Annotated in this window: 106 protein-coding genes (1 of these 106 running past the window's edge); 30 read left to right on the top strand and 76 right to left on the bottom strand. The window is 49.4% G+C overall.

From position 1 onward, the window contains the following. Both ACAN54_RS25015 and ACAN54_RS25010 read left to right on the top strand, forming a co-directional pair. Positions 1-166, top strand: the final stretch of a protein-coding gene (locus ACAN54_RS25015; RefSeq protein ID WP_379162528.1) for a DUF1385 domain-containing protein. It extends 782 nt beyond the left edge of the window; 166 of the gene's 948 nt are visible here — the last part of the coding sequence; its start codon lies beyond the left edge, outside the window; the stop codon is at positions 164-166. Positions 167-173: 7 nt separating this feature from the next. Then, a complete protein-coding gene (locus ACAN54_RS25010; protein ID WP_379161898.1) occupies positions 174-515 on the top strand; it encodes a hypothetical protein in 342 nt (113 codons plus the stop codon). 84 nt (positions 516-599) lie between these two features. On the opposite strand, the gene ACAN54_RS25005 is transcribed toward ACAN54_RS25010, so the two are convergent. The 3 genes from ACAN54_RS25005 to mntR all read right to left on the bottom strand — a co-directional run bounded on the left by ACAN54_RS25005 (position 600) and on the right by mntR (position 3,917). Beyond that, positions 600-1,547 (bottom strand): patatin-like phospholipase family protein, encoded by a 948-nt coding sequence (locus ACAN54_RS25005; RefSeq protein WP_379161895.1) that lies wholly within the window; start codon positions 1,545-1,547, stop codon positions 600-602. 59 nt (positions 1,548-1,606) lie between these two features. Further along, positions 1,607-3,256, bottom strand: coding sequence for a family 10 glycosylhydrolase (locus ACAN54_RS25000; RefSeq protein ID WP_379161892.1), 1,650 nt, complete (start codon positions 3,254-3,256; stop codon positions 1,607-1,609). A gap of 235 nt (positions 3,257-3,491) precedes the next feature. Continuing rightward, positions 3,492-3,917, bottom strand: coding sequence for a transcriptional regulator MntR (mntR, locus tag ACAN54_RS24995; RefSeq protein ID WP_019909637.1), 426 nt, complete (start codon positions 3,915-3,917; stop codon positions 3,492-3,494). 193 nt (positions 3,918-4,110) lie between these two features. Between mntR and splB the strand changes: the two genes are divergently transcribed. Next, a complete protein-coding gene (splB, locus tag ACAN54_RS24990) occupies positions 4,111-5,187 on the top strand; it encodes a spore photoproduct lyase (RefSeq protein ID WP_379161887.1) in 1,077 nt (358 codons plus the stop codon). 13 nt (positions 5,188-5,200) lie between these two features. On the opposite strand, the gene ACAN54_RS24985 is transcribed toward splB, so the two are convergent. From ACAN54_RS24985 to ACAN54_RS24885, 21 genes are all read right to left on the bottom strand, one after another. Further along, entirely contained in the window at positions 5,201-5,914 is a 714-nt protein-coding gene (locus ACAN54_RS24985; RefSeq protein WP_379161884.1) for a cytochrome c biogenesis CcdA family protein, read from the bottom strand. 63 nt (positions 5,915-5,977) lie between these two features. Further along, positions 5,978-6,781, bottom strand: coding sequence for a metal ABC transporter permease (locus ACAN54_RS24980; RefSeq protein ID WP_379161881.1), 804 nt, complete (start codon positions 6,779-6,781; stop codon positions 5,978-5,980). Between the two features lie 346 nt (positions 6,782-7,127). Continuing rightward, positions 7,128-7,877: a metal ABC transporter ATP-binding protein gene (locus tag ACAN54_RS24975; protein WP_379161878.1), complete on the bottom strand. Its 750-nt coding sequence runs from the start codon at positions 7,875-7,877 to the stop codon at positions 7,128-7,130. A 32-nt stretch (positions 7,878-7,909) separates the two neighbouring features. Then, positions 7,910-8,884, bottom strand: a complete 975-nt coding sequence (locus ACAN54_RS24970; protein WP_379161875.1) for a metal ABC transporter solute-binding protein, Zn/Mn family — start codon at positions 8,882-8,884, stop codon at positions 7,910-7,912. 175 nt (positions 8,885-9,059) lie between these two features. Further along, positions 9,060-11,084: a methionine--tRNA ligase gene (metG, locus tag ACAN54_RS24965; protein ID WP_379161872.1), complete on the bottom strand. Its 2,025-nt coding sequence runs from the start codon at positions 11,082-11,084 to the stop codon at positions 9,060-9,062. A gap of 374 nt (positions 11,085-11,458) precedes the next feature. Further along, positions 11,459-11,722, bottom strand: a complete 264-nt coding sequence (gene yidD / locus ACAN54_RS24960) for a membrane protein insertion efficiency factor YidD (RefSeq protein WP_379161869.1) — start codon at positions 11,720-11,722, stop codon at positions 11,459-11,461. A 2-nt stretch (positions 11,723-11,724) separates the two neighbouring features. Then, positions 11,725-12,186, bottom strand: a complete 462-nt coding sequence (locus ACAN54_RS24955) for a Fur family transcriptional regulator (RefSeq protein WP_379162525.1) — start codon at positions 12,184-12,186, stop codon at positions 11,725-11,727. A gap of 159 nt (positions 12,187-12,345) precedes the next feature. After that, on the bottom strand, positions 12,346-14,613 hold the full coding sequence (locus tag ACAN54_RS24950; RefSeq protein WP_379161866.1) for a stalk domain-containing protein: 2,268 nt from the start codon (positions 14,611-14,613) through the stop codon (positions 12,346-12,348). 299 nt (positions 14,614-14,912) lie between these two features. Then, positions 14,913-15,704: a response regulator transcription factor gene (locus ACAN54_RS24945; RefSeq protein WP_379161863.1), complete on the bottom strand. Its 792-nt coding sequence runs from the start codon at positions 15,702-15,704 to the stop codon at positions 14,913-14,915. Then, positions 15,682-17,544 (bottom strand): cache domain-containing sensor histidine kinase, encoded by a 1,863-nt coding sequence (locus ACAN54_RS24940; protein ID WP_379161860.1) that lies wholly within the window; start codon positions 17,542-17,544, stop codon positions 15,682-15,684. The genes ACAN54_RS24945 and ACAN54_RS24940 overlap by 23 nt, the downstream gene beginning before the upstream one ends. A gap of 28 nt (positions 17,545-17,572) precedes the next feature. After that, the gene (locus ACAN54_RS24935; protein ID WP_379161857.1) at positions 17,573-18,403 is read right to left on the bottom strand and encodes a carbohydrate ABC transporter permease; all 831 of its coding nucleotides are present in this window, start codon (positions 18,401-18,403) and stop codon (positions 17,573-17,575) included. Then, positions 18,403-19,287: a carbohydrate ABC transporter permease gene (locus ACAN54_RS24930; RefSeq protein ID WP_379161854.1), complete on the bottom strand. Its 885-nt coding sequence runs from the start codon at positions 19,285-19,287 to the stop codon at positions 18,403-18,405. Before ACAN54_RS24930 ends, ACAN54_RS24935 begins: the two co-directional genes overlap by 1 nt. 97 nt (positions 19,288-19,384) lie before the next feature. Next, the gene (locus ACAN54_RS24925; protein ID WP_379161852.1) at positions 19,385-20,788 is read right to left on the bottom strand and encodes an extracellular solute-binding protein; all 1,404 of its coding nucleotides are present in this window, start codon (positions 20,786-20,788) and stop codon (positions 19,385-19,387) included. 251 nt (positions 20,789-21,039) lie between these two features. Then, complete coding sequence (gene pflA, locus ACAN54_RS24920) at positions 21,040-21,777, bottom strand: pyruvate formate-lyase-activating protein (RefSeq protein WP_379161849.1); 738 nt, start codon at positions 21,775-21,777, stop codon at positions 21,040-21,042. A gap of 131 nt (positions 21,778-21,908) precedes the next feature. Beyond that, positions 21,909-24,170 (bottom strand): formate C-acetyltransferase, encoded by a 2,262-nt coding sequence (gene pflB / locus ACAN54_RS24915; RefSeq protein ID WP_379161846.1) that lies wholly within the window; start codon positions 24,168-24,170, stop codon positions 21,909-21,911. A 262-nt stretch (positions 24,171-24,432) separates the two neighbouring features. Continuing rightward, the gene (adhE, locus tag ACAN54_RS24910; RefSeq protein ID WP_379161843.1) at positions 24,433-27,054 is read right to left on the bottom strand and encodes a bifunctional acetaldehyde-CoA/alcohol dehydrogenase; all 2,622 of its coding nucleotides are present in this window, start codon (positions 27,052-27,054) and stop codon (positions 24,433-24,435) included. A 417-nt stretch (positions 27,055-27,471) separates the two neighbouring features. Beyond that, positions 27,472-27,864: a hypothetical protein gene (locus tag ACAN54_RS24905; RefSeq protein ID WP_379161839.1), complete on the bottom strand. Its 393-nt coding sequence runs from the start codon at positions 27,862-27,864 to the stop codon at positions 27,472-27,474. Between the two features lie 13 nt (positions 27,865-27,877). Then, positions 27,878-27,988 (bottom strand): AgrD family cyclic lactone autoinducer peptide, encoded by a 111-nt coding sequence (locus ACAN54_RS24900; protein ID WP_379161836.1) that lies wholly within the window; start codon positions 27,986-27,988, stop codon positions 27,878-27,880. Beyond that, on the bottom strand, positions 27,985-28,509 hold the full coding sequence (locus ACAN54_RS24895) for an accessory gene regulator ArgB-like protein (protein WP_379161833.1): 525 nt from the start codon (positions 28,507-28,509) through the stop codon (positions 27,985-27,987). The genes ACAN54_RS24900 and ACAN54_RS24895 overlap by 4 nt, the downstream gene beginning before the upstream one ends. Continuing rightward, positions 28,502-29,128, bottom strand: coding sequence for a hypothetical protein (locus ACAN54_RS24890; RefSeq protein WP_379161830.1), 627 nt, complete (start codon positions 29,126-29,128; stop codon positions 28,502-28,504). The genes ACAN54_RS24895 and ACAN54_RS24890 overlap by 8 nt, the downstream gene beginning before the upstream one ends. Positions 29,129-29,288: 160 nt before the next feature. Next, positions 29,289-30,086, bottom strand: a complete 798-nt coding sequence (locus ACAN54_RS24885; RefSeq protein WP_379161827.1) for an alpha/beta hydrolase — start codon at positions 30,084-30,086, stop codon at positions 29,289-29,291. A 384-nt stretch (positions 30,087-30,470) separates the two neighbouring features. Here ACAN54_RS24885 and ACAN54_RS24880 point away from each other — a divergent pair, with 384 nt between their 5' ends. Beyond that, complete coding sequence (locus tag ACAN54_RS24880; RefSeq protein ID WP_379161824.1) at positions 30,471-31,190, top strand: Crp/Fnr family transcriptional regulator; 720 nt, start codon at positions 30,471-30,473, stop codon at positions 31,188-31,190. A gap of 215 nt (positions 31,191-31,405) precedes the next feature. Here ACAN54_RS24880 and ACAN54_RS24875 read toward each other — a convergent pair whose 3' ends face one another. From ACAN54_RS24875 to ACAN54_RS24835, 9 genes are all read right to left on the bottom strand, one after another. Then, the gene (locus ACAN54_RS24875) at positions 31,406-32,224 is read right to left on the bottom strand and encodes a formate/nitrite transporter family protein (RefSeq protein ID WP_379161820.1); all 819 of its coding nucleotides are present in this window, start codon (positions 32,222-32,224) and stop codon (positions 31,406-31,408) included. 48 nt (positions 32,225-32,272) lie between these two features. Next, positions 32,273-32,593 carry a nitrite reductase small subunit NirD gene (nirD, locus tag ACAN54_RS24870; RefSeq protein ID WP_379161817.1) on the bottom strand — a complete coding sequence of 107 codons (321 nt, stop codon included), beginning with the start codon at positions 32,591-32,593 and terminating at the stop codon, positions 32,273-32,275. 30 nt (positions 32,594-32,623) lie between these two features. Further along, the gene (gene nirB, locus ACAN54_RS24865; protein ID WP_379161814.1) at positions 32,624-35,050 is read right to left on the bottom strand and encodes a nitrite reductase large subunit NirB; all 2,427 of its coding nucleotides are present in this window, start codon (positions 35,048-35,050) and stop codon (positions 32,624-32,626) included. A 214-nt stretch (positions 35,051-35,264) separates the two neighbouring features. Next, positions 35,265-35,966: a hypothetical protein gene (locus tag ACAN54_RS24860; protein WP_379161811.1), complete on the bottom strand. Its 702-nt coding sequence runs from the start codon at positions 35,964-35,966 to the stop codon at positions 35,265-35,267. A gap of 171 nt (positions 35,967-36,137) precedes the next feature. Then, the gene (ric, locus tag ACAN54_RS24855; RefSeq protein ID WP_379161808.1) at positions 36,138-36,869 is read right to left on the bottom strand and encodes an iron-sulfur cluster repair di-iron protein; all 732 of its coding nucleotides are present in this window, start codon (positions 36,867-36,869) and stop codon (positions 36,138-36,140) included. Between the two features lie 177 nt (positions 36,870-37,046). After that, a complete protein-coding gene (locus ACAN54_RS24850; RefSeq protein ID WP_379161805.1) occupies positions 37,047-37,769 on the bottom strand; it encodes a hypothetical protein in 723 nt (240 codons plus the stop codon). Positions 37,770-38,040: 271 nt separating this feature from the next. Continuing rightward, positions 38,041-38,358: a winged helix-turn-helix transcriptional regulator gene (locus tag ACAN54_RS24845; RefSeq protein WP_025702950.1), complete on the bottom strand. Its 318-nt coding sequence runs from the start codon at positions 38,356-38,358 to the stop codon at positions 38,041-38,043. Between the two features lie 95 nt (positions 38,359-38,453). After that, entirely contained in the window at positions 38,454-38,777 is a 324-nt protein-coding gene (locus ACAN54_RS24840; protein WP_379161801.1) for a hypothetical protein, read from the bottom strand. 25 nt (positions 38,778-38,802) lie between these two features. Beyond that, positions 38,803-39,738, bottom strand: coding sequence for a Gfo/Idh/MocA family protein (locus ACAN54_RS24835; RefSeq protein WP_379161799.1), 936 nt, complete (start codon positions 39,736-39,738; stop codon positions 38,803-38,805). A 148-nt stretch (positions 39,739-39,886) separates the two neighbouring features. On the opposite strand from ACAN54_RS24835, the gene ACAN54_RS24830 reads away from it, so the two are divergent. Together ACAN54_RS24830 and msrA are read left to right on the top strand one after the other, a co-directional pair. Next, entirely contained in the window at positions 39,887-40,504 is a 618-nt protein-coding gene (locus tag ACAN54_RS24830) for a TVP38/TMEM64 family protein (RefSeq protein WP_379161795.1), read from the top strand. Positions 40,505-40,588: 84 nt separating this feature from the next. Beyond that, complete coding sequence (msrA, locus tag ACAN54_RS24825; protein WP_379161791.1) at positions 40,589-41,575, top strand: peptide-methionine (S)-S-oxide reductase MsrA; 987 nt, start codon at positions 40,589-40,591, stop codon at positions 41,573-41,575. 99 nt (positions 41,576-41,674) lie between these two features. Here msrA and ACAN54_RS24820 read toward each other — a convergent pair whose 3' ends face one another. From ACAN54_RS24820 to ACAN54_RS24755, 14 genes are all read right to left on the bottom strand, one after another. After that, a complete protein-coding gene (locus ACAN54_RS24820) occupies positions 41,675-42,823 on the bottom strand; it encodes a DUF4349 domain-containing protein (RefSeq protein ID WP_379161788.1) in 1,149 nt (382 codons plus the stop codon). Between the two features lie 282 nt (positions 42,824-43,105). After that, positions 43,106-45,397 (bottom strand): 5-methyltetrahydropteroyltriglutamate--homocysteine S-methyltransferase, encoded by a 2,292-nt coding sequence (metE, locus tag ACAN54_RS24815; RefSeq protein WP_379161785.1) that lies wholly within the window; start codon positions 45,395-45,397, stop codon positions 43,106-43,108. 249 nt (positions 45,398-45,646) lie between these two features. Then, complete coding sequence (locus ACAN54_RS24810) at positions 45,647-46,507, bottom strand: undecaprenyl-diphosphate phosphatase (RefSeq protein ID WP_379161782.1); 861 nt, start codon at positions 46,505-46,507, stop codon at positions 45,647-45,649. Positions 46,508-46,549: 42 nt separating this feature from the next. Then, positions 46,550-47,173, bottom strand: coding sequence for a DedA family protein (locus ACAN54_RS24805; RefSeq protein WP_379161780.1), 624 nt, complete (start codon positions 47,171-47,173; stop codon positions 46,550-46,552). A gap of 14 nt (positions 47,174-47,187) precedes the next feature. Continuing rightward, positions 47,188-49,137 carry an ABC transporter permease gene (locus ACAN54_RS24800; RefSeq protein ID WP_379161777.1) on the bottom strand — a complete coding sequence of 650 codons (1,950 nt, stop codon included), beginning with the start codon at positions 49,135-49,137 and terminating at the stop codon, positions 47,188-47,190. Next, a complete protein-coding gene (locus ACAN54_RS24795; RefSeq protein ID WP_379161774.1) occupies positions 49,112-49,882 on the bottom strand; it encodes an ABC transporter ATP-binding protein in 771 nt (256 codons plus the stop codon). Before ACAN54_RS24795 ends, ACAN54_RS24800 begins: the two co-directional genes overlap by 26 nt. A 189-nt stretch (positions 49,883-50,071) precedes the next feature. Continuing rightward, the gene (locus ACAN54_RS24790; protein WP_379161771.1) at positions 50,072-51,046 is read right to left on the bottom strand and encodes a sensor histidine kinase; all 975 of its coding nucleotides are present in this window, start codon (positions 51,044-51,046) and stop codon (positions 50,072-50,074) included. A 1-nt stretch (position 51,047) separates the two neighbouring features. After that, complete coding sequence (locus tag ACAN54_RS24785) at positions 51,048-51,746, bottom strand: response regulator transcription factor (RefSeq protein ID WP_379161768.1); 699 nt, start codon at positions 51,744-51,746, stop codon at positions 51,048-51,050. Between the two features lie 235 nt (positions 51,747-51,981). After that, a complete protein-coding gene (locus ACAN54_RS24780; RefSeq protein ID WP_379161765.1) occupies positions 51,982-52,773 on the bottom strand; it encodes a TIGR00266 family protein in 792 nt (263 codons plus the stop codon). Positions 52,774-53,006: 233 nt separating this feature from the next. After that, a complete protein-coding gene (locus ACAN54_RS24775) occupies positions 53,007-53,678 on the bottom strand; it encodes a YitT family protein (RefSeq protein WP_379161762.1) in 672 nt (223 codons plus the stop codon). A 338-nt stretch (positions 53,679-54,016) separates the two neighbouring features. Next, a complete protein-coding gene (locus ACAN54_RS24770) occupies positions 54,017-54,517 on the bottom strand; it encodes a Crp/Fnr family transcriptional regulator (protein ID WP_379161759.1) in 501 nt (166 codons plus the stop codon). A gap of 272 nt (positions 54,518-54,789) precedes the next feature. Beyond that, entirely contained in the window at positions 54,790-56,721 is a 1,932-nt protein-coding gene (locus ACAN54_RS24765) for a PTS fructose transporter subunit IIABC (protein ID WP_379161756.1), read from the bottom strand. A gap of 38 nt (positions 56,722-56,759) precedes the next feature. Then, positions 56,760-57,671, bottom strand: a complete 912-nt coding sequence (gene pfkB, locus ACAN54_RS24760; protein WP_379161753.1) for a 1-phosphofructokinase — start codon at positions 57,669-57,671, stop codon at positions 56,760-56,762. A 32-nt stretch (positions 57,672-57,703) separates the two neighbouring features. Beyond that, on the bottom strand, positions 57,704-58,465 hold the full coding sequence (locus tag ACAN54_RS24755; RefSeq protein WP_379161749.1) for a DeoR/GlpR family DNA-binding transcription regulator: 762 nt from the start codon (positions 58,463-58,465) through the stop codon (positions 57,704-57,706). A 389-nt stretch (positions 58,466-58,854) separates the two neighbouring features. Here ACAN54_RS24755 and ACAN54_RS24750 point away from each other — a divergent pair, with 389 nt between their 5' ends. Then, positions 58,855-59,148, top strand: coding sequence for a hypothetical protein (locus ACAN54_RS24750; protein ID WP_379161745.1), 294 nt, complete (start codon positions 58,855-58,857; stop codon positions 59,146-59,148). Positions 59,149-59,174: 26 nt separating this feature from the next. On the opposite strand, the gene ACAN54_RS24745 is transcribed toward ACAN54_RS24750, so the two are convergent. Beyond that, on the bottom strand, positions 59,175-59,648 hold the full coding sequence (locus ACAN54_RS24745; RefSeq protein ID WP_379161742.1) for a general stress protein: 474 nt from the start codon (positions 59,646-59,648) through the stop codon (positions 59,175-59,177). A 162-nt stretch (positions 59,649-59,810) separates the two neighbouring features. Here ACAN54_RS24745 and ACAN54_RS24740 point away from each other — a divergent pair, with 162 nt between their 5' ends. Next, complete coding sequence (locus tag ACAN54_RS24740; RefSeq protein WP_379161738.1) at positions 59,811-60,911, top strand: AI-2E family transporter; 1,101 nt, start codon at positions 59,811-59,813, stop codon at positions 60,909-60,911. Positions 60,912-61,304: 393 nt separating this feature from the next. Here ACAN54_RS24740 and ACAN54_RS24735 read toward each other — a convergent pair whose 3' ends face one another. From ACAN54_RS24735 to ACAN54_RS24720, 4 genes are all read right to left on the bottom strand, one after another. After that, positions 61,305-61,709, bottom strand: coding sequence for a hypothetical protein (locus ACAN54_RS24735; RefSeq protein ID WP_379161735.1), 405 nt, complete (start codon positions 61,707-61,709; stop codon positions 61,305-61,307). Positions 61,710-61,740: 31 nt separating this feature from the next. After that, complete coding sequence (gene ung / locus ACAN54_RS24730) at positions 61,741-62,409, bottom strand: uracil-DNA glycosylase (protein WP_379161732.1); 669 nt, start codon at positions 62,407-62,409, stop codon at positions 61,741-61,743. Positions 62,410-62,485: 76 nt separating this feature from the next. Next, positions 62,486-63,151 carry a ribonuclease H gene (rnhA, locus tag ACAN54_RS24725; RefSeq protein ID WP_379161729.1) on the bottom strand — a complete coding sequence of 222 codons (666 nt, stop codon included), beginning with the start codon at positions 63,149-63,151 and terminating at the stop codon, positions 62,486-62,488. 148 nt (positions 63,152-63,299) lie between these two features. Beyond that, on the bottom strand, positions 63,300-63,875 hold the full coding sequence (locus ACAN54_RS24720) for a TetR/AcrR family transcriptional regulator (protein WP_379161726.1): 576 nt from the start codon (positions 63,873-63,875) through the stop codon (positions 63,300-63,302). Positions 63,876-63,964: 89 nt separating this feature from the next. Between ACAN54_RS24720 and ACAN54_RS24715 the strand changes: the two genes are divergently transcribed. The 3 genes from ACAN54_RS24715 (at position 63,965) to ACAN54_RS24705 (ending at position 66,964) form a co-directional block, all read left to right on the top strand. Then, positions 63,965-64,528 carry a hypothetical protein gene (locus ACAN54_RS24715; RefSeq protein ID WP_379161723.1) on the top strand — a complete coding sequence of 188 codons (564 nt, stop codon included), beginning with the start codon at positions 63,965-63,967 and terminating at the stop codon, positions 64,526-64,528. Positions 64,529-64,614: 86 nt separating this feature from the next. Then, complete coding sequence (locus ACAN54_RS24710) at positions 64,615-65,994, top strand: metallophosphoesterase (RefSeq protein WP_379161720.1); 1,380 nt, start codon at positions 64,615-64,617, stop codon at positions 65,992-65,994. Between the two features lie 67 nt (positions 65,995-66,061). After that, positions 66,062-66,964, top strand: a complete 903-nt coding sequence (locus ACAN54_RS24705) for a manganese catalase family protein (protein ID WP_379161717.1) — start codon at positions 66,062-66,064, stop codon at positions 66,962-66,964. Between the two features lie 91 nt (positions 66,965-67,055). Here the strand turns inward: ACAN54_RS24705 and ACAN54_RS24700 are convergent, their stop codons facing one another. The 5 genes from ACAN54_RS24700 to ACAN54_RS24680 all read right to left on the bottom strand — a co-directional run bounded on the left by ACAN54_RS24700 (position 67,056) and on the right by ACAN54_RS24680 (position 70,732). Further along, on the bottom strand, positions 67,056-68,183 hold the full coding sequence (locus ACAN54_RS24700; protein ID WP_379161715.1) for a DNA alkylation repair protein: 1,128 nt from the start codon (positions 68,181-68,183) through the stop codon (positions 67,056-67,058). Between the two features lie 189 nt (positions 68,184-68,372). Continuing rightward, positions 68,373-69,098, bottom strand: coding sequence for a hypothetical protein (locus tag ACAN54_RS24695; protein WP_379161712.1), 726 nt, complete (start codon positions 69,096-69,098; stop codon positions 68,373-68,375). An 8-nt stretch (positions 69,099-69,106) separates the two neighbouring features. Then, positions 69,107-69,781 carry a hypothetical protein gene (locus tag ACAN54_RS24690; protein WP_379161709.1) on the bottom strand — a complete coding sequence of 225 codons (675 nt, stop codon included), beginning with the start codon at positions 69,779-69,781 and terminating at the stop codon, positions 69,107-69,109. A gap of 43 nt (positions 69,782-69,824) precedes the next feature. After that, positions 69,825-70,355 carry a hypothetical protein gene (locus tag ACAN54_RS24685; RefSeq protein WP_379161706.1) on the bottom strand — a complete coding sequence of 177 codons (531 nt, stop codon included), beginning with the start codon at positions 70,353-70,355 and terminating at the stop codon, positions 69,825-69,827. A 20-nt stretch (positions 70,356-70,375) separates the two neighbouring features. Continuing rightward, positions 70,376-70,732: a DUF3139 domain-containing protein gene (locus ACAN54_RS24680; RefSeq protein ID WP_379161703.1), complete on the bottom strand. Its 357-nt coding sequence runs from the start codon at positions 70,730-70,732 to the stop codon at positions 70,376-70,378. A gap of 152 nt (positions 70,733-70,884) precedes the next feature. On the opposite strand from ACAN54_RS24680, the gene ACAN54_RS24675 reads away from it, so the two are divergent. Together ACAN54_RS24675 and ACAN54_RS24670 are read left to right on the top strand one after the other, a co-directional pair. Continuing rightward, positions 70,885-71,103, top strand: coding sequence for a hypothetical protein (locus tag ACAN54_RS24675; RefSeq protein WP_020428986.1), 219 nt, complete (start codon positions 70,885-70,887; stop codon positions 71,101-71,103). Between the two features lie 167 nt (positions 71,104-71,270). After that, on the top strand, positions 71,271-71,468 hold the full coding sequence (locus ACAN54_RS24670; RefSeq protein ID WP_379161700.1) for a hypothetical protein: 198 nt from the start codon (positions 71,271-71,273) through the stop codon (positions 71,466-71,468). Between the two features lie 80 nt (positions 71,469-71,548). Here the strand turns inward: ACAN54_RS24670 and ACAN54_RS24665 are convergent, their stop codons facing one another. Together ACAN54_RS24665 and ACAN54_RS24660 are read right to left on the bottom strand one after the other, a co-directional pair. Beyond that, positions 71,549-73,336 (bottom strand): ABC transporter ATP-binding protein, encoded by a 1,788-nt coding sequence (locus ACAN54_RS24665; protein WP_379161698.1) that lies wholly within the window; start codon positions 73,334-73,336, stop codon positions 71,549-71,551. After that, on the bottom strand, positions 73,329-74,300 hold the full coding sequence (locus ACAN54_RS24660; protein ID WP_379161696.1) for a pectinesterase family protein: 972 nt from the start codon (positions 74,298-74,300) through the stop codon (positions 73,329-73,331). Before ACAN54_RS24660 ends, ACAN54_RS24665 begins: the two co-directional genes overlap by 8 nt. A gap of 279 nt (positions 74,301-74,579) precedes the next feature. Here ACAN54_RS24660 and ACAN54_RS24655 point away from each other — a divergent pair, with 279 nt between their 5' ends. The 5 genes from ACAN54_RS24655 to ACAN54_RS24635 all read left to right on the top strand — a co-directional run bounded on the left by ACAN54_RS24655 (position 74,580) and on the right by ACAN54_RS24635 (position 80,986). Beyond that, entirely contained in the window at positions 74,580-75,578 is a 999-nt protein-coding gene (locus tag ACAN54_RS24655) for a LacI family DNA-binding transcriptional regulator (RefSeq protein ID WP_379161695.1), read from the top strand. 273 nt (positions 75,579-75,851) lie between these two features. Then, positions 75,852-77,273 (top strand): tagaturonate reductase, encoded by a 1,422-nt coding sequence (locus ACAN54_RS24650; protein WP_379161693.1) that lies wholly within the window; start codon positions 75,852-75,854, stop codon positions 77,271-77,273. A 27-nt stretch (positions 77,274-77,300) separates the two neighbouring features. Next, on the top strand, positions 77,301-78,788 hold the full coding sequence (locus tag ACAN54_RS24645; RefSeq protein ID WP_379161691.1) for a UxaA family hydrolase: 1,488 nt from the start codon (positions 77,301-77,303) through the stop codon (positions 78,786-78,788). 39 nt (positions 78,789-78,827) lie between these two features. After that, complete coding sequence (gene uxaC / locus ACAN54_RS24640; protein WP_379161689.1) at positions 78,828-80,243, top strand: glucuronate isomerase; 1,416 nt, start codon at positions 78,828-78,830, stop codon at positions 80,241-80,243. 17 nt (positions 80,244-80,260) lie between these two features. Further along, complete coding sequence (locus ACAN54_RS24635; RefSeq protein ID WP_379161687.1) at positions 80,261-80,986, top strand: rhamnogalacturonan acetylesterase; 726 nt, start codon at positions 80,261-80,263, stop codon at positions 80,984-80,986. A gap of 274 nt (positions 80,987-81,260) precedes the next feature. Here ACAN54_RS24635 and ACAN54_RS24630 read toward each other — a convergent pair whose 3' ends face one another. Then, on the bottom strand, positions 81,261-82,100 hold the full coding sequence (locus tag ACAN54_RS24630; RefSeq protein WP_379161685.1) for an SDR family NAD(P)-dependent oxidoreductase: 840 nt from the start codon (positions 82,098-82,100) through the stop codon (positions 81,261-81,263). A gap of 161 nt (positions 82,101-82,261) precedes the next feature. On the opposite strand from ACAN54_RS24630, the gene ACAN54_RS24625 reads away from it, so the two are divergent. Both ACAN54_RS24625 and ACAN54_RS24620 read left to right on the top strand, forming a co-directional pair. Continuing rightward, entirely contained in the window at positions 82,262-83,140 is an 879-nt protein-coding gene (locus tag ACAN54_RS24625; protein ID WP_379161683.1) for a LysR family transcriptional regulator, read from the top strand. A 92-nt stretch (positions 83,141-83,232) separates the two neighbouring features. Further along, positions 83,233-84,075, top strand: coding sequence for a sugar phosphate isomerase/epimerase family protein (locus ACAN54_RS24620; protein WP_379161681.1), 843 nt, complete (start codon positions 83,233-83,235; stop codon positions 84,073-84,075). A 153-nt stretch (positions 84,076-84,228) separates the two neighbouring features. Here the strand turns inward: ACAN54_RS24620 and ACAN54_RS24615 are convergent, their stop codons facing one another. Together ACAN54_RS24615 and ACAN54_RS24610 are read right to left on the bottom strand one after the other, a co-directional pair. After that, positions 84,229-87,429 carry an alpha-mannosidase gene (locus ACAN54_RS24615; RefSeq protein WP_379161679.1) on the bottom strand — a complete coding sequence of 1,067 codons (3,201 nt, stop codon included), beginning with the start codon at positions 87,427-87,429 and terminating at the stop codon, positions 84,229-84,231. An 80-nt stretch (positions 87,430-87,509) separates the two neighbouring features. Beyond that, on the bottom strand, positions 87,510-88,550 hold the full coding sequence (locus ACAN54_RS24610; RefSeq protein ID WP_379161677.1) for a LacI family DNA-binding transcriptional regulator: 1,041 nt from the start codon (positions 88,548-88,550) through the stop codon (positions 87,510-87,512). A 175-nt stretch (positions 88,551-88,725) separates the two neighbouring features. On the opposite strand from ACAN54_RS24610, the gene ACAN54_RS24605 reads away from it, so the two are divergent. Next, on the top strand, positions 88,726-90,663 hold the full coding sequence (locus ACAN54_RS24605; protein WP_379161675.1) for an NAD(+) synthase: 1,938 nt from the start codon (positions 88,726-88,728) through the stop codon (positions 90,661-90,663). A gap of 141 nt (positions 90,664-90,804) precedes the next feature. On the opposite strand, the gene ACAN54_RS24600 is transcribed toward ACAN54_RS24605, so the two are convergent. The 4 genes from ACAN54_RS24600 to ACAN54_RS24585 all read right to left on the bottom strand — a co-directional run bounded on the left by ACAN54_RS24600 (position 90,805) and on the right by ACAN54_RS24585 (position 95,610). Further along, positions 90,805-91,260 carry a GreA/GreB family elongation factor gene (locus ACAN54_RS24600; protein WP_379161673.1) on the bottom strand — a complete coding sequence of 152 codons (456 nt, stop codon included), beginning with the start codon at positions 91,258-91,260 and terminating at the stop codon, positions 90,805-90,807. A 154-nt stretch (positions 91,261-91,414) separates the two neighbouring features. Beyond that, positions 91,415-92,320, bottom strand: a complete 906-nt coding sequence (locus ACAN54_RS24595) for a class I SAM-dependent methyltransferase (RefSeq protein ID WP_379161670.1) — start codon at positions 92,318-92,320, stop codon at positions 91,415-91,417. A gap of 93 nt (positions 92,321-92,413) precedes the next feature. After that, positions 92,414-92,812, bottom strand: a complete 399-nt coding sequence (locus ACAN54_RS24590) for an RrF2 family transcriptional regulator (protein ID WP_379161668.1) — start codon at positions 92,810-92,812, stop codon at positions 92,414-92,416. 128 nt (positions 92,813-92,940) lie between these two features. Continuing rightward, complete coding sequence (locus tag ACAN54_RS24585; RefSeq protein ID WP_379161665.1) at positions 92,941-95,610, bottom strand: family 78 glycoside hydrolase catalytic domain; 2,670 nt, start codon at positions 95,608-95,610, stop codon at positions 92,941-92,943. A gap of 152 nt (positions 95,611-95,762) precedes the next feature. Here ACAN54_RS24585 and ACAN54_RS24580 point away from each other — a divergent pair, with 152 nt between their 5' ends. Next, a complete protein-coding gene (locus ACAN54_RS24580) occupies positions 95,763-96,674 on the top strand; it encodes an AraC family transcriptional regulator (RefSeq protein ID WP_379161663.1) in 912 nt (303 codons plus the stop codon). A 159-nt stretch (positions 96,675-96,833) separates the two neighbouring features. Here the strand turns inward: ACAN54_RS24580 and ACAN54_RS24575 are convergent, their stop codons facing one another. From ACAN54_RS24575 to ACAN54_RS24550, 6 genes are all read right to left on the bottom strand, one after another. Further along, positions 96,834-97,358, bottom strand: coding sequence for a stalk domain-containing protein (locus ACAN54_RS24575; protein WP_379161661.1), 525 nt, complete (start codon positions 97,356-97,358; stop codon positions 96,834-96,836). Between the two features lie 236 nt (positions 97,359-97,594). Then, entirely contained in the window at positions 97,595-100,012 is a 2,418-nt protein-coding gene (locus ACAN54_RS24570) for a glycoside hydrolase family 31 protein (protein ID WP_379161659.1), read from the bottom strand. A 36-nt stretch (positions 100,013-100,048) separates the two neighbouring features. Next, positions 100,049-100,975 carry a carbohydrate ABC transporter permease gene (locus ACAN54_RS24565; protein ID WP_379161657.1) on the bottom strand — a complete coding sequence of 309 codons (927 nt, stop codon included), beginning with the start codon at positions 100,973-100,975 and terminating at the stop codon, positions 100,049-100,051. 16 nt (positions 100,976-100,991) lie between these two features. Further along, positions 100,992-101,915, bottom strand: a complete 924-nt coding sequence (locus ACAN54_RS24560; RefSeq protein WP_379161655.1) for an ABC transporter permease — start codon at positions 101,913-101,915, stop codon at positions 100,992-100,994. 451 nt (positions 101,916-102,366) lie between these two features. Next, positions 102,367-103,395: a LacI family DNA-binding transcriptional regulator gene (locus ACAN54_RS24555; RefSeq protein ID WP_379161653.1), complete on the bottom strand. Its 1,029-nt coding sequence runs from the start codon at positions 103,393-103,395 to the stop codon at positions 102,367-102,369. Positions 103,396-103,441: 46 nt separating this feature from the next. Continuing rightward, entirely contained in the window at positions 103,442-105,046 is a 1,605-nt protein-coding gene (locus ACAN54_RS24550) for an extracellular solute-binding protein (protein WP_379161651.1), read from the bottom strand. Between the two features lie 316 nt (positions 105,047-105,362). Here ACAN54_RS24550 and ACAN54_RS24545 point away from each other — a divergent pair, with 316 nt between their 5' ends. The 8 genes from ACAN54_RS24545 to ACAN54_RS24510 all read left to right on the top strand — a co-directional run bounded on the left by ACAN54_RS24545 (position 105,363) and on the right by ACAN54_RS24510 (position 112,099). Continuing rightward, entirely contained in the window at positions 105,363-107,084 is a 1,722-nt protein-coding gene (locus ACAN54_RS24545) for a sensor histidine kinase (RefSeq protein ID WP_379161649.1), read from the top strand. Between the two features lie 14 nt (positions 107,085-107,098). Beyond that, positions 107,099-108,709, top strand: coding sequence for a response regulator transcription factor (locus ACAN54_RS24540; RefSeq protein WP_379161647.1), 1,611 nt, complete (start codon positions 107,099-107,101; stop codon positions 108,707-108,709). Positions 108,710-108,878: 169 nt separating this feature from the next. Further along, positions 108,879-109,322 (top strand): hypothetical protein, encoded by a 444-nt coding sequence (locus ACAN54_RS24535; protein ID WP_379161645.1) that lies wholly within the window; start codon positions 108,879-108,881, stop codon positions 109,320-109,322. A gap of 1 nt (position 109,323) precedes the next feature. Continuing rightward, positions 109,324-109,548, top strand: coding sequence for a helix-turn-helix transcriptional regulator (locus tag ACAN54_RS24530; protein WP_379161643.1), 225 nt, complete (start codon positions 109,324-109,326; stop codon positions 109,546-109,548). Positions 109,549-109,568: 20 nt separating this feature from the next. Beyond that, the gene (locus tag ACAN54_RS24525; protein ID WP_379161641.1) at positions 109,569-110,252 is read left to right on the top strand and encodes a DUF4386 domain-containing protein; all 684 of its coding nucleotides are present in this window, start codon (positions 109,569-109,571) and stop codon (positions 110,250-110,252) included. 78 nt (positions 110,253-110,330) lie between these two features. Next, positions 110,331-111,287, top strand: a complete 957-nt coding sequence (locus ACAN54_RS24520; protein WP_379161639.1) for a WD40 repeat domain-containing protein — start codon at positions 110,331-110,333, stop codon at positions 111,285-111,287. 103 nt (positions 111,288-111,390) lie between these two features. Beyond that, the gene (locus ACAN54_RS24515; protein WP_379161637.1) at positions 111,391-111,873 is read left to right on the top strand and encodes a DUF2975 domain-containing protein; all 483 of its coding nucleotides are present in this window, start codon (positions 111,391-111,393) and stop codon (positions 111,871-111,873) included. 10 nt (positions 111,874-111,883) lie between these two features. Then, positions 111,884-112,099, top strand: coding sequence for a helix-turn-helix domain-containing protein (locus tag ACAN54_RS24510; RefSeq protein ID WP_379161635.1), 216 nt, complete (start codon positions 111,884-111,886; stop codon positions 112,097-112,099). Positions 112,100-112,165: 66 nt separating this feature from the next. On the opposite strand, the gene ACAN54_RS24505 is transcribed toward ACAN54_RS24510, so the two are convergent. The 4 genes from ACAN54_RS24505 to ACAN54_RS24490 all read right to left on the bottom strand — a co-directional run bounded on the left by ACAN54_RS24505 (position 112,166) and on the right by ACAN54_RS24490 (position 115,097). Then, positions 112,166-112,843 carry a hypothetical protein gene (locus ACAN54_RS24505; protein WP_379161633.1) on the bottom strand — a complete coding sequence of 226 codons (678 nt, stop codon included), beginning with the start codon at positions 112,841-112,843 and terminating at the stop codon, positions 112,166-112,168. 96 nt (positions 112,844-112,939) lie between these two features. Next, positions 112,940-113,341 carry an NAD(+)--rifampin ADP-ribosyltransferase gene (gene arr / locus ACAN54_RS24500; RefSeq protein WP_379162522.1) on the bottom strand — a complete coding sequence of 134 codons (402 nt, stop codon included), beginning with the start codon at positions 113,339-113,341 and terminating at the stop codon, positions 112,940-112,942. A gap of 195 nt (positions 113,342-113,536) precedes the next feature. Beyond that, positions 113,537-114,187 (bottom strand): lysozyme inhibitor LprI family protein, encoded by a 651-nt coding sequence (locus tag ACAN54_RS24495; protein WP_379161631.1) that lies wholly within the window; start codon positions 114,185-114,187, stop codon positions 113,537-113,539. A 43-nt stretch (positions 114,188-114,230) separates the two neighbouring features. Beyond that, positions 114,231-115,097, bottom strand: a complete 867-nt coding sequence (locus tag ACAN54_RS24490; protein ID WP_379161629.1) for a GNAT family N-acetyltransferase — start codon at positions 115,095-115,097, stop codon at positions 114,231-114,233. Positions 115,098-115,343: the final 246 nt, after the last annotated feature.

Below are 115,343 nucleotides of genomic sequence, written 5' to 3'. Positions count from 1 at the left end.
CGGACTGTGGCTGCAGCTTCTAACCACCAAGGAACCCAAAGATGAAATGGTCGAAGTCTCCATCGCCTCGTTCAACCGGATGCGGGAGCTGGATGCCGCAATCGAAGCAGGGGCTTATACTGAAGCTAGTGTTACAGGTGGAATTTTGGATCCTGCGAAAGGATGAGTGGTCTATGATCAAGCATGCTTTGATTTTTTGGATAACAGTGTCGCTTGCGGTGCTGGGTGTGGTAACACAGTTTATGATGTTTGGCTTACGGGCACTAACGTCTTTGATTATACCGTTACTGCTTCTAGGGATCGTGTATTATGCTTACCGGTCAGCTAAGACGGGCAATAGACAAGGTGCCGGCAGAACCAAGACCAAAGTGAAACCTTCTCAAAGAACCATGGCTAAGGTGGCCGGCCTACGCAAGACACAGCCAGTTCCATCTGGTAAACGCAAGTCCTATCCCTTCCAGGTGATTGAAGGCAGCAAGGGCAAGAACGACGAGCAGCTTCCCAAATATCATTAATTAAGTTCAAAAAAAATGATACAGTTAAAGGGCCTCCCCACGTTGAGCAAATGTGAGAAGGCCCTTTTTATGCAAATAAAGCGTCTAGAAAATTGTCGGTTTCGGAATCGGCCGCCAATCTTTGAAGAAATCCTCTCCAGCCTTGAACCCGGCGACATACAGCTCGTCACTTTTCTCCGTTGAAATATTAAAATCGGTCATCGAGATACCCAAAGTAGGAATTTTGACGGTACGCTTGAATTTCTCAGTCTCAATGTAACGTTCATCATGGGCAGACAGCATGGTGCCTACTATCGCTTGCAGCATACTGAATGGCCCGGTAATCCGGTGGGGCTGCGGCTCTGTCTTGCCGATCAGCTGAAAGCCCACAGTAGGGGTCCTGCTTCCCGGACTTTTGAAGCCTTTTTCTTTCTCATCGAATAGCCACAGTGGGAAATTACTCAGCAAGCCTCCGTCTACCATGTAGACAAATTGTTCAGCAAATGGCCTTCCTCTGGATGCCTCGTCGTTCATCCTCAACCTCACCGGATCAAAGAAATACGGAATACTGCAGCTCATCCGCACTGCTTTGGCCACCTCGAACCTATCCGGTGAAATACCATACTGCTCCAAGTCGTCAGGCAGTACAATAAGGCGCCCGTTGGTGATATCGGAGGCGATGATGGATAGCTTGCCGCGGGGCAGATCCCTGAAGGTGACAAGCCCTTTTTCCTTTAGAATCCCGCGTATCCACGATTCCAGCGCTTCTCCGGAATATAGCCCTTTTTTGATCAATACACGCATGGCAGGGCCTACATAAGCCGTATTGTACAGCACTCCACGTTTTAGGAAAGCAGTGAACCTTGTGGCCTTAATGATCTGGCTCATCGCTCTTCCGTCATAACCCGCCGCAAGCAGTGAGGCGATAATAGAGCCTGAAGAGGTCCCGGCTACCCGCTTAAATACCACCCCCGCCTGCTCCGAAGCCTGCACCGCGCCCGCGAGCGAAATCCCTTTGACACCACCGCCTTCAAACACGGCATTGATCTCCATAGACAGCTATCCCCCGTTCCATAGATTCTACCCTCTTATCTATGAGCACGGGGGAAATTTCATGACTTGAAATAAAAGGTCAGCAGGCTGTCTAATCCAAACGGATCACGGTTCACAATATCATTCGCTCTGAACATGATACTGCCGGCTACCTCAGTGTATTTTTCATTATATTTCAACTGGTTGATAATCTGGTCTCCGCTTTGCCATTCTGCACTTTTGTCTGTTCCTACTTTGTAGGTGGCTTGTCCTATGTACAGCTTGACACCTGTGCCCTTCACCTCATTCACCCACCAGTCCACCAGCTTGTCGTACCGGGCAGCACTGAAGGAGAGGCTCCAATAAATTTGTGGTGCAATGTAGTCAATCCAGCCGCTGCGTATCCAGGTCCGCGTATCTGCATACATGTCATCATAGGCGGATACACCTGCTGTGGTATCGGAACCCGTACTGTCCGCTTTCTTATTGCGCCAGACCCCGAACGGGCTGACTCCAAAAGACACATCCGACTTCACTCCATGAATCGCTTGACCCAGCCGGCTGATGAAGTCATTGATGTTATCCCGCCGCCAATCGCCTTTGGAACTGATCGATTTGGGATTATAGGCCTTGAATGCCGCATCATCGGCAAAAGACACACCGGATGGATAGAAATAATCATCCAGATGAACTCCATCAATGTCATAGCCTTTTACCACTTCCATTACGGTATCAATGATATGCTGACGCGCTTCCGGAATACCTGGATTGATGTATAACTTGCTGTCTGCCGTAACGACCCACTCCGGATGAGCTTTGGCGACATGATTACTGGCAAGGCCAGAGGTGCTGGAATCTGTGGTCGCACGGAATGGATTGAACCAGGCATGGAACTGCATACCGCGGCTGTGAGTGGCACTAACCATATATTCCAGAGGATCATAACCCGGATTCTTGCCCTGTGTCCCGGTCAGTACCTTGGACCAGGGGACGAGCACAGAAGGATACAGGCTGTCGCCAGATGGTCTGACCTGAACGAATACGGCATTGAAGCCTGTGCTCTGAAGCTTGTCCAGTAAGGTATCGAACTCCCTCTTCTGTTTGGCCTCATTGCCTGCAGATGCAGTAGAGGGCCAGTCCAGATTGAATACGGTGGAGATCCAGGCACCTCTCATTTCTTTGGAGACCTTTGCTCCAGGAACCGAAGGCACCGTTGGTGTCGGCATGGTTGGTGTCGGTACGGTTGGTGTGGGCACTACAGGTACTGACGGTGCTGATGGTCCGCCAATCTCAACGTTAGAATATAGCGCGATATGTTTTGTAGCCTGATTCCATACCACCTGCAGACCAAGCTGCTCACTTACAAAGCGCAAAGGCACCATCACCCGCCCCTGCACAATTTGTACGGAGGTATCGAGTGCCACGGCTGTATCGTTCACGACCGCTGTCTTCTTACCGCTCGTCAGCTTCAGCACATTCTCTCCTTTGCGGATCGTCGCCGTCCTGGAGCTCTGATCCCACTCTACCGCCGCACTTAGCCCCTTGCTGACCACGCCTGCAGGCACCATGGTAACGTTCGATGCTGTAATATAAGGCGGCACATCAGAGCTCAATGACTCGCCATCCAGCTCTATGGTGATCTGCAAGGCTGCCGCACGAACACCTGTCATCCCTATAGGCAGGCACAACAGAAGTACTACCAGTCCTAACAACCATTTACGATAATTCATATTTCCTCCCCGGTATAATGTGAATTTAGTATATAAATAAAAAAACGGCCTTCTCGTCCTTGTGAAAGGGAGACGGCCGTTTCTGTTGTCAAACGGAGTCCTGAAATCAAGCGAAACGGTATTGCCGTCCTTTAATAAGAACGGTACCTAATCAGCAAGAAATCATAAAGAACGGTATCCGTTATGACGTAAAAAAACTGGAAAGGTTGCGGTGTACATACAAAAACTGCATCATTTATGAGTCGCTGACGAGTTCCAGATGAATATCATATAAGGTTTGCAGACGCGCTTCATCACGGCGAAAATACTCCACCAGCGTCTCGATACGCGTAATGGAGTCCCAGCTCAAATGATGCTCAATTCCTTCTACATCCTTATAAATATGCTCCTGCTGCACTCCGATGAGGCCGAGGAATTCCTCCAGCAGCTGGTGACGGTCAACGAGACGTTTTCCCACTTTTTTCCCTTTGCTTGTTAGGACAAGCCCACGATATTTCTCATAGATGAGATATTCGTCCTTATCCAGTTTTTGGATCATCTTGGTCACAGAGGAGGGGTGTACTTCCAGTCCCTCGGCAATATCCGAGACCCGCGCATAACCCTTCTCGTCGATGAGCTTGTATATGCGCTCCAAATAATCCTCCATGCTGGGTGTTGGCATTAAACTTTACCTCTTTTCTATAATGAGCGTGGCGCGGGGGCCGTGCCTTGCTCTAACAATGATACATGTTCCTGCCGCTCCTTGGCAAGTCCTGCGGAACAGTTCCATGAACCATTAGCGATGTTTACCACGATTTCTGCAGGCTTAAATTTGGCACAATAGAAGTATTCTCATTCATAAGGAGCGTGAATTCATGACTATAGCAGCCCCAGAACGCCCGTCCGCCAAGAAACCAAGAAAGCCTACCGGACTGTTCATTCCGGAACTTGTTTTTTTTGAGCCGGAGGCACTGAAGTTTCCCAAAGGCGCACGCATTATGGAATGGGTCATAGCACAGAATATCCCGTACCGCATGACAACCTCACATAACCGGATCACCAATCTTCCAGGGGAAACTGAGGTCGAGCAATATAAAATTGCCAAGCGCACCCTTGTGGTGGGCATCCGCAAAACCTTGACCTTTGACCAGTCCAAACCTTCTGCCGACTATGCCATTCCTATTGCTACCGGTTGTATGGGACATTGTCATTACTGCTATCTGCAGACTACGCTGGGCGCCAAGCCGTATATCCGTGTCTATGTAAATACAGGTGATGTTATCGCTGCCGCCAAAAAATATATAGAGGATCGGGCACCCGAGATTACTTCTTTTGAAGCGGCGTGTACATCTGACCCGTTGGGACTTGAGCACATTACCGGTTCCCTTGCGGAGCTGATTACATTCATCGCAGGTGAGCCTCTGGGACGGCTCCGCTTTGTAACCAAGTACCAGCATGTCGAGCCCCTGCTCCACCTGAAGCATAACGGACATACACGGATCCGGTTCAGCGTAAACGCCGATTATGTGATTAAAAACTTCGAGCCGGCGACTTCACGCTTCGAAGAACGGATTGAGGCCGCCGGAAAAATTGCCCGTGCCGGATATCCGCTGGGCTTCATCATCGCCCCAATCATCTGGCATGAGGGCTGGCAGCAGGGTTATGCCGAGCTGCTTGAGAAACTGGCCCAAGCCTTGCCGCCTGAGACGGGCAAAGGCCTCACTTTTGAAATGATACAGCACCGGTTCACCAAGACGGCCAAGACCGTAATCGAGAAACGGTATCCCAAATCGAAACTGGAAATGGACATCGAAAAACGTAAAAAGAAATGGGGCCGCTGGGGCCAGCATAAATACGTCTATCCCGATGAACAGCAAACCGCCCTGCGGGAATTCATCACAGAGCGGATCTTTGAATATTTCCCGGAAGCCGGAATTGATTATTTCACCTAACCCGAGTGGGAATTTAAAACTTCAGCCAGTCAGGTGTGATCCCTTGCAGCCATATTGTAATGCGGAACATCTGGTCCGTGAACAGCAGGAGGCCCATGAAAATCATGAGTCCGCCACCTGCTTTCATAAGCAGATTCGAGTATTTAAGGATCCGGCGGGCTCCGCCGAGGAAGAAAGCCAGTACAAAGAAGGGCAGAGCAAATCCGATGCAATAGGCTGAGATCAACGCAAACCAGGCACCCTGATCGCTCGCTGAGAGCGCAATAATCGGTGTCAGAATCGGCCCAATGCATGGGGACCAGCCAGCCGAGAAGCCAATTCCCAGAATAAAAGAGCCCAAATATCCGGCAGGCTTCCATCTCATATTAAGTTTATGTTCACGGAGGAGAAATTTCGGCTGGAAGATACCCAGCAGGAACAGTCCCATCACAATCACAAGGATAGCCGATAATTGGCGGATCAAGTCGCGCTGCTCCTGGAATACTTCTCCAAACAAGCCAGCTCCAAAACCGATCGTATAGAACACCGCAGACAATCCAAGAATAAAAGCCAAAGTATGGCTGAGGGTCCGGATGCGGGCCCTTTTGGTATTTCCGCCTGCTCTCAATTCCTGAACGGACAATCCGGTGATATAAGACAAATAGGACGGATACAGCGGCAGACAACATGGAGAAATAAATGACGCAACTCCAGCGGCAAAAGCAATTCCAACATTCAGGTTGGACAAAGTGGCTTCTCTCCTTTCGGGTTCGGGGTCACTTCGTATGTAGGGAACACTTTTACAGACTGTTTACGTAGGCAGCCCTTTTTTACCAATCAGTGTCAGGGTCAGAAGTGCAATCAGCAGCAGAACAATTGTCGCACCAGGTGCCAGATTCCAAACCCCAGCAACAACTAGTCCGCCCACAACAGCAATCTCAGCAATGATAACTGACAACATCACAGAAGACTTGAAGCTGCGGGAGAGCAATAGACTGATTGCCACGGGAATGGTCAGCAGAGCCGATACCAGGAGAGAGCCTACAATTTTGATTGCTGTACTGATGACAAGCGCAGTCAGAACCGTAATCAGCAAATTAAGCAGCTTTACGGGCAGACCACTCACACTGGCAGCATCCTCTTCGAAGCTGAGCAGGAAAAATTCTTTGAAGAACAGGGTTACCACAGCCACAACCGAAATGGTCACAATGCCCACTACTATTAGATCCGTATTATCGAGTGTATAAATGCTGCCGAACAAGTAGCTCATTACATCCGCATTATACCCTTTGCCCAAAGTGAAAAAAAGCGAGGCCAATGCTACACCGCCTGACATAATGATGGCAATGGATAGTTCAGCGTAACTCTTGTAGGCTTTGCGCAGCTTCTCAATGGCGAATGCCGCCACCACCGCAAATATCAGTCCCGCACCGAGCGGGTAAAAACCTGTCAGAAACCCGAGCGCTACCCCAGCGATCGTCACATGCGCTAGAGTATCACCAATCATGGACAGGCGGCGCAGCACCAGGAACACACCTATGAGCGGTGCGGTAATGCCAATCATCAGCCCGCCCGCAAGCGCCCGCTGAAAAAAATCACTGAATAGGATGTCCAAAATTACAATCTCCTCTAAATATCGTATGAGGCGTTTATTCAAACCCCTTTTCGATCCCTCCCAACCCCTCCCTTCCAAGGGAGGGCCCCAAGGGCTCTGCCCTCTGGATACCCGGTAAGTGCTACTGGCGTAACAGTTATGGTTATTGGTCCTGGAGATGTGAGAGGAAGGATCGCTTTTCGTCCCTGACGGGACACGCTATACTTATACGGGATCTATGTCCGAGTAAAGATTACAAGACTAAGAGCTAAAAACTTAGATTAAATGATTAAAGACAATGAACGTAAGTGCAAAAGACTAGAACAAAGACCAGTTCGTCCTATGTTGTACTATGGACAACCTTAGTCTAGGAAAGTGTATGCTGCAGATTGTCTACTACGCAATCCTGAGCGTCATGGGAATGACGGCAATAGAAGTTGATTTTACCGTTTTTTTGCACAGGCTCCTCGCCCAGGTAGTTCTTGATCATATCGATATCATGCGATACCATCAGGAACGTCATATGGTGATGCGCATGCATATGCATAATCAATTCGAAGAATCCGGCCTGCGTTTCGGCATCAATTCCTACTGTAGGTTCATCCAGAATCAGCAGGTCCGGATGGTTGATCAGCGCCCGGGCCAAGAAGACGCGCTGTTGCTGGCCGCCCGACAACTGGCCTACTCTTTTCTCCGCTATATCCTGTATCCGCATTACTTCCAGCGCATCATCGCATTTCTGCTGCTGCGCTCTGGATACTCTGCGGATCAGATTTTTATTATTGTATAATCCGGACAACACTACCTCCCGCACCGTCGCAGGAAACAGGGGATTGAAGGCATTCTTCTGTGGTACATAGCCGATCCGCTCCCAATCCTTGAACTTTCTGACCGGCTGTCCGAACAGCTTGATTTCACCGCTCGTTGCAGGGAGCAGGCCGACAATCATTTTTAGTAGAGTAGTCTTACCGGCGCCGTTCGAACCAATTATACCCAGGAAATCCCGTTCCTTCACGGTATAGTTAAGGTCTGTAATCACCTTCTGCTCCCCATAGGAAAAGGATAAATCCTGTATTTCGATCATATGCTGATGGCAGTCCAGGGATACCGATTGCATGTGAGTACCGCCTTTCACTTATACTTTCCTTTTTATTGTAAGGCCAGAATCAGATTTTGCAAATTTTTCTCCATCAATGTGAAGTAGTTATCCCCATTCTTCTCTTGCGCTTCTGTCAATCCCTCGACTGGATTAAGCACCATAGTGGACACTCCGGCTTCTCCTGCGAGGGTCTTAGCCAGTTTGTCTGACACCAGCTCTTCGAAAAAAATGTAGCGGATTCCCTTTTCCTTCACCAGATCAGCAAGCTTTAGAAGATCCTGGCTTCGCGGCTCCGCGTCTGCCGACAGCCCCATAATGGCATGCTGTGTCAATCCGTAATCACGGGCCAAGTAAGCAAATGCCTGATGGGATACCACGATCTCATGATTAGGCAGCTTGGTCAGCTCCGTGGAGAATTTATGATCCAGTGCCTTCAACCGTTCGGCAAGCTGGGTATAACGTTCTTCATAACCGTCCTTATGTGCAGGGTCCACGGACTGAAGACTTTCTTTGATATTCTCAGCCATAATAAGCGCTGACTTCGGACTTACCCAAGTGTGGGGGTCGGTGTGCAGGCTATCTGTATTTTCTTCCACCCCTGCTTCACTTTCTCCACCATGGTCATGTCCATCTTTTTCATCAGTCATAATATAGTCAATACCCTTGCTGACCTGAGTCGCTGTGACCTCACTGTCACTGTCCAGACTCTTCAGGAAATTTGGCACCCAGCCTTCCAGCCCGGCACCATTATACAGGAACAGCTGAGCTTTGGATGTATTGATAATATCCTGGCTTCGCGGTGTCCAATCATGCGGCTCTACGCCAACCGGCAGCAGATTGATGGCATTAATATCATCCCCGCCAATCTCACTGGCAAACTCATATATAGGATAAAAAGTAGTAATCACATTCACTTTACCTTCGACGATACTTCCGCTGCTCTTCGGACCACAGGCTGTAAGCAGCAAAAATACCAGCAAAGTCAGCGTAAGCAGCACGCCCCTGTGCAGGCTTTTGAATAACATTTGATTGATCGACTCCTCAAATCGTAAATTTTACTATTTGAATTATAATAGTAATCGTTACGATAAGTCAATAAACCACTTCGATTATATCCACACAAAAGAACACCTGCCGTCCTTCGCAGCAGGTGTTCCTTGCAATTAATCAACGATGTTCAGACGGGATCAATATAGCCGCCTATTTTACAATCGCACCGTTCGGCATACTGTCCGGCACGGTAGCAATGGTCAGCTGGTCGCCCTTGGAGGCAGCCAGAATCATCCCTTGAGACAGCTCACCCCGCAGCTTAACCGGCTTAAGGTTAACGATACAGATTACCTTACGTCCTACCAGCTCCTCCGGCGTATAGAACTTGGCAATCCCGGAGACGACCTGGCGCTGTTCATACCCGAGATCCAGCTGCAGCTTCAGCAGTTTATCAGCTTTCTTGACCGGCTCGGCGGCAATAACCTGGGCCACACGCAGTTCGGCTTTGGCGAAATCATCTATACCGATTTCTTCCTTGTGTTCCTCCTCCGGCTCGTCTGCTGCCGTTGATGCAGTTCCTGTATCAGGAGCTGGTGCAGCTTCGGCTTCTGCCGATTTGCCTGCGCCCATCGCTTCAGCGATGTAGGCCACTTCCTGTGCAACGTCCAGACGCGGGAAAATAGGATCACCCTTGGCCAGCTTGGTTCCGGCTGGAATGAGGCCAAAGGATTTACCGCTATCCCAGGTAGTCAGTTCACCCGGCTCAATGCCAAGCTGCTGCCAGATCTTTGCCGGTGCCTCAGTCAGGAACGGCTGCAGCAGGATTGAAGCTGTCCGCAGTCCTTCCACGAGATGTCTCATCACGGAAGCCAACTCGCCGCTGCGGCTCTCATCCTTCGCAAGCACCCAAGGCTGGGTCTCGTCAATATATTTATTCGTCCGGCTGATGAAAGCGCCAATCGCGGTGAGCGCTACGGAAAACTCCATTTTCTCCATAGCTTCTTCCACTTTGCCATAGGTAATCCGTGCTGCAGCTTCAAGCTCACTGTCAAAAGCCGTTACATTACCTGCATAAGCTGGAAGCACACCATCAAAATACTTCTCTACCATTGCCCCCGTACGATTCAGCAGATTACCGAGGTCATTGGCTAGGTCATAGTTGATGCGGTCGACGAAGCTTTCTGGAGTGAAGGTCCCATCCGAGCCGAACGGAACCTCGCGCAGAAGGTAGTAGCGCAGTGCATCCAGACCATAACGGTCAATCAGCGTCACAGGGTCCACCACGTTCCCCTTCGACTTTGACATTTTGCCGTCCTTCATCAGTAGCCAGCCATGTGCGAATACCTTCTTAGGCAGCGGCTCACCAAGAGCCATAAGGATGATCGGCCAGTATATGGTATGGAAACGTACAATCTCCTTACCTACAATGTGTACATCTGCAGGCCAGAACTGATCATACAGGCTCCGGTCCTCCGAGCCATATCCAAGAGCGGTAATATAGTTAGTCAGCGCATCGATCCACACATAGACCACATGCTTGTCATCACCTTTGACCTTGACTCCCCAATCAAACGTTGTCCGGGAAACAGCAAGATCCTCCAGACCCGGTTTGATGAAGTTGTTAATCATTTCATTCTTACGCGATTCCGGTAAAATAAACTCCGGATTCTCGTCATAGAACTGAAGCAGCCGGTCAGCATATTTACTCATCCGGAAGAAATAGCTTTCTTCCTTAACCAGTTCGACAGGATGTCCGCTGTCAGGGCTTTTCCCTCCAATTATATTACCATCTGCATCACGTTCGATGTCCACCAGCTGGGTCTCGGTGTAAAAGGTCTCATCCGAGATACAATACCAGCCCTCGTACTCCCCTTTGTAAATATCGCCTTGCTTCAGCAGACGGTCAAATATATCCGCCACCACTTTTTTATGACGCTCTTCAGTTGTACGGATAAAATCATCATTCGAGATGTCCAGCTTGCGCCACAGATCTTTGATGCCAGCAACGATCCCGTCAACAAACTCCTGGGGGGTCTTCCCGGCCTTGGCAGCCTTCTCTTCAATCTTCTGCCCGTGTTCATCCGTACCCGTCAGATAACGTACGGCATAGCCGCGCAACCGCTTGTAACGGGCCATGGCATCCCCAGCCACCGTTGAATAGGCATGACCGATATGCAATTTGTCACTCGGATAATAGATCGGGGTTGTCAGATAAAATGTTTTCTTGTCGCTCATTTCTTGTCATCCTTTCGTCATAAGCCTCAAACCTATAAATTCTTACATTTCAAACACAAAAAACTCCCGCCCCCATATGGGGCGAGAGGATTAACTCACGCGATACCACCCAAAATTCCCCGGCTCTTCGCAGAGCACAGGCTTCGCCAGTTCCCCTAAGGAACTGTCCATTATCGCTGGAACACGCCGTGACCTTACGCAGCCGCATTACACGGACTACTGCTCGCCCACAGTTCCTCCCGGACCATCTTCAACCTTCTCACCATACCGGCTTTCAGCACTTCCCGGCTCTCTGTCATGGTTGTCGCGATTTACTTATCCGTTCCTTGGAATTCATCGTATTATTCAAAATATACCCATGTCAAGCCAACATGTCAAGTTGTCTTAACCGATCCTCCACCAGTTCGTCGTTCATCCCTTGGAGGCACAGGATCAAGCCCTCCGGGATGAAAGGGATGACATCTGGCGATTCGCTTGGCTGCAAGCCAAGAACCTTTCACTGGACCATGGACTTCGACCGCTTCCAGTGCATAGGCTGAGCATGTAGGATAGAAACGGCAGGTAGCCGGTTTAATCGGTGAAATGAACTTCCGGTATACACGAATTGGAGCCTGAATCGTTCTGCGTCCTATATCCATATTCAGTGACCTTCTTTGCCGTGAACTGCAAGGGCCGTTTCCTCTTCACGGTTCTGTTCACAATCTTTGCAGTAACCGAACACCTCAAATTTATGCTTGACCACCCGGAACTGGTCGGGTGCATCCGTAAGATTCATCGGGCAGAAATTGATCGGGTAAGTCTTCATGCATTGAAGGCAAATCATATGGTGGTGATGATGATCCTGATTACAGCTGCCCTTGAACTTGACACCCTCCTCAAATACCACCTGCTCCAGTACCCCGAGCTCCTCCATGATCCGCAGATTGCGGTACACTGTATCGAAGCTGAGACCGCTGTATTTGCGGCCCATATGCTCATAAACATCCTTCGCGGATAAATATCCCGTAGTTTCGCCGAATAACTTGGCAAGCGTTTTGCGCTGATCGGTGATTCGCAGTCCCTGCCCCGACATGGTTTCCAGTATTTGATCTGTCGACAGCATTTGCTCATCTCCCATATCATGGTCTGTGTTTTGCACTCTCTTTATAATGCCCCAAAACAAAAGCCCCGTCAATAAAACCTCACATCTCATGACGCAAAAGGCCCGTGAGCCGTCCCCTTGCGGGAAATGCTCACGGGCCTTTTGAAGAATCTGTCCGGTTTATTTTTTAGCCGGAATAGGTGTAAAGACCAGGTTCACCGGAAGATTGCTGCCGGAAGCCACTGAGAATACTATATCCACTGGACCTGTATATTCGCCGGATCGATAGAGCACAGCGTTCATATCGGAGTTGGATAGATTCCCTTTGTTCGGCAGATTTACAATCGAACCGTTGATCATAATAGACCCCAGATAATTTCCTCCGCGCGGATTGAAGGTGATCAGTGTATTCTTCGCAACACTTTCAAGTCTGATTTTGTATAGAACCCCGAAGTTTCCTGAGTTCGAAGCTGCTGTTCCGCTCATCGGATCAACACCAATCAGATTCAGGTCGTTTTTGTTGTCACCAAGCACAAGTTTGGATTGTGTAGCCCCAATCTGATCGAAGACACTGATTACACGGGTGGATTCATCGTACGTTCCCCGGTTGTGTACGCCATCACGGTCCAGAAGAGGCAGCGTTGGCAACAGTGCTACCGGATCTTTGGTCTGTTCCACCATTACAACGTCATACTGCACTGTCAAATCACTGGACAGGTCAGCGCTTAGAGAGAGCACCTCACCAGGTTTCATGGCTGTTTTGCTAATATCAGTCATGATAGGTATACTTTGCCCCGGTTGGAGTGTAATCGACCCATAGCTGGAGTTATTGAGCATGGATTGGTAATATTTCTGGATTGAAATTTTGCCTGTGTATTCCGGTGATGTGGCCGGACCTGCTATCCCCAAATACTGGGTTGTGATTGTAGTAGGGTATAGGTTGTTGTTTGTTGCGATTACATACAGCTTCTGTCTTGTGGACATATTGTTCATGTGGTGAACCAGGAAACGGGTTAATCCAACCGAGGTCTCGCGGTACAACACACCCTCTGCGTTAACTGTCTCCGGACTATTGCTGCGAATTAGCTTATATCCCTCGGAAGACAGACTGTACTGCAGATTAGGCAATCCCGGAATCATTCCGCCGTCCATGGAGATGATGTCACCAGGAGCCGTGAACAGCTTTGCTACCTCATCTTGGGTGTACATCTGCTCGCTTGTAATATTGATAGTTTTCTCGAAAGTTCCGCTTAGGCCGTGTTTGTCTGTTACCTTGAGCTGGATCGAAACAGGTCCCGGGTTAAAATAGGCCAGTGCGCGGTTCGTCCACTCCACTGTCATTTCTTCGCCTTCCGGATCAAAACTAAGGTCAGTTAGGGTTACCGGCTCACCCATTTTGTATTCTTCCTTATCTGTAGAGAAATTGGCAACCGGCGGTTGGTTCGGCTGGAGGACTTGAATGGTTACGGAATAAGGATCACTCCATTGTCCGGAAGCGTCCATCACAGAATAAGTTACGGTATAATAGCCGGGCTGATCGTAAATATCCATTTTGTTACCGCCCCACTGCTCATTAACAATAGCAGTGCCGTTCGGCGAGGAACTTTTGGTTACATAATTCACTGTCGTTTGTCCGGCATAGATCTCTGTAGGCTGCACGGTAAATGAAGCCGTTGGTTTCGTGTTCAGGGTAAGAATGACACGTTTCCCCACATTATCTACACTATAAGGAATGGATAACGCACCGGTAATGGAGGTCAAAGGAATCATAAATGTGCCCTTGAACTGGTAGGCAGGCCCTTTCATGGTCACTTTGTTACCATTTACAGTGTAGATCTTGCTGTCTGTCTTAAAGCGCATGATGCTGTCGCCTTTGGTTACAATAACTTCCTTTGTCTTTGCATCATAAGTAAATTTAACGCCAACCATTTCTACCATGGCCCGAATCGAAACATAGGAGACGCCATACTTGACTGCCATCGGCTGATTGGCCAAATAGGGTGTACCATTCTTATACATTTTATTACTATTCATCATCAGTATAAGCTGGTTCGCACCAGTAGTCGGGATGATTTGTCCCCCTGTGTTGCCAAGGGGTGTAACAGTGGCTGGTGTTGCAGTCGCAGGAATTGCTGACTGCGTCGGCAGTGGTGTCGCCGAAGGGGCTACCGTTGCAATTGGTGTAGATGATGCAGAAGGCACCGGTGTCGGCGTCGGTGCAGATATTGGTGTTGGTGTCGGAGATACTGTTCCTGGAGTACCCAATGGGGGCAGCGGATCCGTAGCCTCGGGCTCTGACACCGTCACAGGGGCAGGAGTCGCCTCGGTTGCTTGAACTACTGTTCCTGATGTTGTCGAGGTGCTTACAGGGACGGCAAACGCCGGCACTGCTGCTGCAATCTGCGATATAGCCAGGACTGCAACTAACGATAGTTTTTTCAAATTCATGGTATGACTCCTTCTGCTCCTATTAGTAGTATATAAGGAAGGTAAGTCTCTCTCTGCATTCCTTATATTCTCCGCAAAACGCACTTGCCCTCCAAGGGAAGGCATGGTGTTTTTTGCCACGTTCATTTACAAAACATAGTATTAGACGCATGACATACTAAAAAGTTTCATTAAATGTAAAGAAAAGATTAAAAATGATTTCCATTTATTCACATGAACAAGTTGCAAAAAAAGAGACGCATACCTTACGAACAAGGTAGCCGCCTCTTCAAATAAATCCCCAGCTGTATATCATAAGCTTACGGGGTCTCCGACATTCTATGCTTATCACGGTATTCCTTGGGGGTCATGCCTGTATGTTTTTGGAATACTTTTGTAAAATAACGGCGCTCCTGATAACCAACTCCAGCACTGATTGCAGTAATACTCTTCTCACTGCTCGCCAGCATGAACTTCGCTGCCTCCATACGCTGCAGGGTTACATATTCTACAAATGTCATTGCAAACCGATTCTTGAAAAGAAGGCAGAAATAGCTGCTGCTGATGCCTATTCTATTCGCCACTTCCTCAATACCCAGATCATAATTCAGCCGCTCCATGATATACTGGACCGCCAGATTCATCAGCTGATCGGATGTTTTCCTGGCAGAATCCTCTGCCGGAGGTTGCTCCTGAAACAGTGGTATGCTGTTGTACAGCTTATCCTTGTATTGTTTGCTCCGGATACGCGTGCCCATTTCCCGTACCTTGTTGCCCAGCTCCTCATAATGAATCGGCTTGCAGATATATTCCTTCACACCTAGCCGGATGGCCTCCCGTGCATAATCAAATTCCTGATAGCCGCTAAGCAGCAGAACCTCACTGTCCAGTCCCATCTCCCGCAGCTTGCCAATGAACGTTAGCCCATCCATGACGGGCATACGGATATCACAGAGTACAAGATCAGGAGCCTGTTCCTCAGCGATGCGGAGCGCTTCCATCCCGCTGCGGGCCATGCCTGTGATCTCCATCCCCATCTCCTGCCATGGCAGTACACGACGCAGATTGCCCAGTATAGGAGCTTCATCGTCAACCAATAATACTTTTAGCATAGTGATCTTCTCCCTGCCCGTATTTAGGAATGACGCATTGGATGATGGTGCCTTCTCCAGGACTGGAACAGATGAAAATCCCATATCTGTCTCCATATTCGATTCGGATGCGGTCAGCTACACTGCGTACACCCAACCCGCGCCGCTCCAGATGAATACCATGCTCCGGTGTGTCCTCCGTGATGGATTCAGCAACCTCTCCTGATTCACTTACCATATACTGGAACATCGACAATTGGGCTGGACTCATTCCAATCCCGTTATCCTTAATCTGCAGGATTAGATTCCCCCGCTCCTCCCAGCCTTTCACACTAACCAAGCCCTTGTGTTCAATCCCCTCGAAGCCGTGCTGGATGCTGTTCTCGACAAGCGGCTGCAGGGTAAGCTTAAGAACGCCACAACCTAACAGCTCCTGGGGAATATCAATCTCATAATCAAATATATCCTCGAAGCGGAACTTCTGAATGTCCAAATAATTGCGCAGGTGCGTGACTTCCTCTTCCAGTGTAATTTCATCTCTATCCTGAATGCTGATGCGCAGAATACCGGCCAGCCTGTAGACCATCTCGCTTACCTTGCGGCCTTCATTCTGCACGGCGAGCACATTGATCGATTCCAGTGTATTGAACAGAAAATGCGGCTTGATCTGAGCCTGCAGCACCCGCATTTCAGCCTGGTTTTTGCGTTGCTGCTCCACATGCACCCTATTGAATAAGCTATTGATTTTGTCCATCAGATCATTGAAGCCCCGAGCAAGCAATGTCATCTCATCACTGCCCTTCTCCTCCACACGCGTCGTGAGATCCCCATCCTCAACCCGTCGCATAAACCGGACTATAACCGCAATACCACCCGTAATCCGGTTCATAAAAAACAGATTAAAAATGACCGCACCCAGCAGGCACAGGAAGATTACAACAACAAACCAACGGGCAAACACCGTGATTTCACGGGATAGGGAATCCCAAGAGGTAACGGAGACAAGACTCCATGGGTAATCCTTAAGATGATAGACCGAGAGAATACTTTTCTCTCCATCGAACTCTGTTCTGAAGCTCTGGAAACCTTTTTGAAAACTGAAGTTCTTCGTAGTTAAGGAATGTAAATCCCCGCCATCCAGTTTGCGGTCCGGATCGAACAGAATCATGCCATCGTCGTTCACCAGCATAAAGGAAACCTTTTGGTCACTATCCCCGATTTTGAGATTGCGGAAGATCGATTCGAATTCCCAGTTTTTGATCTGCACCACCAGAATACCGATGTTCTGAAAAAAACTTAGCTCCTTCACCAGCCGGATCTGCGTAAAAACAGGCTCCGTTCCGGTCAGTTCCGGGTATTCATGAGGCGCAATCCATTTGGGCACTCCATTCAGCTTCATGACTTCCTGATACAACTCACTTCCCTTGAACTTGTCGTAGGGGAGTGTACGGAAATTCTCCTTATTGAAAATAGAGACAATCTCGGAGCTCCCTTTCCCATTGAAATTGTAGAGAAAAGCATAGCTGATCGATGGATGATTGTACAAAAGACTGCGGAAGTTGCGCTGGCTGGCGTTCAGACTAAGCTGTTCGGCATCGGTCAAATCTTGTTTGGAAGGGTCCTCTGCGCTAAGTGCCATATGAAATACCGAGGTGGCGATTCCGTTATCGGTGACGTTGTCCATGTCCTTCAAGACACTGGATATACTGTAGCTGATTGCTTTGAGCGAATACTCGGATTGCTGGCTGTATTTCTTCTCAATTGAATTATAAGTCACAAAAAACATAATCATGCCAAGAATAAACAGAGGAATGATAATCAGGCCCAAAAACGCCGTAAATAACTTGTAGCGCAAATTCATTGGCTAGTGCCCCTGACTGTGAATAGGATTATCCTTTTACGCTGCCCGCTGTAACCCCTTCAATAATCTTCTCCTGCAAAATGGCGTAAATAATTACGACCGGAAGCACACTGTAGACAATGCCTGCGGACATCTGCGCATAGTTCATCTGATACTGATCACGGAATTGGACCATCCCCACCGGAAGCGTGCGCAGCTCGTCATTCGAAAGAAAATAATTGGCCAGCAAAAACTCATTCCAATTTCCCAGGAAATTAACAATGAATACTGTAACCATGGCGGGAACCGTCAAAGGTACAATAATTTTAGCAAAGATACCAGGTGCCTTCAAGCCATCCATTACAGCTGCTTCCTCAATTTCACTAGGCAGGGAGCGCATGAACGCAGCCAAAATGATAATGGTGAACGGAATCGCGTTGGCGATATAAGGAATGATCAGCGCCCAGTGGGTATTCAGGATGTGGAGCTTGCGGACAATGGTATAAATCGGCAGCATCAGCGCATTATTCGGAATTAACATTCCGATGAGCACCAGGGAAAAGAGTGTGGTATTCAACTTGCCATGACGCATCCGTGTAACCGCAAAAGCGAACATGGAAGCCAGCAGGATGGATACTACAGAAGAAAGCACAGAAATGTACAGGCTGTTAAAAAAGTACGTACTGATCTTGGCGTTTACCCAGGCTTCAACATAATTATTAAACTCAAATCCCTTCGGAATTCCAAAAGGATTCAGCGCTATCGCGTTATTATCCTTCTTCACCGATGAGAACAGTACGAACAAAAACGGAAACAACACCACTACAAGATAACCCAGCAATGCGATATGCGGAATGCTTTTTTTCAAGGTGCGCACCATTAGTATTCAATCCTTTCATTACGCCGGGCAAACAGCAGCTGATAAAGAGCCGTAACCACGAGCGTGAACATAAAGATCAGAATGGCAATGGTATTCCCATACCCGTATTTAAAGTTGGTGATGGCATACTTGATCATGTAGGTGGCCATTACCTCAGTTGAACCTGCCGGGCCACCCTTTGTCATAACGATAACGATATCCGCAGCTTTCATGGCTCCGGCAATAGATAGCATGATCACAACGGAGATAATTGGGACGATTAGCGGCAATGTAATGCGCGTAGCCCGCTGGAAACCCGTAGCACCGTCAATAGCCGCCGCCTCATCCAGTTCACGGGGAATTGATAGAATGGCTGCCAGCACCATTACAATGTAGAATCCGGTCCACTGCCAGGCATTGGTGATCAGAATGGACAGCATAGCAAAACGCTCATCTGACAGCCAATATACCGGTTCAATATGGACAACCCCCAGCAATTTATTGAATAGCCCGATATTGGGCTCATAGATGAACCCCCACAGAATACCAATTACCGCTGTTGACATAATGGAAGGCAAAAACACCGCTGTCTTGTAGAGTCCCTTCAGTCTTTTAACATTGGCAATCAGCAGAGAGAACAGAATAATGAGAGGTACCTGAATGAATACGGAAAACAATATAAACCATCCGTTATTCTTGACTGATACCCAGAAGCGATCATCGCCCAAGGCTTTTTTGAAATTACTTATTCCAGTATACTTAACGGTGTCTGAAACGCCGTTCCAACTAGTCATACTGTAGTACAACGAGCTGAATATTGGATAAATGAAGAACATCAAAAACAAGATTAACGCAGGCAAAATAAACAAGGTGAACACCAGCGGATTTCTGAGTGATTTATTCATGACTTTCCTCCGATTGCTTAAGAATCAAGGAGCTCTGGGCCGATTGTAAAAAATGCACCCTGGAGCAAGTACCAGGGCACATTCCATTCATCATTCCTTATTCCACTGCTGCGTTGGCTTCCTCTTGAACCTTTTGCAGAGCCTCGCCCATTTTTTCAGGTGTCGTCTGACCGCCGATCAGCTTTTGAATCTGAATATTGCTTATTTCGGTAGTTACATCTGCCTGTACCAGAGAGTCGAAGGCCGGAAAGGAAGATTCGGAGCTATTCAGAACAGCTACAATTTCACTCATCAGATCATCCGTGATATTTTTATTTAATACTGCCTGATCAATCTTCATCGCTGGCAGCACCCCGTCTTCAACCAATCCGCGCAGTTGCATTTCCTCATTGTACATATTTTTGATAAAAGACTTCACTGCCGCTAGCTGCCGTTCATCCTCACCAGCAGAAGCAGAGAACCCATAACCATTATTCACGTCACGCATCAATGCCGTCTGATCGCCGGCTCCTCCATCTACAGGCGGAATATTGAAGAAGCCAACCTTGCCAATTAATCCTTCACCGGATTGACCTGCCTTGAATACCGAGGATTTCCATGTGCCGTCATACATCAGAATCGCTTCACCGCTGGTGAACTGGGTAGTATATTCAGCATATTCGAAACCAAGCTCGCCTTTTTTGAAGTAACCTTTATCTTCCCATTCCTTATACTTGGCAAAACCCTTAATTACATTTGGATCACTCCATTTGGCTTCACCGGTAGCAAACTTAGCTGTAATATCCGGTCCGGCATAACGGGACCAGAGATGGTTAGCTAACATTAGTGGTACCCAGCCCGCCTTGGAAGCTCCCGCCAGCGGCACTTTGCCGTCGGCTTTGATATCTGCCAGCTGTTGTTCTAATTCTGCGAAAGTTGTAGGAGCCTTCCAGCCCTTGCTCGCATAATATTCTTTATTATAGAAGAAACCTTCACCTGAGCCACCGATCGGAAGCCCATATATTTTACCTTCATACGTAAAAGGATCAAGATTTGAGAATTTGTCTTTGATGCCCAGTTCTTCAAGGATCGGTGTGAGATCGAGCAATTTACCTTCTTTGGCATATATTTTAGAGTCAGGGCTACCGAAAAGGTCAAAAATCTCAGGCGGATTCCCCGCTGCCATTTCACCGCGCAGCTTTTCCTTACGGTTAACATCAGAGTCCACACCATCCAGCTTAAAAGTGAGTCCCGGTACTTCCGCCTGTACTTTCCCTACGACATCCTCCAGAATAGCCAAGCGTTTCTGTTTATCGGCACCTACCTGAGTATGACGAATGGTCATTTCAAAAGGTTCGCTGCTGGCCGGTTCCTCGGTAGCAGGCGCGTTCGTAGCATTCGTAGTATTGGTAGCGGCCGCATCATCTTTACTACCTGAAGAATTATTGTTGTTGCTGCAGCCAGCCATTATTGCCGAACTAACAAACAACAGGGACAATAGCAATGTTACACTTTTTTTCATTATGGGTGACCCTCCCTATGTTGATTTCCCTTACATTTCTTATTATAGAAAACATGTTTTGGAACTGTAAGGTTAAGATTCATCCACTATAGGGATAAAAACCTCTTATGTAAGCGAAACCATGATAATTCACATACAATACATGTCATGAAATATAACTTAAGATGAATACCTCACTCCAGTTCATTTTACACAAAAAAACCGTACCAACAGTAATTGCACTATTGGAACGGCTTTGATATGGCGAATCCTTAGACCAAGGCGGTTTGCTTGCGGCCTTCTTCAATCAAACGGTAGGCGCGTTGAACTTCTTCTTCTGTGGGTGAAGGTACTCCTTCAAGCTCATATGGTCTTCCAAGAACTTCCCATTTATAGATACCCATCTGATGATACGGGAGAATTTCGAATTTTTCGACACCATTCAATGTGCCGATAAAGCGTCCCAAATTGATCAAATCCTCTTCACGGTCATGAATACCCGGCACATAAACATGGCGAATCCACATCTTGCGGTTATGGTCAGACAGCCAGCGGGCCAGCTTCAGCGTACGTTCATTGGACTTTCCGGTAAGTTTGATATGCGCTTCATCATCAATATGCTTAAGATCAAGCAAGACCAGGTCCGTCTGTTCGAGCAAATCATTGATTTTGTCGCCTTCATTGTATCCGTTAGTATCAAGTGTGGTATGCAAATTCCAGCGTTTCTTCACTTCGGTGAACAGCTGCTTGACAAAATGTGCCTGCAAAGTCGGTTCACCGCCAGATACGGTCAAACCGCCACCGGAGGAGCGATAATAATTTAAGTAAGGCTCAATTTCGGCTAAAACCTCTTCAATACTCATTTCTCTGCCTTCATTCAGACCCCAAGTATCGGGATTGTGGCAGTATTGACATTTCAAGAGACAGCCCTGCATGAATAAGACAAAACGAATACCTGGCCCGTCAACGGTTCCGAAGGTTTCTAAGGAGTGTATATGTCCATTAGCCATATGATGTCATCCTTTCGAAAATTTAAAATTTTAATTAATTTTGAACAAGAGATTACCGCCCTTGAGACAAGGGCGGTATCACCTTGCAGCTATTTCACTGTATACCTAGAGCTCAAGCAAATGCTTGTATATTACATTGCACCATGGAATGTACGGTTGATAACATCCATTTGTTGTTCACGAGTCAGCTTGATGAAGTTAACAGCATAGCCGGATACGCGGATAGTCAATTGTGGATAGTTCTCTGGGTGCTCCATAGCATCCAGCAATTGTTCGCGGGCAAATACGTTAACGTTCAGGTGGTGACCTTTGCTTGCGAAGTATCCATCAAGCATCGATACCAGGTTGGATTTGCGTCCTTCTTCTTCTTTACCCAGTGCTTTTGGCACGATGGAGAAGGTGTTAGAGATACCATCCAAGCTATCTTCGTACGGCAGTTTAGCTACGGAACTCAAGGAAGCCAAAGCGCCTTTCTTATCACGTCCGTGCATTGGGTTAGCACCTGGAGCGAATGGTTCGCCTTTTTTACGTCCATCAGGAGTAGTACCAGTCTTTTTACCATACACTACGTTAGAAGTAATCGTCAGGATCGATTGAGTTGGCAGAGCATCACGGTAAGCGTGGTGTTTGCGGATCATCGTCATGAATGATTCAACCAGTTCAACTGCAATGTTATCAACGGAATCGTCGTTGTTACCATAGCAAGGGAATTCGCCTTCGATTTCGAAGTCGATCGCAATGCCTTCTTCGTTACGGATTGGTTTAACTTTAGCATATTTAATAGCGCTCAGGGAGTCAGTCGCAACGGACAGACCAGCAATACCACAAGCCATAGTCCGCAGGATATCACGGTCATGCAGAGCCATTTCAATACGTTCGTAAGAATATTTATCATGCATGTAGTGGATAACATTCAGAGTGTTCATGTAAGTCTTAGCCAACCACTCCATCATAGGTTTGAAGCGTTTCATTACTTCTTCATAATCCAGTACATCAGAAGTGATGCGTGGCAGTTCAGGACCTACCTGTACGCCGGACTTTTCATCCACACCACCGTTGATAGCATACAGCAAAGCTTTTGCCAGGTTGGCACGTGCTCCGAAGAACTGCATTTGCTTACCGATACGCATTGCAGATACGCAGCAAGCGATACCGTAGTCATCACCGTAGATTGGACGCATCAAATCGTCATTTTCATATTGAATTGAGCTAGTTTCGATGGAAACCTTAGCACAGTATTTTTTGAAGCCTTCTGGCAATTTTTCAGACCACAGTACAGTCAGGTTTGGTTCTGGAGCTGGTCCCAGGTTGTACAGGGTGTGCAGGAAACGGAAGCTGTTCTTAGTTACGCGGGTCGTTCCGTCTACAGACATACCACCAATAGACTCAGTAACCCAAGTTGGGTCTCCACTGAACAGTTCATTATAGTCAGGAGTACGCAAGAACTTAACGATACGAAGTTTCATGATGAAATGGTCAGTCAGTTCCTGTGCTTGTTCTTCAGTCAATGTTCCTTCTGCAAGGTCACGTTCTACATAGATATCAAGGAAAGAGGATACGCGTCCGAGGGACATTGCCGCACCGTTTTGTTCTTTGATAGCAGCCAGGTAACCGAAGTACACCCATTGGAAAGCTTCTTTAGCATTGTTTGCAGGTTTGGAAATATCCATTCCATGCATTTCAGCCATCTTCTTCAATTCGCCAAGTGCACGAATCTGCTCGGAAATTTCTTCACGAAGACGAATAACACTTTCAGTCATGGAATCAACTTCAAGGTTGTTAAGGTCTTGTTTCTTTTCTTTGATCAGGAAGTCAATACCGTAAAGAGCTACACGACGGTAGTCACCGATAATACGGCCACGGCCATAAGCATCAGGAAGACCAGTGATGATACCCGCTTTACGAACTGCTCTCATTTCAGAGGTATATGCATCAAATACGCCTTGGTTATGCGTTTTGCGGATGTTCGTAAACATTTCAACAATATTTTGCGGAAGCTCGAAGCCATAAGCTTTGGTGGCATCGATCATCATCTTAATTCCGCCAAACGGTTGAATTGAACGTTTAAAAGGCGCATCTGTCTGAACGCCAACAATTTGTTCTTTGTCTTTGTCAATATAACCAGGGTTGTGGGATACAATAGTGGATACAGTGTTAACGTCCACATCCAACACACCACCATTAGCAATTTCTTGCTTGGTCATTTCAGAAACGATTTTCCAAAGTTCAGTAGTATTGTAAGTAGGACCTGCAAGGAAATCTTCCTTGCCAAGATAAGGCTTGATGTTCTTCTCGATAAAATCATTAACGTTTACTTTTCTGGACCATTTGCCTTTTGCAAAACCGCGCCATCCAGACTTAACCTCTTGTACATCTTTTTCAATCACCGACATGCTAAATCCCTCCATTTATATTTAGTATATTTGTAGAGATCGCGGGCTTGAAGGTTAATCCCGTGTCTCGTGATCCCAAAAAGATCTGGTTGTTATAAAATTCACAATTGCATCTTCATAACAGGGACCGTTATTTATATAAACATTTTAGTTTATTTTCTGAAAAAGGACTGTGACAAATATCACTCTTTCGGTGATATTTGTCACTTCCATCCAGTCCCAGATTATCCTACAAACTCATTTTTTGATATACAACCGGCAATTAGTTATCGAATCTGCCGTAGAAAGCATTACGGTATACATCAGCAAGTTCACTAACCAGCGGCAGCTTAGGATTGGCAGTGGTGCATTGGTCTTCGAATGCACGGTCAGCCAAGTAGTCTACGCGGGATTCGAAATCCTTAGGATCGAAACCAAGTGCTTGGAACGACTCTTCAATGCCGAGTTTTTTGTTCATGTCGCGGATTGCATTGATCAGGCTTGTTACGCCTTCTTCAGTAGTGCGTGCTGGCAATCCCAGAATGCGTGCGATTTCGGCATAACGTTCGTCAGCTACAAAGTGCGAATATTTAGGGAACGAAGCGAACTTTGTAGGTTTTTTAGCGTTGTAGCGAATAACGTGCGGCATCAGAATGGCGTTGGTGCGGCCGTGAGCGGTGTGGTACTGTCCGCCCCATTTGTGCGCCAAGCTGTGGTTGATACCCAGGAATGCGTTGGCAAATGCCATACCAGCAAGCGTAGATGCGTTGTGCATTTTTTCGCGAGCAAGTTTGTCGCCTTGCAATGCTGATTTTTCAAGGTATTGGAACACCAATTGGATAGCTTTGATAGCCAGACCATCCGAATAATCACTTGCCATTACGGATACGTATGCTTCGATAGCGTGAGTCAATACGTCCATACCTGTATCAGCTACAGCTGTTTTTGGCAAGCTGTATACAAACTCAGGATCGATGATAGCTACGTCTGGTGTCAGCTCATAGTCAGCCAATGGATATTTCGTGTTATTTGCAGTTGTTTTGTCAGTGATAACCGCGAAAGAAGTTACTTCCGAACCAGTACCCGAAGTAGTTGGAATCGCTACAAATTTCGCTTTGTTACCAAGCTTAGGGAATTTGTATACGCGTTTGCGGATATCCATGAATTTCTGTTTCAAACCGTTAAAGTCAGCGTCTGGGTGTTCGTAGAACAACCACATGCCTTTGGCAGCATCCATTGGGGAACCGCCACCGAGTGCGATGATGCAGTCCGGTTGGAATCTGTTCATCATTGCAGTACCTTTTTCTACAGTAGTAGTCGATGGATCTGGTTCAACTTCCGAGAACACTTCGATCGCTACTGGAGTCTGGCGTTGACGCAGGTAATGCTCAACTCTTTCTACATAGCCCAGTTTAACCATCATTGGGTCAGTGATAATTGCTACCCGTGTGATGTCAGGCATTTTAGCCAGGTACTGAGTGGATCCTTTTTCGAAGTAAATTTTGTCAGGTACTTTAAACCATTGCATATTCACGGTACGACGGTTCACCCTTTTCACGTTGATCAGATTAATGGCAGTTACGTTCTGCGATACAGAGTTGCGGCCGTAAGATCCGCAGCCCAGAGTCAGTGAAGGGATATTCGTATTGTAGATATCGCCGATTGCGCCATGTGTGGAAGGCGAATTGACGAGAATACGTCCGGTTTGCAGACGGTGCGAGAACTTCATAATAACTTCTTCATTGTTGGAGTGAATGGCCGAGCTGTGACCCATACCGCCAAATTCAACAATCTGTGCTGCACGTTCGATACCCTGGTCTGCGTTTTTAACTTTGTAGCAAGCAAGAACCGGGCTCAATTTTTCAGCGGACAGCGGATATTTAGTACCTACACCTTCAAGTTCAGCAACCAGAATCTTAGTGCCGGCAGGAACTTGAATTCCGCACATTTCAGCAATTTTCACTGCGGATTGACCTACGATAGCAGGGTTTACTGCGCATTTTTCGACGTTCATTGCGCCGCTTGTCAGCTTGGCAGCTTCTTCTTTATTAACAAAGTAGCAGCCATTAGCGATCATTTTCTTTTTCACTTGGTCAAAAATTGCTTCTTCAATGATAACCGCTTGCTCGGAAGCACAGATCATACCATTGTCGAATGTTTTGGAAAGGATAATGTCGGTTACTGCCTGATCGATATCAGCACTCTTCTCAATGAAGGCAGGTACGTTACCAGGGCCTACGCCGAGAGCTGGTTTGCCACAGCTGTAAGCTGCTTTGACCATTGCCGAACCGCCTGTTGCCAGGATTAGTGCAACGTCCGGATTGTTCATCAGTGCGTTTGTTTTGTCCATTGTAGGAAGTTCGATCCATTGAATGCAGTTTTCAGGAGCACCAGCTTTTACAGCTGCGTCATGAAGAATCTTAGCTGCTGCAGCGCTACACTCTTGCGCAGATGGATGGAAACCGAATATAATAGGGTTACGTGTCTTAGCGGCGATCAATGCTTTAAACATCGTGGTGGATGTTGGGTTGGTTACCGGTGTGATACCCATTACGATTCCGACTGGTTCAGCAATCTTCTGGAAACTTTCGTATTGATTGTCTTCAACTACGCCTACTGTCTTATCATACTTAATGCCGTGCCAGATATATTCTGTTGCGAAGATGTTCTTCGTAATTTTGTCTTCGTAGACGCCGCGGCCTGTTTCTTCAACAGCCAGCTTTGCCAAGTACATATGCTTGTCGAGTCCTGCCAACGCCATTGCATGAACGATTGTGTTAACCTGCTCTTGATCCAGCTCCATGTAAGCCTCTTGAGCTTTCTTTGCTTTATCCACCAAAGCCTGAATATACTCTTCAGCGGTGGTTTGTTTCACTTGGGCGGCGACTTCGTTTTTAACTGCCATCTCCCTCGTCCTCCTGTCAATTTTTAGGTTGTTTTTCTCTACACATTTATCTTATCACATCCTTTACGGGTTGTATAGTGAAATCTTTCACAAAGTATAAAGTTTTTTTTGATTTGTTTTCAAAGCGCTTTCATTCGATCATATTAAGGTTATACTTACATATTATGTTTATAATCAGCGCTATTTTTGTCGTTTATGTGAACGTGAATTTTTTCACTTGACATATTTCACTGTAATACTGCTTTTCTTGTTGTTACTCCTCTATCTTATCTCTATCCATCTTCAGGGTTTCACCTCCGTTATGTACAGATCGTTGGTTCACCAGTCTGTCTTTGTGAAATTTATATTCTATAGTAAGGAACTGAGGTGAAAATAAAAAATAGAGACTGTCATCGGACAGTCCCCTCACAAGATTATCTAGCACAATATAATATTAGGATTCATTCGGGTCAGTTCTTGTTCAACAACTCTGTAACGATGATAGGCTATTGTGCAGCTTAGAGAGTTCTGGCTGCTCACAGGATCGAAATAAGCAACCTTGAAGGTCCTGTCTAGACATGCCACGTTAGCGATGTTGACCGCTGTTCCCCGATCTACGATGCTAAAAATGCATCCGGTGCTGTTAAGCGCGTTCACCCAGTACCGCAAGGGTCCCATGATGTAGTATACGCCTTCCCTCGTATGTACCAGGATAGACTGTGATTCGTTGGAATTGCATTTAAGAAACAGGATGTGTTCGAAGTAAACAGCGATGATCCCGGTAGATCCGTCAGCGGTTGCGGTAACGGATAACGTTCGCAATGGAATCAACCTGCCTTCTTATTTATTTTTTTAACAGTTCAGCGGGAATATTGCCTTTGAAAAAAAACAAAAAGCTGTTTGTGCTTACAGCAGCACTTGCAACCTTGGTCAGTACATTTGCAACCAGATTCATGATCTCACCACCTTTCCCAGCACCAGTGTAATGCTCTGGGCCAAAAAGCTGAACGCCAGAGCAGGTGACAATATCAGAAAGTTGAAGGCGACAAGCACTATCGCTGCCAGCTTCATATATGGATAGTATTTGGAGGGTATCGTTGATTGCTGGCTAATACCGACCGGTGCAAAAATACAGATGATAATGATAGCTGCTGCTGTTGCCGTAATAATCCAAAACTGCCCCAGTGAAAGAAGCGAAATACCTGTAAAAAGCAAGGTGGAAGCTATAGCGCATCGTAGATTGGATCTCAGATGCATACCTCCGGTCAACTGGCGAAGAATAGCAAACGAGATCAGTGTAATAACCACATCTACCGTCCGTCCGTTATATAGGGATATGCCCAGTGTCGCTGCGACAATAAATAACAGGTTGAGCATCATGGAAATGGCAAATGTAAAAACTTCAACAGAAGAAGGATGATCTGGTACAGAGCGTTTTAAAGTTACAGCCATTCTTGCCGCAAGCATTTCAATCATTCATTTTCTCCTTTTTCATGGAATAGTACATTAAGAATACAAAAGCGCTGGGAAAAAAAAGAAGACACCAGCTAGTCTCATTTTTGTACATAATGAGTGAAAACAGCAGTAAAAATAGCAAAATCCATCCAATCATTAGTACAACCTCCCAACGGGAGCGTAGCTTTTCAAAATCAAATGTAAACCCTATGCCGAATTTATAAAGAAACCATGCTAGAGCCATACTGACAAAGCCGGATATGAATTGCCCATAATATTCATTAAGCAATGAAGTTTGTGAATGAGAAATAGAGCCAAATAGGAAGAGGATCAAAGTAAGCTGGATCATACTAAAGGCAAGATAGCCGGATATCACTATAATCGATGACCAGATAAGAGGTACTTTAATGATCGCAGTCAGCAAAAAGATAAAAATCAGCATGTTTACCAGCGGTACCAGATAGCCTATATCAAAATTATTCCTAAGTACAAAGCTCTCGAGGTTCATCAGCAAAATTGTAAATAGTGCAGGCCATATATAATCCGTCGGCCTTAACCTGAAGAACGACATCATCATGGCAAAAATCCCAACCCCCTCAATAGTCGAGAAGAATATAAATCCCGCCGGACCCCATGACAAAAAGCATCACCGCCTTGCAATTTATCGCCTTTTATTTTCCATTATATTGAATTTTATCCCATTAGTATAGTTAATTTTTGGAAATCACAAAGTATAGAACCAAAATAAAAAAGCCTTCCATAGAACCGCATCGGCCCATGAAAAGCTTCTTCTGTTAAAACTATTTGCAATACCCTTGTAAATCCAGCCAGGAGGCACATGCCTTCGTCCAGCTTCGGGTATGAGGCTCATCGCCTGCCAGACCAAGCCCATGTTCTCCATGCGCATATATATGAAGATCGAACGGAATATGATGACGGCTTAACGCTGCGGCAAATCGGAGGCTGTTCTCCACCGGCACTGCCTCATCGTCCGAGGTATGCCACAAGAACGCTGGCGGTGTTGCTGCCGTTACCTGAAGCTCACTGCTGAGCCGTTCTTCAAGCTCCGGATCAGGATGGCTTCCCAACTGATTTTCTTTTGAACCTTGGTGAGTAACACCTTCAGCCATAGATATTACCGGATAACACAAGATCAGCAGATCAGGGCGGCAGGACTGTCGTTCCATAGGGTCTATAGCATCTTCATCACCTTTATCGAATAATACACCAGCAGCAGAAGCTAAATGTCCCCCTGCCGAAAATCCCAGAATGCCCAATCTGCCAGAATCAATTCCGAACTCGTCTGCATGGTGCCGGATCATCCGGAGCGCGCGCTGTGCATCCAGTAATGCATGTGGATAACCATAAGGTGCTACACGGTAACGCAGCACAAAGGCTGATATTCCCAGCGAGTTCAACCATTCTGCAACCGGCCCGCCTTCATGGTCCGCCCGCATAGCATAGGCCCCGCCCGGACAGACGATCACAGCAGCATTCTTATCACCTTCCACCAGATAAGGCGTAATCGCCGGACAATCCTCATCACTTGTTCCCTGTGCCCCTGGTGCCCCCTCAGGCCATAATAATAAAGTCTCCATACTCATCCCTCAAGCTTTCCTCATTATGATAGAATCATTCAGGAAATCGCTTTCTTTCCCTGCAACAAGTCTATCAAGGTCTTACCATTCATGCAATCCTGGGGTTGATCCTAAAAAATCAATGTTCGCTAAAAAAGAAAATAACAGCAGCACCCATTATCTGTCCATAATAGGTGACTACTGCTATAATAGTGAGTGATTAATGCTTTTGATCCCTATTTCAGCTCAAAAGAATATTAAATCTCACACCTTTGAAGTGAAAATTATCACAATGTTAAAAAATCGACACTTTTTAACGAAAATTATCACCCATAAAGAGGAATTTCAAGGTATAATTAATTTAAAATTTACTGAAAAACTGAGGGAATAAAGGGGATATCGATTATGATAAAGGAACATTATAATGTTATCGAGGCCCACGGCAATACAAACTGTTTCTCCGAACAGAACTTTAACCGGCTTCTGGTTACAATGAAAGAGCGTATGGTACCTGAGGGCTCTCATTTGTTCTGGGAAGGTGACTACTCGGATAAATTGTTTTATATCAAACGTGGACGTGTGAAGCTTACCAAATCTACTGACGAAGGCAAAGAACTCATTCTGTATATGTATCAGGCAGGGGATATGGTAGGTCAGGCAGATCCTTTCTTCAGCACCAAGCACAGCTTCACCGCTGAAGTGATTGAAGAAAGCGAAGTTGGCGTTATCGAGCAGAAGGATCTGGAGATTCTTATCTGCCAGCATTGTGATTTTGCCATCGACTTTATGAAATGGATGGGTATCCATCACCGTCTCACACAGACGAAATTCCGTGATCTGATGATGTACGGCAAGCCTGGCGCACTCTGCTCCACCCTGATTCGACTGGGCAATACCTATGGCGAGAAGACCGGGGACAGCATTCTGATCAACAAAAAAATTACGCATACGGATCTCTCCAACATGATCGGCGCAACCCGTGAGAGCGTCAACCGGATGCTGAGCGATCTGCGTAAAAAAGATGCTGTGGAATATGAGAATGGCATGATTGTGATTAAGGATCTGTCGATGCTTCAAGACATCTGCCACTGTGAATTGTGTCCTAACGAAATTTGCCGCATTTAATTTCCTAATACTAATACCCTCTATTCACCTCAATGAATCATATATGACCCGGAGAATTCGCATAAATTAATAGAGTGGTCAAAGACGCCCTGTCCGGCGTCTTTTTTTCTTACCAGGGCAGTTTCCCGCTATTCATACAAATTTCGTGCCAGGTTCATTTAATTCACTCATGCAAAAAAGCCCTGCAGTCATTGACCACAGGGCTCTCTAAGAATCTAGCTGACTTGCTTTTTCGTCTTATTAATAACACCAGTCCGTGCAGCCCGCACCGGGGAGATCATCCAGTACGCCATGCCGACAAACACACCGCCGCCGATAATATTACCCAAGGTAACTGGAATCATGTTGTGCATCCATCCGGCTAGGGTGATGGTCTCTGGGTGGTTAGGCAGGAGCAGGGCTACGCTCAGCAGCGTCATATTCGCAACACTATGCTCATAGCCACTTGCTATGAATGCGAACAAACACCACCAGATCAGCACTAGCTTAGCTGTCTCACTTTTGGCACGGGAGGACATCCACAGTGCCAGACAGACTAGCCAGTTACAGAGAATACCGCGGAAAAACAGCTCAGAGAACGGCAGGCTCATTTTTTTAGCCGCTGCTGTAAAAATCAGATGTTCAGCCGGAGCGGCTGAAAATAATCCTGTCCCCCGGATCAGCAATGCCAGAATCACCGCACCGGCAACATTCCCGATAAATACGAGAACCCAATTCTTAACCGTATCCCATACACTGGTTCTTCCCGCAAGTGTGCTTACAGTGAAAAACATATTGTTCCCGGTGAACAGCTCCGAGCCCGCGAAGACTACCAGTGTCAGGGCTATCCCGAAGGACATACCCATAATCAGCGGCTGAAAAGGAGATTTCACTGCTGCCAGTGGCGCCCCGAGCGAAAAAATCAGAATAATACCAATGCCTACATAGGCTCCAGCCAGCAATGCGGCAAGAAAGTATTTCGGCAGACTTTCATTCATCTTATCCCGTTTGGATACTGCCGTCTCTACGATATTCTCTACACTTTGCGTAAACACACGTCCACCCCGCCATTCTCCAAATAATTATTTATTCATCCAATATATTTACAGGCTGACCTTTACAATACCGCCGTCCAGTAGAACCGGATAGACCTTCACCTGACCATGGTCTGGGGCTTGCACTTCGCCGCTTCGCAGGTCAATTTTCCAGTCATACAATGGATCGTACAGATAGTAGCCGGAGACGATCCCTTCAGCCAGCGGACCGCCTTTGGGATGCGGACTGCGATTCTCCAGGGCATAAACGGCCCCATCCGAGGTACGGAAAATGGCTAATTCAATCTCACCGGTGGTAACAACCCGGCCGATCTGCAGCAGGAACTCTTCCACCGTGCCTACAGCATATTCTTGTGTAGTGGTTTGCATTAAGCTCTCTCCTCTCATAGTGGGTATAGGTCAGACTCTTGCCTGCTCAAAAAGTGCGGTACGTGTCTCCTGGTCATCCAACATTTTTTTCCAGGGATCCGAAACCTGTGCCAGGGCAAAATCTATACGTGCAGCAAGCTCTTTACGTTGCTCTTCGTTCTCCAGAATCACCTTCTGAATCTGCTCAAGTCCCATGCGTTCCACCCACTCGGAAGTCCGTTCCAGGTAGTTGCCGGTTTCACGGTAATACTGCATGACTGCGGAGCAGACCTCTACCAGTTCCTCATCAGTTTTCACCTTGCAGAAGGCGTCAGCAATACGCGGCTTGATTCCGCCGTTACCGCCAATGAAGATCTCCCATCCTCCATCGTTACCGACGATGCCGATATCCTTTGTGCAGGATTCTGCACAGTTGCGCGGGCAGCCGTTGACTGCCATTTTGAACTTGGCTGGAAAATCAAGGCGCTCGTATTTGCGTTCAAGCATTGCTCCCATTCCCATCGAATCCTGTGTGCCAAAACGGCAGAACTGCGAGCCTACACAGGTCTTCACGGTACGCAGGGATTTTGCGTAGGCATAGCCGGATGGCATGTCCAGCTCCTCCCACACCTTGGGCACATCTTCTTTTTTGATGCCGATTAAGTCCAGACGCTGTCCGCCGGTGACCTTCACAACCTTAACATCATATTTCAAAGAGACATCAGCTATCCGTTTCAGATCCTCCGGTGTCGTAACACCGCCATACATACGAGGTACAACTGTAAAGGTACCATCTTTCTGGATGTTCGCACTCATCCGTTCGTTGACAAAACGGGATTCCTTCTCATCCTCATGAGTGTCAGGATAGATCATGCCAAGATAATAGTTCACTGCCGGACGACATTTGGAGCAGCCTTCGGCTTGCTTCCAGTCCAGTACATTCATGACTTCTTTGGTTGTCTTCAGCCCTTTAGAGGTGATTTCGGCTACGATCTCGTCCCTGCTCAGGGTGGTGCAGCCGCAGATTCCCTGCTTGGCGCTCTGCTGGAAGCTGTCCCCAAGGACAAATTGCAGGATTTGTTCCACTACAGGTTTACAGCCGCCGCAGGAACGGGTAGCCCCGGTGCAGGCCTTGATCTCATCCACAGTGGTGAATCCATTCTCCGTTACGGCATCGACAATGGCTTTTTTAGTCACACCGTTACAGCCGCAGACGATCTCTTCATCGGCCATCGTTTCCACCGACAAGCCCTTTTTGGCTCCGCCTCCACCGCAGCAACCAGTACCCATAACTTCGCCGTAGATCTCATCCGTCATTTCCGAACCCTGCTTCACCAGCTTCTGCAGATTGGCTGATTCCGTGACATCGCCGAAGAGTACGGCCCCAACAATGGTATTATTCTTGAGCAGAATCTTCTTGTAGGTCCGTTTCCATTCATCTTTGGAAGAGATGACGGTATGTTCTGGAGTTTCCGTGAACTCACCGGCAGAGAAGACATCCACTCCGGAAATTTTCAGCTTGGTGGCTACGACAGAACCTTCATACGGCTGAGTCGGCACATTGCACAGATGTTTGGCCAGCACCATCCCCTGCTCGAACAGCGGTGCTACCAGACCGTAACAGGTCCCTCTGTGTTCCGTACATTCACCAACGGAATATACACCTGGCATCGAGGTTTGCAGATAATCATCGACAACAATCCCGCGATTCACCGTAATACCGCTTTCTTTGGCAAGCTGAGTATTCGGCTTAATTCCTACTGCCATCACTACAAAATCTGCCGCCAGCTCTGTTCCGTCACTGAAGCGTAATCCGTTCACACGTTCTTCTCCGGTCAGCTCTACAGTCTGCTTACCCATAGCAAACTTCACACCCTGACGGGCCAGTTCCGCCTGAAGCATGGAGGAAGCTGTATGATCCAGCTGACGCTCCATCAGATCCTCCAGCAAATGTACAACCGTAACATCCATACCGAGATTCACAAGTCCCTTAGCCGCTTCCAGTCCCAGGAGTCCGCCCCCGATAACCGCTGCCGTACGGTACTGCTTCGCTGCTGCAAGCATCGCATCGCAATCCGCGATATCGCGGAAGCCGACTACACCTTCCTTGTCGCTTCCCGGTACAGGTAGAATGAACGAGTTCGAGCCTGTGGCGATTATGGCTTTGTCATAGGCAACTGACAGCCCATTATCCGTGATAATCTGCCGGGATGCTTCATCAATACGGATAACAGTAGTTCCTGTATGCAAAGTAATATGATGATCCGCGTACCACTGGCGGTCATTCAGGACAATATCCTCCATCGTCTTGCTGCCTTCCAGAACATATGACAGCATAATGCGATTGTAATTGGGATGTGGCTCACTTCCGAATACAGTAATATCATAAGCGCCGCCAAGCTTCAAAATCTGCTCGATTGTGCCTACCCCTGCCATACCGTTACCTATGAGTACTAGTTTTTCTCTCTCCACTGTCACTGTAATGACCTCCTTCAAGCTCTGAACTTCCTCACAACATACTTTATAGTGAAATTATACTGTTTAAATTTGAAAGGGATTTGTGATTGTAATCACATTATTTGTGAAGTATTTCACATAATTTCTTAACTGCTTCCCCATACGTTTGGATACAAAAAAATCGCCATTTCCCCTATGTCGTAAAACTAGGGAAAATGGCGAAGTGATCTTAAATTTAACGCAGTACCAGCTCAACCTCCAGAGTATCCTGGGGTCTAAGCTTCATATCAATCCCGGTGTCCAGCAATTGCTTCCCATTAACCTTCAGCGTCCATGCCTCCTTACTGAGCGGCTTGTACTCCATGATGCTGATTATTGTTTTATTGTCCTCGGAGAGCTGTACCATTCCGCTGGTCTGCAGCACACCCCGGACAGACAACTCTCTGGAATAAGGCAGCACGTAAGAATGCGTCATCTGTGGCTGCTCACTGCCACCGTTCACCGTGAAAATAACCGGCTGCAGCTCGGCCCCGCTTGCTGCTGGGATTGCTTCAGCAACAATGCTATCCACGCGGTCAACGCGGGTGTTCCAATCCGTTATTTTTTTGCCGTTCAATTCAATCTCCCAGACCCATTCCGGGCTTAAAGATACTTTGTTGACTGCCAGGATATTGTAGCCGTCATCCGCAAAGGTGACTACCCCACTTCTCTTAAACAGTTCAATAAGCGTCAATCCTTCTGTATAGGCCTCGCTTAGCTGCCTGCCCGAGCTTGAGGCAAGCTCACTGTTGCCGACCAGAACCGAAAGCGCCGGTCCGGCATTACCGGTTCCTGCATTGCTGCCATCGGTCTGGGACTCCAGAACTGAAGAGCAACTGCTCAAAGCTGCCATGATCATCATTCCCAGCAAAATACGCCACACCCACTTCGCGGACATTCCCGGCACCGCCTTCTCCCGCCAGCTTCCAGCCTTCTACTGCTGCTCAGACAGGTCTTGATTATGTACATAGTCTTTTTAAGAATAACGTAAATGGGTGCGGTTCTCAAATATTCCTGGTCCCAGCCCATAAAAAAAGTCCCCGAAGGGACTTGTAAAACCGATAATCCTCTATTGGTAACGCAGGAAGAGAATGTTGTTCTCCAGATGCACGTGCTCAAAGGTCATTCCCTCCAGCTCCTCAAGCCGGGCATAAGTGAGACGGTAGGTGGTGCAGGCATGCTCCGGCGGGGTGAAGTCCCCAGTAACTCTCCGCAACTCGCGCAAAATGTTTCCCGCCCCGTCATGCTCTTCTTCCAGTGAATGCAGAAGTCCGCGCAGTTCAGTCAACCCTTCTTCGCTTGGATTCTTATCATAGGCCAGCATTTTGGGGAATTCGCTCTCTTCTTCCTTAGCTGTGTGCTCCAGCAATTCTTCACGCAGCGTATGGAATAAGCGGTAAACCTCAGCCAGGTGCGGAGAATCTTCACCATGAACGCGGAAGACCTTCGTTACATTCTGGGCGATAAGCGGTAACTCTTCGCGCAAATATCTGTGATGCTTGTTAATAATATAATCTACCAGTTCTTCCGAAGACGCTTCATTCCAGGCCGTATCTTCTTCAAGCACCGGATGTTCGGCATATAGTTTGTTCAGATCCTGAATAACTGCATCCGTATCCAGTCCTTTTTCGGCAGCTACCTCTGCCAATGGTTTCGCGCCTCCGCAGCAAAAGTCAATCCGCTGTGCCTTAAAGTAATCGGCTGATTTGGGGAATTGCAGGACGATATCTCTCACCATGGCTTCACCGGTGAAATGAATGGATGGATCTGTCATTGTATTGTTAAATTGTTTGGCCGTCATAAGGGGCCCTCCCTTGGGTTGTTGGTATAGGTTTCTTGTACCTCTATACCTTAACGCCAGCAGGGGAGACAGTTTGTGATTGTACGCACTGAATATAAAAAATTTTAATGAACTGGTGGAACTAGGAATGCCTACAGTACATACAGTCCGTAAGGGCCCAAAGGAAGGACAGTAGAATCATTGCACCGTGGCCCGCATATACGTCCGCTTGCCCTGCGCATCCTTCAGATATGGTCCCAGCCCCGCAAAACGTGAGTGGTCCACATAGACCCCAGTCATCCACCGTCCTTCAGTCAGGCCTCCATTCCACTGGAGCACCAAATCGGGAGCGGCGATCCATTCCTGATACACCCGGATATTTGACTCCTGGTATACTTTGCAGCGTTTGCCATTCTGGACCAGAGGATGATTGCTTAGATAAGTCGGTACGAAGTACGTGGAGATCGTATCCAGATCCGCCTCATCCAGAAAAGAATCCTCACCCAAATAGGGCTGGAAGAGTAGCGTACTTTCATACATCGACCAGATCACTGCCTGCAGCACCATACTTTGGCGGATGCCATTATGGAAGGTAAACCTGCGGGGATTGCCAGATGATAGAATAGCCGGACCAGCTGAGGGCTCAAGACAATGGCGCTCACAGCCGATACATTTCCAGCCAGCTGGGCTTTGTATCCACTTTTGAAAAACACTTCCGCTATCGTTATCCCCCTTGTATAAAGAGGAGATGATGTCATAAGGTACCCCAATCCATGCGTTCCACAAGGTATCGGGAAGATGGCCGTGAAGCATGAACAACACTTTGTCGTAAATAAGCTGCACTCTGATCGAAGCACTCTCCAATTCGGCGACATCTTTTTTTCCATAGGTTATTTCCCGGGAAAACAAGGTGGTTGTCATCTTCCTCGCCTCCTAAAAATTGTTTTAACATAGCTTCCTGAATTCACTTCGGACAAAAACTCACATCGAAAGCATATTCTTTATTTTGTTAGCGTTACCATAATTATAGAAATCGCTAGGCAAAATACAGCAATGGCAAGGGGAGGGGCAGCAACTTTTTTCTATTATATTATATTCTGCCGCCTTACGTGCAATTTATTTGCAATTTAAAATGAAAAAGCCCCTCTCTCCATCAGGAAAAAGGGGCAGCTACAGGGTGTAAGGGCAGGGTCTACTCGACCCAGCTCTCCGCCCAAGACTGAATCTGCTGCATGACCGGCTCCAGCGCACGGCCTTTGGTTGTCAGTTCATACTCGATGCGTACGGGTGTTTCCGGGTACACATGGCGTACCAGAATCCCTTCACACTCCAGGTCCTTCATTCGTTCGGACAACATCTTATCGCTCATTGACGGGATCAAACCGGAAATATCTTTGAAACGCTTGGGTCCGCTCATCAATGTCTGAATAATAAGTCCATTCCAACGTTTACCTAAGAATGAGAAGGCCGATTCGAATCGAGGGCACATCGTCAGCTGATGTTCTTCCATTATTCTCACCTCTCACTATTAAAACTTACAATAAGTTAGTATATATAATTTTAACACATTTATAACACATTGAACATCGTTTGGCAAAAAAAAGTTCATTCGCCCGTATCTTGCTGCGGTTTCCTGCTGGCTATAGCCTCAGTCACCACATAAGCAAGGTCATCATTGCTATATAAAGACAGGACTCCAAGCACCGTATCGTCGGAGATAAAGCCAGCTTCATCCATAGGTACAGTCAGTGACAGCGCGTGGCTTAGTGCTGCATTCCCTTCTTGCTGCGGATAAGCCTGAAGATACAGCGCATGCGGGTCCAGCTTGTTATTCACACACCATTGGGCAAAAACCAGGATCATCATTTCTTCATCCCGCTTGTAGCTCTCTATGATCTGCTCTTCCGTTGATTTGCGGTAATCCTCCATGTGGTTCCTCCTTTCTACTCCATAGTCAGTCGGTAAGCTTCGCCGCCAGCTCATGACTGGACAGGAGCGCTGATGCCGCAATGCCGCATTGCTCGGGTGTGTCCAAGCTGCTCAAAAAATGATTCACCACACCGCTAAATCCACGCCGCTCCAGCACTGTATCCCAGCTTCCAAAATTCTGCGTACGCGGCAATGTGCCTTTCTCATATAAGGTTGCCCGTTCCATGTCCACAACTTCCACAGATCTGCCGTTACCGTGCAGTTCCAGCTTCTCCATATCTGCCCCGGCTTCACGCACCATGCTGTACATTCCGGTCACACCGTTATTCCAGCCCAGAATCCCAGAGGCTTGAAGTAGCCGTCCAGATTCGTCGGACTGCAGATGGCCCCGCAGCAGTTCGGCATCCCCGCCGCATAACCAGAGCAGCAGATCCAGCATATGGATCAGATCATCATGAACGGTCTCACGGCTGCTGCCGGCTTGCAGCTTGGTCCGGTGCTTGAAGGCGTGACAAGCGCTGATGCCGCCTGCTTTCTCCAGCCAGGCTTTGGCCGCCGTATACATCGGTGCGTAGCGCCGGTTGAACCCTACGCCCAGCAGCAATCCCTGATCTTCGGCAAATCCGGCCATCCGCCGGGATTCCTCCAGATCATAGGACAGCGGCTTGTCCACATACACCGAAACTCCATGACTCAAGCATTTCATTACAATATCATAATGCGTAGGGGTAGGGCTATGCACAAATACTACATCCGGCTCCCACGACAAAAGCTCATTCAGATCCGTAGTGCCTCTAGGGAACCGGTAGGAATGAACTGCTCCCTGTACGGTGGCCGGCGAATGGCTAAGCACACCGACTACCTCCGCATGATCATGACGGGAAAGCAGAGGCAGATAGACTTTTCGGGCGATATCACCGAGGCCAACCAGCGCCACTCTTTTGCGTTCTGTACTTTTCATAGGCGTATCTCCCTTGGCTGTAAGGTTTTCCTTTTCCTTTTAGACGTATTATATCGTGACAAGTCGCGGTGACCAATGATCTTTGCTTCATTAAATACTAATTATTCAGTATGATGAGAGGAATGAACGGAAGAAAGGGCATAATAGAATGAGAAAATGGCTGACTGTACTGCTGTATGTTTCGGGAATATTCCTTACGTTTATCTACAGATATGACATTCTGGCCTGGCTAAGGCAGGATCATAATCTGTTATTGGGCTTTGGTGCCGCTACTGTGCTGGCAATGTTCCCCCCGGTGCCTTATAAGCTGATTATTGGAATTTACGGGTATGCCTATGGAAGTCTGACTGCGGCCGTGATGTGCTGGAGTGCCTCTACTCTGGCAGGAGCGATCATCTACGGTATTGTTCAATATATGTTCCAGGAAAAGGCCAGAACCTATTTGGCCTCAGTACCTGCCCTGGATAAATTCACAGCTGCCGTACAGCGCCGGCCTTTTGCAGCGGTGGTGCTGGCCCGGCTGGCACCTGTCGTTCCGCAGATGGGGGTAAATATCTATGCCGGCGCTGCCGGGCTACCCTTTTGGAGCTATCTGGCAGCATCCGGACTTGGCAAAATCCCTGCAATTGCTTTATACGCTTTTCTCGGCGGACAGATGCTCCAGCATCCGCGAAGTGCGTGGATAGCTATACTGGCATATGTGGCTGTACTGGCGTTAGCCATTTTATCGCTGCGCCCACGATCCTTCAGTTCGAAGAAAGACTGAGCCGCCAGCTGGCAGGCGGTTCTTTTTTGTTTTATAATTACATTGTGATCTATTTAATTGCAATCTATGAATGGAGGGATATACATGAGTGATGTTCAATCTGACAATATAAGCAGTAAAACTGAAAAAGCCACGTTTGCCGGGGGCTGTTTCTGGTGCATGGTATCTCCTTTTGAAGATCTGCCAGGGATTGTTGAGATCGTCTCAGGTTATACGGGCGGACATACGGTTAACCCGACCTATGAAGAGGTTTGTTCGGAAACCACAGGACATGTTGAAGCGGTCCAGATTACATTTCAACCCGATATTTTTCCATACACCAAACTGCTGGAGCTGTTCTGGCAGCAGATTGACCCTACGGACGCAGGGGGGCAATTCTATGACCGGGGCACTTCATACGGAACTGCCATTTTCACCCATTCCGAAGAGCAGCGGGAACAGGCTGAGGCTTCCAAGGCGGAACTGCAGGCTAGCGGACGTTTCTCTGCTCCCATTGTGACGCCGATTCTTCCGGCCAAGCCTTTTTATCGGGCTGAAGAGTACCATCAAGGGTATCACCATAAGAATCCTGGTCACTATAAGCGTTACCGCAAAGGCTCCGGCCGTGATGCTTTTATCGAGGACCACTGGAAGCACAAGGAAGAGAAGCAGAGCCTCAAGGAACGTCTGACTCCGCTACAATATGAAGTGACCCAAAACAATGCAACCGAATCCCCTTTCCGCAACGAATTCTGGGATCATCACGGGGATGGCATCTATGTAGACATCGTATCCGGTGAACCGCTGTTCAGCTCCCGGGATAAATTCGACTCCGACTGCGGCTGGCCCAGCTTCACCCGTCCGATCCGTGACTATTCAGTCAAAGAGAAAACAGATCTCAGTCATCTGATGATCCGCACCGAGGTTCGCAGCAAAACAGCCGATTCCCATCTGGGACATGTATTTAATGACGGCCCCGGACCAAGTGGTCTGCGCTACTGCATTAATTCAGCGGCCCTGCGTTTTGTTCCGAAAGAAGATTTGGAAAAAGAAGGCTACGGCGAATATCGTGTACTGTTCCAGCATGCTTAAATAGCGGTGGTAATGTCCGCACAGCTTCATATCAACATCACAAAGCCTCCAAACCCGCGAACAGCGGTGTTGGAGGCTTTATTTTCTTCTACCACAATACTACTCCGGCTTGTTCTCATCCAGCTCATCTGCATCATGTATAGGTGCCGCATTCCCGGGGGTCTGTTGAGACAGCATCTGATTCTGCTCCCGATTGACCTGACGGATACGCTCTATTGTCTCATCATCCCGTGACTTGTTTTTTTTGCGGACCCAGAGCACAATCACCACAACGACAGCAGCAATTATCAATACAGGAAGCGCCGCTGCAAGGAATACGAAGAGCCATTGAAACATCACCGACAGCGCATGCAGGCTGCTCTGAAGCGCATCCGAAGCCCGGTCCATTAACGGCCCTTTTTCTTGGGTCTTGGCAATATTCAGACTCTCATCGGTCTGGTACAGGCGAAGCTCAACCGTTGAGAAGGACACATTCTGGTTAATATAGCGCATTCTGCCCTTGATGGTCTCAATTTCTTCCTGTATGGCTCCAAGCTGATTCGCAAAAGCTACAAGGTCGGCAGATTTCGTCGCTTTTTTCATAAACTCGATATATTGGCTCTCCATCAACTGCTTGGCTTTGAGGCGTGACTCCAGATCCACATACTCCTCTGAGACGTCCTGACCCTGGATTTTATGCTGTAACTTCTCATTTTTAATTTTCTCTAATTGGTCCAGAAAGGAAGAAAATCCGGAAGCCGGCACCTTCAGAATGAAGGTTCCCCCCTGCTCATATTCGGATGTGTTCTCCGAAAATTCAACAATGTAGCCGTTTGCGAGCGTCACCATATTACGCACTTCTGTCTGCGCCTTCGCATAGTCTGTTACTTCCATCGCTAGGCTGGCGTGATAGATCAGCTTCTTGTTCAGTCCGCCCACAACGTCGCTACCCGTAAACCCGGCTGCCCCTGCCGCTGCCCGATCTGCATCCGCGCTGTTAACCGCCGAGCTTCCGCCACCGGCAACCGCAGCTTTATTCGCGGCTGGAGCTTCGGCTTCAGTGGATGCGGCTTGATCTACTGGCCCGCCATCAGCTGAAGTGTTCTGGTTCGAAGTGCTATCCAAGCTTTCTACTGTGCTGGCATTGTCTGACTTCAATTCTGTTTTCGCAGAATCATTGTTGCCCCCAGCCCCGCACCCCGCTACAATCACAGCAAACATCAATAACCCCAATAAAAAATTCAGATAATGCAGACCCCTTGTACGCATGCTCATTCCTCCAAAAAGTGTAGTGGAATTCCTGCTTCTGTTATACAGGTTGCAATCAGCGAAGCGCTCTTTATCTGTAGGCATCTTTCGCGTTATAGTTAATGACGTTCCAAAAGCTGGAAGGTTGCAGGAAAACGGCATTTTTTCCAATTGAATGGCGTTTTATTGGTTACGGGCGCTTCGTTACTATCTGCAATGAAGGTGTCTCTAAAGGCAAGAAACACAAAAAGACCCTGTATTCACAAGGAATAAGGGTCAAGGTCTGCCGAAGTCTAAGAATAGTTATCCGTTGGTTTGGTTCCGCACATTGCCTGCAGCTAGCACCATGTTGCGAAGTGCCGCCTCGGTCTCCTCCCAGCCGCGTGTCTTCAGCCCGCAGTCAGGATTAATCCAGAATTGCCCGGCATCCAGCACACGCAGTGCCCGCTCAATATTCTGAGTCATCTCCTTTACTTCAGGAACACGCGGACTATGGATATCATAGACCCCCAGTCCAATTCCTTTATCATAATCATGATCTTCAAAAGCTGTTATCAGCTCTCCATGGCTGCGGGAAGTCTCAATGGAGATCACATCCGCATCCATGGCTGAGATGGCTCCGATCATGTCATTAAATTCGCTATAGCACATGTGGGTATGAACCTGCGTAGTATCCTTCACATGATTCGTAGCCACGCGGAAGGAACGAACAGCCCAATTCAAATAATGTTCATGGTCTTCCGCCTTCAGCGGCAGCCCTTCACGAATGGCCGGTTCATCCACCTGAATCATCTCGATCCCTGCATCCTCCAGCGCCTGCACCTCATGGCGGAGGGCAAGGGCAATTTGCTTGGCGACCTCTTCGCGGCTAAGATCATCGCGGACGAACGACCAGTTCAGAATGGTTACCGGTCCAGTCAGCATGCCTTTTACCGGCAGCTTCGTCAGGGACTGGGCATACACGCTTTCTTTGACGGTCATCGGCTGAATAAAAGCAACATCCGCATAGATGACCGGGGGCTTCACGCAGCGTGAGCCGTAAGATTGCACCCAACCGTTCTGGGTGAACAGGTAGCCGCCCAGCTTCTCACCGAAAAACTCGACCATGTCCGTACGTTCAAACTCACCATGCACCAGTACATCCAGACCAAGCTCCTCCTGCAGCGTAATCGCTTCGGCGATTTGGCGGCGCACAAACGTATCATAGCGCTCCTCATTCCATACCCCTTTGCGCCATTTGAGACGCGCCTGACGAACCTCAGCAGTCTGTGGAAAACTGCCGATGGTAGTAGTCGGAAGCAGAGGTAATTGCCATTTCTCCTGCTGCAGCTTCACACGTTCTGCAAAGGGCAGACTCCGGCTGTCCGGCAGCGTATCCAGACGGCGAACCTGTTCCGCCACGTCCTGGCGTCCGCGCTCGGGAAGAGCGCGGAAGACAGCAAGCGCTTCCCGGCTCTCTGCAAGCCCCGCCGCAGCTGTTCCGCTGTCTCCACCTGCAGCTGCTGCGAGCAGCTGCAGCTCTCCCAGCTTCTCATCTGCGAAGGCAAGCGCCTGTTTCACAGCAGGCCTCAGTTTCCCTTCGCTCTGAACCGTTACCGGAACATGGAGCAGGCTGGAGGATGGCTGAAGAATCAGCCGGTCCAGCGGTACATGGAGAGCCAGCTTTTCAACCAGCACGAGCTTGGCATCAGGGTCAGCGCGCCAGATGCTGCGCCCGTCAATAATACCTGCGCATAGCCATTTATCTTCCGGCCAACCCAGTTGTCTGATGGCTTCCAGATTTGCGCCGCCATCGTGGACAAAGTCAAGGCCAATTGCCTGTACTGGTAATTCAAGCAGAACTTCCAAAGGTTCGGCCGCTTCAAAATAAGTCTGCAAGATCAGCTTCAAACCGGGGACTGCAGCGGAAATCTCGCCATAAATGCTCTTCAGCAAGGCAATGTCTCCTGCATCCAGTCCGATCACGACGGCCGGTTCATCGATCTGTACCCAGGTCACACCCTCCTGCTGCAGCTCCTGCAGGAGTTGAATATATACCGGCAGGAAGCGAGCGGCAACCTCCCCGATGTCCGCAGCCGGAAATCCCTTGGACAGCTTGAGGAAGGTATACAATCCGACAATAACCGGCTTACCTTCAATACCTGCGTGCGATTTGGCGAACCGGTAGGCGGTCAGTGGTTTATTCTCAGTCAGCCGGGGCGTGTGGCTACCGATCTCCGGCACGATATAATGGTAATTCGTATTAAACCATTTGGTCATCTCGCAGGCCGGCGCGGCAGCATTGCCGCGTGCCATGGCGAAATACAGATCGAGCGGGACGGTTCCGCCGTCATAATCATAACGCGGTGGCACAATGCCGAACATGACCGCTGTATCCAGCACATGATCGTAGAAAGTGAAGTCATTCACCGGGATCAGGTCAATGCCTGCCTGTTGCTGCGACTGCAGATGCTGAAGCTGAATATCCGCCATGGCAGCATGGAACTCCTGCTCGCCTATTTTACCGGACCAGTAAGCCTCCAGCGTTTTTTTCCATTCACGATTTTTGCCGATTCTCGGGTACCCCAGATTACTGGTGATTATTTTAGTTGTCATTAAGATCTGCTCCTCATCTGTCGTTATTGGTTGTTTGTTCTAGTATTCGCATCTCATGTCGTTAATCTGAAGCCATCATACTGTACCCTTTTTGCCGACTGCAACAGATTCCGGCGTTTCCAGTTATACACATTCGCTATAGCAAAACAGCATCTGGCCGGATTTGGCAACTGAATCTTCTTTGCTGCACATATTAAAAAGACGGTACCTTCCAAGGAAGGCACCGCCAGGTTCAACTATTGTTCTATTCTAGAACCATACCAGATACACCACTGCAGCGAGAACAATCCGGTAGATTGCAAACGGCATCAGCTTGATACGGTTGATCAGCTTCAGGAAGAAACGCATGGACAGCAGTGCGAACAGGAAAGCGCTGATGAAACCGGCAATAAAGAAGGGAAGGGCGTCAAGGGTGAAATATTGCCAGTTCTTGAGCAGTGAGATCAGACTGGCTCCAGCCATGATCGGAACTGCCATAATGAAGGTGAAATCGGCGGCGGCGCGGTGGCTCATTCCGAGCAGAACCCCGCCGGAGATGGTTGATCCTGAACGCGAGAAACCCGGCCAGAGCGAAAAACACTGGACTAGGCCGACCGATAGCGCCTGGCTATATGTAATTTGATCGACACTCTCCGTTTTGATCTTTTTGGGGGCGAACAGGTCTGCGCAGATCATCAGAATCGCTCCAACGACCAGGCCAATGAGCACCGTAGCGGTCGAGAATAAATGCTCATCAATATAATCCTCGAACAGAAATCCGAGCACACCGGCCGGTATCAGACCCACAAGCACTTGTGCCAGCTTCAGCCGTCCCGTGGTTTCCACTACAGGCTGGCCTTCCGGTACCGCGGTCAGTGCCTTGCGGCTGAACCGCTTCAGACCCAGAAGATCGATGAACCGGTTGCGGAAAATAACCACAACGGCCAGGATAGAGCCGAGCTGAATCACTACCTTGAAGGTATTGGCCGTATATTTTCCGAGAAACTCCTGCGATTTCAGCCACATATCATCGACAATAATCATATGGCCTGTTGAGGATACAGGAGCAAATTCTGTTAAACCTTCTACAATCCCTAATATGATTGCTTTAATAATAGTCAAAAGCTCCATGTAATCTCCTCCTAAAATTTTTGTGAGCATCGCCATAGTTTGTTAGCCGCGGGCTTTGCCGGCAGTATGGCGTTTACGTAAATACAGCAGACCCAGCGCAAGAATTCCTCCGGCAATCAAGATGTAGACCACGCTGGAATAAGCATCTACATACCCGCCTATGTCCTCCCAGGACTCTCCGAGCGCAGCGCCCAGCAGGATCAGCAGTGTATTCCAGCCTAGCGTGCCGATTGTCGTAAACAGCATGAACAATCCGAACTTCATCCCCGACATTCCAGCCGGGATCGAGATCAGGCTTCGGACGAGCGGTACCATCCGGCAGAACAGCACTGTCCAGTAGCCGTATTTGTCAAACCAGGCGTCTGCCTTGCGGATATCACTCTTTTTGATCCGGATCCATTTGCCATAGCGGTCCACAATCCGCTCCATCCGGCTGACATCCAGCATCCGGCCGACCCAATACAGAATAGCTGCTCCAAGCAAAGAACCCGCCGTTGAAGCGATCAGTACTCCGGGAATCGTGAGCCCAGAAGTTGTGGTCATGAATCCGCCGAAGGGCAGGATGACCTCTGAAGGAATGGGCGGAAAAACATTTTCCAGCGCCAGCATCAGAAAAATTCCTATATATCCGAACTGCTCCATAATATCTGTGATCCATGTTTTCATTCGGTTCCCTCCGTCTAGATAAGATTTTTCTTGAGGTTGCGCAAATAGCGGCTGCGGATGAAGAAGAAGTACAGCGTCTGGGCAGCCAGATAGCCGATCAGCACAGCTCCGGTCTCGGCTGCGATGGATAGATAGAACAGCCGCTGCAGCGCGATAAAAGCAAAGATACTGTGCAGAACTGCCAACAGCACCGGAATGAAAAACATGAGTGCCAGTTGCAGCGTCGCAATGCGGTCCATCTCTTGGTCGGTAAAGCCCATTCTCGACAAGGTTGAATACTGCAGGCGGTCATGATCCAGATCCATATATAGACGGAAGTAGAGGAAGCTGCCGGCAGCGATGAAGAAGACCGTGCCGACGAGCAGTGAAGCGAACAGCATGGCACTGTAAAGCGTGCGCTGAATCTCAAATAAGGTTCCGCTGATCACGACAGCATAAGCAGACTTTTCTTCATAAGGAACCTTCCCTGTAGCAGCGAGCTCTGAAGCTACTCCCACCGTACGGGCAAAATCATTCACATAAAAGCCAGTGTACCAATCCTGCTGCACCGGGATAACCCGGCTGTACAAGCTGTCGCTGATCACCAGTCCGCTGAAATCGCCCCCACCCCTGCCGTCCAGCTCGGGCAGCAGATATTCGGCAACCGGCACATGCTGCGTATAGCCGGTCTCTTCGATCCGGATTCCTTGCTTCAGCTGATAGGTTGCTTTGAAGCGTTCAGCGGTCAGGCTGCGGTCACGCTGGGAGCCGATCATCACAAGGCCTGCATTGCCTTCAAGCGGCGGCTCATCCGAGCTGAAGCCTGCATGCCGGAGAGCAAGTTTGTAATTACTGTAGGACATCAGCGGCAGCTGATGTGTATGGTCAGGGCCCGTCTGTGACTCGACCGCGGCGACTTTGAGCGGAATACGCAGGGTATCAAAAGGTAGTCCCAGCTGATCAAGCTCTGCGGTGATCCCACGCAGGTCTTTCTCTTCCGAGGAAGGGTACTCCCCTCCCTTGGCTACATAGCCGACAGCGGCAGGATAATCCAGCTTCAGTTCGCGTGACAGCGTGTGGATCGATGCAAAGACGCCCACCGAGGTGAAGGAAACTGCCGATACAATGGTGACCATAAAAAACATCCGTCCATTATCCTTCCACCGGTATGACAGACCCGAGAACGTGAGAATATGCGTATGCTTCCATTGGAACCGGCGCAGCTTCCGCAGCTTTTCTACGACATACAAACTTAGTTGGGTGTAAAAAAGATAAGTGCCGCATGTGGTAATCAGCACAACGGGAATCATCATGATCTCAACCGTTCCCGCGGTCGTGGCAACTGCCATAGCGTACCCGCCGAGGATCAGTAGACCTGAGATCACCGCAAGCCCTTTAGATCCCTTCGGCTCAGCTTCCCCTCTGTGCCCGCTCTGGAACAAGCCGCTTGGTGCTTCGTTCCCTATAAAAGCAAAGGTAGACAGCGAGATCAGCATGAATAGCAGAACAAAGCTGCAGATGGTAAGCACCGGCGCCTGCCAGGGCAGGTGGAATGGAAGTGGCGGGATGCCCAGAAACCCGGACCCGATCATTAGGAAGAGCTTGCCCAGCAGCAGCCCGAGCAGTGTGCCAGTGAGGATGGCGGACCCGCCAATCATCATATTTTCCATAAACACCATCAGATTTAGCTGGCGTTTAGTCATACCGTGCATCAGCAGAATACCGAACTCCAGATAACGCGATTGCAGGAATGAACCTACCGAGACAAGCACGAACAGGGAACAGAAGACATAAATAATCCCCTCCGCAGCCATCATCGTATTCGCCGCTGTTCCCAGGATCATGTCCTGCGAAATGGACGGATGATAAATAAACAAGGCGCACAGAAAGAAGACCATAACCGAGAACGCGCTGCTGACAAAGTACGCGGCATATTTCCGCTTATTCCGCGTTACATTCCTATAAGCGAACTGCCGGAAGTTCATGACCCGCTCCCCCCAGCAGCGACAGCATGTCGATAATATTCTGGAAGAAGGCCGGCCGGCTCACACCCCGGTACATTTCGCTGTGGAAGCGTCCGTCTTTGATAAAAATCACCCGATGGCAAAAGCTCGCAGCTACCGCATCATGTGTAACCATCAGCACCGTGGCGCCTTCCGCCTCATTCACCTCAGCCAGCAGATTCATGACCTCACTTGCGGATTTTGAATCCAGACTGCCTGTCGGCTCATCCGCCAGAATCAGTGCAGGCCGGTGGATCATGGCCCGGGCGATGGCCACACGCTGCATCTGTCCGCCAGAGATTTCATAAGTCCGTTTGTGCAGAAGGGGGCGGATGGCCAGTCTCTCTGTCACCTCTGCAAGCCTATCCTCCATCTCCTTTACGGAGACTCCGGCAAGCGTGAGTGGCAGCACAATATTCTCTTCCACGGTTAGCGTGTCTAAAAGGTTGAAGTGTTGAAAGACAAACCCTAGCTCTTTGCGGCGAAATAACGCTTTGTCCTTGCGCCCCAGGTTTTTCGGGTTGCGGCCACCGATCAATACTTGACCCGAGGTTGGTTCGTCGATGGTGGCAATCAAGTTGAGCAGTGTAGTTTTTCCGCTGCCTGAAGGTCCCATGATTCCTACGAACTCACCCTTCTCCACAGCAAATCGGATATGATTCAGGGCGTGAGTCGACACTTTGCCTTCATATATTTTGGATAGATTATGGACGTCTAATATGGGCAAATGCTTTCGCTCCTTCATTCCCCTGGTTTGTTTTCATTATACAAACTGTAAACAACAGCTGCTATTTCTGAAACTTACAACTACCTTACAGTATTGTAAGCCGCGAAGGAGAGTTCAGGGAGCAGGCAGAGAAGAGATCACAAGCTGGAAAAACCTGCTGTCTCATACAAGAGGCGGCAGGTTTATAATTCAAAATATGATCCGAACCGTCGTCCCTTTCTCCACTTCAGAGGATATTTCCACTTGGTGCCCCAACTTGCCGCAGATCTGCTTCACCAAATACAGGCCCATTCCGGTAGACTCCTGAAAGCTTCGTCCATTCACGCCGGTAAAATAGGCATCGAATACCCGCGGCAAATCTCCAGGAGGAATCCCTACACCTTCATCCCGCACCTCAAGTACGGGTCTGCCTTGTTCCCCTTCATATCCATGAAAATATACAAACCTTCCCTCCTCCACTGTATACCGCAATGCATTGGTAATCAGCTGGGTCAGCACAAATGTCAGCCATTTCTCATCCGATGTAACGAATATACCATTATCCACAGAAATAGCAGGAAAAACACGTTTGCGGATAAACAGCCTTTTCTGCTCAGAGGTCACGCCCCTTACAATAGCCGAAAGTTCCAGACGCTCCACGTAAAAATCATGTTCGAAGGTGTCCAGACGGGCGGTGTAGAGCACGGTATCCAGCCCTTTTTTGAGCCGGTCCAGCTCATCGCCAATCGCTGTAAAAGGCGGTCCGTCTTTATCCTGAATAATGAGGTGGATGACAGACAGCGGGGTCTTCATGCCATGCACCCACTGGTTAATGAAATGGATATGCTCCTCCAGCTTGTGGCGGTAGCTGTGCAGATCATTCTGGTATAGGCGGAACTGATGGGCAAGTAAGCTACGCAGGCTCTCCGCCAGCGGAGTGCTCTGGGCAGGTCCGCCGGAGTCATCCAGTGAAGAAGGCAGATTCAGTAGTCGTTCGTAGAAGGAACGGTTGGAATAATAGCGGTATGCCAGATAGGCCAGCAGCAGACAGGTGCTGAGCAGACCCGCATATAAGCTAACATTCACTCCGCTGCCCCCGTCCAGCCGGTAGACCAGAGTGATCATCAGAAGCTGGGCCAGATAAATAACAATCAGCGGCATCTGTTCCCGCACAAAAAGCTTCATGCTAGACCTCCTCCCAGTTCTCGCACAGCCTGTAGCCTTGACCGCGCACCGTCTGAAGGCCGTCCGCGATATCCAGCGCCGACAGCTTTTTGCGTACCCGGGTCACGTACACATTTAATGTATTATCATCAACAAAAGCCTGGTCATCCCAGATTTTCTCCAGCAGCCGGTCACGGGTCACGATGGTGCCCGCCTTTTGCATCAGCTCATCCAGAATTTTGGCTTCGGTGTGGCTGAGATCAATTTTGGCGTTGCCCCGTGTCAGGACCAGACGCTCCACGTCGAGCATCAGCCCCGACACGGTCAGGCTGCGCTCCGTTCCGCCTCCGGCATAGGAGCCGTAGGCCCGGCGGAGATGGCTTTTAATTTTGGCGAGGGCAATCTCATAATCGAACGGCTTGGTGATATAATCATCTGCCCCGTTTTCGAGCGCCATCACCTGATCCATTTTGCCCTCCCGGGCGGAGATAAACAGGATCGGGCAGGTGGAGATCCCCCGGATTTGGCGGCACCAGTAATAACCGTCGAACCTGGGCAGGTTCACATCCAGCAGCACCAGATGGGGGGCATACTGCTCGAACTCCGTCCGAACCGCATCGAAATCATGCACAGCTTGCGTCTCATAGCCGAACTTATGTAAATAATCCTGGAGTAGGGTTACTAGTCCACGATCGTCTTCGATAATGAAAATTTTGAACATATCAGGCCTCCGGTTTGCAGTATAAGCCCGCTAAGGGGTTTGCCCCATAATATATACAGTCCCTGCATTGTAGTCAAATAAGGGCTGCGGCTATTAACGACAAGAATTGAATATGCCTGTATGATGTTGCGCAGCAGAACCTGCTCAAAAAAAGCCGCACACCGGATAAGATCCATCCGGCATGCGGCCTTTTAGCTATATAGAATAACGTCAACCAGCAAACTTTGCGTAGAGTCTATCTGCCGTCCAGCAAATTGCCTAGTCCGCCGAGAATGCTGCCTTCTTCCTTGCGGCCGGAATTGCCGGCAGCCGACAGAATACGATCCGCCATCCGGCTGAACGGCAACGACTGCACCCATACCTTGCCCGGCCCCCTCAGGGTGGCGAAGAAGAGTCCTTCACCGCCGAACAATGCGGTTTTTACACCTTTTACAAATTCAATATTGTAATCCACTGTTGAGGTCATCGCCACAAGACAACCGGTGTCCAGCTTAATCGTCTCCCCGGGCTGCAGCGTCCGTTCCATAACATAACCTCCGGAATGAACGAACGATAGACCGTCTCCTTCGAGCTTTTGCATAATGAAGCCCTCACCGCCGAAGAATCCTACACCCAGCTTGCGCTGGAATTCAATCCCGATCGATACGCCTTTCGCTGCACATAGGAAAGAGTCCTTCTGGCAGATAATCTTGCCCCCATATTGCTGAAGATCCAATGGGATGATTTTGCCCGGGTAAGGTGCGGCAAAGGTTACGCCTTTGCGGCCGTAGGAACCGCTGTGTGTGAAGACTGTCATGAACAGGCTCTCACCGGTCAGCAGGCGTTTGCCTGCGCCCATCAGTTTGCCCATCAGCCCGCCTCCGCGTGATCCTGTACCGTCGCCAAAAATCGTCTCCATCGAGATCTCCGGGTCCATCATCATGAAGCTGCCGGCCTCGGCAATCACGCTCTCCCCTGGATCAAGCTGAACCTCAACACACTGAATTTCCTCACCCATAATTACGTAATCAATCTCATGTGCACTCATTGTAATTCCTCCTAATAGTTATGTTCGCAATAAAAGCTGCTCCAAAGCTAATTCTCAGTATGCTATGTAATCCTATGATTGTACGATCGAGATATATACGCTCTCCGTACTTCGATGGTTTCAGTCCCCCTCCATAATCACACGAAAGGGCTGAACAACAAAAAAGGCCAGCCCGAATGTTAATCCGGCTGACCTTTCGCTTATCCCCGAATCAGGGGGCAATTGGAGACTCTTCACATTACTGTACCATCATGCGGCTTGCTTAGTGCGGGTTGAATTTTCGGTGCTTTGCTCAGCTTAGGTCTGCCAAGTGAGGTTGTAAACGTAATTACGTAGCCTGCAACGACTACAGCCATTACGGTGTACAGCGTTTCCTTGAGAGGCATGTAGAAAAGCGATAATGCCAGAACGATAACATCCATCAGGATAAATACGGTTCCTACCTTAATTCCCTTCCATTCACTGATCAGCAGCGACAAAATATCGTCACCACCGCTTGCCCCGCCGCCGCGCAGGACCATTCCCGCTCCTAGACCTGTCAGTACACCGGACAACAATGCCGCAACCGGCAAGTTATCCTGCAAGTTGATTACCCATCCGGAATAACGTTCCATCAGACTGTAAAATACCGTAAAGGCTCCCACAGAGATGAAAGTGTTGCATACGAACGTTCTTCCCTTGAAGATCATTGCGATTAAGAGTACTGGTATGTCTAAGACTAGAATAGACAAAGATGGCGAGATGCCTAATACATATTTGCCGAGCAGAGATAATCCTACGAAACCACCCTCGGTCAAATGGTTCTGATAATTGATGTGATAATAAGTAAATGCAAGCAATAATGTTCCGGACAAAATAACAGTTAGTCGAAGCGGCAATGCCATGCCACTGTCTTGTTTCCTCATACAGGTCTCCCCTTATTGTAGATGGCGGCTTAGACGTATTCCAAGCCTCTACGATGGGTCTGACCGGAGGAGGTGTTGCTCCTTCGCATACAATACTCCCTTCCCTCGTAGAGGCGGTTTCGTCAAATAACAACGGTACGCGCACTTTCTACAGGGAAGCTAAGTATAAGACAGATCATAACGTTTCCAAATCGTCCTTTGGGGAATCGTCCTTCGGGGACACATGGTATCCTGATCCTTTCTCTAATTTGATGTGTTCTGAATAGATTATACCACGCGGAGGGGCTTCTCTAAACACATTTCCATTAAAAAGCATCCAGCTCTTTGTAAAATCTGTGTCAGTCCGGGCTACGGAGCAGACGGTTTACCGTCTCACGCCTTACCCCGATCAGCTGGCCTATCTCCTCCTGTGTTAATAAATCTGTTAGTGCTGCGCCGTGTGAATACTCGCGAAGCCATCGTGACAGCAGCGCAAGCCGCTCTCCCGGAGTGCCTACCGTAAGGTGATCCAGGCGGGTCTGCATGAAACGCACCTTTTCTTGCAGCAGCAAGGCAATTTCCATGACTTTGTCCGGATTCTCACGCAGCTCGCGGTACCATTCCGCCGCTGGAATCAGCTCGACTTCGCTTTTCATCATCGCTACAGCCGTTCCATGCGCCTCCTTCGGTGAAATGAGTGAATGATGGGGGACCGTTTCCCCAGGGTACAAAAGATTGAATAATACAACGTTCCCATTCTCATGCAGCCGGGTTACCTTAAAGATTCCGCTCTTCACCTGAAACAGATTCACGCAGGGATCCCCTTGGCGGAACAAGACCTCTCCTTTATGCAAAATCATTCCGCTCTCTCCTTTATATTCCCAGTATGTATGACTCTATTCTACAAATTGCAAAGAAAGCCTGTCCAAAATCGCAGAACGGATACTATTTGTTCAAGTAATCATGGACCCAGCGAGTTCCAGCCCTTTAATTCACCCTAACATCTTGCAAGAGGGTAGGTCAAATCCGTCCGGGAGCAAAGTGTAAACTGTTGAATCTCACCTGACTGCACGGCGAAGAGGCTGCCCAGTAGCTAATGACTACGGGCAGCCTCGTATGAATTATGCTATGCTCAGCCGTTCTTCAGTGGCTTCTTCCACAGGCCAAGCGTCAAACCTGAGATCACAGAGCCGATCAGGACGGCCAGGATAAACAGCAAGGCGTTGCTGGACAGTGCGGCTACGAAAATACCGCCATGTGGTGCAGGAACGTTGATATTCCACAACTGGGTCAGACCCCCGGCAACGGCTGAACCTGCGATACAGGAGGTCAGTACACGCATCGGATCGGCTGCAGCAAAGGGAATGGCGCCTTCCGTAATGAATGACAGACCCAGCACATAGTTCGTGAGACCGGATTTACGTTCTGTTTCGGTAAATTTATTTTTGAAGAAAGTAGTGGCAAGGGCGATAGCCAGTGGAGGTACCATCCCTCCGGCCATAACTGCCGCCATCATCAATCCGTTGGTGTTGCCGCTGGAGGTAAATACTCCAATGGCAAATGTGTAAGCAGCTTTGTTGAACGGTCCACCCATGTCAATGGCCATCATGCCCCCGAGTACCAGACCCAGCAGAACTGCATTCCCTGTTCCCAGGTTGTTAAGTCCGCTGATCAGACCTTCATTTAGCCAGCTGAATACCGGATCGAACAGATAGAACATTATTCCGCCGGTAATCAGCAGACTGAACACCGGGTAGAGCAGAATCGGCTTCAATCCATCAAGCGTCTTGGGCAGCCCGGCAAAAGCTTTGCGGAGAATAATAACCACATAACCGGCCAGGAAACCGGCAGCCAGACCGCCAAGGAAACCGGCGTTAGAATTGAGGGCCATATATCCGCCGACCATACCCGGCATCAAGGCAGGACGGTCACCAATGCTGAGTGCGATGAAGCCGGCTAGAATTGGAATCAGGAAATGGAAGGCTCCGTCCCCGCCGCCAATGGTCTGCAGCAGTTTGACAATCGGATTATCCACACTTGCCACCTGCTCGAACAGGAACGAGATCGCGAGCAGAATACCGCCGCCGACTACGAATGGCAGCATATGTGAGATGCCGTTCATCAGATCCTTATAGATTCTGCTTCCGATGCTGCCGGATTTCATGGCCGGAGCCTCATCTCCGCTCCGTCCCTCGCTTCGATAGATTGGAGCTTCTCCCTTTAAAGCTTTGGTGATCAGTTCTTCGGGCTTGCGAATACCGTCACTCACCGGCCGTTGGAGCACTGGCTTCCCGGCGAAGCGCGCCATTTCTACATTTTTGTCGGCGGCAATAATTACACCGCTGGCCCGGGCGATCTCGTCCGGAGTCAGCACATTCTGGGCCCCTTCGGAACCATTCGTCTCCACCCGGATATTTACGCCCATTTCTTTGGCTTTTTTCTTCAGGGCATCTTCCGCCATATAGGTATGCGCAATCCCTGTAGGACAAGCGGTAACCGCAACTACAAAGCTTTGCGAATTCGGGTTGCCTACAATTAAACTTTCTGTAGCCTTTTTTGGGCTACCGCCAGTATCAGCTACTTCATTTGCCTGCGCCTCAGCTTCGGCTTCGGCTTGCTTGGCATCGAATAGGGCAACTACTTCGTCAGGCGTCCGTGCATTCATCAGCGCATCAATGAATTCGCTTTCAATGAGCAGCCTGGACAGTGCAGCCAGTGTACGCAGGTGCATATTCCCAGCTCCCTCTGGAGCAGCAATCATGAAGAACAGCTTCGCAGGCTCTTCGTCCAAAGAGGCAAAGTCTACACCCGCAGTGCTTTTTGCGAACACAACAGTAGCTTCATTGACTGCTTTGGTCTTGGCATGAGGCATGGCGATTCCCCCGCCAATTCCCGTGCTGGACTGTGCTTCACGAGCCAGTATCTTTTCCTTAAATAATACGGGATCATTAATCCGTCCGCTGGCTGCAAGGCTGGCGATCAATTCATCAATAGCCGCTTCCTTGGATACCGCCTGAAGGTTCATGATCATCGTGTCTTTTATCATCAGATCCGAAATTTTCATTACAATCCACTCCCTTAATCACATGTGTGCTGCTTGGTTTATACCTGTTCAATTACAATCTGTGTGCGAAGCTCCTCAATGAGTGCTCTCTCTGCCAGATCATCAGAGAATGCCGTCGCACTGCCACAGGCCACGCCAGTACGAAAAGCCTCCAGTATATCTCCCGTCATATATAAAGTTCCCACAAATCCGGCAATCATCGAATCTCCTGCCCCTACGGAGTTCTTCACCTTGCCCTTAGGTGCATTGGCAAAGAATACGCCTTGGTCCGAGATAAAAAGTGCCCCTTCACCCGCCATGGAGACCAGAACATAACGTGCTCCCGATTCCATCAATCTGCGGCCATAAGTGATAATCTCTTCTCTAGTGTGAATTCGGACTCCGAACAATTCGGCCAGTTCATGATGGTTAGGCTTCACAAGAAGCGGTTCCAGCGCAAGCGCATCTTTTAGTGCCTGACCTGTCGTATCGATGACAAACTCAGCCTTTTTACGCTTGCATATTGCAATCAGTCTGCTGTAAAAGGCTCCTCCCAGTGATGGTGGCACACTGCCCGATAAAACCAGAATGTCACCTGCTTGTAGCGCCTCCAGCTTAACCAGCAGCGCCTCCGCCTCATTATCCCGGATCGCAGGTCCGGTTCCGTTAATCTCTGTCTCTTCCCCGGCTTTGAGCTTGATATTAATCCGGGTATCATCATTTACCGTTACAAAATCACTTGAGATGTCCTCTTCACCCAGCCACTGCTCGATGTATCTCCCCGTAAATCCCCCCAGAAAACCGGTCGCCGTGTTAGGTACCTCCAGTGTGTTCAGCACACGGGAAACATTGATGCCTTTTCCTCCCGGGAGCTTGAGGTCGCGTGTCATCCGGTTCAGACTGCCAAGCTTCAAGTCTTTAACTTCCACGATATAGTCAATGGAAGGATTAAGCGTCACAGTATAGATCATGTTTATCCCTCTTTATTATGGTTTTCTTGTCCTTACACCAAGGTGTAGTCAAGGTCCAAGCCTTTCAGCCCGCGAATGAAGCCTTCAGGGGTCTCTCTATCCAGAATGCAGTGATCCATCTCCCGCAGGTCAGCTACCTTACAGAAGGAAACCTGCCCTATTTTGCTGTGGTCAGCCAGTAGAATGACTTGTTTGGCCACAGAGATCATTTTGCGCTTGGTTGCAGCTTCCAGCATGTTCGGAGTGGTGATGCCTTCACGTAAATCCAATCCGTTCGTACCCAGAAACGCTTTATCTACACGCACCATTTCCAGTGAACGTTCGGTCATCGGCCCTACAAATGCCAAGGTATCCTGCCGAAGCAGTCCTCCTGTAATCGAAACTTCGATATTGTGGCAATCCTTCAACTCATTCAGGGCGATCATGGAATTGGTGATGACCTTAAGGTTCGTGAACGCTCTCAGTGCTTTAGCAATTTGCAGTGTTGTTGTTCCGCCGTCCAGCAGGATAGCATCTCCATCTTGAATCATTTCTACAGCCTTTTGTGCGATTCGTTGCTTCTCATCAAGAAACCGGTCTGCCTTGTAAGGAACGGCAGCTTCAAAATTGACACTTTGCAGCGAAACGGCTCCCCCATGCGTGCGTTTCAGCAGCCGGGATTCTTCAAGCTCTTTCAAATCCCGGCGTACCGTGGATTCTGATACTTCCAGTTCTTGGCTAAGCTCCTGGACTGAAGCCCGGGTATTCCTTTCCACAAACTGAAGAATTATTCTTTTGCGTTCCTCTTCATACATGGGCGCTCACTCCTTGTGAACTGCGGCAAATTAATGATGAAACAATGTGTTTTTTATACGTATTAGCACTGGGCCAAAATGAGCAAATCGCATTTCATTGTTGACTGTTTGTGATTGTTTCTGCTCATTTATGAGTATAACAGCGTTTTCATTCATAGTAAAGCTTTTTTCTTCCCTTTATTTTTTCCTTTGAATAGCGTAGATATACGTTTTTCAAAGAGGAAAAATGGAATGAAAGCTAAAAATAACAGGTGCTCGATTTTGCTCATTTAGAGCAAGCAATCCTTTTGTCAAATAGGCCTTCTAAATATCGACCTGATTGCCTATTTCAACTCGGCACATTTTTACATATTTTATATTACACATGGAAAAAAGCAGGTGAACAGGAGATGGCTAATAACATTTACTTTGGATACGGGGACAACGCGAATGGCGGTAATAGCGGAAATACTGCCCCGGGCAACAAGGATACCCCTATCGAAGCTGAAGAATTGGATGCGGAAGACTATGCCATTATTGCAGCGGGACTAACGGCATTAGGGGATGTTTTCGCCTTTTTATCTCTTGTAAAAGCCAAACAGGCAGCCAAAGAAACAGGCGGCCAGGCCGCTATCAATCCCATTCTGTTCGTGCAATCCAGGAAAAAAAAAGCGGCGAAACGAAAAAACCGTTCACCGCGTTGAACTATTATATAATTGCCCATGTTTTCCTATAGAGTATTTAGAGGAATGGAGTGATGCTGCTCAAACAAGGAGCTCACCTCCTGCTGACTCTGTTCTTCCTCCAGAGCCACGATAACAATAACATGTTCCTTATCAGCATGCTTTGCATAGAGTCTCGCATCTTCCATTGGAATTCCGATACTGATGAGACTGATGTCAAGACCATCCCCATCCAGATCCGCCCCCGCCAATTTACGGGCTGCAGGCCCTGCTGCTACAGCACTATCATTCACTAGATCAAGACCTACACCGAGCTCTACAGCCGTTCCGAATAACCCTCCATTCCCCTCGCCGGCTTCTGTCCGGCCAATCCCAGTATCGTGGCTGATGATCTCCAGCGTATTCTTCTGTTTCGTTACAGCCGAGACCTGTTTCGACTTGATTCCATGTGCACACACGTCCTCAATAGCCAGGATGGCATCACTTTGATGTTCAAAAATCCCCAGAACCAGTTTCGTCACTATCATCCCTCCTGTTAATGCGATATTAACCGCTGCATTCGGTCCCTAAACCCCGGCTCAGATTTACACCTGCCGCTACCTGAATCAATCCCTCTTAATTCGGTTATAAAGATAGAATCGATACATAAATGCTATAATCGAGAGAATTAGGGGGGTGCTTCCTTGCTACAAAGCAAATATTTCAGAACATGCCTGGCTATTATTGCATTCTTGACAATACTGTATCTGGGCTCTAAAGTCTTTTTTCTCATCTCACCGCTGATAGCGATCTTCAACCTTCTACTTGTGCCGATGATGCTGTCCGGCTTCATGTATTATCTGCTGCGTCCGTTAGTCAATTTCCTGGAGAGCAAGAAGCTGAACCGCATGCTCTCCATACTGCTCATCTATGTCGCTTTCGCTGGTCTGTTTGTTCTTTTCTTGGCGCTGGTCTGGCCAACTCTGCGGGAGCAGATCCAGAATTTCATCGACAATACACCTTATCTGGTGCAGGGCCTGCAGGATCAGTTCACCAAGCTGCAGAACGACCCCACTTTCTCCCGTTTCTTCAAGGGGGATGCTGATGTGTCAGCAAGGCTCTCGGAATATTTAAACGATGCCATTACCTGGGTTAGCAATTCGATGACCAATCTGATTGGTGTCGTGTCTAGCATCGTTGTCGTGATTGCTACTTTGCCGATTATTCTCTATTACATGCTGAAGGATGGCCACAAACTCTCGCCGATTCTGCTTAGTCTGTCACCCAGAAAGTTCCGTAAGGAAGGACAGGATATGCTGATGGATATTGACAGTGCACTGAGCGGATTCATCGTTACACGAGTGCTGCTGAACGTGATCCTGGGAGCTTTGCTCTACATAGGATTCCTTATTATTGGGCTTCCTTACTCCCTGCTGCTTGCCATCATCTCCATCCCGCTTAACTTCATTCCGTATGTCGGCTCTCTGCTGGCTGCGGTTCCGGTTGTGATTGTAGGCTTCATCGAATCTCCGACGATGGCCATCTGGTCGCTGGTGATTATTGTAGTAGCCCAACAGATCCAGGATAATGTGCTGTCTCCCATTATTTACGGTAAATCACTGGATGTGCATCCCTTGACCACTGTAATTCTGGTTCTGGTCGGGGGCGATTTTTATGGCATTATTGGTGTGTTGATCGCACTACCTGTATATATGATCCTCAAAATCATTTTCCTGCGGATCTACGAGATTATCATCGCTGAACGGGTCGAAGATGTTGTCATCACCAAAGAAGAGCAGCTGTGACCTAAGCAACAATGGGATCACATCATTAAAAAAGGGACGTCTCATAAGCCATGAAATGGCTGGGACGTCCCTTATTGGAGTTTGTATAAATGATCCATAAACTTATCGTGTAATTGTATTCCATCTCGTAAAGACTGCTTAGTCTCTTGATCAATCAAATCCACTTCAAAGTTCAACTGACCATAACCATCAATCATTTCCATAATGCGATAAATCACTTGCCCTCCGAAATGATCTTATATTTGATCTAACCCTTTATTTTTTTGAAGAACAGCTACATGCTACACAAGCCACTGGGGACCAAAACACAAAGCAGCGTTCCTCCAATACAGGAGAATCGCTGCTTTGCTCACTTTTTGTGGTTTTAAGAATGAAGAAAACTGCCGTAACCCTTCACCCCCGGAGTGAACGCACAACAAAAACATAGCTGCCTTTTGGCAGATTCTGCCCATCCGCAAGCGTGACCGAGCCCTTGGTATGGGAAACAATTGTTGTATTGTAAGCAATCAGCTGATCGCCCTTCCAGACGGTAACCGCTGATTTGAAGTAGACTGCATTGTCGAATTGCTGGCGTTCTCTCATAACATAGCCTACTACATGCAGCGTTGGGGCCAAGGCTCTCTCTTTGGGGGCCAGAGCCTTGATGTACACAATGTCGCGAAAAGGCACCGCAATTTCCTGATGGCCAATGACGGCCACGGAAGCTGCCGGGTCCCATCTACGTAAAACACCCTTCATGATCGTATGGGGTTCTTCACCACAATACATAATAACCGGTCTGCCTACCCAATGCTTCATGGCTCCACCCCCTTCGCTGTATCCAAGTTATCTATATATTCGGTATGGACCAATCAATTCCCTGTAAGCCTTTCGACTCCAGATACTGGTTCGCCTGCGAAAAGGGATGGCTGCCCAGAAAACCCCGATGTGCTGAGAAGGGACTCGGATGCGGGGACTTAATCACAAGGTGGCGGCCGGGATCGATGTGGGTTCCTTTTTGCTGGGCATAACTGCCCCAGAGGATAAAGACCATCGGTTCCTTCCGTTCGTTCAGCTTCTTCATAATGGCATCGGTAAAGGTCTCCCAGCCGAGCCCTTTATGAGAATTAGGCTCTCCTTCCCGAACCGTAAGTACAGCGTTCAGCATCAGAACACCGGCTTCCGCCCAGTGCAAGAGCGAGCCGTGGTTCGGAACGGGCACACCCATATCATTGTGCAGTTCAGTGTAAATATTACGCAAGGAAGGCGGTATCCTGACCCCTGGTTTGACCGAGAAACTTAGTCCATGTGCTTGTCCCGCTCCGTGATAGGGGTCCTGCCCCAGAATTACAACCCTTGTCCTACTGTAAGGCGTCAGCTTTAGCGCCGAGAACAATTCATCCTGAGGCGGATATACTGTCTCCACTTTGTATTCTTGTGCCAGTGTGTGGCGCAGCTCCTGAAAATAAGGCTTCTGTATCTCGTCCTGCAGGATCTCATCCCAATCGTTGCCAAACATGATGTTCCACCCGCTCCCATACGTGTATTTCATTCATTACCTGATATTACCCAAAATATAGCTGGATTCCGGCAGTTTATTTGCGCCTGTAATCCGCCTTGATCTCGCCCCACTCCTTGGTCTGCCACTTGAGCACCTTGTTCTTGTATGTATTCGTCTGCAGCCAGCGTTCCGCGCGGTCAATCAGAGTCCAAATTTCCTCTGTAGAAGCATCGCGCGGCAGCGTGGTGGCGACCTTCTTTTGCTTGACCCACTTCATCGCATTCATGGAATCACTGTAAATCGTGCGGCTGCTCCCTTCCTTCTTCAGCAGAGCCAGCGCGTGGACGATCGCCAGAAACTCACCTAGATTATTGGTGCCTTTCTTGATCGGTCCGCAGGAAAAAATGAGTTCACCGGTCTGTGTGTCCACCCCTTTATATTCTACAGGTCCGGGGTTGCCCCGGGTTCCCACATCCACGGAAATACTGTCATAATCAATCTCCGCCGAAGTCTCAGCAGCAGTGATGCTGCGCTTAAATGCATTTGCGGATTTGCTCTTCCCTGCAGCCGAAGCTGAAGCCCCGGTTCCCCAATTCCCTTTCCAGCCTGCCTTGTAGGCGGCGTCCGCCTCAGCTCTGGATTCGTAGGATTTATACTTTGCTCCCGTATAATGATCCGTTTGTGCCTGGCATTCTGCCCATGTCCCGTACACTCCCGGCTGCTTGCCTTCCCATACCACATAATATTTCTGCTTAGCCATTGAACCTGGCCCCTTTCTGCCGCTTTACAATTCAAAATAATATTGTAATCCAAACTGCGGCGAGTTTGAAGTTAAAAAATAAAACGGCTACCTCCGGTACATCTGTGGATAATATACCGGCTATGGGTTCATAATATCCCCATGGTAATTAATCCAGTAGCGCAAGCGTGGTGTCAACAATGCTCTGCAGCTTTCTCTTATCCGTTGTGGTTTTGACCATTACCCGGAGACCCACCAGTGCGTTATGCAGGAATACAGCCAGATCTGCCGCTTGATGACGTCCGGAGATTTCACCGTTTGTCTGCCCTTTCACTACCAAACGTTCAAAAAGCTGTTCCGTGTGCAGAAAAGCCTCATTCACTTTGGAGGTTGCCGCAGGATCATGATTGGCCAGTTCAACCGCTGTATTCACCAGCAGGCAGCCTGCAGGCTCTGACTCCTGCTTATGGATAATTGCTTCAAACAATAACCGGATGGCTTCCTTGGCGGAGTCCACCCCTTCAACGCGCCCCTCCATCTTGCTGGTGGTCATATCTGCAAACCGTTCCATCGCTTTTATATATAAAGTGTGCTTATCTCCAAAAGTGTCGTACATGCTCCGCTTATGAATACCCATACCGGTAACCAAATCCTGCATGGAGGTCTTCTCATATCCCTGTTGCCAAAATACGTTCATCGCCTTGCCCAGCACGTTATCTACATCAAACTCTTTGCTTCTGGCCATCATCAGGCTCCTTTCTGCGCCAATTCTACCATTTATAGAACGTTCGGTAAATATTATACCCTAACTCAATACCCAAGGAGGATATTCACATGAAAAAGCTAGCAGCCTTAGCGGCGGTATTCGTTCTGACCTTGCTTGTCGGATGCGGAAATTCATCAGACAACAATAATAAGGCTGGCACTAATACGCCAGCTAACAACGGAACCGCCAGCACCGCCACTGCCGCTCCAGATGCTGTGACTTCAGCTTCCGTCGTAGACAACGGAGAAGATTTCAAAAAAGCGATCAGCAAGGACGGCACCTGGATTGCCGCAACTCTTAAGGATCTCACCTTCACAGAGGCTCTCGTCGTCGACGGCCAATTCATCAACAAAGATAAACCTGCACGCAAGATCGCACTGTACACACAGGATGCGGATCATAACATCACCAACTCTTTTACCCTGACAGCTCCCAAAATCACCATTAAAAGCGAGAATGCCCGCATTCAGGGCGGCACCTTTGTGGGAGACGTATATGTAGAAGCTAACGGCTTCAGTGTCGTGAATGCAACAATCGAAGGCAATGTCTATTTCTCCGATGAAAAATACCAGGCCACCTACAGTGCATCGGACCAGGGAAAAGTAACGGGTGTAACCGAAGTACAAAAATAATAATAGGGTTCCTTCTAAGGTGTTTCTCTAAAGGCTTGATGCCCGGAGAAGCACCTCTTTACTGCTTATGGAGAAAAGAGGCTATCATGCACATTTCATTCCGAGGGTTGGTGCTTGTTCCTGTTCTTCTCGTTCTGGCTTCATGCAGTGGACTGGAGACTAAGCTGCCACAGTACCGGATTCAATCGGGTCAGAATCTGACGATTATGACGACCACAGATACACACTACCTGTCCAAGAGCCTGACCGACTATGGCCCGGCCTTCAATCAATTCCTCGCCGCCGGAGACGGCAAGCAGTTAGGCTATAGCGAAGAACTAATTAGTGCACTTGGCAATGATATTGCAATGAGGAAGCCGGATGTGCTTGTTATTAGCGGAGATCTTACCAATAACGGGGAGAAGCGGAGTCATCTGGATTTGGCAAAACATCTGAATACCATAGAACAGAACACCGGAATACAGGTATATGTTATTCCCGGAAATCATGACATTCGAAATCCTTGGGCACGCAAATTCAAGGGCAACCGTCAAATCCATGTGGATGATGTCAATCCGAAGGAATTCCGCAGCCTCTACCACTCCTTCGGATACGGTGAAGCCTTGCTGGAAGATAAAGACTCCCTGAGTTACCTGGCAGCCCCCTCTGATGATCTCTGGCTGCTTATGCTTGACACCAGCCGGTATGCCAATAACAAAGAGCTTGGGCACCCCCAGCTCGATGGAAAAGTATCCTCCACCACATTGCAGTGGATAGGTAAATGCGGGAGGTTGGCGGAAGGTAGCAGGGCACAGATTGTAGCGGTCATGCACCACAGCCTGCTGGATCACAGTGAATATATTCAGGAGGGATTCACTGTGAATGACAATATATCTGTGATCGAAGCGTTGAAAAAGAACGGTATTGCTATTGCACTCAGCGGCCATATCCATATACAGGACATCAGCGAGAATAGCGGAGGCGGCACCCGCATTTATGATATCGCAGATAGCGCCTTATCCGTGTATCCTCACCAGTATGGCATGCTGCAATATTCTTCTGTGAATCATACATTTGACTACAGCACCTTCAAGCTGAATATGGAGCTGTGGGCAGCGTCTTCAGGCAGCAAGGATAATAATCTGCTGCACTTTAGCACCTACAGTAAGCAGAATTTCATCAAGCGTTCCTCTACCCGGATCTATGCTCAGCTCTCGGAGGATGACGCTTATGACAAGTATTCAGAAGAGGAGCTTCAGGTTATGGCGGATCTGGTGGGACGGCTCCATGAAATACATTTTGCCGGTACAGCTAAGACTGACATTCCAGGTGTGGTCACTTCTGACGGCTTCAAGCTGTGGCAGAACGCACCCGCAGGCAGTCTCAAAAGTTATGTGCTTGGAATGGCCAATCTGGCCCCCAAAGACAATCAGCAGCTGCATATCAAGCTTCCATATCGGTACCAGACCATGTTTAAGAATAGATGATTACGTTTAAGATAAGGCTGGTAGGATTTACAAATTCTGCTGTAGCGCTAAGGAGGATGACTATTCAATGTTCAAACGCATGGATGAGATCATGATCGAGATTCCCGAAGTCGAGAAGCCAGACCCTAATGCCGCTGCCGCCGTTCAAGAACTGCTTGGAGGAAAGTTCGGCGAGATGTCTACACTTAACAATTATCTTTATCAATCTTTTAACTTCCGATCCAAAGACAAACTGAAGCCTTTCTACGACTTGGTTATGAGTATTACTGCCGAAGAGCTGGGTCATGTCGAGCTGGTATCACATGCTGTGAATAAATGCCTCAGAGGCTCTACTTCCTATAAGGAGCCTGACTCTACTCCACTGGATGCTGTTAAGGATGCCCGTTTGTCCTACCACTTTCTAGCCGGAGCCCAAGGAGCGATGCCTTTTGACTCTATGGGCAATCCGTGGACCGGAGCCAATGTGTTCAACAGCGGCAACCTGGTGGAAGACCTGCTGCACAACTTCTTCCTGGAGTGCGGAGCAAGAACGCATAAAATGAAGGTCTATGAAATGACCGATCATCCGGCTGCACGCGCCGTCGTTGGTTTCCTGCTTGTTCGCGGCGGTGTCCATGTGGTGGCTTATGCCAAAGCTCTGGAGATTGCAACCGGCGTCAATGTCACCAAGCTCGTACCTATCCCCTCCCTCAGCAATAAGTCTTTCAGTGAGGCGGCCAAATATGAAGAAAAAGGGGTGCACACCAAGCTGTATACATGGAGCGACAAGGACTTCAGCTCCATTGATCAGATCTGGAAAGGCACCCATCCGGAGGACGGACTTCCGCTGGAGGTCATTCAGGGTGTGCCGAAAGGCGTACCTATCCCTGAAGCACCTGAATCCAAGGAAGAGTTCGCACCGGGTATCTCTGCTGAGGAATTCAAGGAAATCGCCAAACGGCTCAAGATGGCTGGCAATATTAAGGAATAACTTACATTACTGATTAAACCAGAAAAAGCGGAACCCTGCTACTAAGGGCTCCGCTTTTTTTCTGTGTACACGATTAACCATATCCCCCTACTCATTTCGGTAGATCTCCATGATCTTGCGGTTTCAATAAAAGCACTGTAGATGCGGCTTCACGACCGTTCACCAACAGCGTTAGAGTGTGCTCTCCCGCATAGTGGCGGCGGGTGGTCAGATCTGCCCAACGGTGGGTCCTTTTGCCAGTCAGCCTGGTGCCGCCAGGAACCGTTTTGTCGGAGAGCAGGAACAGCTTACGCGAGGTCTTGCCCCCGGCCTTCACGAAATCAATACCGTATTCTACTCGTATATGGGCCGCTTCTCCCTCACGGATGTCAAGGGCATACGCCAGCTCACAGCTGTCGCCTATGTGCAGTTCCGCTGGTTCAACTGACAGGAAGGCGCTGACGGCAAGAGGAGTCTCGTTCTCCTGGCTTGCATATCCAAAGAGGGCCATAATCTCAGGGTCCGCTTGGCGGATCAGTGTACGGCAGCCGTGGCGCACGATCCAGTCCGTGTGCGCACTCACTCCTTTCCAGCGCCGTGCGATATCAATCACGACCGCGGGATGGTCCTTGGCAATGTCATTCAAATGGTTCGCAACGCTCTTGCGCACATACAATGATGGGTCATCCTTCAATTGCTCGAGCACCGGCAATACCGGTGACGGGTCACGCTTGAACATGGGCAACGCCTGACCCCAGGGAAGACGGGGCCGGCTGCCCTCGCTGGACAGCCGCCGTACATGCTCATTAGGATGCCTCGTCCATTGCAGCATCTGCACCATCACTCGCTTCGGGTCACGCAGAAGAAATGGACGAACGGCGAATTCCGCTGAAGATTTGGGCGTAAAGCGCTCCAGCGCTGTCATGGATAGCTCAAAGTGTTCATCACTGCCTCCATACACCTCGACGAAATCGGGAAAGATCAGATAAGGGAAACCCACACATTCTTTATCTATCGCAAACAGAATTTCGAGGGCTTCTTCATACCGGAGGGGCAAAAATGTACCCATCGTCTCCGTGATCCGCCGCATCCGGCCTTTAAGCTCCAGCGTCTCCCAAGGGTCCCGCATTGCTGTTGTGACAAAACCCTCAAGGTCAAAATCGCTGTATACATTCTGCACCTTCGAGCCGAAGTTTCGCAGAAATCCCTCATTGTACATTGCTTTTAAAGGTTCTGCCATTGTTGTCTCCTCCTGCCGGTTCTCTACCGCATTTTCCTTTTCAATATAGCTAGGAAATCGTAACACAACTAACCGGACAGCTTTATGTCATATTCGCTTTGCAGACTTATATAATGCTTCGACCCCGTGCTGTTTCTGGCTCAGTCTACCTGGTGTGATTATCTCATCTTTCAGCTCTTTCATTCACTATTAATGTGCTTTTGCAGTCCCAGCCAGCCCGTTTCCTGTCTCATTGTCCTCTTCCTCCAGAAAAGGAGACACCGTCCACAACGAAGCCATCTCGATTACATCCTCTTCATTAGGCACTCGCCCGCTTCCGGAAAATACTAGATTATTAGCTGTCTCTTCTTCCGTAATTTCGCCCTCATCCATAAGCGTGTCACCGGATTCCCCGACATACCCGTAAGCCCGGATTATCTTTCCCTGCATACCCTTAATCCAAGCATGATATTCGACAACACGATGTGTTCCAAAGTAATAGGCCTCACCAAATTGGGCGCTTAGCCGTTTAACCACTTCTTTAGGATTATCCTCACCAGGCACACCCAAATCTGCCATGTGAGAATTAACCACCAGGGTCCAACCTTTGACCGGAGGTGAGAAAAAATAATAACCAGTATAGGCGCCCGCAATCCCCGTCTGCCAATTCGCCGTTTGCAGATCTTCTAGTCCGAACGATTGGGCCACCGCCTCCGTATCCGTTGTTTTAACCGCATACCACTGGCATTTATAGCCGAAGCTCACTGGATGATCAGGTCTTGCATCAAAATCCATATGCTCAGGAATGTTTATCAGCCTGTTGATCTCCTGCTCTGCCTGCTGCTGTACTACTCCAGATGAAAGGATATCCCGCCTTACCGAGCGTAAAGAGACAACAGCAAGAACAAGGACAATCAAGATAGTTGCTACAACCACAAGATTCCTCATACTGTCGCTACCAGCCCGTCTGCTCCCGCAACCACAACACCACCGCTTTTCAAATCCACAATGCGGCTTCTTGTGTCGGCCTTGGAAATGTATAGCGGTTGGCCGTTTGCATCTATACAGTAGGAAATAGGAATAGACACTCCACAGTTCCGGTAAGAGCCATCAGCATGACTGGTTCCGACGATAGGACATTTATATCTCAGTGCAATTCGTGCGGCTTCTTCTGTCCACAAGGCAAACTGTTCCTCACTGAACATCCCCACTCCAATCGGATGGGCTATGAAATCCAGAGATTCGGCTTGCCCCGCAAGCCCGCTCAGACCCTGCAAAATCTCCACACACAGCAGATAACCGATCTGAATCCCTAAGGCGTCAACCACGGAAGGAGCATACAGCCCCCCTTGCATCGGAGACTTCGCCCTTTCGAGCAGAATCTCTCCGCCGGGACCGATCATTAACGCCCGGTCCTTGTTATTCTCATCTTTATAGCTGGTAATTATCAGCTTGCTGTACTGCCTGGCAAGAGTGCGAAGGGTCTGAACACCGTCCTGATCCGTCACATATCCTTCGGGGTAGAGTACTGCATCGTAATGCGCGGACCACTGCCGCAATTCTTCATGCAACTTCAACAAACCAGCTTCGTGGACTGGCTGAGAGACCAGCAATCTCATCTTCATTCCTCCATAAAATTTGCTCCTACCTGCCAGAAATTCTTCAGTTCAATAACGCTTCCACTTCATCGATGCCCCTCTTCGCTCTGCTGTTCAGCCCCCGTTTATCTTTGAGACCCAGGTGCTCCAGCTCATGGCCTGGATCGGCCACCAGCGGCTGCCCGGCGACGGATTGCAGCAGCTCTGCGGCAGCCCGGCAGGCGCTGAACAGTTGCTCGCGGGACAATACTTTTTTATGGGAGCGGATAATGCCAACCAAGTTTTCGGCGAACAGCAGCCTGACAATACTGTCTGCGCTCATTAGATTACGTGAAGCGAACGCAACGGTCTTTTCCACGATTACAGGATTCGGATATTGCTTGGAAAGTGCTTCGAGCGCAGCCACCGCCTCCCAGTCGCGGATCGACAGCTGCTGCAGATATCCTGCAGTCAGATCTTCTGCCCATAGCTGTTCTGTTTCTTTGCCGACTTCGAACTGCTTGTACTGCTGCAGCACACCTTCACGGTGCATTTGTATAGGGCTACCCAGATAACGGGTGAACAGCTCCCTGGCTTGTTCGGTGTTATTTTCCATGCTGTTACCACCTATTCTTGTCATTCATCCAGAGGAACGTAATGCTTCAGATTCTTCTCCGTGACTCCTTGGTCCAAGCCTTTCCGGCAAATCTCGCAGCTGAATTGTACCACCCCGTCGTGTGCAAAATAAGTATACTCTACCTCAGGCTCATCTCTAAACCTGACACGCACAGCAAACGGAGGTGCCTTTATGGTCCATTCCCCTTTTACCGAAGCGATTTCATCCCGGGCATAGCCCATTTCTTCAGTCAGGTAGGTTATCACCCTGTGGGCATAGACAATGGTGCCGACCCTTACATAAACTATGGGAGTCAGCACGAGGAGCAGTCCCAAAACGGTCAGTGAAATGACAAGTGTCTTTATTGCAGCGCTCAACCATTTCTTCCTCCTTCATTTGAAAACCAAGCGTTACTTTCACAAATATTGCAATTTAAATCTTGTTTTCAAAATGCTAAGGCTGTCGTATTATAGATAAAAAGCTTTTGGCAGCAGGCCGCGCTAAAGCGAACGAACGGAGGAATGTCCCCATGCCACAGACACTTGTTAAAAATGTTGATTTTTTTGTCGCCGCACTGTCGCAGACCTATGTGTCCGCGTTACAGCTGGATCCTGACGGGATGTATTCCCAGGTCGGTATCGGAATCGTAGAGAAATTTGCCGAAGACTACGTGCGCCTCAAAAGATTTGACGGCAGTGTATCCCATTATGACCGGGAAATCACCAAATTCCAGCATAACAAAGCCTAACCCCAATTTATTACATTTGACCCCAATCATAAAGCCCTGTTTTCTTCAATTGAAAAGCTCAGCTCCCTCTATTCCTGGTTCAGATCTGCCCATATGGTTTACTCGTTACATAAGACGGGCCTTATGGACATACCCTAACTTCAGAAGCATGGAAAGGAATGAGAAGCATGAGTGACAAAGAGAAATTCGAAGACAAACGAACCCCCGGTTTTGTTCAGATTCCTGATGCTAGCAGACCCGGAAAGCCGGCATCTACAGACAACCTGGAGACAATCGTCGGAGGCATTATGGATAATGTGCAAGAGACGCTTACTGGAGATTCTCCCAAGGAATCCAGTAAGAAGGATACACTCAAGGACGAGTAAATTTTTACTGAAAAAGCGGACACATGGCAGGGAGCATGTGTCCGCTTTTATTGAGTATACAGGCCCCGCGGCAAGTGTGATCAGCCCTGCATCTGCTTCAGCTCGTAGAATGCACCCCGGCAGCTCATCAGTTCTTCGAACGTGCCGACCTCGGCCACCTGACCATCCTTCATCACCACAATGCGGTCTGCATCCCGGATGGTTGACAGCCTGTGGGCCACGATAAAGGTGGTCCGTCCACGGATCAGCTCCCGCATTGCTTTTTGTACAATGAATTCGGAGATGTTGTCCAAGGCCGATGTCGCCTCATCCAGCAGAATAATCTCGGGATCACGGATCATTGCCCGGGCGATGGCAATCCGCTGACGTTGCCCGCCGGATAATTTGCCGCCATGCTCACCAATCAGCGTATCCAAACCTTGCGGCATCTGGGCAATAACATCCTCCAGATTGGCCATACGCACCACTTCCAGCAGCCGCTCTTCCGGAACATCAGTAAGACCAAAGGTGATATTGCTGCGGATGGTGCCAGAGAAGAGCAAGGTGCTCTGGGGAACCACCGCGAGCTTTTGCCGGTACATCCGCATCTCCAGCTCATCCATCGGATGCCCATCTACCAGAATTCTTCCGCCAGTCGGCCGGTAAAAGCCAACAACCAGATTAAGCACCGTAGATTTGCCTGCTCCCGACTCCCCTACTAAGGCAATGCACTCTCCAGCCTGTACGTTCAGACTGAAATCTTTCAGTACATGCTTATCCGAATCCTTGTAATGAAACTGCACACTTTTGAATTCATACGTCCCCTGAAAGGAAGTCACTTCTGTATTTCCCTGGTACTCCTCAACCTGGGTGGAGGTCAGAACCTCCGCGATAGAATGCATTGACTCGAAGCCCCGGGCAAATTGCGGATACACGGCCAGCAGACTGTTGATCGAAGCGAGTATCGTGGAGAAAAAGCCCTGATACATCACAACATCACCGACCTGAATCGTTCCTCTGTAAGCCAGAATGCAAGTAAACCCGAGGCACATCAGCTGAAACAAAGTGAACACCACCCAGCTGGACGCTCCGAACAAAGCTTCCGTAATATCCAGGCGGTATCCCTTGCCCTTCAGCTCCGACAGCGTCAGATCCACCTTGCAGATCTCCACCTCTTCCAGTCCATGCGCCCGGATCACGGGAATCATCTCCACCGTCTCCGCTACCTGACCGGACATGCTCTCGATCTGGCGGCGGAATTCGCGGTTCCGGCTGCGGATTTTCCCGCGAAAAAAGGTAATCAGCAGCACTCCGAACGGAATCACCAGTACAAAAAACAAAGTGACCTGCAGGCTTTTGAAGGCGGTAATCGTAATCGCAATCAGTACATTCGTCACCGCAGGCATGAAGGAATACATCATTTGCTTGGACAGCGTCTCAATGGCCTCCACATCACGAAGAACCTTGGACTGAAGACGTCCGGCTCTCAGATCACTGTGGTAGGTCATCGACAAATGCTGAAGCTTGCGGATCAGCGTCCCCCGGAGCCCTGCTTCCACTTGGCGTGAGGATCTGCTCATAAAGCTCACATGAATATAAGCAGAAGGGATATTTTGCAGAATCACAACAGCGACAATGATCATATCCATCCATAACCAGTGCAAACTTCCGTTCTTGCTGCTGCTAAGGTGATTGATGATATCGGCAGTAATGACGGGGATGACCCAGGTCGGTGCATGCTTAAAAATATAGAACAACAAGGAGACCAGCAGATTCAGCCGCATCCCGCTGTACAGCCTCAGCAGCATATGAAAAGGCCGCTCCTGCTGCATCCCGCCCTCCATGAACAGGGCTTCGAAGTCGGGTAAAGTCTCTGCTGTCCTAACCATGGATTCCCTCCCTCTTCCAAAAATCCGTGCCGGCAAAAATCTGAGATTTACCCGGTGCCTTCACATTTACATCAGGCAACCGTGCCCAAGCTGCACGCTGCTTCCGCAAGGGATCATCACCCGCCAAGCCATATTCGCAGTAACGGACTGTCCCTTCATGACGCGGATTGTTCCAGTTATCCCAGCCCCGGGGATCGATATGTCCGCCGTAGCGGCAATTCACCAGTTCAGTCCGGGCGAACCCGCGCCAAGGCCGTCCGAGGTAGACTCCAGTAACGCCCGGATCAGCCGTTAAGAAGCACTCACTGAAAATATAACCGTATTCCTGCCCCTCAGGCGTGGATGCCGCCGTTATATATCCTTCACCCTGGCCGTAATGCGGCAGACTGCGGATTTCACAATGTTCAAAATAGGCCGCCGCTCCGCCAAAAATAAAATCCACTGTTCCCTCAATATAGCAATGGGTATAGAGCTGGCGGCAGCGTTCGTGGCGCTCCTTCAAGGGGATGCCTCCGAAGGGTTTTCCATCCTTCGTAGCTGGAGGTAGCGGTCCCGTAAACAGGGTATCCTGATAACCCTTAAATGTGCAGTTACGGAAGACCGTCTCATCACAATGGGCGTATACCGCCACTGCCTGCCCAATGTCTGTTCCCTGCCCGGCCGTATTGGCAACCGTCAGATTCTCCACCACCAAGCGGCTTCCCCCGAGAAAAAGCGTCGGAGTGGCAAAGGTGGTAATCTCTTCTCCTGCAGCGTCCAGTTCCTTGGCATACCGGTTCATGGTTATTTCCACGTCTCCTATACCAATAATCCGCAAATGGGAACGGTATATTCTTACCGCCTCCTCATATACACCTGACAAAATATACAGCGTCTGTTCTTCATCCTCCGGCTGAGATTCCAACGCGTGTACAGCTTCCTGAATGGTATGAAAATCGCAGAAATCTTCTTTTCCTACCAGCATCTATTCTTCCTCCTTATCAATCGGCTTCGTTGACAGGCCCGGCACATAAACGCGCATGGACTCGTGTTCTCCCTAGACCTCAAGGAAAGCGCATTCAGAAATACTGGAGCGATCGCCCACCCTCAATGCCCGGCTATGGGCAAGCAAATAGATTATAGCGCCAGATGCGGTAAACTGCCATAAAAATTTTAACGTGTGCATTTTAATAATTCCTTGACTTGACCGTGTGTAGATCGTACACTGAAATCGTTAACAATTCTATTTACCCGGAGAGATATTATGATCACCATCAAAGACATTGCACGTGTCGCCGGCGTCTCCCATACCACCGTTTCCCGAGCGCTGAACGGCAGCCCGCTGATCAAGAAAGTCACCCGGGACAAAATCGAAAAAATCGCTGCAGAAATGAACTATGTGCCCAATTACAGCGCCAAGAGCCTGGTGACCAAAAGATCCTTCACCATCGGTCTATTCTTCTCCAGCATTGAGCAGGGGACCTCGGCCAGCTTCCTGGTCGATGCGATCAAAGGAATCAGCCACATCCTGGATGAGAACTTCAACCTGACGGTCAACGGCATTGACGGCGTACACAACTTCGGGAATATTCAGCCGCAGCGCTTCGATGGCATTCTGGTCATGAGCCAGAGCGATGAGGATAATGCCTTCATCTATCATGTGAAGAAGATGGGGATTCCACTGGTCGTGCTGAACCGCCAGCTTGAAGATCCCGGCATTATGAACGTGGTGGCCAACGACCGTGAAGGCGTGAAGGAAGCCATTGACTATTCTGTCCGGCAAGGACACCAGAAATTCGCCATTATCGAAGGCAAACCTGGATTCAAATCATCGAGCGAGCGCAAACAGGGTTTCATGGACAGCTTGATCGCCAATCGCCTTCCGCTGAACTCGAATTATTTTGCGGCTGGTGACTATAGCATCGAGAGCGGCTATGCGGCTATGACTACTCTGCTCCTGCTAGAAGATCCGCCGACAGCGGTGTTCTGCTCCAATGACGACATGGCAATTGGTGCGATGAACGCCTGCTACGCTCACAAGGCCGATATTCCAGGGCAGATTTCTCTCATTGGATTCGATGATATTATGTTCTCCCGGTACACGAATCCAGCCCTCACTACGGTCCGCAAACCCATTACAGAGATCAGCGAGCTCGGCACCAAAATGCTGGTCCAGCTGCTTCAGCAGCCGGAGACAAAACCCCAGCAGCTATTCGTGAAGACTGCGTTAGTCACCCGCCAGACTGTTGCTGAACTGCAGTAGTCATGAACCGTTAAGCAGGGGCGGTAACAAGCAAGATTCCATGTGCAGCCAGCTGGCAGAGCGGTTCAAGAGTGACTCTATTGAAGTGGAAAAAAGTAGAACTAAATGCTATGACAGAGGGTCCGCAGATCTCGCTGTTCGCTGTTATGGATCCTCCGCCAAAGCATGCAATTCCCAGCTACATCCGGTTAAAAAAAGAGACTCTCTTTTTTTAAATAAAATGTTCACGTGTGCATCATTCCAATACATTATAAAGGAGAGTATTGAACACTTATGACACAGCGTTTATCCAGAACCACGCATCCCGGTCTGCCGCAATATCCGGAACGGATGATCCAATTTGGGGAAGGGAATTTCATGCGGGCTTTTGTAGACTGGCAGCTGCTGCAGATGAACAAACAAGGCCTGTTTAACGGAAGTGCTGCAGTTGTTGTGCCTATCGGAGAGGGACTTGGCGGACTTATGGCCGAACAGGATAATCTCTACACGGTACTGCTGAACGGCATCATGCAGCAGCAGCCTGTCAATTCGCACGAGATTATCACCACCGTCAGCCGGGTGATCAATCCGTACAGCGATTATGAGGCATATCTGGCTCTGGCCGAGAATGATGAAATCGAATTCATTACCTCCAATACAACAGAAGCAGGCATCGCCTATCACGCTGGAGACAAGTTGGAGGATGCGCCGCCTGCAAGTTTCCCTGCCAAGCTGACCGCTCTGCTGCACCGGCGGTTTGAGCTCGGCAAAAAGGGCTTCGTGATCATCCCCTGCGAGCTGATTGACCGCAATGGCGAAAAGCTGGAGCAAATTGTGCGGCAATACGCCGCGGAGTGGAATCTGGGTGAAGCCTTCCTGCAGTGGCTCAGTGCAGAGAACACCTTCTGCTGCAGTCTGGTGGACCGCATTGTCCCAGGTTATCCACGCGATAAGGCGACAGAGCTGGAAACGGAGCTTGGGTACGCCGACAAGCTGATGGTAACCGCAGAGCCGTTCCTGTTCTGGGTTATTGAAGGCCCTTCATGGCTCTCTGAACGGCTGCCGCTGGCCAAAGCCGGGCTTAATGTAATCGTTACAGACGACATGACGCACTACCGTGAACGGAAGGTTCATCTTCTAAATGGCCCGCATACGGCTATGGTTCCCCTTGCCATGATGGCCGGGCTCGAAACCGTCGAAGATGTGATGAACGATGACATGTTCTACCGCTATGTGCGCGGGCTTTTGGATGAGGAGCTTATTCCTATGCTTGATCTTCCTGAAGAGGAGTTGCTCTCTTACGCAGATGCCGTGCTTGAGCGGTTCAAGAATCCTTTCATCCGCCATGAGCTGGCTTCGATATCTCTGAACAGCATCTCCAAATTCAAGACCCGCCTCCTTCCTGTGCTCCTTCGGTATCAGCAGGAACGCAGCCAGTTGCCGCCGCTGATTACCCTTGCCTTCGCCGCGCTGCTGCTCAGCTACAGGGGAGACCGCGTGAAGCGTCAGGACAGTGCTGAAGTGCTGGCGGTATTCGATCAGGCCTGGAGCACCCCTTCCACATTCACCGCAACGATTCTTAAGGATGACAGCCTGTGGGGCCAGGATCTGACTCTGATAGCGGGCCTGACCGAGGCAGTTGAAGCCCAGCTGCACCAGCTCCAAAGCTCTGACATCCGTGACGCACTGCTGCAGATGATAAGTACTGAAGCCTGATTATCCATTCCCTTTAGGAGGAACACCATGAAACATCTAATGAAAATGAATCCCCGTGATACGGTAGCCGTAGCGTTGCGCCCGATTACTTCTGGTGAAGAGATCTCTTTTGAAGGACTCTACCTGAAGGCTGCCCAGGATATTCCGCAGGGCCACAAAATTGCCTTAACCGACTTCGCCGAGAACGATGTTATTACTAAATACGGCTACCCTATCGGGCATGCGATCGAAGCGATCCGGACAGGTGACTGGATTCATACGCATAATATCAAGACCAATCTGTCGGGAGAAGAAGAATATGAATATCAGCCCGAACTGCACCCAGTTATTTATCCAAAACGTGATCTGACCTTTCAGGGCTACCGCCGGGCAAACGGCAAAGTGGGTATCCGTAATGATCTGTTCATCATTCCCACAGTCGGCTGTGTGAACGGCATTGCCGAACAGATGCTGCAGGAATTCAAGACAGAACATCCGGATCTGGGCGGCTTTGATAATTTTACCGTTCTGAAGCACCCTTACGGCTGCTCTCAGCTGGGCGATGACCACCGCATGACCCGCAGCATCCTGCTGGATGCCGTGAATCACCCAAATGCCGGGGGCGTGTTAGTCTTTGGTCTCGGATGTGAGAACAATATTGTCTCCGAGTTCCGCAGCATGCTGGGCGACTATGACAAGAGCCGGGTCAAATTCCTCGTTGCCCAGGAGGTGGGCGACGAGGTGGAGGCAGGCCTCCTATTGCTCGAAGAGCTGTACGAGGCGGCCAAAAATGATGTCCGTGAGCCGGTTCCGCTCAGCGAGCTGAACATCGGGCTGAAATGCGGCGGCTCCGACGGATTCTCCGGCATTACCGCCAATCCGCTGCTTGGCGCCTTCTCGGATTTCATCATCTCTCAGGGCGGAACCTCCGTACTGACTGAGGTCCCAGAAATGTTCGGCGCCGAGAAAATGCTCATGGCCCGTGCGGAGAACCGCGAGGTCTATGAGGATATCGTCTCCCTGATTAACAATTTCAAGCAGTATTTCCTCTCTTACGGGGAACCAGTGTATGAGAATCCCTCCCCCGGCAACAAGGCTGGCGGAATCAGTACGCTGGAAGATAAATCGCTGGGCTGCACCCAGAAGGCCGGCAGCTCGCCTGTTGTGGACGTGCTGGATTACGGCGTGAAGCTGCGCCGCAAAGGCCTAAGTCTTCTGCAGGCTCCGGGCAACGATCTGGTGGCTGCCTCCGCCCTTGCCGCATCGGACTGCCAGCTCGTACTCTTCACAACCGGCCGGGGAACACCGTTCGGCAGCTTTGTGCCGACAGTCAAGGTGGCGACTAATAATGATCTTTTCGCCAAAAAAGGTCACTGGATGGACTTCAATGCCGGACCGTTGCTGGAACGCCCGATGGCTGAGGTGTTGGAGGAATTTATCGCTTATATCATCGATGTGGCGAGCGGCCAAAAAACGCGCAACGAGCAGAATGAAGTACGCGAGCTGGCGATTTTCAAAACCGGAGTTACGCTATAAATCCTATCCTAATCCAATCCAAGCAAAGGGAGAATCTTAATGTTTTTAAATGACGATTTTCTATTGACCAGCGATACGGCGCGTAAGCTCTTCCATAATCATGCCAAAACCATGCCGATTATCGATTACCACTGCCACCTTGATCCGAAGGAGATCTATGAAGATAAGGCGTTCCGCAACCTGACCGAAGCCTGGCTGGCCGGAGATCATTACAAATGGCGGCTTATGCGGGCCAACGGAATTCCAGAATCTCATATTACCGGGGATGCTTCGGATTATGACAAGTTCCTGGCCTGGGCCCGGACGCTTCCAAAAGCAATCGGCAACCCGCTATACAGCTGGACCCATCTGGAATTGCGCCGATTCTTCGGGATTAATGAACTGCTGAACGAAGCTTCCGCTCCTGCCATCTGGGAGGAAGTGAACCGCAAGCTGGCTGAACCTGCCTTTACCCGGCGGAGTCTGATCCGGAATTCGAATGTCAAAATCATCTGCACTACGGATGACCCGGCAGATTCGCTGGAATATCACCGGCTGCTGAAGGAGTCGGAGCAAGACTTTCAGGTCTTCCCGACCTTCCGTCCCGACAAAGCGCTGAATATTGATGCCGAAGGATTCCCGGCTTGGCTGGCCCGGCTGGAAGCAGCAGCCGGAGCTCCGGTAGCCACCTATAACTCACTGGTCGAAGCGTTGCGGAACCGTGTGGACTTTTTCCATGATAATGGCTGCCGGTTGTCTGACCATGCACTCGACGTGCTGCGTTATCAAGCCGCTGGTGATGCCTCACAGCTGGAGCGGATTTTCACCAAACGTATCGAAGGTGCGGTGTTGTCGCAAGAAGAGATCACTATCTACCGCACAGAGCTTCTATCGGCACTGATCGGAATGTACCATGACCACAATTGGACCATGCAGCTTCACCTGCACGCCTTCCGCAACAATAACACACCGATGTTCAACCGCCTGGGACCGGATACGGGCTACGATGGAATTAACGATCTTTCTTTGGCTGAGGCCCTCTCGAAGTTGCTGGACCGGGCCGAATGCGGCAAGGGATTACCGAAGACCATCCTTTATTCGCTGAATCCGGGAGACTACCCGGTCCTGCTGGCTCTAATGGGCTGCTATCAAAAAGACACCGCTGGCAAGCTTCAGCTTGGCTCCGGCTGGTGGTACAACGATACCCGCGACGGGATGCGCCGCCAATTGACCCTGCTTGCCGACAACAGCCTGTTGGGTAATTTCGTCGGCATGCTGACCGACTCGCGCAGCTTTCTGTCTTACACGCGCCACGAGTATTTCCGGCGTGTCCTTTGCGAGCTGCTGGGAGAACTGGCAGAGCGCGGTGAAGCACCGGATGATCAGGCGCTGCTGGGACAGCTGGTAGAAGGAATCTCCTACAGCAATGCCGCAGGATACTTCGGTTTCGATGCACGCAGTGCTGTACACTCTTGAATCCGGAAGGAAAGTCTATGATGCCTACGCTGTATATTGCAGGTGATTCTACCGCCGCTCAGAAAAGCGGAGGTGAGAAACCGATGACAGGCTGGGGGGAATTCTTTCACGTACATTTTGGCCCTGAGATTACTGTAGACAACCGTGCGGTGAACGGGCGAAGTACCCGCTCTTTTCTGGCAGAAGGCCGGCTGGAGGATATCGGCAAGGACTTCCGGTCCGGCGACTATCTGCTAATCCAATTCGGACATAATGATCAGAAGATGGAAGACCCCGCCCGCTACACCGATCCCGAAACCGAATACCGCCAGAATCTGCTCACGTTCATTGATTTTGCCCGCAGCCGCGGCGGATACCCTGTTCTGCTAACCTCGGTCAGCCGCCGCCGGTTTACCTCAGGCGGCGAGCCCGATCCGCTGGCCGTCGGGCTGTACCCGGAAGCGATGCGCGAGGTTGCGGCACAGACCGGTACACCGCTGCTTGATATCTTCGCTTCCTCCCAGCAGCTATACCGCGTGCTGGGAGAAGAAGGCTCGCGGCAGCTATTCATGCATCTGCCCGCGAACGCTCATCCGAACTATCCGGAGGGTGTCACGGATGACACGCACTTCTCCAAAGAAGGCGCTGCCCGTGTGGCTGAACGGGTCGCCGAGGCGATCCGGCAGTCCCCAGAGCTGACTGCCTTGGGTGTATATCTGCGGCGGCCGGGGCTTAAGACGGCTGAGGCCAGTTCCCTGTTATAAGTCTCGCAGCGGACATAGAAGGGTTTTATGTAACCCCAAGCCGCAAGCGGACAGCTTGCGGCTTGGGGTTCTACAATTTACGGAGAGCTTGCAAAATTACGTCGTACTGCGTAAAGAAAATAAAGTATTTGACTGGGCGCTGCATTAATCTAACGGGAGAAGAGTTGAATTGAAGTCTACGTATCGGCTCAGCTGAAAGCATTGCAAAAAACAGGGGACAGACTGCCTTGTGGGCAGCTGCCCCCTGTTTCTTTACCTTTTGCTAATTCCAAATCTAACGGTGGCTTATTGGCGTTCCTTGCGCTCCGTTCGAAACAGCTTCCCATGTTTCCCAAGTGGCTAAACGATCAGCATAGACTCCGCGCACCAAAGGCAAGACCCCTGCGCCGACCGCAAACCGCAGAGGTGGGTCCTCGGCGTCAATGATTTGGAGAATCGCTTCGACCGTCGCATTCGGATCGCCTCGTTCTTCTGTCGATAAACTAACGGACACCCGATTTCGAAGTTCAGCGTAGACTTCCAATCCCTGTGATGTCTTCATGGACAGAGGACTTCCAAAGTCAGTTGCAAAGGCGCCCAGCTCGAGCAACGTGACCTTAATGCCGAAGCTTTTAACCTCTTGAGCGAGGCTATCGTGCAATGCTTCGACTGCCCATTTGGACGCGCAATAGAAGCCGATGAGCGGCACCGCAACAAGCCCCATGCCACTTGAGACACCGAGAATGTGCCCGCTGCCCTGTAGTCGAAGCAGAGGCAGGGCTGCTTGGATGACACGAAGCGTACCAAAGTAATTGGTGTCAAATAGTTCGCGGATGTCGGATTCGTCAGCCTCCTCAGTCGTGCCAACCAGTGTGTAACCAGCATTATTCAGGACGACGTCCAACCTGCCGAAATGCGCATGAGCCTGCTGAACGGCATGCCCGACCTGCTGGGAATCTGTTACATCGAGCGCTAGGGGGAGAACAGCGTCTCCAAAACGTTCCTTAAGATCGGCGATGCTTTCCGGTGTTCGAGCGGTCGCGGCAACCTTATCCCCGCGGGAGAGTGCAGCCTCCGCCCAAATGCGCCCTAATCCGCGAGAGGCTCCTGTAATGAACCAGACTTTGTTTTCCATAGTATTCTCCTCCAATACAGTTCCTGTGTGTAGTATTTTTAAAGTTTCTATTTTCTCTTTTGTTCTTCTATAATGTTACGGCTTAGCAGCTTGATACGGAATATCAAATAAGTTAGCATGGTATTAACTTATGGTTTATGCAAAAGGAGGAGTCTGCCTGAATGATTGAGCAACTGAAGACGTTTGTTCAAGTGGTGGAGTCCGGAAGCTTTTCTAAGGCAGCCGAAAAGCTTTTTATTTCTTCAACAGCTGTGATGAAACAAATGAATTTATTGGAGGAGCAAACCGGAATCCCACTTTTTATCCGTACCAACCACGGTGTCAGCCTCACAAAGGCAGGAACAGCTTTTATCAAAGATGCGGAATATATGCTGCAGTATTTTCAAGAATCTCTTATCCGCATGCATCACTCCGCACAGGCCAATCGGTATATTATTCGGGTGGGTACTTCTATGCTTAACCCCTGTAAGATTTTGATTGATTTGTGGAATGGAATTAGCGACCTACACCCTCAATTCGGCATAAACATCGTTCATTTCGAAGACGCACATACTCTACCAACCACTTACCACATGATTGGCCAATCGCTCGATATCATTGCGGGGCCATTTCTTACAGATAACCTGAAGAATTACTACCGTGTGCATGAACTGGGGAGTTACCGTGTTTGTTTTGCCGTATCCCGGCAACACAGGCTGGCTTCAAGAAAAACACTTTTTGTCAAAGATTTGTATGGGGAAAGATTGGCTCTAGTGAATGGTGGGAATAGTGCCGTCATTCATGACATACGTGATTTCCTGAAAATGAAACATCCTCAAATACAAATTAAGGATGTTCCGCGTCTCTATGATCTTGATGTGTTTAATCGCTGCGAGGAAAGTAATACGGTAATGCTGACATTGGAGGCTTGGGCAGATATCCATCCATCCTTGGTGACGATCCCTGGTGATTTAGATTTCGCAGTTCCATATGGTTTAATATTTCCATTACATCCATCCAAGGAAGTCGGTCAATTCTTAGAAATCATAAAAGAAATGTAAGGTATTGTTTAACTAAGGTATTAACGGAGAACATAAGTTTAATAACAGCGGCAGTCTAATACTTTGTTTAATAATAAGCAGGAGGGTATATCATGACTGCACCGCTTCATCTGGGCATACGCGCCCATGACTTTGGCCAACTGCCTCTGACAGAGCAGACCGCCAAGCTCGGGCAGCACCATTTCACACACATTCAGTTCGCTGTACACAAATCGTTCCCGGAGAGTGTTCCCTCGCTATCCAGTCTGAGTCCCGGTACCGCTGCCTTTTATGGCGATGCCTTCAGGCAGGCTGGAATACGTATTGCCGTGCTCGGCTGCTACGTCAATATCGTCGATCCCGACCCCGCCCGTAGAACATTGGCCCTTGATGCATTTAGTACCCAGCTCCGGCTGGCCCGGGATTTCGGTGCCAGTCTGGTCGGAACGGAAACCGGAAGTGTGGGCAGAGGATACACACCGGCTAATTTTACGGAGGAAGCCTTTCAGCAGGTTGTAACTTCTGTGAAGGCCATGGTAGAGGAAGCCGAACACTTCGGGGTAACCGTGGGCATTGAAGCGGGGATCAATCACCCGATCCATACTGCACAGCTTGCACGGCGTCTGCTCACATTGGTTCCTTCTAATAATCTGCAGATTATACTCGATTGCGCCAATCTGATGACCGTGGACAATTACCAGCAGCAGGATACTGTAATAGCAGAAGCGTTGGAGCTGCTCGGCGACCGTATTGCCGTCATCCACTTGAAGGATTTCACCGTCAGGGACGGTCAGATCGTGATTCTGCCTGCCGGCCAAGGCCTGCTGAACTTTGCTCCGCTGCTCCATTACATGAAATATAAGCGGCCGCATATTCAGGGAATCCTGGAAAGCACGCCTGAGGAATATGTGCAGGAGAGCACGGATTTTCTACGGAGGCTGTATGACGAAGTATGAACGGAGAAATAAACCTCAATAGAAAATAGCCAGCAGCTACATTATCCTTAGGCAAAAACACACGCCAAAACGGGCATTCCTCTCACCTTGCCATGAGAAGAATGCCCGTTTTTATTGTCCGTGTGACGAACTAAGAGTGATTACTCTCCTATATTAACCAGAGAATTTTACAATATAGGTGTTAATTTCGTACGGCTTCAATTCACTTGTAATCGTCTGGCCAACGTAAGCTTCGCCCAGCGGGCGCTCCATCAGATCACATACCTGCCAGGAATGAAGCGGATAATCACTGCTGAGCGTTACGGTGCTCCGGGTGCCTGTATACTCATGCAGGCGGACGATGAAGCCGTCGCCATTCTCCGCCATTTTGACAGCATCGACGGCGATCCCTGCGGTGTCTGTCTTGATCAGCGATTTACCGGCTCCGGCTGAATAACCGCCTTTAACTACACGCAGCGGATTGTTCAGTGACCAGGCCTCCTCCACAGTGGCTGCCGCTGCCCAGTCCCCTTTATGCGGCAACAGGGCGTAGGTGAACCGGTGTTCTCCCTGATCCGCCTGCCAGTCAGGATCGGTTGCCGATTTGATCAATGACAGCCGCATTACATGATCCTTGATGTCGTAGCCGTATTTGCAGTCGTTCAGAAGGCTTACTCCATAACCCCGCTCCGACAAATCGGCCCACTGATGGCCCACACTTTCGAACCGTGCATAATCCCAGCTTGTATTCCAGTGGGTAGGCCGCTTTACGTTGCCGAACTGAATGTCATATGTGGCTTCTGTAGCCCGCACGGCAACCGGAAAAGCGGTCTTCAGCAGCTGATGCTGCTCATGCCAGTCCACCCGTGTCTCGAAATCGATCCGTGCACTTCTGCTGTACACTTTTACCCTCTGTACGATAGAAGAGTCCATATACTTCCAGGTGAATTCCAGCACCGCGGCAAGCCTTCCGCACTCGATCAGCTCGACGGAGCGGAGATCGGTGACCACCCGCATTTTTTCCTGGTAAAAAAGATCAATGTCCCAGGCATCGAACATCTTCGGCTTATCCTCAAAGACCTGAAGAACATTACCGTTCTCACCCGGAGCCAGCACCTCCCGCTGTTCCCGGAGATCGAAGATCCGGCTCAATTGCCCGGCCCCGTTCCACTCCAATACATAAAACGGCGTCGTGAGCCGCGAATCCTCCCATTCGAAAGGAAACGGAAGCTCAGGAATAAAGGCTGCCCCTTCCCGTGCGCTGCTCTTTCCTCCAACAGAATCAGCAGAGTTCGCTGCTTCCACAGGCCGTGAAGTGATAACTATACTGCCTAGCATGGGAACAGACGGAACTTCCACCAGCCATTCATCCCCTGTGCGCTGGAATGCTAGCTTTTGACCATCCGCAGTACTCCACACCACATCTCCTACTGCTTCATAAGGAATAGCTGCCAGCTCTGTCCGTTCGAAGAAGGCTCCATTAAATACCGTGTACTCCGATGCCAGCTGTGAACCGGACCATCCGGTCAGCTCTTCTGCCGCAGCATCCGCCGCTCCGCGGCCAATGCGTTCCGCTTCTGCATATTCCAGCCGGGAGTCCTCATATACCTCATGGATGGAGGAGCCGGGAATAATATCGTGGAACTGATTGCGGAGGATGGTATGCCAGCCTTCCAGCAGCGGCTTTGCAGGGTAGCTGCTGAAGCTGCCTTTTTCCACAGCGAGCAGTACCTGCAGCCACTCCGCTTCGCGGTACAGCAGCTCCAGCTTCCGGTTCATCCGTTTGTTGTAGGCCTGACTCGTATACGTTCCCCGGTGATATTCCAGGTACAGCTCACCGTCCCAGGTATGCACATATTGGTCGGTACTGCGGATGGTTTCATTCAGGCGCTCAAAATACTCATCTGCCCGGCCCGTCCGGACTGCGGGAATCCCCGGCATTGTATCAAGCCGACGGCGCATTTCCAGCATTTCGCGGTTTACTCCCCCGCCCCCATCACCGTATCCATAAGAGAGCAGTAGCTCGCGATTCATATTCTTGTCCCGGTACTGATCCCAGATTCCCTGAACGGAGAAGGGTTCAATTAGTCCGTTGTAAGTGTAATACCAGGCGCCGGAGTCAGGTCCTTCAGGTGTGGTAATGAAGTGAGTCAGCACTTCACTGCCGTCAATGCCTCTCCAGCGAAAGGTGTCATGGGGCATCCGGTTATATTGGTTCCAGCTGATTTTGGTGGTCATAAATGTGTCAATTCCCGATTTCCGCAAAATCTGCGGCAGCGCCCAGCTGTAGCCAAAGACATCCGGCAGCCATAAATATTTGCAGTCCACACCGAACTCCTCCCGGAAAAACTTCGTCCCGTACAGAATTTGGCGCACCAGCGACTCTCCACTGGTCAAGTTGCAGTCCGCTTCCAGCCACATCGCACCCCCGGCTTCCCAGCGCCCTTCTTCAACCCGCTTGCGGATTTCGTCATAGATTTCCGGGTAATCTTCCTTGATGTACGCGTATAGCTGAGGCTGTGTCTGCAAAAATATATATTCCGGGTACTGCTTCATCAGCCGGAGTACGGTCGAAAAGGAACGTGCCGCTTTTTCCCGGGTATGGGTAAGCCGCCACAACCAAGCTACGTCGATATGGGTGTGGCCGATTGCGGTTACAGTTACCGGATGCTTAGACTCAAGCCGTGCCAGCTGCTCCAGAAGAAGTGATTCTGCCTCCTGAACGGAAATGTAAAAGTCTGTGCTGCCCGGTTTGGACCAGTCCAGCCTGTTGAATGCCCGGTTAAGCGCCATCAGCAGCTCCTGCTTCTCCGGCTGATTGTCCGCAAGCTGCTTGTAGGTCGAGAGTGCGGCACGGCCGGTATAGTACAAATTATCGGCCGCCTCATCCAGCCAGGCCAGCTCTGCCCGTATCATCCGGTGTTCCTGGGGAACAGGGCGTCCTCCGCCTTCCAGCCCTGACCATAAGCGGAAAGTGAAATCCAGTGTTCGCCCGGCCGCATCTTCCTCCAGAAAAACCTCCTGATGGTTGGAATCCACACCCTGATACGGCTTGCCGTCAATATATAGCAGCGACTCAAAGCCGCTATTGTTGCCCCCTCCGGTACGGCCGAAGTCAAAAATGCCAACCACACGTTTCCCATTCCACCCGGCAGGCACCTCCACGATCCGCTGCAGCCAAATGTACACATCGCGCCCAGTCCAGTAATCCCCGTGCTGAAGCTTGCTGTCTCCTTCCAGCCGGGGAGGGTACATTCCGTTTGCTCCATCCGTATCCTCCACTGCAAGCCAATCATCCAGCTTGGCAATCTCACGGTAACGGTAACCTTCCAGCTCCCGCAGCCGTGCAGCCAGCTTCTCTTCCGTCCAAAACATGATCCCAGCCTCCTTGTATAACACGTGTTATATTCAAACAAAAACGGCTGTCCCCCTTATCAAAGGACGATAACCGTTACTTACGCGCTTTCGCCTGCCCTTAATACCGCAGGAAGCCATACTTTTTCATCCTGCGCTGAGGCCGTCCCGGCTTCAATAAGACTGAGCACACGGCTGACCGCTTCTTCCCCCATGCCTACGTAGGGGATTTCCACACAGCTTAAAGCCGGCAGGCTCAGACGATGGCCCTGGATCGTATTGTCTGCCGCCATCACCCGCAGCTCTTCACCGATGTGAAGGCCCAGCTTATGGGCGGCCCGGTACAAATCCGGGATGCCGCTTGACCAGTTCACCAGAAGCGGAGGCATTGGCTTGCCAATCTCTGACAGCTTCAGAAGCCATTCCTCCCAATCCACCCGCCCATCCAGCTCGGGAAGCCGGAACCAAAACGGGCTCATGCCCCGTTCACTGCACCAGCTGCTATAGGCCTCCCGGCGTGTTCGTTCCGCCCAACTGCGGATGCCGTTATGGTAGACTTCGGCATACACCGGAGCCAGCAGCTGCGGAGTTCCAGGCCGCAGCAAATACTCCAGAGCCAGCTCCACACTGCCCTTGTAATCGGCCAGCACAGAGCATACCCCTTCCGCCTCGGCATAGCCCTCCACGGAAACATACGGAACCCCCGCCTCGTTAACCTTGGCGGCCCAGGCCTCATCGCGGTAGCTGGTATCATCCAGCGTCACGATGCCGTCGATCTTCCGCTGGTGGTAGAGATCCACCAGCTCATCCCTTGCCTCGCCGTCCGGCCTGTGGCCCGGCGAGCAGAGCAGAATGTGATAGCCATGCGCTTCACATTCCTTCTGCATGCCTTCCAGCAGCCGCATGAACAGCGGATGACGTGTATCACCGAACGCAGCCAGACTCATGCTGCGGCCCGTCTTCATGCTGCGCGCCTGGGCGTCTACATGGTAGTTCAATTCGCGGATCGCCGCCAGCACATTCTCACGGGTCTCTGCGCTTACGCCAATGCCCGGCGTATCATTCAGCACCGCAGAGACTACACTGCGGGATACTCCGGCCAGCTTGGCAACGTCGTGGCTGGTTACTCTTTTTTTGCCCATATCAGCACCTCGGCAAGAGTATAACACGTGTTATTATTGGTGTATAGAAGATTTTCGGGAATGGTTCAAAAAGCGGGCTTTGCCCCATTCGGCCTTATCTACTTGTTATAGATACCCCATCATGGGTACAATTAATTATTAGTACGTGTCATCATACAAAGGATAGGTGAAACAAATGGAGAATTTCGGATTCGCTAGAGTCGCCGCCGCTTCCCCTGAAATGCGGGTTGCCGACTGCGAGTTTAATGCAGCGCAGATTATAGACGCTATCCGGCAAGCGGATGAGAATCAGGTTGAATATCTGGTATTGCCGGAGCTGTCTATTACCGGCTATACCTGTGCGGATTTATTCCTGCAGCCCACGCTCCAGCAGTCTGCGCTTACAGCACTACATAAGATCACCGCTGCAACTGAGGGGCGGAACCTGATTGTTATTGCCGGTCTTCCCGTTGCTGTAAAAAGCAGATTATTCAACTGTGCCGCCGTATTACAGCAAGGTCAAATTCTGGGTCTTGTTGTGAAGACCTGCATCCCAGGTTACAGTGAGTTCTATGAACCCCGCTGGTTTGCCGGAGCAGAGGAGCTTGAGGTCTCCGAGCTGCGGATAGGTACAGCGGCTGTGCCCATAGGCAATGACCTGATCTTCACTTGTGAAGGCAGCGGCGGGATCTCCTTCGGTGTAGAAATCTGCGAGGATCTTTGGGTTCCGGTTCCTCCGAGCAGCCTGCTTGCCCAGGCCGGAGCCACGCTTCTGTTCAATCCTTCCGCCAGCAATGAACTGGTAGGCAAAGCGGATTACCGCCGCCAGCTGGTCACCAGCCAATCTGCCTCCTGCGTGGCAGGCTACGTCTACGCCGGCTGCAATACCGGTGAATCGACAACGGATGTGGTATTCGGCGGCCACTCAATGATTGCTGAGAACGGGCAGATGCTCGCTGAATCCGAGCGCTTCACTCATGAGAGCCGGATCATCATCGCCGATATCGATCTGCCGAGAGTCCAGTATTCCCGCACAGTGATGGGCACCTTCCGGGCCGGCAAGGGCGGCCGTAATTACCGCGAGGTACTCTATGCGGACCCGGGCATCCTGCATGAGGGCCGCAAGCTGGTCCGCAGCTTCGCCGTAAATCCCTTTGTGCCCGGCAATCCGCAGCAGCGCAATGACCGCTGCCGGGAGATTCTTTCGATCCAGACCTCCGGCCTGATGAAGCGCATCCGCCACATCGGAACCAAGCAGGCCGTGATCGGCATCTCCGGCGGTCTGGATTCCACGCTGGCACTTCTTGTCGCTGTCCGAGCTATGGAGCTGCTCGGCCGTCCGGCCAGCGATGTGCTGGCTGTCACGATGCCGGGCTTCGGCACGACGAACCGCACTTACGACAACGCCGTTGGTCTCATTAAGGCGCTTGGTGCATCACTCAAGGTAGTAGACATCAAAGCTGCCTGCCTGCAGCACTTCGAGGATATCGGCCATGACAAGGATGTTCACGACCTGACCTATGAGAATGTCCAGGCCCGGGAACGTACGCAGATCCTGATGGATCTGGCCAATAAGAACGGCGGCATTGTCATAGGTACCGGTGATTTGTCAGAGCTTGCCCTTGGATGGTGTACCTATAACGGTGACCACATGTCTATGTATGGCGTCAATTCAGGCATTCCAAAGACGCTTATTCAATATGTCGTCGCCTGGTATGCTGATCACGAGGCGGACGAAACCGTGAACAAGCTGCTCTACGACATCATCGACACGGGAATCAGTCCCGAGCTTCTGCCGCCATCTGCTACAGGCGAGATTGTCCAGCTCACGGAAAATATTCTCGGGCCTTATGTGGTGCATGATTTCTTCCTGTATTACATGCTGCGGACCGGCGCTTCTCCCGCCAAAATGTTCTATCTTGCCCAGCATGCTTTTGGCGATACCTACCCCAAGGAACAGCTGGTGACGTGGCTCCGGGTATTCGTCACCCGTTTCTTCACCCAGCAGTTCAAGCGCTCCTGTCTCCCGGACGGACCGAAGGTCGGAACGGTCAGCCTGTCGCCGCGCGGAGACTGGCGCATGCCAAGTGACGCTTCCGCAGCGCTTTGGCTGCGTGAGGTTGAGGAATTATAGGTAGAGCTTAACCACTGCATAGAGCTCACTCTCAGCGGCGGGTTGCATTCTTCTTTTTATCACTCCAGAACCACCGGTAATTTACCAGCCAATAAAGGGACAGCCGCGAGGCTGCCCCTTTATTGCGTTCCTTTGTAACATTTACCCCCACTTTTCATCTGTTAACGGATAATCATATACATTGTCTAGCACAAGCACCTCGTCACTTCCGAGGGGAGTGTGAACCGTTACCGTCTGACCGGGTTCTGCCAAGATAAGCCCTCTGCCCATCGGAGACCAGAGTGAAATACAGTACTCATCCAGATCCGATTCACCGGGAATAACAATACGATATGCATCCTTCAACTTTTCCGGGCCAATCTGTAGAGAAACCCAGGAGCCGATAAGCACGGTGGAGCGCCTAAGCTCATCACCTTTTCCAGATAATATGCCTTGCACACGCTCTTGATACGTCTGAATCATCATTCGGATCTCCGCCCTGTCTGCAGGCGATTCCAATGCTATGCGATCCAGTATGCCAAAAGTATTCTCATCCAAATATACTAACTGCCGCACCAGTTCCTCACGCAGTGAATCCGTTACCAAACTATGGTTCATAGTAGATTTCACCCGCTCTCTTCATCAGTTCCTGCTCAAAAATCTGTACTTGCCCTCTCATATCCATCATTCCTTCCACATAGTAAAATAGATCCCGCGGTGGGGATCTATCTATTAGGATAACATCTTTTGTCATAAAGACAATGCCCTGCTCTTAGCGCTTGCCCGCTTCAGCCCTGCTGTACATATTTTGCTCCTGCAGCCGGATAAGCACCTTACCAAAACGACCGCCCTGCTTAATCACAACCTTGCCGTCAGGATAGGTACGCTGTACATACTCCGTAATGATACTCCGCGCAGACTCATCAGCCTTCAACCCATGATGCTTCAGTAGCTGCAGGGTCTCTTCAATCGCCTCTTCGTTAGGCAGCTCAGTACTCTTCATCTCCCGTGTGATCAGCGATTCGAACGAATAGCCCTTCAGATAAAGTAAATGGGTTAAGTAAGCCATATCCGAGCTTTTTGTAGATACTTCATGTCCGGTCAGCAAAGGAAGAACCTCATTAAGCAGACTGTACTCTCTATCCCCTGCCAAAAGGCTAATGTAGCAGAACTTCCGCGCACAGCTGAGCACGTTCTCCACACTCTCCCAATCCACAATTGCCGGAGACATGGATACAAATACAAGATCGAAGGCGCCTTTCCAGCCCTTTGCGGCAATATCCACATTTTCGAACACGTCCTGTACCAGTTCTACCTGCCCGGGACCGAACCTGGCTGTATTCTCCATGAACAGCTCGCTTAATGGTATGTTCGGCTCTACCGCTGTAACCACTGCCCCTCTATCGGCAAAAGGAACCGTGAACCCGCCCGAAGCCGCGCCCACATCCAGTACGGACTGCCCCTCAAAGCCTACTCCCTGCCCTTCCAGCCAGCCGATAATCCGCTCGCTTCTGGCTCTTCCCCCTTCACTGAACACTTCTTCGTTAAATGTCTTCGCTTTGTGGTCAAAGGAACGCGCCGGATCCATGCCGGCCATCCTGAATTTATTGCCTGTCGCTTCCGGGTCCTCCTTCCAGGCCTTTTCCCATACGCTGGCGTTGAATAAATCGGTTGTCATATCAGCTCATTCCTCTCAACATGCTCATTTTTTATTTTATAGACTTAAAAGACTTTCTATATCTATAATCAATCCGCGAAAAACGGCGGATGATCAGTCCACCGTTAGTCCCACAGCAAGCTCGGACATTTTCTTATTCTGCAGATACCGCTCCATTTGCTGCTCCGCTTCGATCATCTCCCGCTGAATCGGGCACGTACTGGAGTGATTAAGCGTACAATCAAACAACGAGGCCGTACCTTCGATCGCATGAATGATGTCCAGAAAAGAAATCTCTTCCTGCTTGCGCTTCAACCGGTATCCGCCGTTCGCACCGGATGCGGACTCAATGAGACCTGCCTTCACCAGCTTCGTCAGGATCTTCGACAGATACGTGGGAGATACCCCCTGCCGCTCTGCGAGCTGCTGTACCCCTATGGGCTTATCCGGCGCAGCGGCTACCATAAAGAGCATGGTGTGCAGCGCATAATTGGTTGCTTTTGAATACTTCATTGTTTCACCTCAATCAAAGACTTTACTGATCTATAATAGCGCTTATTCGGACAAAAAGCAAATAAGGGAATTCCACAGCCTTCTGCTGCAGAAATCCCTTCACTCCCATTTCATTCCTCCCACTCAGATCAAAGCGTTCCTGGCTCCACCATATAATTGAAGCTGTAGTCGCCGGAGCCCAGATTTACCTTCACTTTATCCTCCAGTTGTTCTGCCGAATGCACACCAGCCGCCTGCTCCAGCAATCCATCACTTTCCCGAACCAGGGCCAGCTCGGCATTCGGGAGATACAGCTCAGCAGTGGTATTCGGCGGTACCGAAACCGATAGCTCTATATGATTCGATGCTATTCTCCATTCGGAGCGGATACGCCCGTACATCGTTTCCAGCTCGCCTGCTGCCGAAGTTAGGTCTCCTCCAGGCTGCGGCTGAATCACAAACTTTTTATAGCCAGGACAATCCTCATCCAGCTCAATTCCGGCAACATGGCGGTACAAAAAGTCTCCGATAGCCCCATAAGCATAATGATTGAACGAATTCATGTCCCTGCTCCAAAAGCTACCGTCCTCCTTAATTCCGTCCCAGTGCTCCCATATGGTCGTCGCTCCCTTCGTCACTTGGTACAGCCAGGAGGGATAATCGGTCTGCAGCAGAAGTTTATAGGCTGCATCCGTATGCCCCGCTTCGCTTAATACCAGATTCAGGTACGGCGTTCCGACAAAACCGGTAGTGAGATGGTAGTTGCTCTCCTCCAGAAGCTTCAGGAGTTTATCTACTGTACGTTCTTTCGCCGTTCCTTCCACTAGCCCGAACATTAACGCCAGCACACAGGCTGTTTGTGTGGCTACAGATAACCGCCCGGAAGGGGTGATGAATTCCCGGTTAAAGGCTGTCACAATATGGCTGTACAGCTCTGAGTAATGCTGGGCGTCATCTCTTTTTCCGAGCACATGGGCTGTCTTCTGCATCAGTTGAACAGAATAGGCGTAGAAAGCTGTTGCAATAAAATCGGTATCCGTAGCCCCTTTATAGCTGTCCGGTTTGGCATCCAGACCCAGCCAGTCTCCGAAATGAAAACCGGTATTCCACAGAAATTCGTCACTGCCCTGCTGACGGATATATTCCACCCAGCCCTGCATACTCGGATACTGCTGTTCCAGAATTCGCTTATCCCCATAGCACTGGTACAGTGTCCAGGGACAAATGACCGCAGCATCCCCCCAAGCCGCAGAGGAATGATCCTTTTCTCCCAGTACATTTGGAATTACAAATGGAATACCGCCATTGTCCAGCTGATCGGCTGCCAGATCCTTAAGCCATTTGGTGAAGAACGGTGCCACATTCATCAGGTAAGCGGAAGTGCGGATGAACATTTGCGCATCTCCGGTCCAGCCGAGCCGTTCATCCCGCTGCGGGCAATCGGTCGGCACATCGACAAAATTGCCTTTTTGACCCCACTGGATATTATGCTGGAGCTGGTTAAGCAGCGGATTGGAGCAGGTGAAAGAGCCGGTAGGTTCCATATCCGAATGAAGCACAATGCCTGTGAAATCCTGCAGAGAGACGTTCTCTCCGAAACCTATCAGCTGCACATAACGAAATCCCTGGAAGGTAAACCGCGGCTCATAGCTTTCCGGGCCTCCGCCTTTTGCAATGTACGTAACGGTCTGCTTGGCTCGTCTCAGGTTATCCGTATATACATTACCGTCCCGGTCCAGCACCTCAAAATGAAGCAGCTGAACTTGCGTCCCTTCAGGAACATCCAGGGTAAAATGCATCCAGCCGACCATGTTCTGCCCCATATCGAGCACGGCTTCACCGGCTGGTGTCTTAAGCAGCTGAAGGGGTTTGATCTCTTCTATTTTTCTTACCGGAACATTCTCCTGTGCCACCAAAATCTCCTTGGAATGCGAGATGCGTTCTACCCTGGACCAGCTGCTGTCATCAAAACCAGCCCTGCTGAATCTGCTCTGCTCAAGACGGGCATCATAGGTCTCACCGTGATAAAGCTCCGACATTAGAATCGGACCTGCGGCAGCAGTCCATTGCTCCCCGGTAGTGATGATCTGTTCGATTCCATCCTCAAAGGTTAGATGGATCTGCATGAGCAATGCCGGGCGGTCGCCGAACAGATGCTTGCGGTTATCCCAGGCCAGGTTTCCTTTGTACCAGCCATTTCCGAGCCAGGCACCGACAGCATTTTCTCCTGCTTCCATCTGCGCCGTAATATCATAGGTCTGCACCTGCAGCCTGTGGTTGTAGCTAGTCCAGCCTGGAGTCAAGTATCCGTCCCCCACCCGTGAGCCGTTCAATTCCATTTCATACAGGCCTAGGGCGGTCACGTACATTCTGGCCTGAAGCGGAGTGCCATCGATATGAAAAGTGTGGCGTACAAGCGGACACTGCTCCGCCTCTACATCCAGCAGGGATAGCGGAGCGCTGATCCATTCGCCCTTCCATTCCGCTGCCGTCAGCAGCCCCATCTCCCAAAACGCAGTTTCCGACCATTCTGTACTCCGGTTCTCATGATCCCACACCTTCACGCGGTAATAATACCGCTGCCGTGAACGGAGTTCCATTTCCTTCAGTTCCACATGAGTGCATTGATCTGAATATACTCTGCCGGAGGTCCATAGGAGACTGTAAAAATCCGGCTCTTCGGATATTTGAATGTCGTAAGACTGCTGTATGACATTCCGCTCCTCCGACTGAAGCTGCCAGCTGATTCTTGGATAACGCACATCCATCCCGACCGGATTCTCCTTATACTCCACACGTAATTTTTGAACCTTCAACATTCATATCCACCCCGTCTTTTCTTGGATTCACCCTGTGATTTTGAAACGCTTTCTATTACAATTATAGAAATTGTATTTCTGCGCATGACCCGTAAAAAGGACATTTCACCTGTGCAATAAGGACTTTTATTACGTTAAAAGGGGATGGACGGATGAATTCGGCAGACCACACGCTTAAAGGCGAAACTTTTTTCCAAAAAAATCTGCTGCTCTATGTTAATCGCGCTACGGAGACTTACCAGCTCCCCCTTCATTCCCATGATTTCATCGAGTTAGCCTTCGTTGCAGAGGGAACGGGGTTCCATTATACAGAACATGAGGTTCAGAAGACCTGCAGGGGACAACTGTATTTCATTCCTGTCGGCGTCTCCCATGTGTTCCGGCCCTCGTCGCCCCATTCACTTAAAGAACCGCTCGTCGTCTACAATTGCTTATTCACAGCAGAGCTTCTAGATGACATCTCCTCCGTAATTCTGGATGCGCCGATTGCAGCGTACCTGGAACAGATCAAAAATCAGCAGGTGCCCGCTTTCTCCATGACCGATCAAAATGGTTTCATTGAGAGCCTTTTCCTCTCACTTCACCGGGAGTACAATCTCCCGCAGACCGGCTCCGTCAGTTATCTGTTGACCCTGTTCATTCAACTGATTGTCACCCTGTACAGATGTAAGCATCATGAGCTTCAGTCTCCGGTGAACCGTCAGACGCAATTCCTGCAAATTCTCCACTATCTCCAGCAGGAGTATGCCCAGGACCTTACGTTATCCCATCTTGCCCGGACCTTTGACTGGAGCGAGCGGCATCTTCAGCGGCTGTTCAAAGCCCACACCGGCCAGACCTTCCATCATTTCCTGCAAAATGTCCGGATTCAAAAGAGCTGTGCCCTGCTGATTCAGCAGTTGCACGCCCCCATTCCGCTCGTCGCCGAGCAGGTCGGTTACCACGATACCAAAACGTTCAACCAGGTCTTCAAACGAATCATCGGCAAAACCCCCGGCGGATACCGCCGTGATGCTGAAAGCGCCGGAGCAGGTCCTGCCAGCTCAGTATCCGCACGCGGCTAAAGTGATTGGTTGCTTCTCTACAGAAAAAGAGGGCATTCCTCAAAAAATCTTCCCCAACTAAAAAACCGCCCGTATCATCGCAAATGAAATGACGGGGCGGCATCTTTTATGTGACATTATGCAAATATTCATACTCTTGGTCTGTCCGCTGTTCCTGTTCTATTTCTGCAGCTCCGCGTCCTTTTGCTTCAGGAGGTCGGCATATTCCGCTTTATAATGCTCCAGGTTGTCTTTCAGTTCCGTATTGGACGGGTCTACCTTCAGCCTGCTGCTGGTGGACAGAATGTTATCGACCACAATATCGATTTCGCTGTCAATCGCTTCAATTTTGCTTTTGGCCGCTGTTGCTGAATCCGAATTCGTTGTCAGCGTGGGCAGCGGTCCTATAGTCTTGCTCTCGCTCATGCCGGTCAGTGAAGGTGAGGCTATGCTCTTTTTGTCATCCAGACTTATAGTCTTGCCGGACAAGGAGACCCTATATCCTGCCAGCTCCCCGATCGCACGCACGGGTACATAACTTTTCCCGTTAATGACTATGGCCGGGTCGGCCAGCTTCTTGCCGTACACTTTTACGGTGTATTCTGCTTGAATGGTTTTACCAACTAGACTTGATGAGGCCCCAATCGCCTGAGTACTTACCATCAGTATTGCACCGGCTAGGAAACCGGTAGCTAGCTTTTTCATAAGAAGTTCACTCCCCGTAAAATACTATACTTGCTAGTTTACCATTTTGCGGAGGGTGATGACGAACTTCTCGACGAGTTGCCAGAGTGAAAGGTTAGTTACTAGCCGGCTTCGGCCAGTGCGTAACGATACAACGGCATTTCTGCCGTTGTTCACGCAGCCTTCCGCCACGGCGCGCCTGACACACACAGTGTGCTACCTGCGCGGACCGGCGGCATCATTTATCTTTGCGAGCCTTACAGCCGGGCGGTCAGGATTTCGCACAAGGCACCATACAGTGACGGCTCAAGATCCATAGAAGCAAGAGCTGCAAGCACTGCCGCTGGGGCCGCCATTTCCGTCACAAGCCGGAAGACTTGCTCCTTCAGCTGGAAATATATCTGTGCGCGGTTCAGCAGCGCGAAAACTTCGGCATCCACACTGCCCGCGGCAATCCGGGCGACGGCTAAGGTTACCACCAGAGATTCGGCCACAGTCACAGCTGGAACGGTGACCGTCAGCGTATGCACAACATCGTCATACGCCTTTTCGACCGCGAGCGGCTTGCCCCCGACGACTACCTGCACCTGCGTATCGGCGCAGCCTACGAAGCACAGCTTCCAGTCCCGCTGCTGCGGCACGGCAGCCGTGTTCCCGCTTGCAGGCTGAATCGCGAGGACTGCAGCGTCCCCCCAGTCAAGGGTGATTCCGGTATCGCACCACTGTTCGTCCCGGTCTTCAGCGTTATCCCCTTCGTCCTCCCAGAGATGAAAGCTGCCGCTGGCTCCGGCAAATACCCGGAGCTCCAGCTGCCCAGGATTGGCAGCTGATGAGGTATATTCCGTCAGGTCCGCCATCGGAACTATGGCACCTGCCTTCGCCAGCACGGGAATATGCTCCAGATTGCGGTAAAGGGACAACCGTCTGCCTCCGTCATACACTCTCCCGCTGAAAAAATCGATCCATACCCCTTCAGGCAGCCATGCCTTGAATTCCGCCACTCCTGTCTTAGCATGGACTGGCTGTGTAATCGGACAGGCAATCATCTCTGTTCCGAAATAGTATTCATTCGGGACCTCGTAAGCTTCATGCTGCTCTGCATGATGGTAGTACATCGGCTGGACGAGCGGGAGGCCCTCCCGGCTGGCATATCTGTTCATCGTATACAGATAGGGGAGCAGACGGTGGCGCAAGCGCAGACTCTTCTTCATCGCCTCTTCAGCTATCCGGTTAAAGCGCCATGGCTCCTTGCTGTTGAACGGGCTTGCCGAGCTGTGCAGGCGCAGAATCGGGGAAAATACACCGAGCTGCACCCAGCGCAGCGCAAGCTCATCGTCGAGATAACCTTGCATGTGGCCGCCAATATCGTGGCTCCACCAGCCGTAACCCGCATTCGACGCATTAGCCGTGAAATAAGGCTGGAAGTCAAGGGATTCCCACGTGACAATCGTGTCCCCGGAGAAGCCCACCGGATAACGGTGGCTGCCCAAACCCGCATAACGAGAAAAGGTTAACCGGCGAGCCCCCCGCCGCCCGCTGTCCAGATAGTGGTAGTGGTTCAGCATCCAGAGCGGATCAAGTCCGGGGATGCGGGTAATCCCGCCCTGTTGCCAGTCGATCCACCAGAAATCCACGCCCTCCTCCTCCAGCGGATGATGCAGGAACTTGAAGTAGGCCAGCAGAAACTGCGGGTCGGTGATGTTGAATTCTACAGCATCGCCTTTTTCCGGGTCCATGCCGAGCTCTGCCGCAATCGCCAGATATGGCTCCTCAAAAGCCCTTACCCCGTCTGCGGGATGGACGTTCAGCGTAACCCGCAGCCCTCGTTCATGCAGCCAGCCGAGGAAGCGCTGCGGGTCCGGGAACAATTCCCGGTTCCAGCTATAGCCAGTCCAGCCGCTGCCATACTGCGGATCAATATGGACCAGATGCCAGTCCATATCCATAACCGCTACGGTAAAGGGAATCTGCTCGCTTGCAAACCGCCGGATCAGTGTTTTGTATTCTTCCTCAGAATACCGGTAATATCGGCTCCACCAGTTGCCAAGCGCATAGCGGGGCAGCAGCGGTGTCCGCCCGCAGAGACGGTAGAAATCCTTCAGGCATTGCAGGTAATCATGCCCGTAGCCCAAGAAATACAGATCGGAACCTTCCTGCCCGCGCGGCTCTACCCTCCCGTCTTCCTCCAGCAGCAGCGAACGGCTGTCGTCCATTAGGGTGTACCCTTGCCGCGACAGAAGTCCAGGCTCCAGCGGGATGGCCCCGTCGGCATTATCCAGTGTGCGGGCTGTACCGCCCAGATCCTGCGGTGTGTCGCCGAAATACCAGACGCTCATCAGATGTCCCGATGCATTCCTAACTCGGATACTAAGCCCGTGCCGGGAGAACGGCTGCTTGTCATAGGTCAGGTGCAGGCGGTCTGTCACCACTTCCAGCTTGTTCCCATGGTCGATGACCCGGAATGAAGGAACAGGAAAATTACGGTTCAACACAGTCTGGGTCGCCCGGTCTTCAAAGACTCCCTGCCTGCTGTACTCCAGACGGATCAGCTCCGGGGTCAGCACGGTCAACCGGTAGCATTCTCCCTGAATGACCGCTCCTCGATCTGCGTAAGGCTCTGAAGAAAGCTTCATGTAATCAGGCATAGGTTGTTGTTTTTGAATTGCTTGTTCCACTTTGTAACCTCTTTTCTTAAGATGTCAGGCCGAAGGCTATTCCTTCACGGCACCGATCATCACGCCTTGATTGAAGTATTTTTGCACAAAAGGATATACGCACATGATCGGAACCGTAGCCACAATAATTACGGAGTAACGCATCATATTCGCCAGGCGCAGCGCGATCTGTGCGGCTTCACCTGTTCCCATGCCGGACTGCATCTGATTGGTGATCAGAATATTGCGGAGAATCAGCTGCAGCGGATACATGTTCGGATTCTTGAGATAGATCAAGGCGTTGAAGTATGAATTCCAGTAGCCGACGGCAATCCATAAGCCCAGCACCGCAATAATCGCCTTGGACAGCGGCAAGACAACCTGGGCGAAATAGCGGAGGTTGCCGCAGCCGTCAATCTGAGCCGCTTCCCACAAATCTCCGGGAATACTCGTCTGAAAAAAGGTTCGGGCAACAATAATGTTGTACACTCCTACCGAGAAAGGCAGCACCATCACCAGGAACGTGTCGTACATATGAAAATCGCGGATTGTCATGAATGTAGGGATCAATCCGCCGTTGAAGAACATCGTGAAAATGAAGAATAGCGAGATATATTTGCGCCCTACAAGATCTTTCCGGGACAATGCATAGGCTGCAGAAATGTTGACAGCCAGACCGATTACGGTGCCCACGACCGTATACAGAATGGTGTTACGGTACCCGATCCAGATGTTCTCATGGCGCAGAAGTTCTTTGTACCCGTCCAGTGTGAACCCTTTAGGAAACAGCCAGACCTGTCCGCCCGCCACCGCAGACGGATCACTGAATGAAGCGATAATGATAAAGAACAGCGGGTAGATCAGAATCAGCAGAAATACGGCTGCAATGACATACATAATGGCTTCCATAACTGTATCCGAGGAGCGGTTGTTTTTGACTTTCCCTATCTTCTCTTGAGACGCTGGCTGTTGAAGTACTCCCATCGTGCTGCTCCCCCTTCTACCACAAGCTGTTTTCGCTAAGTTTTTTGGAAATCTGGTTGACCATGATTAGCAGAATGAAGTTAATCACTGTATTAAACAGATTGATGGCCGAGGAAAAGCTGTACTGGCTGCTGAGCAGTCCGATTTTGTAGACATAGGTGGATAGAATTTCGCTTGAGGTGGCATTCAAATCATTCTGCATCAGATATACCTTTTCGAATCCGACACCCAGCAGCCCGCCAACCCGCAGGATCAGCAGCGTAATTGCTGTCGGCATCAGCATTGGAATATCAATATAACGTACCTTGTGCCAGCGGCTTGCCCCGTCCACCGTAGCGGCCTCATACAGACTCGGATCAACCGCCGACAGCGCGGCGATGAAGATAATGCTATCCCAGCCGACATGTTGCCACACATCCGACCAGACATACACGCTGCTGAACCAGCTAGCTGTACCCATGAGGTCCGGGGCCTCTTTGCCGAACAGACTGTACAGATTGCCGACGAGGCCCGTGCTTGGGGAGAGCAGAATCATCATCAGACCCACCATAACTACCGTGGAAATGAAATGCGGCATATAGGATATGGTCTGAAAAAAACGTCTGAACCGGTTCGGACGCATCTGATTCACCATCAGCGCCAGCATGATCGGGATCGGAAAGGTAATCAGGCTGTAGACGCTGATAATCAGCGTATTTTTGATTGTTGCCGAAAATTGGTACGAGTGAAAAAACTTCTCGAAGTACTTGAAGCCTGCCCATGGGCTATCGGTAATTCCAAGTGCCGGACTATAATCCTTGAAGGCAATAAGCACCCCATACATTGGCTTATACGCGAATAATAACGTAAGGACCACTGCTGGAAACAGCAGTGCATACAGCCCCCAGTTTCGTCTGATCTGTCCCAAGGTCCGACCTGGATGGCTTTGACCGGATTTCATGAAACCCCTCCTAAAAAAGTGTTGTGTACCTAAGCTTCTCTGTTCCCTCAGTATATCGCCCCGTTCTTACACCTGGCGGACCTATTGAAGGTCTTAACCGGACTTTCCGGGCTTACTTTCCTTGGTATAAAGAGAGGGCCTGAGGCAATAGTGGCTAGCCACACTTCATCCGGACTTTCACTGACGTTATCCGGACATTTCGGATCATTTGACCCGCACGTGCCTTGTTCCTGGCGCAGAAAAGCCGTCCTGCACAAAGCTGGGCGCGGGACGGCTTTTTTGCTCATAATATGAAGATCAGCTTCTCCTGTTTGAATATTCTCTGTCCGTTCGAAATAGCGTTACCTAATAGCATGACCTGAAAAGCAAGGAAACCAGGTTTCAACTTACGCTCCCGTATAGGATGTTAAAAGAACGCTGGAGCTTCCATGTTCAGTCTAATTGACTTCAATCAAACGCCGGACAGAGTTGATTCCCTGACCATAAGCCGGTGTCCCACAATGAAGCGCCTGGATACCGGTTTGCCATCCGTCGGCTGCCGGATGCTCCGGATCAATACGCGGGATGCGGTCTCGCCAAGCTGGCAGATACCCGTATCAATGCTGCTGATCGAAGGAACCGGCAGCGCAGACAGCGGAACATTGCTGCAGCTGATGATGGCCAGATCGCCCGGCACCGCATACTTCAGCTGCTGCAAGCTGCGAATCACACCGAACGATATCATATCGTCCGCAGCAACCAACGCCGTAGGCCGTTCTGGAAGCTTCATAAATGACAGCATGGAACTGTAGCCTCCATCCTCCCAAGCTTCATCCTTAATAATCCAGTCCGGTCTGTATTCCAGCCCATGCGCCCGAAGTGCTCTGCGGTAGCCTTTCAGCCGATCCTGCATAGCCGCATTTTCTTGAGGGCCGCTAATAAATCCGATGCGTTCATGCCCCATAGATATCAGATGCTGTGTGGCTTCGCAGGCCGCTGCCGGCTGATTGTTGTCAACGGTCAATATGCTGTCATATTGTTCACTCCGTCCGATCAACACAAACGGATAGCCGCTATTCTGCATATAGCCGATAACGGCATCGTTATTGCGCGATGCAAGCAGAACCGCGCCATCGACACGTCCTCCCTTGAGCAGGCCGGAGACCGCTTCCAGCTCTTCTTGTTCAGTCTCTCCAGAGCGGAGGAGCACTTCGAAGCCCAGGCGGCCGGCCCCGCCGGCAATCCCGCGGATCAACTCCATGAAATAGAGATTGGAGAAGATTCGGGCAGACGGACCCGGAAGCAGAACACAGATGCTGCGGGTAGATTGGGTTACCAGACTCTTGGCAACAAGATTAGGGGTATACCCAAGCTCTTTCACCGTCCGCCTGACCTTGCGGGAGAGCTCCTCTCTGACATGCGGATGGCCAGACAATACCCGCGAGACCGTAGAGATTGAGACTCCGGCTCTCCGGGCTACTTTTTTCATCGTAACCGTCATTAGACAGCCTCCCTCACGGATCGTTGCATCTCTTACACTTAAGGGTTTATTTCACACTCATATAGCGGCCATATGCGTCAGTGCGGATCTTGAGCAGCTTTTCCAGACCCATGTCGTTCAGCTTCTTCACATAAGCATCCCAGCCTTCATCGATACCGCCTTTGGTTATGAACTGGGCGCGCATGGTGGTCACATAGGTGTCGATATCCGTGGTTAACGTAGGCAGCTCCTGGAATTCCTCGGAGGTATACATAACGTTAGGGAAAGGTGTGGTTACATATTCACTGCCCAGCTTATCCAGCTGCAGCTTCAGTCCGTCACCGCTATTAGGGCTCAGCACAATATTCTTCTCGAAGGACGGGCTTACATATTTCGGACCGAAATCGCGTAGCGACTGATCCCAATACCAGGCATCGGCACTGGTTCCTGTTGGAGGGTCCATCAGCGTATAAGTACTATCGTCATTCTTCTTGATTACAGTACCAATCGCTCCCCAGAAATTCTGGATACTGGCTTCATTGGTGTAGAACTGGTCAGCCCAGCGGGCGGCGATCTCCGGATTTTTGCAGGATGAAGTGATCAGCAGCTCATTACGGTTGAGATTCATCCCGATCGGATTGCCGATGGTATAACGGTTGCCGTCCGGTCCGGCTACTGGCGGAATGGTCTCATACTGGTCGCTCCATTTGCCGAATACAGCATCTGGCGTCCATTGGTACGAGAGGCCGACGATTGGAGCGTCCGGATTCTGGAATTTGGCTGAGACCATTGTGGCGTCCTGGGTGAATAGCTCTTTGTCCAGCAAACCCTCACTGTATAATTTATTTTCCCATTTAAGGCCTTCTTTGTACTCATCGGAAGTAGGGTAGTAGATCGCTTTATCATCCTTGACCAGCATGTTGTTGCTATTGAGATCCGTGATGCCGAACGGGCTGATGAGGTCGTTGCTGACTTCGATATAAGGAATTTCATCGGCCTTACCGTTGCCGTTCGGGTCCTTCTCCTTGAAGGCCTTCAGCACAGTATACAGTTCATCCAGTGTTTCCGGTGTCTTCAGACCCAGCTTGTCGAGCCATGCCTTGTTGATGACCGGCTGGCGTGAGCTTTTGGGGCGTGACGGCAGTCTGGTAGGCAGCGAGTAGATTTTCCCGTCAGGGAAGGTGCTGATTTTTTTCATATCCGGTGTTTCTTCCATTGCCGCCTTCAGATTGGGCATATATTGATCGATATACTCATCAAGCGGCCGGAAGTAGCTTAAGTTGTTAACGATATCGGAGTCGGAAAAGGTCTGGTCCCCCAGAACCACATCTGGAAGCGTACCGCTTGCCAGCAGAATGGACTTCTGTTCTGCCCAGTCATTAGAGGACATGACCTGCCAATCAATTTTGACGTTCGAATTCTTCTCCAGATCCTTCAGCCACTGGTTCTGGGTGAAGGTATCCCCCATGCTTCCCCATCGCACAGTCAGCACCTTCAGGGTTACCGGTTCATTGACGATCGGCAGTCCTTCTTTGTTGAAGTCACCTGTTTTACTTGGAGCATTCGCATTCTCCTTGTTGCCGCTGCAGCCGGCCATTCCCAAGACCATTACAGCCGACAGAAGCAAGAGCGGCCATTTTTGGGCTAATCTGCTTTTGCTGTGTGTATTCATTCTGTAATCCCCCATTTCATTGTGTGTATACCTTTTACATGCTTAATGATAGCTCGCGGCATCCTTGCATTCCGGACCCTTTGGCGGCGTTATTCGGACCTCTGCATCCGCTTACATTATTTTGAAGGCTATCCCGCCTATTCCTATGCACAGGTATGACGCTATTCAGACTTTTGCTGGCAGTATCCAGACTTTGCGGCGGACTCACAGGAATTTCGCATGTAATTTTCCCCAATAGGTTTTATAATGGCTTTGTTAGCCTATACAAACGCTTTCATCGAAGTGAACGCGCAGGAAAGGACGCGGCATAGAGGCCATGACCAAGAATACATCACGAAACAAACCGTATCCCATCCGACATTATGTAAGAATCATGATCCTGGTCTCCTTAGTGGTGCTAGGGCTGGATCTTGTTATCAGCCTTGCCTCTATATCCATTGTGAAACAGCAGTCCACCCGGTATTTGCAGGACACCGCCAAGCTGTACATCGACCGCATCAATCACGATTTTTCCTATATTAATCATTATATGGGCTGGACGCTTGCGAACGACGAGAGCCTGAATATGATGAACGCCTATGATCCGGACAGCAGCGAGTTCATCAAATCGAACGATGACCTTTACAAACGTTTTTCGGAGCTGCAAAAAAATTACGGGCAGGAATTCAACTTCTTCTTTTATATGAAGAATCAGTCTTTCTTCCTCAACTGCGCACCCATGAGTATCAACTATACGGATTATCTGGAGCTAAAGAAGCAGATTCATTCCTATATCGAGGACAAGGATGTGTACGCCGATTTCTATTCCAGATGGTCGCCCATCCTGGTCAACGGAAACTACTATATTATCAATATCGTTCCCTATTACAACCGCTATCTGATCGGACTAATCCCCGCAGACAACCTGATCCACCCTTTGCGGCAGCTTAATCTGGGGGCGAACGGGTATGCTTCACTGGTGGATGAGAACGGAACCCGCATCTCAAGTCCCTTATCAGGCAGCGGGAAGCTGGTGCCGCAGGAGGCCAAAGGGCCGGGGCTGTTGCAGTCCCGTACAACCATCAGCAGCGAATTTTCCAATACAACATTCAGTGCCCATATGGTCATTCAGTTCGGAGCATTTGAGAAAATCATGATTGCCCAGCTGCTGATCCTCCTTCTGTTCTTCATGGTGACCTCCACCATCTGCGCCGTGATGCTCTTCTTCAATAAAAGAGTGCTTGGCCCGATACAGAATTTTTCGGAGAATCTGGGTCACTTGAATGAAGAAGGCCAGCCTGTAGACTTCAAAAGCAGCAAAATCATCGAGCTGGAGCAGGCTAACGCACAGTTCAAGGACTTAGTGGAGCAGATCAAAACCTTCAAAATCGCCATCTATGAGCAGGAGCTGGAGAAACAGCGCATTCAGCTGGACTATATGAAGCAGCAGATCAAACCTCATTTCTTCCTGAACTGTCTGACCAGTATTTACAGCATGGCCCAGATCCAAATGTATGAGGAAATCGAAAATATGGCTATGTCGACGTCCAAGTACTTCCGTTATACCTTTCAGAGCGGTGAGAATTTTGTCCGGCTGGAAGATGAAATCGAGCATGTCCACATATATCTTGAAATCCAGAGAAGCCGGTACCGGGATGCCTTCAGCTATCATATCAGACAGGACGAGACAACCAAAGATACGATGATTCCGCCGCTGGTGCTGCAGACCTTCATCGAGAACTCCATCAAATATGCGATTTCCCGTAACCCTGAGGTGCAGATCAGCCTGACGGTCAACCGGCGCGAAACGGCGGAGGAGAAGATGACGGTGATTCAGATTTCAGACAGCGGGCCCGGCTTTGCCCCCTCGATTCTGGATAAGCTTAAGCGGGGCCAGCCCTTGGATCAAAGCAAAGGCACACATATCGGCATCATGAATACACTTAAACGGCTGGAATATCTGTATTTCAAAAAAGCGGTTGTCCACTTCTCCAATATAGAGGGAGGCGGAGCTTCTGTCATCTTAACTCTTCCGGATCTTCCGAATACTTCAACATGAATGGAGAATTTCCTATGAACGTATTATTAGTAGATGACGACTATTATGTAGTGGCGGCATTGCAGAAGAAAATTGACTGGGCAGCACTGAAAATCGAAACGGTGTATACAGCGAGCAATGTCGCCCAGGCCCGTGAAATTGTGGAGAAGTTCTCCGTGCAGATTCTAATCTCGGACATTGAAATGCCGCAAGGAAGCGGACTTTCACTGCTGGCCTGGATCCGGGAAAATCATTATCCGATTCAAACCATCCTCCTCACCAATTATGCCGACTTCAATTATGCACAGAAAGCGATCGAGCTGCAAAGCTTCGAATATTTTCTCAAGCCTATTGAATTCGACAAGCTGATGCTGATCATCCAAAAAGCGGTTGTGCGGGCCAACGAGCAGCAGCATAATGAAAAAGCCATTCAGGAAGGCTACTATTGGCAAAAGAACCAGTCGAAGAATCTGGAGCATTTCTGGCGCAGGATCGTGAGTGTAAGCACCTCTTCCCCCATCAAGCGCTCAGCCATCGTCTATGCGATCAAAGAGCAGAATCTTTCCTATCAGATGGATGACACCCTGCAGCCGCTGTTATTCAATGTATTTCCCTATAATGGCACCATGGGCAAAGAAGAGAAGGATCTGTTTGATTTTGCCCTGCTTAACATTCTGTATGAGCTGTTCCAGCACCCAGGCTTTGTGATCGAGAGTATTCTGGAGATCAAGGACTACCACTGGATCGCTATCCTGAAATGGAACGAGGCCCCGGACACCGGGACACTGGAGGAAATCTGTACCTCTTTTATCCAGAAAACAAACCCCTATCTCAAATGCGATGTATGCTGCAATATTGGCTTGCACGGTCAGCTGAAGGAGATCGGCACTGTGCTGAAAAACCTGCTCCAGATGGATGAAGAAATCACACGCTCCCGGAATCATACCTTTACGATGGAAATGTACCAAAAGCAGAGCAAAGCAGTCTATCTACCACCGAATCTGGCCCATCTGGAAGAACTGCTGAATCAGAACAAGCTGGCCTCTTTTCTGGAGGAAGTAGGTCGTTATCTTCTGGGACTGCAGGTCAACCGAACCGTCGACACCTCCATTCTGAGCCTGTTCCGGCTGGATATTGTGCAGCTCGTATATTCATTTCTCAAAATGAAAGGCATTCAGGTACATAAATTATACAGCGGCAAGGCGAATGACCGCCTGCAGCTGCAGTCCCTGACGTCCATCGAGGACATGCAGGAATATCTGGAGTACCTGGTGAATACCGCCATGAAATACCGGGATCTCACCGCACAGCCCAAATCGGTCGCTGAAGAGATTAAGCAGTATATCCATACACATTACGGGGATGAGCTGACGCGGAACGATCTGGCGGAGATTGTCTATCTGAATCCGGATTATCTGGCCCGGCTGTTCAAGAAAGAAACCGGTGTTGCCTTGGGCAGTTATGTGATCCAGGTCCGGATCGCCGCCGCCAAGCAACTGCTGGAGACTACCCGGCTGTCAGTCTACACCATTGCGAGCAAGGTGGGCTATACCAACTACTCCTATTTCTCCAAGCTGTTCAAGCAAGAGGTAGGCCTGTCGCCTAATGAGTATAAAAAGGAGCAGCACAGCCAGCCTGTATTATAGGAATGAAAGGTTATTACTTTGCTGAGAGAGGCCTAGCTTCTTTTTTTTGTGTGTTTTTCATGGGGAATTCCTTTGATGTATAATAAACTTGACACTATGAATGGTATGTATTACATTATGTACATCAAACTTAACTTGTTAACAAAATATTGTATAGGCGGTGTAGCGTATGACCTATCAAGAAAAGAAGAGCATTGTATCCCTGTTTACGGCAATCCTCATTTTCGGATCTTATTGTGCTTACATGTATCCAAAATATCCCGAGGGGGCAGGCTCAACGGAAATCTTTCATTATTGGGGTTCCTTCGTAATCACTTTGACTCTGGTTTCAATCGCAGTGCATATCCTGATCAGCATTATTTTCAACATTTCCTTTAGGATCACTACGGGAGAAAAGGAACCGTCCTTTGCCGATGAACTGGATAAACTCATTAGCTTGAAGGCCACCCGGAATTCTTTCTTTGTATTTGTCCTTGGTTTTCTTGCTGCAATGGGATCGCTGGTCAACGATCAGCCCATACAGGTGATGTTCGTGATCCTGATTGCCGGCGGATTCATCTCTGATGTAACCGGCTCCGTTACGAAACTTTATCACTATCGGAGGGGAGTCTAGGATGGGTAAGAATCTGGTTGGCAATCACATCCGCAGATTACGGTTCGACCACGATGAGATGACACAGCAGCAACTGGCAGACAAAGTAGGGGTAACGAGACAGACCATCGTGGCTTTGGAAAAAGGGAACTATTCGCCCTCTCTGGAACTGGCCTTCCGGATTGCTATCGCCTTCAACCTATCTTTGGAAGAGGTATTCTTCTACGGAGACAGCCCGAAGGAATAAATTAATGAGGAGATGAAAGCATGAATTCCAACCAAGCAGCAGCGAAAATAACGGGTGTTCTATTTATTCTTGCAGCAGTTTCATCGATAGCTGGACTTCTTTTATACGATCCGATCCTGAACGGCCCCGATTATTTAGTGAAGGGTTCTGAACATGCCAACCAGGTGATACTGGGGGCGGTTATGGAGTTAATTCTTGTCATCTCCGCTGTCGGCACTTCGATTACCATGTTCCCGCTATTAAGAAAATACAATGAGACACTGGCTCTTGGACATCTATGCTTCAGGTTTCTTGAGGCCGTAATCATCACTGTGGGCATCATCAGTGTGCTGTCCTTATTGACCTTAAGCCGGGAATTTACGACTTCTGCCGCTGTGGATATAACCTCTTTGGAAGCTTCAGGCACACTATTAAAAGCAATTCACGACTGGACGTTTATGCTGGGGCCCAATGTCATGCTGGGAATCAACACGCTGTTTTACAGCTACATTTTTTATCAAACCAAGCTGGTCCCCAGGTTCATTTCGGTCTTAGGCATTACCGGATCCATACTGGTGTTTAGTGCAGGGCTGTTAGAAATGTTCGGAGTATTTCCTCAACTATCGGTATGGGGAGCTATCTTGTCATTGCCAGTAGCCGCCAATGAAATGATCCTTGCCGTATGGCTTATTGTAAAAGGCTTCAACATATCCTGGCATCGATAGGCCATTCTGGTCTGTCGCCTAACTATCCCCCACTGAATATATCTGAAGTATTAGATGATTCAGGAAAGGATGTTGTCTGTGCAAGCTGTTCTTCATCATCCCATTCAAGGATGGATTGCCTACACGTCGGATCGCGGCGGAACGTTCGATATTTGGCTGTACCGGACGCAGGACGGTCTTCATTTTCAACTTACCAAAGGACTTGGTGCGGAATTTTCCGTTCCCTATTGGTCTCCAGACAGCAGGAGGATCGCTTTCATCGGCAGGGACAATGTGGTCCACCTGCTGGATACAATCACACTCTCCGTAGCCAGGATCGACCAAACCGATCCTTACACCCTGCTGGACTGGTCATCAGACAGCCACTCCCTCGTGTACGTCAAAAACACCCAAATCGTCGTCTATGATACGTTCTCCCATAGCAGCTATGCCATCCCGGAGCCGGGTGCCAGCGACGCACAGTGGTTCCCTTCGGGTTCGGAACTTCTATTCGCGGCTCCGGATTCCACCGGCACTACTCAGCTCTTCCGTCTCCGGACCGATAACACCCGTCGCAGACAAATCACGCAAAATACGGACGGCCCGCTCCATAACGTTAGGATATCCCCGGACGGAACCTTCGCATTATATACATCCCCCGGTGCCAGCATCTCCATCATTTCGACGGTGGATTTGAGCACCGGTGCCCTCTATACACTGGGAGGCGGACCGCTCGCCAAAAACTATTTCCCGGCATGGTCCCCTGACTCCCGTAGCATCGCCTACAGCGCAACCGACTATAAAGAGCCGGATTATTATTCTCTCATCCAGATCGACAATCGTACCGGTCAGAACCAAAGAACGCTGGCGGCCTCCGACTGTTATGCCACTCCTGTCAGCTGGTCGCCGGACGGTAACCACATTGCCTATTTATCAGGATGCGCAGGTACAGGAAGTACAAGTCAGCTCTGGATTGTCGGTATCAGGGAGCAAATACTGGTGAACGTCCTCAGCGGCGGCCGGATTACCTCCTTGCAGTGGTCTCCCCGCGTTTGAAAAGAAAACAATTAAAATACATCAATTAACAATCTAAATATATTGTTAAACGATAAATTATGTGTTACATTCACAGTAACAATAATTAAATGAGGTGTATGTTGTGGAGCGAGGAACCACTCTCTTTTTAAGGGCGGCTGTTATTCTAATTGGAATCCCGGTTCTTGCTTTATGCATTTTTGCGGTGCCGGAGATCGCGGAGTTTGCAGCAGAATTGTATCCGGATATGACTTCTATTAGATATCTTGTACTCATCGATTTGTATGCATCGGCAATTCCCTTTTACTTCGCTCTGTATCAAGCTTTTATACTTTTAGGCTATATTGACAAGAACAAGGCTTTCTCTGAACTATCTGTACAGGTTCTAAAAAAAATCAAATACTCTGCATTCACAATCAGTGTCTTGTATGTTGCTGGCTTACCGCTTTTCTATCTTATGGCGGATATGGATGATGCCCCAGGGATTATAGTCATCGGGTTGATTATCATTTTCGCCTCCATGGTGATTGCCGTATTTGCTGCCGTTCTCCAAAAGCTATTAAAAGAAGCCATTGAAATAAAATCAGAAAATGACTTAACAGTCTGAGGTGAAATCCATGGCGATTATAATCAATGTTGATGTGATGCTGGCTAAACGGAAAATGAGCGTAACTGAACTTTCGGAGAGGGTTGGTATTACGATGGCTAACCTTTCTATATTGAAAAATGGAAAAGCAAAAGCGGTCCGATTCTCCACTTTAGAGGCGATTTGCAAGGCTTTGGAATGTCAGCCTGGCGATATTCTGGAATACAAAATGGACGAAGAGATTTAAACTCAAGGGTGGCAGTTCCTATTATTGAGTTAACGGAAGCATTCGCCCCGTAAAGGGGCGGATTTCTTATGCTCGCATGAATGCTTCTAACGGCTCCAGAGTCGAGAACGTCTTCTTTGCATCCTTCTTCCGCTGCTCACCGTAGAGTTGGTTCAACTCTTCGAATGATTTAGCTTCAATCTTCTTATACCCCGACTTGGTATATCTGTTTATGTACCTCTTTTGCCCTTCTTCTTCAACCCACTCATATACGATGTCGTATTTGTCCCTCAGATTCTTCAAATGAAGTGCCCGGCGCAACACTGCATAGTGTTCTTCAATGGCTTCATCGCATTCCTCCATAATCTTCTCGTATGCGCAGCCAACTCGCATCTGAATCTCCAATGCCCGTTCATCACCGTATCTCGCAAGAAATTCCTTGAGCGAAACTAGCGCATATAGCGTTATTTGTTCCTTGTCATTCGGATTCCTGTATTCATAACAGCCTACAACCAATTTGCGGTCGGACATTTCCTCCTTACTGAATTGCATATTGAATAAATACTCGAGTGACTTTTGCTTCATAACGGTATCCAACATCACTTCTTTATCAATCTTGATGCCAGTTGGCACCCATGGAAACGGTAATTGTCCGTTACTTTCACGCGATATGCTACCCCTCATATTCAAAATCGGCAGACTCGTAGCAATTGCGTACGACCTGTTATATCCTTCGCCTGCAAATATTCCCTGTTCTTCCCACATGTATCTTGCTCCTCCTTTTAGTACCAAGTTCCATTCGGCGCCTAGTGCCACCAGTTGTCTGCGAAGTAAATCTCAGCGCACTAATTTAAAGTTAGTCTAATTTAGAATCTCGCCTTTATCTATTTTCGCCAAACGTTCTCGCCAAACTGCGAGTTGTTCAGGCGTTTGTCGAACCCAATCTTTCACTTCGCCAACAATTTTTAGTGGGGCTTTGCTGCGATATGATCTCGTCGGATTACCTGGAAATTTCTTGTCCGTCACATTTGGATCATTTTCCCACTCGCCTGTCGGCTCAACGAGATACACGCGCGGTACACCATCGCCTTTTGCCAACTCAGCAGCTAAACCAGCCCCATCACGTAAAGCTGTAAAATAAATGTGATTCATCACAACATCGGGATTGTAATTTGAGCGAAAGCCAGCTGTGAGTAAGTCTCCAATCTGCAAATCTGCTCGTGTCCCATGATAAAAAGGACCTTTATCAAGAATTCCAGCCATCTCGCCACCACCCCCAAATTCAGTAAAATAAACTATCTTATCATGAAATCCGCCTTTTAGTTGAATAGCGACCGATTCTAATGCGTGTCCCGTTAGCGAACCGAGGAGCAGACCCCCCTGATGCGTGAATATGGGGTTATACGCCGTTACTGTCTTCAAAGCATCACCTAAAAACCTTTGATCACGATTTCAACTCTATTTTTTGCTTTGATATAAAAACTCAACTTCACCATCTAGCAAATATCGATATTCAAATAATTGCATTGTTCTTTCCTTAATTCTCTCCATTATAACCGTGTCTAGGCTTACTAATCCTTGTGATCCAAGGTAACTATTGTTAATAAATGTCTTCTCTACAAATTCTGTTTCCCTTAAGTGATACTGTAACCATTCTTTCTGCGATTCAATTAGTGCTTTTTTGGGTTCTCTATCCAATTTAGAAAGAAGACTTTTATATATTTGATTCAATTCTTTATCCCAAACCTCTGAATATTTGTTTACCAACGTCCTCCATTCAATTGTTGAAAAATCTTTGGCATTTTGAAATTCATTAAATTCCACCTCATAATCATGATCTATAGGATTTCGAAGCATTTCATCATAAAATTCCCCAGTCAAATCATAGTTCCCAATGCTCATGGATAACACTTCATTATTATTAGTATCTGATTGACCTTCAGTTATTTCTTTCGATTCTGTTCCATTACCTGTACTCACTACATCAGGAGGCAGTTCAGAATTCATTATCGATTTAGCTTCGCTGTTCGAGGTAGTCGACTGACTAATATTTTGGCAAGCTGAAAACACTATCGTTATAAAAAATAATAAGAGTATCTTACCTTTCATAAATTATCTCCTTAAATATGATCTTTAATAGTTTGTTGAATACTTATTCAAATTTTAACTGGAGTGAATCACAAATTGGCTGATAGCCTATCTTTTGATAGATACTATTAGATGTGGGATTTGCTAAGTCCGTATATAAGACGCACTTAGTGAATCCTTTATCCAATGCAAGTTGGCTGATTTGTGCCACAATTGAAGTAGCGTAACCCTTCCTGCGCTCATATGGAGGGGTATATACAAATGCCACGCCAATCGCCGTCTGCATTACCCTTGTATATCCTGCCATAGAAACGGGTATCCCGTTGTCCTCTAAAATATAGATTTTTTTCGATGCTATCCGATAGAGGTAAGGGTCTGCATCTTGCGGGATAGACATTTCTGTTGCGCCATAACTCCCCGCTGCATAAAATGCTTCAGCCCAGTATGGGAAAAAGTGAATATCCTTTTCATCTAGCAATCGAATGTTGCCAACCTTTTGAATGTCTGGGTTTACTGCCGTAAGTTCATATATACGTTGGCTCATGGTTGTATTAAAAGTTATTCCCTTGCGCAAGGTATATTCTTTGGCAAAATACTCTGCCAGGGTTTTTTCGGTTGTCACACCTGGAATTTCACGGTCTTTCAACCCATCTATCAGACAGTTTATAGCTTCTGGGATAATTATGTTGTCTGTTGCATAAAGCGTAATATTGTGTGGCGGTGTCATGATGGCGGTAAGTTGTACGCCCTTAGCATCCGAAATAGTTGCCATAAGCCAATTTTCAGGGTCACGCCAGTCTGTTTTGTCTTTTCCTTCATGCCCAATGATGATATTGCCAAGAGGAATCAAATTTTGTGCTTCATGACGCATCAGCACATCATAGGTATCTATGTAAAACTCATGCACATCCGTATACAACTTGAATTGCATTACAATGTCACCCTTTCCTCTGCTCAACGTTTTTCCGGATTGTTCGAACTAATCGTTCTTACTTACGGTTGAACTGCAATTAATTGATTAATGAAGCTGAATAAAGCCAGCCGATCGCGTTGACTACCGGTTGCCCTATCGTGTTTGAACTAACGTTTCCAGTTAGTCAGTAAATTACTATATTTTATCTTCCAGTTTTCTAACCATTCTTGATAACTCTTTCGAGTTACTTCCTCTAATGTTTTT

This window comes from Paenibacillus diazotrophicus (assembly GCF_042610465.1).
The sequence above is the reverse complement of the archived record's forward strand: the minus strand, read 5'-3'. Positions and strand labels throughout refer to the sequence as shown.

Bases quoted from the DNA above. Each gene is read 5' to 3' on its own strand.
- ACAN54_RS25010 (WP_379161898.1), top strand. From the start codon at position 174: ATGATCAAGCATGCTTTGATTTTTTGGATAACAGTGTCGCTTGCGGTG.
- ACAN54_RS25005 (WP_379161895.1), bottom strand. From the start codon at position 1,547: ATGGAGATCAATGCCGTGTTTGAAGGCGGTGGTGTCAAAGGGATTTCG.
- ACAN54_RS25000 (WP_379161892.1), bottom strand. From the start codon at position 3,256: ATGAATTATCGTAAATGGTTGTTAGGACTGGTAGTACTTCTGTTGTGC.
- mntR (WP_019909637.1), bottom strand. From the start codon at position 3,917: ATGCCAACACCCAGCATGGAGGATTATTTGGAGCGCATATACAAGCTC.
- splB (WP_379161887.1), top strand. From the start codon at position 4,111: ATGACTATAGCAGCCCCAGAACGCCCGTCCGCCAAGAAACCAAGAAAG.
- ACAN54_RS24975 (WP_379161878.1), bottom strand. From the start codon at position 7,877: ATGCAATCGGTATCCCTGGACTGCCATCAGCATATGATCGAAATACAG.
- ACAN54_RS24970 (WP_379161875.1), bottom strand. From the start codon at position 8,884: ATGTTATTCAAAAGCCTGCACAGGGGCGTGCTGCTTACGCTGACTTTG.
- metG (WP_379161872.1), bottom strand. From the start codon at position 11,084: ATGAGCGACAAGAAAACATTTTATCTGACAACCCCGATCTATTATCCG.
- yidD (WP_379161869.1), bottom strand. From the start codon at position 11,722: ATGGATATAGGACGCAGAACGATTCAGGCTCCAATTCGTGTATACCGG.
- ACAN54_RS24955 (WP_379162525.1), bottom strand. From the start codon at position 12,186: ATGCTGTCGACAGATCAAATACTGGAAACCATGTCGGGGCAGGGACTG.
- ACAN54_RS24950 (WP_379161866.1), bottom strand. From the start codon at position 14,613: ATGAATTTGAAAAAACTATCGTTAGTTGCAGTCCTGGCTATATCGCAG.
- ACAN54_RS24945 (WP_379161863.1), bottom strand. From the start codon at position 15,704: ATGCTAAAAGTATTATTGGTTGACGATGAAGCTCCTATACTGGGCAAT.
- ACAN54_RS24940 (WP_379161860.1), bottom strand. From the start codon at position 17,544: ATGAATTTGCGCTACAAGTTATTTACGGCGTTTTTGGGCCTGATTATC.
- ACAN54_RS24935 (WP_379161857.1), bottom strand. From the start codon at position 18,403: ATGGTGCGCACCTTGAAAAAAAGCATTCCGCATATCGCATTGCTGGGT.
- ACAN54_RS24930 (WP_379161854.1), bottom strand. From the start codon at position 19,287: ATGAATAAATCACTCAGAAATCCGCTGGTGTTCACCTTGTTTATTTTG.
- ACAN54_RS24925 (WP_379161852.1), bottom strand. From the start codon at position 20,788: ATGAAAAAAAGTGTAACATTGCTATTGTCCCTGTTGTTTGTTAGTTCG.
- pflA (WP_379161849.1), bottom strand. From the start codon at position 21,777: ATGGCTAATGGACATATACACTCCTTAGAAACCTTCGGAACCGTTGAC.
- pflB (WP_379161846.1), bottom strand. From the start codon at position 24,170: ATGTCGGTGATTGAAAAAGATGTACAAGAGGTTAAGTCTGGATGGCGC.
- adhE (WP_379161843.1), bottom strand. From the start codon at position 27,054: ATGGCAGTTAAAAACGAAGTCGCCGCCCAAGTGAAACAAACCACCGCT.
- ACAN54_RS24900 (WP_379161836.1), bottom strand. From the start codon at position 27,988: ATGAATCTGGTTGCAAATGTACTGACCAAGGTTGCAAGTGCTGCTGTA.
- ACAN54_RS24895 (WP_379161833.1), bottom strand. From the start codon at position 28,509: ATGATTGAAATGCTTGCGGCAAGAATGGCTGTAACTTTAAAACGCTCT.
- ACAN54_RS24885 (WP_379161827.1), bottom strand. From the start codon at position 30,086: ATGGAGACTTTATTATTATGGCCTGAGGGGGCACCAGGGGCACAGGGA.
- ACAN54_RS24880 (WP_379161824.1), top strand. From the start codon at position 30,471: ATGATAAAGGAACATTATAATGTTATCGAGGCCCACGGCAATACAAAC.
- nirD (WP_379161817.1), bottom strand. From the start codon at position 32,593: ATGCAAACCACTACACAAGAATATGCTGTAGGCACGGTGGAAGAGTTC.
- ACAN54_RS24860 (WP_379161811.1), bottom strand. From the start codon at position 35,966: ATGTCCGCGAAGTGGGTGTGGCGTATTTTGCTGGGAATGATGATCATG.
- ric (WP_379161808.1), bottom strand. From the start codon at position 36,869: ATGACGGCCAAACAATTTAACAATACAATGACAGATCCATCCATTCAT.
- ACAN54_RS24850 (WP_379161805.1), bottom strand. From the start codon at position 37,769: ATGACAACCACCTTGTTTTCCCGGGAAATAACCTATGGAAAAAAAGAT.
- ACAN54_RS24845 (WP_025702950.1), bottom strand. From the start codon at position 38,358: ATGGAAGAACATCAGCTGACGATGTGCCCTCGATTCGAATCGGCCTTC.
- ACAN54_RS24840 (WP_379161801.1), bottom strand. From the start codon at position 38,777: ATGGAGGATTACCGCAAATCAACGGAAGAGCAGATCATAGAGAGCTAC.
- ACAN54_RS24835 (WP_379161799.1), bottom strand. From the start codon at position 39,738: ATGAAAAGTACAGAACGCAAAAGAGTGGCGCTGGTTGGCCTCGGTGAT.
- ACAN54_RS24830 (WP_379161795.1), top strand. From the start codon at position 39,887: ATGAGAAAATGGCTGACTGTACTGCTGTATGTTTCGGGAATATTCCTT.
- msrA (WP_379161791.1), top strand. From the start codon at position 40,589: ATGAGTGATGTTCAATCTGACAATATAAGCAGTAAAACTGAAAAAGCC.
- ACAN54_RS24820 (WP_379161788.1), bottom strand. From the start codon at position 42,823: ATGCGTACAAGGGGTCTGCATTATCTGAATTTTTTATTGGGGTTATTG.
- metE (WP_379161785.1), bottom strand. From the start codon at position 45,397: ATGACAACTAAAATAATCACCAGTAATCTGGGGTACCCGAGAATCGGC.
- ACAN54_RS24810 (WP_379161782.1), bottom strand. From the start codon at position 46,507: ATGGAGCTTTTGACTATTATTAAAGCAATCATATTAGGGATTGTAGAA.
- ACAN54_RS24805 (WP_379161780.1), bottom strand. From the start codon at position 47,173: ATGAAAACATGGATCACAGATATTATGGAGCAGTTCGGATATATAGGA.
- ACAN54_RS24800 (WP_379161777.1), bottom strand. From the start codon at position 49,137: ATGAACTTCCGGCAGTTCGCTTATAGGAATGTAACGCGGAATAAGCGG.
- ACAN54_RS24790 (WP_379161771.1), bottom strand. From the start codon at position 51,046: ATGAAGCTTTTTGTGCGGGAACAGATGCCGCTGATTGTTATTTATCTG.
- ACAN54_RS24785 (WP_379161768.1), bottom strand. From the start codon at position 51,746: ATGTTCAAAATTTTCATTATCGAAGACGATCGTGGACTAGTAACCCTA.
- ACAN54_RS24780 (WP_379161765.1), bottom strand. From the start codon at position 52,773: ATGAGTGCACATGAGATTGATTACGTAATTATGGGTGAGGAAATTCAG.
- ACAN54_RS24775 (WP_379161762.1), bottom strand. From the start codon at position 53,678: ATGAGGAAACAAGACAGTGGCATGGCATTGCCGCTTCGACTAACTGTT.
- ACAN54_RS24770 (WP_379161759.1), bottom strand. From the start codon at position 54,517: ATGATTTTGCATAAAGGAGAGGTCTTGTTCCGCCAAGGGGATCCCTGC.
- ACAN54_RS24765 (WP_379161756.1), bottom strand. From the start codon at position 56,721: ATGAAAATTTCGGATCTGATGATAAAAGACACGATGATCATGAACCTT.
- pfkB (WP_379161753.1), bottom strand. From the start codon at position 57,671: ATGATCTATACTGTGACGCTTAATCCTTCCATTGACTATATCGTGGAA.
- ACAN54_RS24755 (WP_379161749.1), bottom strand. From the start codon at position 58,465: ATGTATGAAGAGGAACGCAAAAGAATAATTCTTCAGTTTGTGGAAAGG.
- ACAN54_RS24750 (WP_379161745.1), top strand. From the start codon at position 58,855: ATGGCTAATAACATTTACTTTGGATACGGGGACAACGCGAATGGCGGT.
- ACAN54_RS24735 (WP_379161735.1), bottom strand. From the start codon at position 61,709: ATGAAGCATTGGGTAGGCAGACCGGTTATTATGTATTGTGGTGAAGAA.
- ung (WP_379161732.1), bottom strand. From the start codon at position 62,409: ATGTTTGGCAACGATTGGGATGAGATCCTGCAGGACGAGATACAGAAG.
- rnhA (WP_379161729.1), bottom strand. From the start codon at position 63,151: ATGGCTAAGCAGAAATATTATGTGGTATGGGAAGGCAAGCAGCCGGGA.
- ACAN54_RS24720 (WP_379161726.1), bottom strand. From the start codon at position 63,875: ATGGCCAGAAGCAAAGAGTTTGATGTAGATAACGTGCTGGGCAAGGCG.
- ACAN54_RS24715 (WP_379161723.1), top strand. From the start codon at position 63,965: ATGAAAAAGCTAGCAGCCTTAGCGGCGGTATTCGTTCTGACCTTGCTT.
- ACAN54_RS24710 (WP_379161720.1), top strand. From the start codon at position 64,615: ATGCACATTTCATTCCGAGGGTTGGTGCTTGTTCCTGTTCTTCTCGTT.
- ACAN54_RS24705 (WP_379161717.1), top strand. From the start codon at position 66,062: ATGTTCAAACGCATGGATGAGATCATGATCGAGATTCCCGAAGTCGAG.
- ACAN54_RS24700 (WP_379161715.1), bottom strand. From the start codon at position 68,183: ATGGCAGAACCTTTAAAAGCAATGTACAATGAGGGATTTCTGCGAAAC.
- ACAN54_RS24690 (WP_379161709.1), bottom strand. From the start codon at position 69,781: ATGAGATTGCTGGTCTCTCAGCCAGTCCACGAAGCTGGTTTGTTGAAG.
- ACAN54_RS24685 (WP_379161706.1), bottom strand. From the start codon at position 70,355: ATGGAAAATAACACCGAACAAGCCAGGGAGCTGTTCACCCGTTATCTG.
- ACAN54_RS24675 (WP_020428986.1), top strand. From the start codon at position 70,885: ATGCCACAGACACTTGTTAAAAATGTTGATTTTTTTGTCGCCGCACTG.
- ACAN54_RS24670 (WP_379161700.1), top strand. From the start codon at position 71,271: ATGAGTGACAAAGAGAAATTCGAAGACAAACGAACCCCCGGTTTTGTT.
- ACAN54_RS24665 (WP_379161698.1), bottom strand. From the start codon at position 73,336: ATGGTTAGGACAGCAGAGACTTTACCCGACTTCGAAGCCCTGTTCATG.
- ACAN54_RS24660 (WP_379161696.1), bottom strand. From the start codon at position 74,300: ATGCTGGTAGGAAAAGAAGATTTCTGCGATTTTCATACCATTCAGGAA.
- ACAN54_RS24655 (WP_379161695.1), top strand. From the start codon at position 74,580: ATGATCACCATCAAAGACATTGCACGTGTCGCCGGCGTCTCCCATACC.
- ACAN54_RS24650 (WP_379161693.1), top strand. From the start codon at position 75,852: ATGACACAGCGTTTATCCAGAACCACGCATCCCGGTCTGCCGCAATAT.
- ACAN54_RS24645 (WP_379161691.1), top strand. From the start codon at position 77,301: ATGAAACATCTAATGAAAATGAATCCCCGTGATACGGTAGCCGTAGCG.
- uxaC (WP_379161689.1), top strand. From the start codon at position 78,828: ATGTTTTTAAATGACGATTTTCTATTGACCAGCGATACGGCGCGTAAG.
- ACAN54_RS24635 (WP_379161687.1), top strand. From the start codon at position 80,261: ATGATGCCTACGCTGTATATTGCAGGTGATTCTACCGCCGCTCAGAAA.
- ACAN54_RS24630 (WP_379161685.1), bottom strand. From the start codon at position 82,100: ATGGAAAACAAAGTCTGGTTCATTACAGGAGCCTCTCGCGGATTAGGG.
- ACAN54_RS24625 (WP_379161683.1), top strand. From the start codon at position 82,262: ATGATTGAGCAACTGAAGACGTTTGTTCAAGTGGTGGAGTCCGGAAGC.
- ACAN54_RS24620 (WP_379161681.1), top strand. From the start codon at position 83,233: ATGACTGCACCGCTTCATCTGGGCATACGCGCCCATGACTTTGGCCAA.
- ACAN54_RS24615 (WP_379161679.1), bottom strand. From the start codon at position 87,429: ATGTTTTGGACGGAAGAGAAGCTGGCTGCACGGCTGCGGGAGCTGGAA.
- ACAN54_RS24610 (WP_379161677.1), bottom strand. From the start codon at position 88,550: ATGGGCAAAAAAAGAGTAACCAGCCACGACGTTGCCAAGCTGGCCGGA.
- ACAN54_RS24605 (WP_379161675.1), top strand. From the start codon at position 88,726: ATGGAGAATTTCGGATTCGCTAGAGTCGCCGCCGCTTCCCCTGAAATG.
- ACAN54_RS24600 (WP_379161673.1), bottom strand. From the start codon at position 91,260: ATGAACCATAGTTTGGTAACGGATTCACTGCGTGAGGAACTGGTGCGG.
- ACAN54_RS24595 (WP_379161670.1), bottom strand. From the start codon at position 92,320: ATGACAACCGATTTATTCAACGCCAGCGTATGGGAAAAGGCCTGGAAG.
- ACAN54_RS24590 (WP_379161668.1), bottom strand. From the start codon at position 92,812: ATGAAGTATTCAAAAGCAACCAATTATGCGCTGCACACCATGCTCTTT.
- ACAN54_RS24585 (WP_379161665.1), bottom strand. From the start codon at position 95,610: ATGTTGAAGGTTCAAAAATTACGTGTGGAGTATAAGGAGAATCCGGTC.
- ACAN54_RS24580 (WP_379161663.1), top strand. From the start codon at position 95,763: ATGAATTCGGCAGACCACACGCTTAAAGGCGAAACTTTTTTCCAAAAA.
- ACAN54_RS24575 (WP_379161661.1), bottom strand. From the start codon at position 97,358: ATGAAAAAGCTAGCTACCGGTTTCCTAGCCGGTGCAATACTGATGGTA.
- ACAN54_RS24565 (WP_379161657.1), bottom strand. From the start codon at position 100,975: ATGGGAGTACTTCAACAGCCAGCGTCTCAAGAGAAGATAGGGAAAGTC.
- ACAN54_RS24560 (WP_379161655.1), bottom strand. From the start codon at position 101,915: ATGAAATCCGGTCAAAGCCATCCAGGTCGGACCTTGGGACAGATCAGA.
- ACAN54_RS24555 (WP_379161653.1), bottom strand. From the start codon at position 103,395: ATGACGGTTACGATGAAAAAAGTAGCCCGGAGAGCCGGAGTCTCAATC.
- ACAN54_RS24550 (WP_379161651.1), bottom strand. From the start codon at position 105,046: ATGAATACACACAGCAAAAGCAGATTAGCCCAAAAATGGCCGCTCTTG.
- ACAN54_RS24545 (WP_379161649.1), top strand. From the start codon at position 105,363: ATGACCAAGAATACATCACGAAACAAACCGTATCCCATCCGACATTAT.
- ACAN54_RS24540 (WP_379161647.1), top strand. From the start codon at position 107,099: ATGAACGTATTATTAGTAGATGACGACTATTATGTAGTGGCGGCATTG.
- ACAN54_RS24535 (WP_379161645.1), top strand. From the start codon at position 108,879: ATGACCTATCAAGAAAAGAAGAGCATTGTATCCCTGTTTACGGCAATC.
- ACAN54_RS24530 (WP_379161643.1), top strand. From the start codon at position 109,324: ATGGGTAAGAATCTGGTTGGCAATCACATCCGCAGATTACGGTTCGAC.
- ACAN54_RS24525 (WP_379161641.1), top strand. From the start codon at position 109,569: ATGAATTCCAACCAAGCAGCAGCGAAAATAACGGGTGTTCTATTTATT.
- ACAN54_RS24510 (WP_379161635.1), top strand. From the start codon at position 111,884: ATGGCGATTATAATCAATGTTGATGTGATGCTGGCTAAACGGAAAATG.
- ACAN54_RS24505 (WP_379161633.1), bottom strand. From the start codon at position 112,843: ATGTGGGAAGAACAGGGAATATTTGCAGGCGAAGGATATAACAGGTCG.
- arr (WP_379162522.1), bottom strand. From the start codon at position 113,341: ATGGCTGGAATTCTTGATAAAGGTCCTTTTTATCATGGGACACGAGCA.
- ACAN54_RS24495 (WP_379161631.1), bottom strand. From the start codon at position 114,187: ATGAAAGGTAAGATACTCTTATTATTTTTTATAACGATAGTGTTTTCA.
- ACAN54_RS24490 (WP_379161629.1), bottom strand. From the start codon at position 115,097: ATGCAATTCAAGTTGTATACGGATGTGCATGAGTTTTACATAGATACC.